Origin of the sequence: Pseudomonas sp. H3(2019), from assembly GCF_007713465.1 — a bacterium.
Taxonomy (GTDB): Bacteria; Pseudomonadota; Gammaproteobacteria; order Pseudomonadales; family Pseudomonadaceae; genus Aquipseudomonas.
The window spans coordinates 173015-288357 of sequence record NZ_VMSG01000002.1; the positions used below are offsets into that span (position 1 = coordinate 173015).

The window sequence follows — 115343 nt, forward strand, 5'->3', positions numbered from 1 at the left end:
AGGACACTACCGTTTAAACGCACGGTTTTGTCCGACACGAAGCCTCCGGCGGTTGACGGATTGTCATTGGGACTGCTGATGACTCGGATCGTTGTCCCCGGCTTGGCCTCCGTACCATCGTTGGCGAAATAGACGCGAGTCGTACCGACCACATCACCGCCTATGTCCAACCCACCAGACGTACCGGCGGAGGCAGCGACCTGCACGTCGAGAGTGCCGTTACCGCTGTAGTCTCCGCTGATCGCCAGACGGTGCGATCCGACATTAATCATGCCGTCGTTATGAACGCTTCCTCCAACGCTTGCACCGGAGCGGGCGAGCAGGCGTGAAGTGCTGTCGATGGTCAGTAGACCACCGTTCAGGTCGAGTGGACTGGCCAGCGCGAAAACGCTGCCGTCGAGTAATTCGACCCGCTCCCAATTGCTCAGCCCCGGAGCACCGGCACTGAGATCCAGACCGCTGAAACTGAGGTGGTCATCGCCATCCCCCCCACCCAAGCTGCGCAGACCGCTCAGATCGCCACCGATGAAGCTAACCGAGTCATTACCGGCACCGAAGTCCAGCATGCCGCGCACGGTGCCTCTCGAGGTGAAGCTGTCATCTCCGTCGGTACCCGTGTAACGGCCCTGCACGTCGAGCGTGGCACCGGCGGCGACCGTCGTGTTCTGCGCCATGACGCTGCCGTTGGCGCCCACGTTCAAGGTGCCGGCGAGCACATTGACCGTGGCGAATTCCGACCCCAACGGGCCGTTGATGTTGAGTACGCCGACATTGGTCTTGCTCAGGGTTTCGAAGCTCTGCACGGCGCCCAGATCGGCGCTCACCGCGATGTCGGCATTGAGGACGTCGTTGCCTCCTCCTGCAGCCACCGTGCCCAGGATTTTGGTGCCGTCGTGGATGGTCAGCGTGTCGTCGCCATCACCCAGTGCAAAGACCCCGCCCCCGGTGTCGAGTGTGCCGGCGACATCCAGCACGTCGTTGCCCGCGCCCAGGTCGCCACTCGCCAACAGCGTGCCTCCCGCACCGATCGACACCGTATTGGTGCCAGCGTTTCCGGTGATTATCGCGGCCGTGCCGCCGACCGCCTGCAACCTGCCGTCGACATTCAGCGTAGTGTTGTCACCCATCGCGACGGTCGGCGTATTCAACGTGCCGCCCACGTCCAAGGTGCCTGCATTAAGCGCGGTACCACCGGAGAAGGTACTGGTGCCGACCAGGGTCGCGACGCCGACGTTGTCCTTGGTGAGGAATTCGAAGTTGGTTGTGTTGACGCCGTCGAATGTCATCGAAGCTGCATTGTTCAACACCACCGTATCGCCGGTGTTGTGACCGCCGCCGTCGATCACGGCGGCCAGCACCGCACCGTCGTTTAGGGTCAACGTGTCGTCGCCGCCACACAGATCGATGGTGCCGCTACCACTGATGGTGCCCGACACGCTCATCGTGTCGTTACCGGCGCCGCAGCCGTAACTGCCTTTTACATTCAACGTCGCACCGCTGCCCACTACGGTGGCAAGCGTGCTGCCAGCGGTCGCCACCACACTGGCGTCGGGGCCGACATTCAAAGTACCACCCAGCACGCTGACTTCCTGGAGATCGGTCGCGCCCGGCCCGTTGATGTTGAGCACGCCAGCCCCGGTCTTGGTCACACCCTCGAAGTTCACCAATTCGCCCAGGTCGGCGGTCAGGTTGATGTCGTAGACGCGGGTATCCAGCCCGGCGCCGCCGTCGACCGTGCCCAGCACCACGGTGGCATCGTGCACCACGAAGCTGTCGTCGCCATCACCCAATGCAAAGATCCCGCCCCTGGTGTCGAGTGTGCCGGCGACATCCAGCACGTCGTTGCCCGCGCCCAGGTCGCCACTCGCCAACAGCGTGCCGCCCGCACCGATCGACACCGTATTGGTGCCGGTGCTACCGGTGAGCGTTGCCGCCGTACCACCGAGCGCCTGCAACCTGCCGTTGACATTCAGCGTAGTGTTGTCACCCAGCGCGACGGTCGGCGTATTCAACGTGCCAGCCACGTCCAGGGTGCCGGTATTGAGCGCGGTACCACCGGAGAAGGTACTGGTGCCGACCAGGGTCGCGACGCCGACGTTGTCCTTGGTGAGGAACTCGAAGTTGATCGTATTGCTGCTATCGAACGTCATCGAAGCTGCATTGTTCAACACCACCGTATCGCCGATGCTGTGACCGCCGCCGTCGATCACGGCGGCCAGCACCGCACCGTCGTTTAGGGTCAACGTGTCGTCGCCGCCACACAGATCGATGGTGCCGCTACCACTGATGGTGCCCGACACGCTCATCGTGTCGTTACCGGCGCCGCAGCCGTAGCTGCCGTCAACATTCAACGTCGCACCGCTGCCCACTACGGTGGCAAGCGTGTTGCCAGCGGTCGCCACCACACTGGCGTCGGGGCCGACATTCAAAGTACCACCCAGCACGCTGACTTCCTGGAGATCGGTCGCGCCCGGCCCGTTGATGTTGAGCACGCCAGCCCCGGTCTTGGTCACACCCTCGAAGTTCACCAATTCGCCCAGGTCGGCGGTCAGGTTGATGTCGTAGACGCGGGTATCCAGCCCGGCGCCGCCGTCGACCGTGCCCAGCACCACGGTGGCATCGTGCACCACGAAGCTGTCGTCGCCATCACCCAATGCAAAGATCCCGCCCCTGGTGTCGAGTGTGCCGGCGACATCCAGCACGTCGTTGCCCGCGCCCAGGTCGCCACTCGCCAACAGCGTGCCGCCCGCACCGATCGACACCGTATTGGTGCCGGCGCTACCAGTGAGCGTTGCCGCCGTACCACCGACCGCCTGCAACCTGCCGTTGACATTCAGCGTAGTGTTGTCACCCAGCGCGACGGTCGGCGTATTCAACGTGCCGTCCACGTCCAGGGTGCCGGTATTGAGCGCGGTACCACCGGAGAAGGTACTGGTGCCGACCAGGGTCGCGACGCCGACGTTGTCCTTGGTGAGGAACTCGAAGTTGATCGTATTGCTGCTATCGAACGTCATCGCCGCAGCATTGTTCAACACCACCGTATCGCCTGCGCCGTTCGCGCCACCGTCGATGACGTTGTTCAGCACCGCGCCATCGTTGAGGGTCAGCGTGTCATCGCCGGCGGCCAGGTCGATGGTGCCACTGCCGCTAACCGTGCCGGACACGTCGAAGCTGTCGTTGCCCGCGCTGCCAGTGTAGCCGCCGTCGACATTCAAGGTCGCGCCGCTCGCCACCGTCGTGCTAACCACGCCATTGATCGCACCGCCGGCACCGATGTCCAGCGTGCCCCCCCCCACATTGACGACAGTGAAGCTCGAGCTCGCCGGCCCATCGACGTGGAGCGTGCCTGTGTTGGTCTTGGTCAAGGTCTCGAAATTGATCGCGCCGCCCAGCGTGGCGATGCCTGCGATGTCCGCCAGGAAGGTATCGGTGCCCGCCCCTCCGTCCACGGCATTCGCCAAGCCCGACAGATCGGCGCCGTCCTGGACAATGAAGGTGTCGTCGCCGTCGAGCAGGTCCACGGTGCCCGTGCCGGTCACCGTACCGGCTACGGTCATAGTGTCGTTACCGCTCGTGCCGGTGAAGCTGCCGTCCACGTTCAACGTCGCGCCGTTGCCGACCGTGGTGTCCTGCACCGATACCGTGGCGCTTGGCCGGATGTTCAGCGTGCCGCCGAGCACATCGACTTGCTGCAGGTCGGTCGCGGCGGGGCCGTTGATGTTGAGGGTACCGACACCGGTCTTGGTCACGCCTTCGAAGTTGACCAATGCGCCCAGATCGGCGGTCAGGTTGATGTCGTAGACGCGGGTGTCCAGGCCGGCACCACCGTCGATGGTGCCGATGATATTGGTGCCGTCGTGCACGATGAAGGTATCGTTGCCATCTCCCAGCGCGAAGGTTCCGCCCTGCGTATCGAGCGTGCCGACCACGTCGAGCACATCGTTACCGGCGCCCAGATCGGCGCTGGCGAGCAAGGTCCCTCCCGCCCCCACAGTGACGGTGTTAATGCCCACACTGCCGGTGATCGTCGCGGCCGTACCGCCCGCGCCCTGCAGCGAACCATCGACATTGAGCGTCGTGTTGTCGGCCAGCGTCACGGTCGGCGTGCTCAGTGCACCGTCCACGTCCAGCGTGCCACCGTTGATCGTGGTGCCGCTGCTGAAGCTCTGTGTCCCGGTCAGCGTCGCCGTGCCAGTGTTGTCCTTCTGAAGGAATTCGAAGTTGATCGTGTTGCCGGCGTTGAAGCTCAGTGCGTTGGCGTTGTTCAGCACGACGGTGTCGCCTGCGCCATGCGCGCCGCCGTCGATGACGTTGCTCAGCACCGCGCCGTCATTGAGTGTCAGCGTGTCGTCGCCAGCAGCCAAGTCGATGGTGCCACTGCCGCTGACCGTGCCGGACACATCGAAGCTGTCGTTGCCCGCGCTGCCAGTGTAGCCGCCGTCGACATTCAAGGTCGCGCCGCTCGCCACCGTCGTGCTAACCACGCCGTTGATCGCGCCGGCGGCACCGATATCCAGCGTGCCACCGAGGACATTGACCGTGGTGAACGACGAAGATGCGGGGCCATCGACATTGAGCGTGCCGATGTTGGTCTTGGTCAGCGTCTCGAAGTTGACTACGCCCCCCAGGACCGCACTGCCGGCGATGTCGGCCAACACCGTATCCGTTCCGTCTCCGCCACTCAGCGCGTTGACCAGACCCGACAGATTCGCGCCGTCGTTTAAGATCAGCGTGTCGTCGCCGTCACACAGGTCGATGGTGCCGCTGCCCGTCACCGTGCCGCCCACGGTCATCGTGTCGTTGCCGGTGCCGCAGCCGTAGCTGCCGTCCACGTTGAGGGTGGCGCCACTCGCAACGAGCGTACTGAACGGACTACCGTCGGCGGGCCCTGCCACGATGCCATCCGGCCCGATGTTCAACGTGCCCTCCAGCACATTGACGTTCTGGATGGTGGACGGGAACAACACGCCGACGGTATCGCCGTTGATGTTGAGGGTGCCGACCCCGGTCTTGGTCAGGACTTCGAACTGAACCAGTGCGCCGAGATCGGCGGTCAGGTTGATATCGGCGATGGCGGTGTCGGTGCCATTGCCGCCGTAGACGACGCCATTCACCACCCCCCCGTCGTGCAGGGTGAACAGATCGTCGCCGTCGCCCAGCGAAAGCACGCCGCTGAAACTGTTGCCATTCGTGTTGAGTTCACCGAACACGTCCAGCACGTCGTTGCCGCCCGCCAAGTCGCCTGTCGCGAACAGCAAGCCGCCAGCCCCGATCGTTACCGTGTTGACGTCATCGTCACCGAGGATGACCGCTTCGGCGCCATTGAAGCCTTGTACCACGCCGTCAACGTTGAGCGTCGTGCCGCCAAGCAGAAGCATATTCGACGTCTCCAGCGTGCCGTCTACATCCAGCGTGCCCGCCGCCACATTGACGCTGTCGAAACCCTGGGTTCCGATCAAGGTCGCGATACCCGTATTTTCCTTCTGCAGGAGCTCGAAGTTGGTCGTGTTGCCAGCGTCGAACGTAAAGGCATTGGCGTTGTTCAGCACCACGGTATCGCCGTTGTTGGAGTCGCCGCCGCTGACGACGTTGCTCAGCACCGCGCCATCGTTGAGGGTCAGCGTGTCATCGCCGCCACACAGGTCGATGGTGCCGGTGCCCGATACCGTGCCGGCCACCGTCATCGTATCGTTGCCGTCGCCGCAACCATAGCTGCCGTCCACGTTTAAGGTGGCGCCGCTGCCAACCAAGGTGCTGAGCGTGCTGCCCGGGGTCGCCACCACGCTGCCGGTGGGTCCGATGTTCAACGTACCACCAAGCACGCTGACTTCTTGCAGATCAGTCGCGCCGGGGCCGTTGAGGTTGAGCGTGCCGGCACCGGTCTTGGTCACGCCTTCGAAGTTGACCAACTGGCCGAGGTCGGCGTTCAGATTGATGTCGTAGACGCGGGTATCCACGCCGGCGCCACCGTCAATGGTGCCGATGACATTGGTGCCGTCGTGCACGGTGAAGGTATCGTCGCCATCGCCCAGCGCGAAGGTTCCGCCCTGCGTGTCGAGCGTGCCAACCACGTCGAGCACATCGCCGCCGGCCCCGAGGTCGCCGGTCGCGACCAGCGTGCCATTGACCGTCACCGTATTGATGCCGGCGCTGCCAGTAATCGTCGCGGCCGTACCGCCCGCGCCCTGCAGCAAACCATCGACATTGAGCGTCGTGTTATCGGCAAACGTCACCGTCGGCGTAGTCAGTGCGCCTTCCACATCCAGCGTGCCGCCATTGATCGCGGTGCCGCCGCTGAAGCTCTGTGTCCCGGTCAGCGTCGCCGTGCCGGTGTTGTTCTTCTGAAAGAATTCGAAGTTGACGATGTTGCCGCCGTTGAGGGCAAGTGCGCCGGCGTTGTTCAACACGACCGTGTCGCCTGCGCCATGCGCGCCACCGTCGAGTGGATTGGCCAGCCCGCTCAGGTCAGCGCCGTCGTTCAAGGTCAGTATGTCGTCGCCGTCGAGCAGGTTGATCGTGCCGGTGCCATTGACCGTGCCCGACACGGTGAATGTGTCGTTGCCTGCGGTGCCTTGGTACGTCCCGTCCACGGTCATGGTCGCGCCCGAGGACACCACGGTGGTTTGCGGATCGACGATGGTGCCCGCGGCGACGTGCAGCGTCCCGCCCTGCACCAGCACCGTATCGAACTGCGAAGTCACCGGACCGTTGATGTTGAGCGTGCCGACATTGGATTTGATCAGGGTTTCGAAATTGACCGCGCCGCCCAGGGTCGCGGTGGTGGCGATGTCAGCCGTCAGCGTATCGATGCCGAGGCCACCGTTGATCGCGGTCGTCAGACCGCTTAGATCAGCGCCATCCTGTAGAGTTAACTGATCATCGCCATCGAGCATGTCGACGGTGCCTGTCCCCGCAACATTGCCTGCAACGGTGAGGCTGTCAGAACCTGTGGTAAAACCCAGGCTGCCATTGACGTTCAGCGCCGCGCCGCTGGCGACCGTCGCGTCGGATACCCCGGTAAAGCTGGCAGCGGCATTGATGTTCAACATGCCGTTCAGTACGTTGACGGTCGTGAAGTCAGAACCCGTCGGGCCATTGAAGTTGAGTGCGCCGACGCCGGTCTTGGTCAGGGTTTCAAACCCTTGCACTGCACCCACGTCTGCGCTGGTATTGATATCAGTGGCGAAAGTATCGGTGCCCGCGCCCGCCGTCACGGCGCCGATGATGTGGGTGCCGTCGTGGATGCTCAGGGTGTCATCACCGGCGCCGAGTGCGAAAGTACCGCCGCCGGTGTCGAGCGTGCCGGTCACGTCCAGGACATCGTCGCCGCCACCCAGATCGCCACTGGCGACCAGGTGGCCACCAGCACCCACCGTCAAGGTATTCGCGCCGGCACTGCCGGTGATCGTGGCTGCTGCTCCGCCAACACCCTGCAGTGAGCCATCGACATTGAGCGCCACATTGTCAGCCAGATTCACTGATGGCGTTTCCAACGCACCCACCACATTCAGCGCGCCGCCGTTGATTGTGGTGCCTACACTGAAGCTCTGACTGCCGGTCAGGGTGGTGACGCCGCTGTTCTGCTTGAGCAGGCTTTCGAAACCCGCGGTCGCGCCGCCGTTGAAGGTCAGCGCCAGGGCATTGTCGAGCACCAACTGGTCGTTGCCGGTTCCGGCATTGATACCCACTCCGCTGATCACGGCGCCGTCACGCAGGGTCAAGGTTTCGTCCCCCGCACCCAGGTCCAGGGCGGCGCCGCCCGTGTTAAGCGTACCTGCGAGGGTGACATTGTCGGTGCCGTTGCCAAGGCTGCCGCTTGCTTGCAGCGTCGCCCCGCTGTTGATGTTGAGGGTGTTGGCGCCGGCGCTGCCGGTGAAGATGGCAGTCGTTCCGCCCATGCCCTGCACCGTGCCAACCACGTTCAAGGTGGTGGCGTCCGCCATCGAGACGGTCGAGGTATCAAGCGTGCCGTTCACATTCAGCGTGCCGCCGTTGATCGCGGTACCGGCACTGTAATTCTGGTTGCCGGTCAAGGTCAGCGTGCCCGTGTTCTGCTTGGTCAGTTGCTCGAAGCCACTGAAACCACCGAAGGTCTTCGCCAGGGCGTTGTTGATCACCAGGCTGTCGGCGGTGCCGGCACCCGCGTCGACGCCGGCGCCGTTGATCACTCCGTCATTGATGGTCAGGGTGTCGTTGCCAGCGCCCAGGTTCAACACCGCGGCACCCGTATCCAGCGTGCCAGTCACGTTGAGGGCATCGCTGCCATCGCCCAAGTCGCCGTTGACGCGCAGGGTCGCACCGCTGTTGACGTTGATCGTGCTGGCGCCTGCGTCGCCGGTGATCGCGGCAGTCGTTCCGCCCGCCGCCTGCACGGTGCCGTCCACGTTGAGGGTGGAGGTGCCACTCATGGCGATGGAGCCGGTGTTCAGCACGCCATTCACGTCCAGCGTGCCCGCGCTCACCGTGGCACCGCCGATGCTGTTGCCTGCGGTCAGCGTGGTGGTGCCGGTGCCGACCTGCGCGAAGGTGCCCGGACCACTCATGGTGGCATTGAAGATGACCGTGTCACTGCGGTTCATCGACAACGTCGAGGTTGCCGAATCAACGATCACATTACCGGTGCCGAGATTGCCCGACGTGTTGCCGTCGCCGATCGTCAGGTTGCCGTCGTTGATGACGGTGTTGCCGGTGTACGTGTTGTTGCCGGTCAGGACCCAAGTGCCGCTGCCGTTCTTGGCCAGCGTGGTGATGCCGGTGCCGCTGTTGCCGATCACGCCGGCCAAGGTGTTGTTGCCAGTGTTGGTGCCGCCCAGGGCGACGGTGCGCGCCACGTTCGGATTCGATAGCCCGATCGTGCCGGAATTGGTGAAGTTGATCGCGCCTGTACCCGACGATTCGATGAACGAAACGCCGCCCGCCAGCGTGAACAGTCGATTGCTGCTGTCGCCCGCGCCGGTGTAGCGCAGGGTCGAGTCGTTGCCAATCACCAGGTTGGAGGCCGCACTGGAGGCTGCACCGATGCCGCTGGCCGTGCCGCCATTGCTGAGTTTGCTGACCCCGAGCACGCCGCCGTTGATAGTGGTGACACCGGTGTAGCTGCTGTTGTTGTCGGTCAGAATCCAGGTGCCGGCGCCGGTCTTGGTCAGCGAGCTGACGCCCGTACCGCTGTTGTCGAGCTGCGCCGACAGCGTGTTGTTGCCGGTGTTGGTACCGGTGAGCGTCAACGTGCGCGCGACGCCGGTACCGGTCAACGCAATGGCGCCGACGTTAGTCAGGTTCAATGCTCCTGTGCCCGAGGAATCCAGCGAGCCACCGCCCGCGCCGAGCGTGAACAGGCGATCGCTGCTTTGGCCCGCACCACCGTACGACAGGGTGGCGCCACCGTTGATGACCAGATTGCTTGCGGCCGCGCTGCTGGCGCCGGTGCCACTGTTGCTGCCGCCGTCGGCCAGACAGTCGACGGCCAGGGTCCCGCCGTTGATGGTGGTGGTGCCGGTGTAGCCGTTGTTGCATCCGGTCATTCGCTGGACCTGCACACCACTCTTGACCAGGTTGCCGGTGCCATTGATGTTGCCTGCATAGGCAACGCCAGCCGTATTGTTGCCGGTGCTGACCGTCAGCGTCTGCCCGCCTAGGTTGATGTTGCCGCCCGCGGTGCCGCCACCTTGCAACCAGGTGAACGACGGATTGAAACCGTTGGCATCCAGCGTGGCGCCGGCCACGTTGCCCATGTTCAGGTAGCCGTTGCCAAAGGCCGTGGCTGAGCCGGCGCGCAGGATGCCGGCCTGATCAACCACTGTGCCGCCGGTATACGTATTGTTGCCGGATAGCACCAGCGTGCCGGGCCCTCTCTTGTACAGGGTGCCGGCGCCGCCCACCGCCCCACTGATGCCCAGGGTGGTCGTCGCGTCGGTGACGTTAAGCACGCCATACCCGCCCTGCAACGTGAATCCGTGATCGGTGCTGACGCTGCCACCGGTGTAATTGAGATAACCGTTACTGAACAGAAGGTTGGAAGCAGCGCTAGACGATGCGCCGATACCGCTTGCCTGCCCGCCATTGGCCAGACAATCGACGGTAATCTGGCTGTTGTTGTTGATGGCGGTGGCGCCGGTGTAGGTATTGTTGCAACCGGACATAATCTGGGTGCCAGCCACCTGCGTGTAGCCGCCGCTACCGCTGATGACTCCGCCGTAGCTCCCGCCGGCGAGAGCCGTTAGCGTGGCGGAGCCCAGGGTCACGTTGCCGACGCCCTGGAGCGCCCCGATCGAGGTGTTGAAACCATTGAGATCCGCCGTGGCTCCGCTCGCCACGCTCAGGTTGTTACTTGTGCTGCCAAAAGCCTGGGTAGACCCTGCGCGCAGCGTGCCGGCAGTGACCGAGGTACCGCCCGAGTAGGTATTGGTGCCGGAGAGCACCAGCGTGCCCGCCCCGTCCTTGCGAAAACCATCATCACCCACTGCCGTACCGCTGACAGTCAAGGTGGTGGCCGCGTTGCTGACACCAATGGCACCAACGCTGCCGCCAGCACCGGGGGTGCCGACGGTGAAGCCACGATCGGTGCTGGACGTACCACCGAGGTAAGCGAGCGTGCCGCCATTGAGGACGAGATTGCCCGAGGCATTGCTGGACGCACCGATGCCGCTGACCAGGCCGCCATCGGCCAGGGTGTTGACCGCCAGCGTGCCTCCGGTGACGGAGGTGATGCCGGTGTAGTCGTTGCCCGCGTTGCCCAACGTCAGCGTGCCGGCGCCGGTCTTGGTGAAACTGGCGCCATCGGTGCTGGTGACCAGGCCGTTGAACGTCAGGTTGCTGACGGCACTGGTGACATCGACGGTACTGCCCAGGATCGCGCCGGATTTGGCGATGGTGAAACCGCGGTCGCTGGTCGTCGTGAGACCGGTGTAGCGCAGCGTGCTGCCTTCCAGGAGCAGGTTGGACGACGCCGCGGACGAGGCGCCGATGCCGCTGGCCGTGCCGCCGTTGGTGATATTGCCGACCGAGAGGATCCCCTGCGACACGATGGTGGCGCCGGTGTAGGTGTTGTTGGCGTTGGTCAGCGTGACCAGCCCGGTACCGGCCTTGGTGAAGCCGACTCCGCCGCCGTTGTCGACGATCTGGGACGCTATGGTGAAGTTGCCGGTGCCATTTTGCTGGACGCCTAGCACACCACCTCCGGAGGTACCGGTGAGCGAACCGCCCGTGATCGTCTGATTGTTGGCCCCGACCGACGGCGCAACGATGATGGTGCCATCCACACCGAGGGTATTACCGGCGCCCACGGTCACGGTGGAGTTGGCTGCCGCGGTGTACTGCAAGCCGCCGATCTGCTTGCTGCCGCTCACCGTGCCAAAAAAGGGCGAGTTCGCAGTGCCACCGGCATCGCTGAGGATCTCGTTGTTCAGCCAGGTGGAAGCATTGTCCTTGTTGACATAGTCCGCCGTGGTGAAGGCAAGGATGTTGCCACCGACCACCTTGGCGTAATTGGTGCCGTTGACCGTGGCCCAACCGCCCAGTGTGGTATTCGTGGTGGAGATGTTGCCGCTGCCCGGCAGGTTGAAGTTGACCAGGCCACCGGTGCGGTTGATCGCCCCCAGGTTGACTGCCATGCTGCCGCCGGTGCCGGATGTCGCGCCGATCGTGTTGTTACCTGCGGTGACGAGCAGACCGTTGAACGTCTGCGTGTTGGCCTCGCCAGCGGAACCGATCGCATTGAGCACCCCACCGCCCATGTTCAGGGTCGAGGCGCTGGAAATAATGTTGCTGGTGGGCGCGGTGGCTGCACCGAAGTCCAACCGCAGCGTACCGCCGTTGATAGTGGTCGCACCCGTGTAGGTGTTGGCCCCGGTGAGGGTCTGCGTGCTGGCTCCGGTCTTGACGAGGCCACCGCTGCCGGTGATGTTGCCGGCGTAGGCGGTACTGATACCCGCAGCATCGTTCAGGGTCAGCTTCCCCGATCCCAGGTCGACGGTGCCGCCCGTACCGGCCAACGAGCGCACCGTGATGTCCAGATCGTTGAGGTCCAGCGTACCACCGCTGTTCACGGCGACCCCACTGGTTGCTCCAAAGGCTGTGGTGCTGCCGGCGCGGAGCGTGCCGCCATTGACCGTGGTGCTGCCGGTGTAGGTATTGGCGCCACTGACCACCCAGGTGGAGGCGCCGCTCTTGGCCAGGCCGCCCGTACCAGAAATGACGCCCGAGAAGAGGTTGTCGGCACCCACGTAACTGCCGCCGAGCGTGCCGGTGTTGGTGAGTGCCAGGGTACCGCTGAGCGCAAGCGCGCCGGTGCCGTCGTTGTTGATCGCGCCGCCGTTTAGTCCCCATGTCCGATTGCTGCTGTCGCCAGCGCCGGTGTAGGTCACGGCGCCATTGGTGATGCCGATGCCATTCCCCACCGCGCCGGCGCCAAAGGAACTGGCGGTGCCGATGTCCTTGAACGAACCGGCCCGCACGGTTACGCCGTTGATGCCGGTCGCGGTCGTATACGTATTGACGTTGCCAAGCGTGATGGTTCTTCCGGCGCTACCGGTATAGGAGACCAACCCATTGCCTGAAATGATGCCCAGCAATGACATGTCGGCCGTATTGGCATTGAAGTTAGTTCCATAGGTGCTGCCACCGGACACGGCCATGTTGCCGGTCAGTGTCAACGTGCCTGTCCCTACGTTGCGGAAGGTAAGCGGCGCCACGGTGCCCGCGGCGTTGAGTTGCCAGTTGCGGTTGGAACTGCTGGCACTACCGGTATAACTCAGTGTTGAACCAACACCACCGCCGGACCCAAGCGTGATGGTGCCATTGGCCACCGTCGTTGGCGCACCCAGGGAACTGGCCACGCCCAGATCGGCGATGGAATTGAACGAGAAGCTGCCGCCACCCCCGTTGTTGAAAAAAGTCGCCCCGGTATAGGTGCTGGCAGTGTTGGTAAGATTCACACCACTATTCAGTCTGAGCCCGCCGGCGCCGGTGAAGCGGGCCGAGCCGACCCCTGCGCCGCTCAGCAAGACGGTCCCGCTGGTGAGGGTAATGTTCCGGCTCGTTGCGAGGGCACCTGTACTGCTCAAGCTTGTGCCGCCGGCGATGGTGACGCCGTTGCCCGCCGCACCCAGCGCGGAATCGCCGTTGAGGGCCAGGCCGCCGCTATTGACCACGACACCCCCGCTGAAGGTGTTGGCACCGTTGAGACTGAGGGTACCGGCCCCCGCCTTGGTCAGACCCGCGCTGCCAGCCAGGATCGAGTTGATGGTGGCTGCGCCAGTGACGGTGATGGTGGGCGTGATCCCCCCCAGAGTCAGGGTGCTGCCGTTGAGCGTGTAACCGGTGGTCAGGAAGGTGAGGTTATGTACGGTGAGCGGCGTGCCCAGGGTCACGGTGCCGGCGGTGCCACCGAAGAAGGCGTCGTCCAGGGCGGCGTTGTTCCAGGTGCTGTAAGGACCGCTGACGCCGTCGTTGTTGGGGCTCCAGAAAGCGCCGGAGAGATTCCAAGTGCCGGTACCACCCGAGCCCACTGCCGTGCCGTTGGTATCCCAATACCGATCGACTGCCTGCAGTATCGGGCTGAACGCCATGCCCGCCGACAGCAACAAGGCCAGCGTCCGGAGCCTGCGCCCCCGTCGCCCGCCGCTGCGACCTTTGCCATGGGATTTCGCATACTCGCTGACTGCTACGAAAGTACCTGCACGTCCACTCCAGACAAGGCGAAATACATGATTCATGGTCTTTCCCTTTTTTCTTATTGAGTTGTTCCCTACCGAGCTTCCCGCTCAACAGTTGCGCGCTGACAGCCACTCGCCATGCGCACGCCGACACGTCAAATCTATGCAGTATCCCTAAGAAAATTCTGAAAATGCGCAAGTAGCCCGTAGCGCCCACCCATTTGCCCAGCCCCTTGCGTCGCGCATTTCACATCACGATCACATCGACTCGGTGACGGTCCGGTAGAGCCGCTCAAAACTCGTCATAAATCTATGGGGGACTCACTTGCTCCGCTACCCCGAGCGGAAGGACGAGATCGATCCCACCTTCGATGTATTCCTCTAATGCATCTATATCCATGGGGCGACCAAAGAAATATCCTTGATAGTTACGGCAACCTAAAGCAGCCAACATGTCACGCTGCGCTTGCGTTTCAACGCCCTCAGCAATGACCGACAAGTTCATACTGTTTGCTAACGCGACCACCGTCTTGGCGATTGCCGCGTCGTTTGGGTCCACCAGGATATCGCGCACAAATCCCTGGTCGATCTTGAGTTGATCCAGCGGCAGGCGCTTGAGATATGACAGGGAGGAATAACCGGTGCCAAAGTCATCCAGCGAAAAGCCAACGCCGATGGATTTCAACGCATTCATCTTGGCAATCACATCCTCCACGTTGGAGACCAGCATACTTTCTGTAATTTCCAACTTGAGCCGACGAGGATTGGCACCGCTGCGCTTGAGCACAGACCGTATTTGTTCGACAAAGTCGTCCTGATTAAACTGCCGAGTACTGACATTGACGGCGATGTTCAGGTGCGAGAACCCGGATCTATCTGCCCATACCGCCAACTGCTGACAGGCCATTTCCAACACCTGCTCGCCTAGCGGAATGATCAAGCCACTCGCCTCTGCCAGTGGAATGAAATCTGCCGGAGAAATCATACCGCCGCGCGGGTCTTTCCAGCGCACTAACGCTTCCACGCCTGTAATGCGACCTTCGTCCGTGACCTGCGGCTGATAGTGCAGCAGGATTTGGTGTTGCTTGATAGTCTCGCGCAAGCCATCCTCAAGCGCGATTCGAGCGCTGAGGCTGGCCTGCATCTGCGGGTCGAAAAAGCGCAAGACGTTGCGTCCATAGGCTTTGGCCTGGTACATGGCTAACTCGGCGCGTTTCAAGGGCTCGCTTGCATCCTCATGCTGCTCACCGAACAGAGTAATACCGATACTGCAGGTTCGGTGCAGTGTGGATGTACACAGTTCAAAAGGCTGCTCGATCTCCCGCAGAGTTTTTTCGCCAATGTTTTCAGCATGGCTCGCCGCCTCCTGCGGATTGGTGCTCTGGCTCTCCAAAATAAGAGCGAATTTGTCGCCTCCAAGACGGGCGACGGTATCGCCCTCCCGAACACAACGCCTCAGTCGTTGGGCGATTTCACTTAGAAACAAGTCACCCTGACCATGCCCCAGCGTTTCGTTGATGGACTTGAAATCATCGAGATCGACAAACATCAATGCGCCCATCCATTGATGGCGAGCACTCGAAATCAATGCTTGTTCCAGCCGATCCATAAAGAGTCGTCGATTTGGCAACCCCGTGAGCTGGTCAGAGAACGATAGTCGCTGGATCTGCTGCTCGGCAGCCTTTCGGTCGCTGATGTCCCGGATGATCGCCTGAATGCACAGGGTGTCATCCAGGGTCATCACGTGCGCCGAAATCAGACCGGGCCACTTTCGGCCATCCTTACTGACAAATTCAGCTTCACGATCAATGAAATATCCGTTTTGCTGCAACAGACGAACCGACGAGTGACGCTCTTCCGGATAGCGCCAGATATCGATATCAAAAACCGTTTTGCCAATAGTATCTTCCCGTGACCAGCCAAATACGGGCGTAAATCCGTCATTGACCTCAAGAAGTCGCCCATCCTCAAGGCGGGTGATGACTTGACTATCCGGGCTGGTGCGAAATACGGTACGAAAGAGCTCCATTCTTTTCGCCTTACGTGATTCAGTTTCACGTCTATAGCTGGTACGCGTGTAAACAAGAATAGCCAGGGTGAAAATTGCCGCCAGTAAAAGAGTTTTGATAACTTCCTTTCGCCAGGGAGCCAGAAAGTCGTCGGTGCTCTTGGCGACGAAGATGTAGAGAGGGTAGTTCGCAATTTTTCGATAGCTATAGAGTCGCTCGATGCCGTCTACTGGAGCCACTGCTGTGTAGCTCCCGGCCTCCGGAGATGATCGAATCGCTGCTGTAGCCTTGGCTGAAACCAGCTTGGCGCCAACTTGCCCGCTTTCATTCGCTACTTTCGGATACCGGACGATGAGCGCCATCTCATCATCACGAATAGCGATGACCCCTTGTTTCCCAACATCAATAGTGGAAAACATGTCGGTGAAATACTCCATCATGCGCAACGAGCCCAGCGCCACACCTGCAAAGGAGCCATCAGCGTGGTTGATGCGTCTGGACAGGAGGACCGACCAGGCTTTTGTGGTGCGTCCTATCACGGGCTTGGATACGACCATTCCGAGATGCGAATTCTCACGCAGGCGTTGGAAATACTCTCGGTCGGTTATATTCGTTATCTTGCCGGCGGTCATTAATGTTCCCCAGGGGACATTACCTTTCTCATCCGCCACCCACAGCCCTTCGCAATCCCGAATCTGCGCCTGCTGCTGTTTTAAATACCCGTTGAGCAACGCACCATCAATGCCTCCGGTAGCCATTTGCCGCTCGATTTCGCTGGTGACAGCAAACAGGCCGACATCCACTTTATCAAGGATGCCGGAGACGTTGATGGCCAAGGACCGCGCCAGGTTCTCCGTTGTGATGACTGCATGAAGCTCATGCTGTTGTTTGCTCTGGTAGAGCGCCAGTCCCGCCAGCGCATAGACAAACAAAAGGATGGAAACAATAACTGCCGTAAGACGGACCGCTAAGGAATGTGATCGCAACTGCATAAGGAAGCCTCGACAAATCCAATTGGGGGCATAGCAGTTCAGTTCTTAGATTAGTCGGTCAAGTAATACTTGCCGTCGAAAACTGAAATACTCGATCAGATTTTGCGTAGCAACGCGCAAAATGGATCTTTTCCATGCTTCGCACCGGGTTGGGGAAGGTGACTTGATGGTGGTCGATGGAGTTAGTGAACTCAAAGGCCTTGCTTCGACCAAACCTTAGCAGAGGACATGACCTGCAGAAGCGATCCATAGCAGCCTTTGGTCAAGGGCAGAAACCGGCCGAAAGCCCTCATCCATAATGCACGCGGCTGACTGCGTCAGAGTGTTTGGATGCGCGATTGGGGCAAGCCATTGCTCACGTTGAAGTCAAACGTATTCCCTGGGAGCGGATACCCAGTGCTGCGACCGCTGTATGACGTTTTGTCAGTCAATCTGTATCTAACGTTCCCCCCGTTGACCGCCCTACTATCACAGCCTTGGTCTTGGCGGTTCCCTATGCATATGACGCGCTGCGACTCGGCGGCGCACGCTATCTGCTCTACCTTGCCTGGCAAGCGGTCAAGCCCAGCACGCCGACCACGGCAGCATGCTGGCGCAATCCATCGTGCTTGGCTTTACGCAGATCGTCATTACCCGATATCGCGGACGTTATATACGGCATGCATCGTTGTTCTCATGGGCACGGGGACGAGCTTCCAGACGGCTTTGAGCTTTGGCCAGATGCCTCTGGACCTGACAGACATACTCGATTCGGCATAGAGAGAGGTAAGGTCCAACTGTCTGACCGTGTGATTTTCGGACTACTCGGTGTAGCTGTTTTTTCAAAAGCCAATGTCAACCAAGCGGTACCAGATGGCTATTATTTAAGCTTCGCCGGTACGATCATGCCCATCAACGAGTGGTGGGGACGAGCCGACGACTTCCTTCCCTTGGCGGCAGCAGAAAACTTGCCCTCAGTGATTCTAGATTTTCAAAATCTGGCAATGATGTATCCCCAAGCTGTGATCCATCACCGTCTGACCCCCACCATGTCAAGGTGACCCCTAGGCTGACGCAAGCTATTGATACCATAGGAAAAACTACCATTTTTAAAGAGGTACAAATCAGCCACATCACCCTATAAGAATCAATAACTTAGCGTTGTATATTCCTACAGTAGTTCCCCTTCTCCGGCGTCCTGCCGACCGAACACAATCACATATCCCTGCACCACCACGACTGCGCATATAGGCAGCCGTCGACTTCCTCCAGTCCACTCATCGTGAACGCGTTTGTGGCCATCCCTGACATGAACGCATCGATCAACGCGGGCAACGGATCGGGGTCGAGCGGCATTACTCGCCTCACCCTGGCGATATCACTCGTCCGATTCATCAGGGCGCACATCTCGTTGCTCACATTGATGTCACCTCGCAACGGCACGCCGCAGCAGTTGGCCTCTAACTGCTTCTCGTATCCTAGCGGCTGCCGGAGCTCAGCCAGCAGCGACCTATTCCGTTTTTCCTACATGAATAGAGGTCATGCTAATTTTCTCGACCGCAAATGTAGGTGGGAACCGTCATTATTCTTAAAGCGGATTTTCAGATCTTTTTTATTCTTTTTGACGCGCCACAGCCCTGACGTACACCTCGCACGCCCGCAGCGCGATCAATACCTATTGCCACCATCTGCAGCTCGTAGCCGATCCGTTGCCGGCGCTCGGCCAGCATAGCGCGCACCTTCAGTTCCAGGGTGTCGGACTTTTTCAGCCCGTTCGCCGCCCGGGGGTGGCAGTTGATCCCCGATCCCGATGCATATCATATTGGTGATGGTTGCCGCCTCGCGCTACGGCAGATTGACACTCTGTATAGCTGGCGTTAACTAGGCATGCTCATGCCACTCAAGGACGCTCAATGCGGATAAAAATAAAGGATGAATTTTTATGAGAGTTTCAAAAGGTGTTCTACTTGCGTCGGTACTTTTCCCCTATGGTTCTTTATCGCTAGCTGATCCAATTGATGTTATTAAAGCATGTACTATACGGTCTGGATTTGAATCAGTAGCCACCGAGGCTCTAGCGGACTATAACATGGTAACTCTCCAGACTAGTTCTTCGAGTCCACATTTGAATGACATGAGGAGCTGTGTGGGCTCAATGATTGAATACGAGGAAAAAACGAAGGGATTTGCTGAGCTTGATGAGCGCGATAAGTCTGCTCTTTCTATTGTCGATGAAAAGCAAAAATTACTCGACACCTACAAAAAAATAAACGCAGGCGTAGAAACATTTTACCCTGATAAATACGCTGAAAAAACCAGAGAAATAGGGCCAACTGCTGAAGAAACAGCTAGTGCAAATGCAATAAATGCAAAAATCCGCGAGGCAGCAAAAGAGCGAGCTCGTACGCGACTGGCTGGATACGACTTCGATTATGCCGACAATTTAATTGTAGATAAAGAGAAAAGAACTCATTACAGACTGATTGGTACTGAGCCAAAGCCAATTACGCGAGAAATGATTTGTTCTGACCTAGAAAAAGGATCGAAAGATTACAAATGGTGCATGGGTGAAATCGTTGGTACGCCAGAAGCAGGCTGCCGTAACTCCTATGGCGATCCGTGCGGATCAAAATATGAAAAAAGCAGATATGGTTTCACTATAATTAAAGAATAGTTTATTTTTTACCCTCAAAGTCTAGTCTACGCATAGTCAGAACAAACGTAGGGCATTTGCCCTACGTTTAGACTGGTAAAGATCACTGGCCACTTCAGAACCTCCTAAGATAAAACTACGATGCAGTTTTAATCGGGTATTTGTGAGGGCTGGAGTGAGTAATTCCGGGGGCTAAAGACCACTCAAGCCCCCATCAAAACCCCTCATTGGCCCAAGAATTGGCCCAAGCTTCCGGCGTCCTGCCGACCGTACATCCCCCCAAATCCTACTGCTCGTCGCCCTACCCTCGCCCGACCTTCACGCCCCGATTACTGTATATCCAAACAGCACACAGTAAAGGCGCCTACCGTGGATCCCCTCGACATCGAAGACACCGGCGACTGCGTGAGCTTGTCCGCAGAGCTCAAAAAACCGTGCCCCGCATTCATACATGCTGGATATTGAGGTCGAAGAGCTGAATCAACAGTTACACACAGCATATTCAAACTGGTGGAGATGCACGCCAGCGCAATTGCGGAGCGTGACCGCCTCAAGGTAACTGAGTCGTACCTCAGCCACCCGAGTACTTTTTAGGAAGCTAAGAAAAAGGCCCCACACCGTGAGGCCTCATTTGTTACCCAACTGGCGAATTACAACGATTGCAAAGCAATGCTCGCGCTTTGAGAGTTCTGCTGGCTATCGGCATCCATCCACACATACTGCGTACCGTCACCTTGCATATTGTAAGAAATACTCTGGATCTGCGTAGCAGTGATGGTGACGGCACCTGGTTGCTGAGCAGCAGGCCCAATGTTAGTAACCTGACCTGCGAGCAAGCCGTTCGAGGTTTCATTGACGACGAACACGGTGGCCTTGGCCTCACGGAACTGGCACGAAATGAATTGGGTAGTTTTGCTGGCGATCGTCAGGTTCATCCATTTCGACGGTGGTACCGCGTAATAACGGGTGTACTTGTTGAACGGATACTGCTCACCGTTAGCCTGTAGCGGAGAGTTGGTCAGGCCACTGGTATTGGTCGGCATACTGGTACTACCCAACCAGATTTCGACCTGAGCGATGCCGCTGTTGCTAGGCAGTGAAACCGAGATGGTTTGGGTGTCTGTACCCGAGACAAAACCCAGCGAAGCCTGGCCCGCATTGGCCGTGGTACCAGGAACGGTGATCGAGGCAGGCGGCTGACTATTACTCCAAACCACACTGACTGCGGCGTTATTGTCATTTTGAGCAGAGTTGTAGATAAAGATCCCATAGAGTTGGCCCGGACGAAGAACGGTACAGGTCGCGGTGTCACCCGCCTTGAGGGTAATGCGTTGTCCACCGTTCCAATTTATCTGAGCAGCTGCTATAGCGAAGCTTTCCATGTTGAAACCCCTTTCCTTGGTTGATCAGCAATAGGTGTCACGCGCAACGACAGCTCCACTTCCGCTACACGTGGATAGGAGGCTAGCCGCCCTTTCTATTCCCGTTTGTTAATATCTAGATTCATTGGCGATAACCAGAAAGAGCATAAAAACGTTCCAAACAGGCCATTTGGAATCAGTCAAAAAAGAGAGTTTTTCAGGGGCAGGCCAAAGCCTTTCGCCAGAAAAATTGTCCGACATTCGCGACCGGTGGTGCTTACGCCAGAGCTGGCTCGGGAATGGTTGGACCTGACCACACCAAAGGCACACGCCGAACAGATGGTGCTGCTCCAGGGTGAACCGGCCGGAGCCTTCGAATGGTTCAAGGTCAGCCCCGGCGTGGGCAATGTGCGCAACCAGGGCCAGAGTGTTCAGCCCCCGGGTTGCCCAGAAACAGGCTGCCGACATTGCAGCGTGCTGCGGCAGCTCAAGGAGTTCCGGTTGCTTGATCAGATCAGGCCCTAGGGCCTTACCGCAGGCCGCGTAGTTGGCCCGGCCGGTGATCTGGATCAGTCCTCGGCCGCGGGACCTCGAGCCGTCGCCCTTGACGGTGTTGCCTAGGTCTTTCCGGCCTTTATATCCAGCCTGCGCCGGCGTGGCCCCCCCAAATTTCTCGCACGTAACGCAGCTGGCCGGATTCGTGGCCGATCTGTGCAATGAACGCCGCGACACGCTTCGCGCCGACAATCTGATAACGCTGCATCGCTGTATTCAGGACAGGAACAAAAACGCCGGCTTTGGCGCCGGCGTTCAGGAGGATCTGCAGCAACTGCCGCATAGTGATGGGCATGTTTTTCTCCAGGCAAAAAAAACCGGCTCAGGGCCGGGATCGATGTCGATTATTGAGATACAGCACAGAGCGTTATGGCCATCCTTGATCAAGCATCGGCTCGACAAACGAGCCGTCTGCGATCGCCGCCAGCAACTCGGCTTCGGCTGTGGATTCAACCGGTCGATGCAACAGATTGGCTAAATCGACTCCTCATGGCAGACAGCCCAGACACTAGTATCAAGTGTCAGATTGATGAGCCGCCCAGTGCTTCATCTCTTCTGCAATGAAGTGGTTCACTAGGTCGCTGTACATTTTCTCGATTGCATCCGGATTCAGGCCCTCGGCCTCTGCCCACTCGCGTCGAGTTACCAGCATGGCCTTGAAACGCTCCGGCGCACGCACTGAAGTCGCCGAGGTCTTGAACTTCGAGGCCGCGAGTACGTAGTGAAAGCGCTTGCCCAACAGCTTGATAATGGCCTGATCAAGGGTATCGATTTCGCGCCGGATGTCCTCCATGCCTGCACACGCTTCGGGCTGCAAATGATTGATGACTTCCATGTAGGAGACTCCGTTTGTTGAAAAAATCTTGGGACTTCACGGTCCGGTTCTGGCCGATTGCAGTCATCAAAGAGCGGTCGCCTTCGGCGCCTGGCGCTTTTTACGCCTCAAGAAAACCGATAGTTCAAAAAGCCTGCACGACAGCCGAGAGCCTCAACGCCAGATCGGAGATGACCGCAAAGATCGACAGCAAATAAAAACGCCAATACGCCATATCACCGAGCGCGTGGCCTTGGCAATGTTTTGCGTCCGATTATTGAGTTCAGCAACCGCTATAGTTACCGCTTCAGTACTGATGATACTGAACATGATGGTGATGAAGGCACCGACCAATACGGATACCTCAGTCGTAAACGGCTATTCGGTTTGCGTGACACAGGGAAGGAAACTGAGGATTTCCATGAGAAACTCAATAAATACATTAATCCGGCTGGAGCCACGGTGATTAGGCAAGTACAACGCGTTGATGCAAGTGCTGGCACTGCCGGGATTGACCTCGTAATGCTCGAGTAACCGGGTCAGCCGGCCGGCTGCCACGTCTTCGCGCACCAGCCAGTCGGCTAACAGCGTCACCCCCCCTCCGCCGATGGCTGCTTCGCGCAGGATATCGGCGTTGTTGCTTTGCAGGCGCCCGTGGACGTTGAGCTGAATGGGCGCTTCCTCATTCTGAAAGGTCCAGTGCTGGTGTGTGCCGCCGTAATCGAAACGCAGGCATTGATGCTCGAGCAAATCCCGTGGGTGACATAGCGCCGCGCTACGGGCCAGATAATCCGGACTAGCCACCACCCAGCGTTCGAAATGCCCTACGCGTTTGCTGACGATGTCTTCACTGACCACGGACGACCCCAGCCGGACCGAAACATCGATCTGTTCGCTGAGCAGGTCACCGACCTGATCGCTCAGAGACAGACTGATCTCAAGACCCGGATGCCGCTCGAGCAAACGGCTCAGGTGCGGCGCGATAAGGCGCCGCCCGAACTCCACCGGCACGCTGATGCGCAGTCGGCCCTGCGCTTCGCTGCCACGGTCAGCGACTACGGCATCTGCTTCGTCGATCGCGTCGAGAATCGCCACGGCTTTTTCGAAATAGGTCTGGCCGGCAACGGTCACGCTGGTGTTGCGCGTGGTGCGATTGAGCAGGCTCGCGCCCAGCTCGTGTTCCAGCCCCGCTACTTGCCGTGTCACTGACGACGTTGAGATCCCGAGTTTGCGCGCTGCTGAGGAATAGCCTCCACAGCGTACGGTTTCAACAAACATCTTGAGTGCCAGCAACTTGTCCATAAGCGGGGTCCGGTCGTAAGGGATCCCGGATGATTGTGCATCACTGTTCGCCCGTCGTCTTGTACCGTTGTGCTTGCACGCCCTCGCCCGGTGTTCAGACATCGGCCTTGCGGCTCAGGAACAACCCAAGCGCAAGCGCTGGCAGTAACGCCACCGCGACGGCGGACAGGTTCCAGCCGAAATGCTCGTACAGCGGGCTCGCGACCAGAGACCCCACCGCACCGCCGACGAAAATGCTGGTCATGTACACCGCGTTAAGGCGCGCGCGGCTGTGTGGATCAAGGGCGTACACCTCACGCTGGCCGAGCACCATGTTCAATTGCACGGCGAAATCCAGCAGCACCGCACATACCACCAGCCAGACATAGCCGCTGCCCGGTAGCGCGGCGATCAACAGCGACACCGGCGCCAGCAACAACGCGACCAGCGTGCCGCGACGTCCATGTCCGGCATCGGCCAGACGCCCGGCAATCGGTGCCGCAATGGCACCCGCCGCACCGACCAAAGCGAAGATCGCCACTTGCGCCTGAGTGAAGCCGTGGTGACGCATCAGTTCAATCGGTGCGAGGGTCCAGAACAGGCTGAAACTGGCAAACAGCAGCCCTTGATACAGAGAGCGCTGACGCAACACCGGATAACGCCGGGCCAAGGCAAACACCGAACCGATCAACGCAGCATACGTAGCTTTATGAGTCGGCAGCCGACGCGGCAATGCCACAGCGGTAATCAGAGCAATGACCGCCATCAGGGCCGCAGCGCTGTAAAACACCCCGCGCCAGCCGAACACTTCGACCAACAGGCTCGACAGTGGCCGCGACAACAGAATTCCCAGCAGCAGACCGCTCATGATATTGCCGACGACGCGGCCACGGCTGGCCTCGGGCGCCAAGTGCGCCGCCAGCGGCACAAGGATCTGCACGGCCACGGAGGTCAGGCCGATCAGCAAAGACAACACCAAGAACATCGACGGCGAATGGCTCAGCCCGGCGCACAACAGCGTGACACTCGCCGCGAGGGTGAAGCCGACCACCAGACGGCGGTTTTCCATCAGGTCGGCCAGCGGCACCAGCAGCAACAGGCCCAGCGCGTAGCCAAATTGCGTGAGCGAAACGATCAGGCTGGCATTGGCGCTGGACAGACCGATCTGCGGTGCAATCAGCTCAACGATCGGCTGAGCGTAATAAAGATTGGCCACGACCGCACCACAGCAGAACGCAAGGAACGCGACCATCAGGCCGGAAAGTGAAGTTGGCTGTTCGGCGCTGACCGCAACGGCCGGGTTGCCCGTGAGCATGATGACACCTCATTGAGTTCAGGAAAGTGGTGCCAAGGCTACAGCCGCGTGTCGATGCGCAGAATCCATGTGGCAGGCAACGCAGTGATGCGTCCCGCGCAACGTCGCAGGCGTTGCTTCTGGCGCAACGCGCTGTTGCGTGCGCCGGTGATTCTCCCGCGCTGGCGGATTCTCTACGCTTTGGCCCTTGGCGCAGTCGTCCACATCGGTGCCCTTCCCCGGCCGTCACAAGGAGCGTTGTCATGACCCGTATCCCATCCGTTCTGCCATTGTCTGCCGCGTTTTTCTCTGTCCCATGAGCAGCCACTTCCTGAAGTCCAGAAGGCTATGGATCAGCGTGGCAGTCGTTGCTGTGCTCGGCCTTATCGGCGCCGTTTTGCTGATGTGGCGCCCGGCAATTGCGCCCATCGAGCGTCCGACGGCATTCGATGTCGCGCAGTTGCAACGCGGGGCGCGGGTGGTCGAGGCCGGTGATTGCGCGGTCTGCCATACCCGCCCCGGCGGCGAATATCTGGCCGGTGGGCTGCCGTTGCTAACACCCTTCGGCACGCTGTTCAGCACCAACATCACCCCGGATGCACAGACCGGTATCGGCCAATGGTCACTGCCGGCATTCGAGCGGGCAATGCGCCAGGGTATTGCCCGCGATGGTCGCTTTCTCTATCCGGCATTTCCCTACGTGCACTACCGGCGCATGAGCCAAGCGGACATCGCCGACGCCTATGCCTACTTGATGAGCGGCCCTGCCATTCACGCGCCGGCCGAGCGGAACCGGATGAATTTCCCGATGAACATTCGCCCGCTGGTGTCGTTCTGGAACCTGCTGTTCCTGCACGGTGAACCGCTGACGCCATTGGCACAGCGCAGCGAGGCGTGGAATCGCGGGCGTTATCTGGTCGACGGCCCGGGCCATTGCGCCGGTTGCCATTCGCCGCTGAACCTGATCGGCGCGGAAAAAACCTCGGAATATTTGCAGGGCGGCAGCGTTGACGGCTGGCAAGCGCCAGCGTTGGTCGGTATGGGCCAGCGCGCCGCCCCGTGGAGTCGCGAGCAGCTGGTCGGCTATCTGCGCGCCGACGTGGTCGATGTCCACGGTACGCCCGCTGGCCCGATGCGTCCGGTCAGCTTGAGTCTGGCACGCTTGCCAACCCGTGAAGCCGAGGCGATTGCCGAATATCTCCTCAGTCTGGAGAGCCCGCACACAGTGACGCCGAAGACGTTCGCCAGTGAACCGGCAGATCAGGCGACCGGCGCCCTGCTCTTCAGTAGCGCCTGCGCCGGATGCCATGGCCCGGCGGCGCCGATGCGCGCAATCGATGGTCGCCCGGGGCTGCAAAGCACCTCGGCGCTGCAAGCGGCCAGTTCGCGCAACTTTCTCAAGACCGTGCTCGAAGGCTTGCCTGCCACGCCCGGATCGCCCGGCCCGGTGATGCCACCGTTCGCCGCCAGCCTCGACAATACGCAACTCGACGCACTCGCCGCGTATCTGCGCCAGCAAGCCAGACCCGATCAGCCTTGGGCCGACCTCTCTTCCACTATTGAAGCGTTACGTCAGGAGACGAAATGAGCCAGATCACTCTCAACGTCAACGGAGCCGCCCAACCGCTTGAGCTAGAGCCGGACATGCCGCTGCTGTATGCGCTGCGCAACCACTTGAACCTCAACGGCGCCAAGTACGGTTGCGGTCTCGGTCAATGCGGCGCCTGCACGGTGATCGTCGATGATCAACCGGTGTTCGCCTGCCTGACGCCCTGCGCCGGCCTCGAAGGCAAAAAAATCCGCACCGTGGAAAGCCTCGGCAGCGCCGAGAAACCTGGGCCTTTGCAAGCGGCGTTCATCGAGAAACAGGCCGCGCAATGCGGCTACTGCATTGCGGGCATGCTGATGCGCGCGCAAGCGTTGCTTGAACGCAATCCACAACCGGATGAGCCAACCATCCGCGAGCACATGGCCGGCAACCTGTGCCGCTGCGGAACGCACTTGCGGATCATCGAGGCAATCAAACAGGTGGCTGGGCAAAACGGGAGTCTGACATGAGCGAGTCGAATGGTTTGAACCCGAGTCGGCGCGCCTTCCTGCGCGGCGGTGCGTTGCTGATGGCGTTCACCCTGATGCCGGTGGCACGGCGTGCTTTGGCTGATACGGAAGTCGATACGCTCGGCACCGTGGTACTCGCGCCCGACCTCCCCGGAAGCCTGCGCACCAACCCCTGGCTCGACGCCTGGATCCGCATCGGCGCCGACGGCATTACCGTCTACACCGGTAAGGTCGAATTGGGCACCGGGGTAAAAACCGCATTGCTGCAAATTGCCGCCGAGCGTTTGCAGGTGCCGGCAACCTCTATCAACTTGCTCACCGCCGACACCGCGCTGACGCCCAACGAAGGCTACACCGCTGGCAGCCACAGCATTTTCGACAGCGGTACCGCGTTGTATAACGCTGCCGCGCAGGTGCGCGAAATGCTCGTCGATGCCGCCGCGCGCAGTTGGCATGTTAATGGGGCGCTGCTGAGCACCCGCAACGTTATGATCGAAGGCCCGGCCGGTCAGCGGATGAGTTACGCCGAGGCGGTCAAGCATGTCGATGTGCACCAATACGCCAAGGCTCAGTCACCGGCGATGGCCACCGCTGACTTCAAACTGATCGGGCATTCGTTGCCCCGCCTCGACATCCCGGCGAAAGTCAGCGGCGGCGCGGCATTCGTGCAGGACATGCGCCTGCCGGGCATGCTGCATGCGCGGGTGATCCGCCCACCCCGTCCGGGCTGCACGCTGCAAGCATTCGATGGGGCGTCCATTGAAGCCTTGTCTGGCGTGGTCAAAGTGATCCGCGACGGAAACTATCTGGCGGTAGTCGCCCGTGATGAGTGGCAAGCGATCAAAGCCATGCGCAGTGCCTACGAAGTTGCGCAATGGAGCGGCGGCGAGGCGATTCCCGAGGCGGCGCAGATACATGGTTTGCTGAAAAGCCTGCCCTCACGGCGCTATCCGATCAGCAACAACGGCACGCCGAGCGGCGCGGCCGACACGCGTTTTCAGGCGCGGGTAACCAAACAATATCTGATGCATGGCTCGATCGGCCCGTCCTGTGCGGTAGCCTGGTTCAAGGACGGCAATCTCACCGTCTGGACCCACACCCAAGGCGTTTACCCGCTGCGCGCCGGCATTGCCGAAATGCTGCGCCTGCCGCCTGAACGGGTGCGTTGTATTCACACCGAAGGCTCAGGGTGTTACGGGCACAACGGCGCCGACGATGCCGCCGCCGATGCGGCATTGATTGCCATGCGCGTGCCCGGTACGCCGGTGCGCGTGCAATGGATGCGCGAACAGGAAAATCTGTGGGAACCCTACAGTTCGGCGATGGTGGCCGAGGTCGACGCGGGGCTGGTGCAAAATCGACTGCAGGATTGGACTTACGATCTATGGACGACGCCGCACAACGAACGCATCGTCAACGCCGGGCGACTGCTGCCGGCACGCTTGCTGGCGCGGCCCTTCGCCTCGGCGCCATCAGTGCCAATCGCCCAACCCGAAGGGGATGGTGATCGCAACGCGGTGCCGCTGTACGACCTGAAGTCGACACGCATCAACATGAACTTCGTCACCGAAATGCCCTTTCGCACCTCGGCCATGCGTTCGCTGGGTGCGCACATCAATATCTTCGCCATCGAGGCGAGTATCGACGAGTTGGCGATCAAGGCCGGGATCGACCCGGTCGCGTTGCGTCTGACCCATCTGAGCGACCCACGTGCCCGTGCGGTCGTGGAGCGTGTACGTGATGCTATCGGCTGGCCGCAAAAAAGCAGCGAGCCCGGCGCCGGCATCGGTTTCGCCTTTGCCCGCTACAAAAACATCATGGGTTACTGCGCCATCGCGGTGAAGCTGCGGGTGCATCCGCAGACCGGCGAGATCCGCATCGATCATGTGGTGACGGCGGTGGACGTCGGCCAGATCGTCAGCCCCGATGGCCTGCGCAATCAGGTCGAGGGCGGCATCGTGCAGTCTGCCAGCTGGACCCTGTACGAAAAAGTCGCTTACGACGCGGGAGGCATTCGCAGCTACGACTGGAGCGGTTATCCGATTCTGCGTTTCACGCAACTGCCGAACAAAGTCGATGTGCATTTGCTTGACCAGCCGGGAGAACCCTTCCTCGGTGCCGCTGAAATTGTGCAGGGCCCGATGGCCGCCGCCCTTGGCAACGCCGTCGCCAACGCAACCGGCCGCCGCTGGCTGAACCTGCCGCTGACTCGCTCGACACAACCCGCCTGAGCCACGCCCGTGTTCATCGGTGATCAGCACGGGCGCCATTGCGTCATGCGCAAAACAGCGTGGCGCCGGTCACGGATTATCACCCCCGCTGCCCCCGGTTAATTTACCTGCACTGATTCGCAGCCCTGCTGCTGCGTTTGAATCCCACTTATTGAAATCTGGAGCTACCCATGACCCGTCGTTTGTTCCAACCCATCGCACTGGGTCCTTACACCCTCGCCCATCGCGTGGCGATGGCCCCGTTGACTCGCTCACGCGCCGGCCAACCGGGCGATGTGCCGACGGCCATGAACGCCGAGTACTACCGCCAACGGGCCAGCGCCGCGCTGATCATCACCGAGGCCACACAAATCTCCCGGCAGGCTCAGGGTTACGCATGGACGCCGGGCATCTACACCCCGGAACAGGTCCAGGCGTGGCGAGAAGTCAGCACGGCGGTGCATGAGGCCGGCGGGTTGATCTTCATGCAACTGTGGCACGTCGGTCGTGTTTCCCATCCCAGCTTTCAACCCGACGCCGGCCTGCCCGTGGCGCCTAGCGCTCTGCCGGTGCCCGGCAAGACTTTTATCGTCGATGAAAACGGCAACGGCGTCTGGGGTGATGTACCCGTGCCGCGCGCTCTGGAAACGGCGGAAATCGCAGACATTGTCGAGGACTACCGCCGGGCCGCGCGCAACGCGCTGAATGCGGGCATGGACGGCGTGGAAATTCATGCCGGCAATGGCTACCTGCTCGACCAGTTTCTTAACAGCAACAGCAACCAGCGTGACGATGCCTATGGCGGCAGCGTGGAAAATCGCGCGCGTTTTCTGCTGGAAGTGGTCGCGGCTGTTGCTGAAGAAGTCGGTGCCGAGCGCGTTGGCGTACGCCTGACGCCGATGGGGCGCTTTATGGGCATGGGCGATGACACCCCGGAGGCGACATTCGGCCACCTCGTCGAGGCCCTCAATCAATGGAATCTGGCGTACCTGCACCTGGTCGAGCCAGCGATGGTCGGCACAGTCAAGGACGAACATTTCGACCCGCGCTGGGACGCGATCATCGCCCAGCTGCGCCACCTCTGGAACGGTGTGTTGATACTTGCGGGCGGATATGACGCCGACTCCGCCGAACAAGCGCTGACCTCGGGCCGCGCTGACGTCATTGCATTCGGCAGACCATTCCTGGCAAACCCTGATCTGCCGCGTCGGCTTCATGATGGCCTGACGCTCAATACGGCGGACCCGAGCAGCTTTTTCGGGGGGGATCAGCATGGCTACATTGACTATCCATTCCATGCCTGAGAAGGACATGCCGGTCCGGGCTTCATAACTTTTAAGGTTTGCTTAAGGACTTTAAATGTCGGCAGCGGACAGACTTTCCCTAACGACCAGGAGAGCCGCCATGAGCCCGCAACCGCTGAAGTCAGACCATCCCTGCAATCTGGCGCGCCCGTTGGGCGCGCTTTCCGGCTGGCAGGAACGCCGTGCCAAGGCGTTCATGCTGCGCGATCTGACCCGCAGCCTTCGCGTCAGCGAGATAGCTGAACACTGCCATCTGTCGCGAAGCCACTTTTCCCGGGCATTCAAAATCGTCACGGGGTGCTCGCCGCAGGAATGGATGCTTAAGATGAAAATCGACAAAGCGAAATGCCTGTTGCTTACCGCGATGCCGATTACCGACATCGTGTATGAATGCGGCTTTTCCGATCACTCGCACTTCACTCGCACCTTTGGCCGCATGCTAGGCATTTCGCCCAGAGCCTGGCGTCAGGCTGTGTGCAGCACCCGTGCACCTGTCATTGAGCAGAACTCAGGCTACTGGAGCCCCAGCGATATTCCCTCCAACCCGAAAATACAGACACACCCACCAGAACTGCGTCCCTGAATCGATCCTTGAAGCCCCTGTCCACTCTTCCCTTTTGGCCGCTTTTGCGGCCTTTTTTTTATTGTGCTCTCTGCGGGACAAGTGGCAGTTTGAAACAGATCCGCGCACCCTCCTCGCAGGCCTCCACTTGCAGCGTGCCGCCATGGGTGCTGATCACCGTTCGGCAAATCGCCAGCCCCATCCCCATGCCGCTGCCCTTGGTGGTGTAGAAAGCATCGAAAATCTGTTCGAGCTGATGCTCGGCTATCCCGTGGCCGTTATCCTGGAACCAGACGCAGGCATGACCGTCGCATATCTTCGACTCGATGCTCAGACGTCCCTCCGCCGGTGCAGCGATGGTGATAGCCTCTAAAGCATTGATGATCAGGTTGTAGATCACCTGCTGAATCTGCACCCGGTCGATCAATACCGCATCGGGTGCGGCGAGGCTTGTTTGTAACGTAACGCTACGGTTGTGCAGATCAGTGGCGGTGAGGCGCACGACTTCGCCGATCAGCGCATCAATCGATATCGGCAGGCGCTGCAGTGGCGCCTGTTTAGCCAAGGCGCGCAATGCCCGGACGATCTCGGTGGCCCTTGCACTGTCGGAGCGAATGTCCTCCAGGCCCTGAATCGCTTCGGCCAGATCCGGCGTGTCGCGCTTGAGCCAGCGCAAACTCGCCGAGGCATTGGAGGAAATGCCCAACAATGGCTGACTGATTTCATGGGCAATCGAGGCCGATAGCTCCCCCATCATTTTCAGGTGAGAGTTGCGCGCCAGCTCCGCCCGTGAACTGCGCAAGTCGGCCTCCATTTGAGCGCGCAAGCGGTTGTCTTCAACCAATTGCGCGTAAAGCCGCGCGGTTTGCAGTGAGACTGCCGCCTGCGACGCGAGAATTTCCAGCATGGTCAAACGTTCGGCATTGAAAAGCTTCGGCACCAGACTGTTTTCCAGATAAACCAGGCCAATCAGCGTGCCTTGTTTAAGCAGTGGCAGGCACATCATTGAGCGTGTCTGACGCAGATGCAGATCGGTGCTGTAGGCCTCAGGACACTCGGTGCGGACATCATCGAGCACCAATGGCATGCGGGTGCGCATGGTGGAGTAGAGTACCGAAACCGGGGCGATCTGCTCGATTGGTCGATTATTGTCCTGGTTTACCTGCACATTGCCTGCCTCGACCCTGGCCGCAGCAGCCAGTTGCAACTCGCCATCGATCACTAACAGCAACGCGCCCCGATCGGCGCCGGCCTGGATCATCAGATGATTCACCAGCGTTTCGACCAGCCTATCAAGCAAAACCTCTTGCGAGACGGCCCGGGCCGCTTCGATCCCCGCTTCCAAATCGAGGCGTACCCGCGAGACCGGTGTCACCGCCTCCAGCGAATGCTCTCGGGCCAGAAACGGATGCGCGGCCTCAAGTTGCCGCGCCTTGGCCTCCGCGCCCCACAAGACATACGAGTCGCGGGCGACGCGCAGGTGGTGATGCGCCCCCGATACCAGGCCGTTGGACAGGCAGATCTCAGCCAGTTGTTCATGAGCCAGCGCCTGCTCATGGATGAATCCGGCAGCGGCAGCAGCGATCTGCGACTGATCGAAGCAACGTATGGCGACCAGCCCCTCACCGCGCACGCGGGCGATCGCCCCTTCGATGAGCAATAACTTGTTGCTGAAGGTCGATGGATTGAGCTCGACCCAAGGCAGGAATCGCTGGCGTTGCTGCTCCAGTTTTTGCAGCTTTTCGGCAACCTCGCCCGGGGCTTCGTCGCTGGCCAGCGTCAAACTGTAGAACAGGTAGTAATCGGCAAGGTTGATGTGCGCCGGCAGCGACCAGGTCAACGCGGCGGCCTCTTCAAAGCGTCGTAATGCATAGCGAATGTCGCCGAAATAGAATGCCGACATGCCTGAATACAGCCACCGCCAGAACAGCGTCGGTTGCGACACAACCGCGCGGTCGAGCGGACCAAAGAGGTCATTTTCGATGCCATCAAACTCAGCCATCGAGCGCGGTGCAGGACCATGGCGCAGGTCGCTGGCAAACCTCTGTTGCGCCAGCAAAATGCGTTCGATGTCGATGTAGTGAAACTGCCGCACCCAGGTGAGGCCATGCTCCAATTCAATCAGCACGCCTTGCAATGGCTCGCCCATGAACAATAGATCGGAACCAATATGGTTGCAGGCATAACACGACATGCCCAGGTCGCCGCCAGCCTGTCCGACCTCGAACGCGGCGAACGCCTTATGGCGGGCATAGGCCATAGGCCTCGTCCACGGGCTGACTTGATCAAGCGCCACAAGCGTTCCTGTGCGGCCGGCTTCATAGCCGTGCAGGTCGGTGAGTTCGAGCGCCAGTTCAGCGAAAGCCTGGCCATCGACGTATTCGCCGTAGCGGTCGGCAATCATCACCCCGTACCAGGCAAACCCGTAACCGCTGCTCGGCGTAGTACCGTGCAGCAGTGTGAGTTCCACCATCTTGGCCAAGTGCAAAAAGGCAATATCGTCCTGGACGAAGAACGACGCAGTCAACGTGCTCAGCAGTTCCATCGCGACCTCGATCCGCGGATCGTCAGCCTCCGGCAACACCGTCAGGTCAGCAATCCGCCGCTCGCCTATCAACGCCCGGACACGTTCGAAGGCCTGGGACAGTTGCATTCTGGATGGCCGACGCTGCAAAACAATATCCAGCAGCGTGAGTCCGCCCAGCGCTTCGCTGATCGCGCCGTCATAGTCCGAGTGCAACGTGCGCAAACTGGCGCGCAGCCGATAAGTTCTGGCTTGATCCAACGTTGTTGTGGCGTGGCTCAGGCAGTCATCCAGACGCTGTTGTGCCTCAGTCAGATTCGCCAACAGCATTGCGCATTCAGCCGCTAGCCAACGAGTGGCAAAGGCTAGCGGATAGAGTTGCGACCATCCCGTATCGCCCAGCAGTAACTCGGCCGTATGCAGATAACCCACGGCTTGCTCGAAGGCAGCGGTATCGCGAGCGCGCCTGGCAGCCTGGGTGAGCGTGGAGATAAAGTCGGCGCGTCGATGCGCGTCGAGCGCATATACGTCGATGCGCTGAATCTGGCTGGCGATGTCGAACACCCGCCCATGATTCAATTGGCCCCACTGATCCAGCATGGCGGCGGCAATGCGAGCATGTTCGGCGGCGCGTCCCGATGGCGCCGCCAGCGCAGCGGCTGCCTCCAGCACGCGGTCGTGGGGAAAGACCAGTTGGCCTGATTCGCGCAGCAAAAATCCGGCATCGACCAGATAGTCCGTATCGCGAACCAGCTGAGGTGGATTGTCAGGCAGCAAACGTCGCAACAGGGCTTCGTCGCAGCGGCCGCCAACGTAGCCGGCTGTTCGCATCACTTCGCGAGCGGTGGCTGGTAGGCGCTGCAAGCGCTGCACCATCAGATCGGCAACGTTGTCGGCATAGCGATATCCGTCCACCTCGCTCTGGTTCCAGCCCCAGCGCCGAGTCGCGGCATCGAAACGCAGCAGGCGCTCATCCACCAACGCCCGTGACACCTGACTGACAAACAAAGGATTACCCGCCGTCTTGAAATGCACGACGTGCGCCAGCGCTTCGAGGTTGTCGACTTCGGTATCGAGTTCGACGGCCATCAGTTGCGCGACTGCCTGCACCGACAAGGGCCCCAACGTCACGTGGGTAATCGGCAACGTAGCGGCGTCGCGCAGGTCATCAAGCAATCCACCCTCACCTTCCGGCAACTCACCCTCGCGATAGGCGAGGATCAGCACCAGATGCCGTGGCGGTCGAGCGATGAAGGCCTTGAGAAACGCAAGGGTCGAGTCGTCTGCCCACTGCACGTCATCGATAAATAGCACCAGCGGATGCCCCGGCTGGGCGAAAACTTCCAGCACATCGAGCAGAGCCCGATTGGCACGATCCAAGGCATGTCGAGCCGGCATATTCGGCAACTCGGCAGTGGCGCCGATAATCAGTTCGGCTTCCGGCGCCAAGTCCACCAGCAAGCGACCGCGGCCCTTGAGGGTTTCGCTCAGTTGCTCGCTGAGGGCCTGCAACTCCAGCGCGGGCTTGCCCAGTACTTGGGTCATCAGTGAGCGGAGGATTTGCGCCAGAGGGGCAAAAGGAATGTCGTTCTGCAGCAGATCGATCTTGCCGCTCGCCCAATAACCGGGCGCTTCTACACGAATACCTTTCTGGATCAGCGTTGACTTGCCCGCTCCGGGCGCGCCGGCAACGAGCAGCACGCGAGCGATGCCGTCGCTGCGCACGCGATGGATCTGTTCAAGCAGTTGCTTGCGTTCGTTATCCCGTCCAAAGAGCACTTCGAGGCGCGTGCTTTTCGCACGCGCCTCGAAGGCACCCAGCCGGAACGGCTCGATCACTCCCTTTTTGTGCCATTGGCGCAGGCACCAGGCCAGATCCGCAGCCATCGATTCGACACTCTGGTAACGTGCGTTCGGCTCCTTGGCCAGGCCCTTGAGCAATACGAGGCAAATGCCTTGGGGCAGATCGGGATTATATTCGGCTGGGGATAACGGCTCGACGGCAGCGTGCACGTGCAGCCATTGCGATGGATCACGAGCAGTCAGTGGCGGGCGCCCGGTCAGGGCCTCATACATAATTGCCGACAGCGCGTACACATCGCTACGGTCATCGAAACCGGTGACGTCGCGCTGCACCCGTTCGGGAGCCAGGTAAGGCCAGTGCTCGAGGCCCGGTAGTTCAGAAGCCGAGGCTTCTTGTATCACGGGGTGAAAGCCCATAAGCCTGATAGTGTCGTCCGGACCAACCATCAGATGCCACGGCAGCAGGTCTGGACGCCGCGTTTCGGACTTGCCGATATTGGCCAGCGCGTTGGCTGCCGCGAAAGCAAGGTCAAGTACCCGGCCGAGCGGCAGACCGTCAGCTCCAATCAGCTCAGCCAGCGGCACGCCCCACTGGGGATAGACCAGCACGGGGCCGTCAGCCGAACGAATGAGTGCTACCGGAGGGACCGTCCATTGCGCGGGCAGTTGAAGTTGAAAATCGCACTCCAGTTGCTTGCACAACACCGGACGCTGAATCGGCGCGCGGACTGCGAACCATGCGCTGCCGGAGCGATTATCTTCGAGGGTGAACCACGTCAGCTCATGATCACGACGCAGCAGCGTAAACCTGCATCCCTCCAGCCATGCGTCATCGAGCGACGCAGCGTCGGCAGCGCAGGAAACGGCAGATGTGGACGACTGGCCGGGCATACGAAATCACCGCTGGAAGTTGGGTTCAGGTTGATGCCGGAGTATATCCAACTATTTTTTGCGAAATGGCTATTCGCGCGCGGCTGTCCGTCTGCAGCCTCAAAATGGCCGCCCAGAGCCTTGCGCCGGCCCTGTAAGTGCCATGAATGTGCCCATCTTATCCTTCGGGATAATTGCTTTATGCCGGGCCGTCCCCTAGCGTACAGCCCTGATGAATCGGCGCCCCGCCCTACCTTCACTAATGCAACGCAGAGGCCTGCATGATCCGACTCGGCCAAGCCACTATTTCCCTGGAACGGCGCGAAGCTTTTCTTGACGGTCAGCCCTTGCGCGTCGGCGGACGGGCGTTTGAAATACTTTCTGTGCTGATGCTGGCCGATGGCCGAATCGTTAGTAAAGACGAGCTGATTAATCAGGTCTGGCCCGACATCGTCGTCGAGGAAAACAATCTGCAGGTGCAGATTTCCTCGTTACGCAAACTGCTAGGGAAAAAAGAAATCATCCAGACGATTCCCCGTCGAGGTTACCGACTATTGAAAGACAGTGAACCCAAACTGCCCGTATTCAATGCGCTGGTCTCGGCGCCCATCTTGGCGCAGCCGCCACCGGTCGAAGCGCAGCACGTGCCGGTGCTTATCGTGGACGATGAGGCCTGTGTGCGCACGGCCCTGAGCCGGTTGTTGCGGGCTGAAAACATTGAACACCGAATATTCCAGTCGGCCGAAGAACTGCTGGACGCAGAAATCGCAAACGGTCCTGCGTGCCTGCTGCTCGATGTCAGCCTGCCGGAGGCGACGGGGTTGCAGTTGCAAGCGGCGCTGACCGAACGTGGCCATCCGTGGCCGGTGATCTTCATGACCGGCCACGGCACCATTCCAATGTCGGTGCAAGCCATGAAGGCCGGTGCGGTGGAGTTTCTGACCAAGCCTTTCGATGACGATGAGCTGTTAAACATTCTGCGTACCACACGCCAGCGCGCCGCGATTGAGTTCGAGCAGTGGCAACGGGTTCAGCACGTTCGCCAACTGGCGGCCCTGCTGACCCCGCGTGAACGCGAAGTTTTGCCGCTGATCGTCGCCGGTCTGTCCAACAAACAGGTCGCTAATAGCCTAGGTACCAGTGAGGTGACGGCCAAGGTACACCGCAAGCACATCATGGCGAAGATGCAGGCTCGCTCGGTGGTCAATCTCGTTGAACGCTGTGGATTAATCAGCGCTACGCCTTCGCTTGGCTCATCGAGCCTACCGTGAAAGGCATGATGGAGCGCCCTACGGCTGCCGCTAATCAACACTCGACTATCGTCTGCATCGTCGATGACGATGCCTCCGTTCGCAAAAGCCTGTCCAATCTGCTGCGCTCAGCCGGCTACCATGCCCAGCTATTCGCCAGCGGAGACGCGTTCCTCGCCGATGATAACCTTGAGGACATCGCCTGCCTGCTCCTCGATCTACACATGCCCGGTCTATCTGGTATCGATGTCATGCGCGAACTGTCGCGCAGAGCTAGGCAGTTTCCCGTGATCTGCATGTCAGCGCACTGGGACGAGGCGACGTTAGCTCAATCCTTTCATTATCAGGCTGTCCATTGCTTGTACAAACCTTTCGATGAAGAGGCTTTGCTGAAGGCTATCGAATCTGTAATTCATTCCGAAAACTGAACATTATGATTCAGATGACATTTCTCCATCAGTTCAACGACCGACAAAGGAACGGTGCTCATTCAATGCGTTTCTCGCACAGTGCGCCCAAATGTAAGCGGTGCTTGCCAGCACAATTCGAAATGAGTCGCTGTTGAACCCATTGATTTGAATGCTGCCGTCAGATTTACCCGCCGAGAAACAGCTGATCGCTCCTGCCTGATCCCAGTACCTGACTGTAGGGACAGCTCGCTTCTCTACGGAAATCTTGGTTCTGCCCATCGCCCTGGTAGCAGAACCAGAACAGGAAAGCGTCATGCCGTTCGAGGCGTTCGGGCTGGCTGATCCGGAAATTACCCCGGGCCTTGCATCAAGCGGAAAGGACTTTTCGTAGTAGCGCTGGCAAAGAATCAGCTCCTCGCCGTAACTGCGATCTTCGTACCCGGTCGCAAAAGCTACGCTTGATCATTGGCCGATTATTGCCCAATGCTGTTATCTAGCTTCGGGGCGTACTGCAAGACGCGTAAATGGCAAGGGAATTGAGGAATCCATGACTGACCGCGAGCAACTCCATCGAGATGGCTATACGCTGCTCCGTCGAGCGATCCCGGCCGAGTGGCTGGATGACCTTCGTGCCGTGTTCGATGCGGGCGTGAAACCGGCGGACCAATGGCCAGTGCCGCGCGGCATGGATTGGCGCCATTCGCTGTTGGACTCTGATTCGAAGGTTCAGGCGGTGTGTCGTCTGCGGGAGGTGCTGGCGGTGGTGGGTGAGTTGATCGGAGAACGGTTCTTCCTCTCGCAGGTAGAAGGTCGCGAGCCTCTTGCAGGTGGCGGTCATCAGCAGCTGCACCGTGACTTGTCGGCCCAACGGCCAGGCGACATTGTGAACGCTCTGGCTTATTTCGACGATTATGGCCCTGAGAACGGCGCGACACGTATCGTCCCCGGCAGCCATCGCCCTGAGCTGGGAGAGCCGCCATTCGACTTCAATGACGAGTCCCGGTCTGTGCAGCTTTCAGGCTCCGCGGGTGACATCCTGGTGTTTGATGTCGATTTAGTGCATGCGGGCAGTCTGAACTCAATCGGCGCACGCCGTCGCTCCATCCTGATGAGTTATTTTTCGGAGCCCCTATACGCGTCGCACCTGGAAACAGTGAGCCTGCGAAGTATTCGGATGGACACGACCGATCGATTTGATCCCTCGGATTTTGCCTTCGGGGGCTATATAGCCTGACCAGGCTGAGTCGACTGTTAGATACCCGCTTACCCAAAGCGTCTCCATGGGAGCATTTTTCGAAGGAAGAGCAGCTGCAACACCGGTCAGCCCTATATTTCAATTGGGTAACATTTCTACTGCATAGCAATAAGCGGGACATATTCCAGCAAAGGACTCAGGGCACTCTATGCAGGCCGCCTCATAAGGAATCCAGTGTGCGGGTGTTAGCCCTATAGCCTGTCACTGCCGTCAACTCGATGCGGTATAGAACGTCTTAATCCATGGAGTAAACAGTATGAGTCTGTCCAGAAAATTGCTTGTCGGCGTTGCCTTGAGCGGCCTGCTGCTCAGCGGATGCACCTCAAGAGTCACGGAGAAGGAACAGTACTCAGGGTTTCTCCCCGACTACAACAACTTGCAGGAAGTCAGCACGCCCAGCGGTGAGAAGGCCATGCGTTGGGTGACCCCGTCCTGGAACCCGAACACTTATGACACAGTGGCCTTCAAGCGATTGGAACTGTACCCGACACCACAGCCCAATGAACGGGTCAACCGCCAGACGCTGGACCAACTGCAAACCTACATGACGAACAATGCCAAGAGCGCACTGGACCAGAAGTACCGTGTGGTACCCAATGTTCAGTCGGCCCCCGCCGGTTCGCGAGTCCTGGTCGTACGCGCTGCAATTACCGGGGTCAGCGCATCCAACGAAGGTATGAAATGGTATGAAGTGGTTCCGGTTGCGGCCGCGATAGGCGCGACTCAGGCAGCCACCGGCCACCGCGATCAAGAGACCGAGTTGTACATTGAGGCCGAGATAATCGACGCAAGCAATGGCCGGACCGTGGCCAAAGTAGTGCGCAAGGTCTTTGGTGAACAATTGAAAAATGCAAGCCAGCAGGTTACCGCCAACGATTTCAAAGCGGCGATCAAAAAACTGGACAGCGATATACAAGCATTCATCGAATAGCAATGAACTGTTAGCCAGCTTCCAGTTTCGTGATATCAGGCCAAAAGCGGCGTCGGAAATCATCGATGTCGGCGAGGCGAGCCTGCTGCCTATGCAAAAAGTGGTGGCGGCGGCAACAGTGCAAAGGGTCTGAGTAACGCTGCTACTTCGAGCACCAAACAAGATCAGTAGACCCGATCTTTACGTCTTCATGCTCCAATATGATGCAGAGAGCCCGCCGGTTGCAGGCTTTCTCATTAACCTCTCCCCTCTCTTGAACATCAGCTTCGGCTCATGAGTAGTTTCAAAGTTCTCCTGGTTCTCCGTCTTGAACCTGGAAAGCACGGGGCGATTCCATGCAGTCAATGAGCGTGCTTACCCTCTCGTTAACCAGCCTCTTGGCTCGCCTGCGTTTCACGACCTCTTTCAGCATTTTGAACCAACGCGTTCAAGAGCTCTTCGGTATGGTTTATCGATTCACGTATCTCGTCAAACGCCTCATCCAGAGTTTTTTCGATCTCGAGTGCAGGAGATCCACGTAATGTCTCCTGTATTTCCAGCTCATCTTGCTTGAATTGCGAAAGGTTGGCGCGCAAGCCCTCTAATCGAAGAGATATCTGTGAGATATGGTGTCGGCGGCGCTGAACCATGATGTTTCTCCTGTTGAGCTCCCATACCTGTTTAGAACGCTGTCTACAAAGAGATGTTCGCATTTCCCGACCAAAGGATTCGGCCTCGGTAAAAGTCCTTTAGAGAGAACTCTACGACACCATTCGTCGCCTATTAAAACGTGGTGCAGGATACGGCTCAAGGATTGCTAAGTACGCTCGTAGCGGCCCTAGGACGACATAATTCTGACGCGGCAGCAATCAACATTAACGCTTAAGGACTCCAGCGATACGCTTGGTCAGTCACCGGAGATGTAACGTGTCAACTCTCAATGAAATCGCAGCGAACCACGCGAGAATGGCTAAGGCAAACGAAGAAGAGTCGACCGGGCTGAGTGAGCGACACCTTCAAATAGTGGGCAGCTTTGAAATCCCCGCCATCGATGCACAACAGCACATTCCACTGCATCTGATCGCCGGGGTGCAGGACAATCAATTCGAACAGACAACTGGCTACTTGCTCTGACTGCGTTTGATTTCAATACCGGGTTGGTTCGTCATCGGCTTGTCGCAGGCCATGCAGAAAAATTGATATTTTTAACAGTGTGCGAGCAAAACGTGCGGTGAGCTGATCGGGATATCCGGGAGGGTGTCATGGCCGCTGTTATCGATACGCTGAAGCTGTTTCTTGCGGGCGACGTCATGACCGCCCGCGACATCGATTCGGTACTGCCGCATCCTGGTGATCCGCGGCTTTACGAAGCTTACGTCAAGCATGCCGGCGATTACGTCCGGCTGGCAGAAAGACTCAATGGATCGATTCCCCACCCGGTCGATTTCAGCTACGTCTGGGGCACTGCGCTGGATGAGTTCGAACTTCGCCAGCCACACGCACGCATCATCAATCTGGAAACTGCGGTGTCCCGCCGCGGACGACCGGAGCCAAAAGGCATCAATTACCGCATGAGTCCGGAGAACTTCCCGGTCATCAGCGCAGCCGGCATCGACTGCTGCATGCTGGCCAACAACCATGTGCTGGACTGGGGGGAAGCCGGTCTGACCGATACGCTAGACACCCTGTCGAGCAACGGTATGTGCAGCGCCGGCGCCGGGCGTAACCGGCAATCTGCCGAAGCACCCGCCGTACTGCCGCAGACTGGCGGGCGGCGCTTGCTGGTGTTTGGTCTCGGCGCTCCCGACAGCGGCATTCCACCGGACTGGGCCGCCACGGATAAGCGTGCGGGTGTTGCGCGGCTGGAGGATCTGTCGATGCAAAGCCTGGGCCTTGTGGCCAAACGGATTCTTGCGGGCAAAAAACCGGGAGACCGGGTGGTCGCCTCCATTCACTGGGGCGGTAACTGGGGCTTCGATATCCCGCGGGAGCAGGTCCGGTTCGCCCATGCGTTGATCGACGAGGCCGGAGTTGACGTGGTGCACGGGCATTCCTCGCACCACGTCAAGGGTATCGAGGTGTACTGCGAACGCCTGATTCTCTATGGCTGCGGTGATCTCCTGAACGATTACGAAGGTATCGAGAACCACGCAGACTTTCGTGGCAACCTGGGGCTTCTGTACTTTGCCGCCCTGGACCCCAGCGGGTGCCTGCAATCGCTGGACCTAATACCCATCCGCCTCCGTCGCTTTCGCATCTGTCGCGCCGAAGGGGATGACCGCCAATGGCTGCACGACACCCTTTCTCGCGAGTGCGCGCGCTTGGGCAGCAGCATCCAGCCGGGCGCGAAAAATGCCTTCACGTTGTGTTGGTAGGCATTGAGATTGGCGAGACTTTGTTAGCAACGCATTTCCCTGTACGAATCCCAGTAACGCCCAGCCTCACTCGAATGGTAGCCAGCCCGCTGGATTCAACTGAATAACCTATGGGATCTCAACCGTCAGGGCTCTGACGCCCAGATAACGTTCGAGCTATTGATAACCGGACACCGGTCAGGGTTGATCTCGCGTTCGCGATGAAGCCAGACCCTGGTTCGCTCGACATCGAATTTTCGCTCGTTCCGTTCCCTCATAACGATGCCGGATACGCCGAAATGCCCGCACTCAGGACAAATCAGTTCAATGCCATCCATTGCGGAGTCAATATGTCGCGCGTCTTCCGAGCAGATCAAACACCACATGAGCCACTCCCGAGCACCTGTCAGTTTCCACGACCAAGCAATCTAGCCGCCAACTCATGCCCCACCGCCGGGCATCATCGAACGTCTTCCAGGCGCTGACTTCTCGCCTACCCTCACGGTGCAGGTTGTCAATTAATAGACCATTTCCAACCGTCACGCTACCTCGACAAAAAATTCCTTTTACCCACAGAGAAACCGGCAGCCCTGAACTCGATCAGACGGTTTTGAATACCCTCGACGGGTATCGATCAAGTGACCGCCGGCCTCGCCTTTTGTCGCAAGTCGATTGACTGAGGGGAGCCTTTGGAGCCCAGTACTCAACGGGCCAGACCAGATCACACGAAGAAAAAATCATGTCGAAAATAACGGTGATATCCGGTGACTTTCTGGCAGGCGATGCCGAGTTTCAATCCGGATTTTTCACTCTGAAATCCGCATTGAAACCTTCTCTCGAATTAAAGATACCCCTGTCAAATCTGGAAACCCTGGAAACAGCAACCGAAGAAGTCGTCAACAAGAAAGGCAGCGTCATTCGATGGAGTCTGGCGGGAGCATTGCTTCTAGGGCCGATTGGGCTAGTGGCGGGTTGGTTACTATGTGATACCGAGAGTGAAATAACCTTCTACGCAAAATTCAAGGATGGCCGCTGCTTTCTGGCCACCACTGATATCGGTACTTACTCAAAGATCTCTGACTCTCCCCTCAAGTAACGCCACACCCCTCCCCTCAAAGTCAGCTGCTATAGCGCTAAGCGTTTGCCCTGACCAACAGCTGGCCAGTCAGCATGTTTCCTGAAGCATCTGCCGCCGGTTCCACAGACTTGAATCCCAAAACCAACAAAGCCCAGCACTGGGCTGGGCTGGGCTTTTTCATTCCATTGAACTTATCTTTTCGGAGGCTTTTTGAGGCTATCCAATCGACCGCTCTCCAGCAAATCCTTGTACTTCAACGCCTCAGCTTCACTGTGATAGACGCCGACCAGAACATCTCCTTGAAAGACATCCCACATCCTGATTCCCGCGCTACTTGATTCATGAGACATGTGATGCTCATCGCGCTCTTTGATGGTAATGACCATTTGCACATCCTCTGGATTGAGGCAGGTAAGGTATTTTTTACTCCAGTAATCTCCAAGATTCCATACCGACACGGGCTGCGCGTTGAGCCTCCCCTATCTGATCTGGGCCATGGCCGCTTTCTTGATGCTCGTGCCCCCCCCTGCGTGGGGCAGTGCCCATCGAGGGGCAGGCATGATTCATGGGTCAATAGCGCTGTCGTCATTTGACCATCTGCTCATTTGGCAATAAGCAAGATGCGTATATGGCGAAAACGAATACCCACGCTAAAAATACCTCAACGGCATAAAAAAAATAGAATACGCTCACTATTGATACCCACGTCGAATGGCAGGATTTCATGTTGACAAGGAAGGCTTCATTTTTCTCCGCTGGGTGGACCGATGCCAAACTCAAAGTCGGACACGTCATCCTCTTTGTTGCCATCGTATGCATCTCGCTGATAGCAATAAGCACATGGGGAATCTTCAACTCCCTGGAGTACCATTTGCACGACAAGGAAACCGAGATGTCAAATCTCTCGAAGACTTTATCGTCCAATATCGAGGCAACTCTTACGCAGGCTGACACAGTACTTATAGGGGTCAAGGAACGGCTGGAAACTGAAGGCCGCGACGCAGAAAACTTAAAAAATCTGGAAGAGTTACTTAAAACTCAACAAAAACGCCTGCCTCAAATACATGGCTTCTTCGTCTACGATGAACAGGGGCGCTGGCTGCTGAATTCAAACGGTATCATACCCGCTGGCGCCAACAACTCGGACCGTGACTATTTCATTTATCATCGCGACCATACGGACCCGGGACCTTATCTTGGCCCTTCCATACGCAGTCGTTCAACAAATGAATGGATCATGACGGTATCGCGCCGAGTCAACCATCCAGACGGGAGTTTTGCGGGAGTCACAATAGCGACTATTTATCTCAACTACTTTCTCAGTCTATACGATGGTGTCGACATGGGAACAAACGGCCTCATCAATCTGGCGACATCCAGCGGTACCATTGTAGTACGCAAGCCATTCCTCGACTCAGACGTCGGCAAGAACATATCAAAGGGAGAAGTGTTCGCCCTGCTAAAGCCCGACGTAAACTCAGGCACTGCGACCATAAAATCGTTTATAGACGGCGTAGAGCGGGTCATCGGCTTTCGACGCATTAATGGGTACCCTCTTATAGTCGTCGCCGCATTTGATAGAAATGAAGTACTGGCTGACTGGCGTAGCGAATCCCTGGCCAGCCTGATTATTTCCTCCATATTGTTAATAATCCTCGCTTTTATTGGCTATCGACTCATCAAGCTCATGAGCCAGCAAATTCAAGCGCAAAGAGAATTGCAAGCGTCCCATAAAGACTACATTGAAGCCAATAAGATTCTTGGTTTAATGGCCCTCGAAGATGGACTGACACGGCTGGCCAACCGACGCCATTTTGATTTCTTCATAGAAGCTGAAGTTGCCAGGAAAAAACGCAAGAAACTGGACGGCACTGCATTGATCATGATCGACGTTGACCTCTTCAAGAGCTACAACGACCTCTACGGCCATGTACAGGGTGATGAGTGCCTGAAGACTGTGGGCGCAATCATTAGAAAGCATGTAAACCGAACCGGTGATCTTGCCGCCCGGTACGGCGGGGAAGAATTTGCCGTTGTACTGTCAAACACCGATTATGTTGGGGCTTTCCTGCTGGCCGAAAAAATTCGACTCGATTTGGAGCACGCTGAAATACAACACAGCGACTCTCCGCTCGGGGTGGTCACTATCAGCATTGGCATTAGTTCACTTTCCGAACTCGAAGTCGATACGGTAGAGGGCTTGGTGGATATCGCCGACAAAGCGCTATACATCGCCAAGTCCAGCGGGAGAAACAGGACCGTCATTTCAAATTAGCAAGGACGGCAGACAGTAATAAAAAAGCAGCCAAGCGGTGATTGCCCGGTTTCGGCGTCGCATCGCCGCGGTGCAGCTGGCTGCTTCGCCACATCGAAGCAAGAACCTCCATCTAATCCGACGTTACCGATTCCCTGGAACGATTTGACCGGGTGGCCGCTTTCTCTTCGGCGTCGCGATGCAACAAGGAAACCTTGTAATCGTAGGTCGATATCAAGGGCACTGACTCATCATGCCGAGCCATCGCAAGCCATCGCCTTGTGCGTTCAAGGTCAAAGGATTCGTGCTTCAACATCATTTTCGCAACAAGATTGGCCGAGACCCTGAAGTGTCCACAACCGGCTGAGCATTTGACCTCTGACCAGTCTCCCAGCGCGTGAACAGTCTTGGCGGCAGCCTGACAAATTAAGCACTTCATATGGGATCTCCCTATCGATGACTCCTCAACTGTAGCCGATCCCCGGGCGAAAACGAGAAAAGCCCTGCAAGCGTAAACCTGCAGGGCTTCTCGGTCAGGCTGACCATATCATTAAGCCGGGCAACCAATGGTTTACCCGGCTTTTTGAAGGAGTCGCGCTTAACGGATCTTGTCAGTGGTCGAAGTCACTGCCTTACTCAAACCCTTAGCGTTGTGATCTCCAGGCGTTGTCGCCGAGATAGCAGTCGCTTTCGCCACTCCTCGCGTTGCTTTCGAGTGCGCAATACCCGAAGTCACCGCCCCATGACCACGATGGTCATCACGGTCACGTCCAACGTGATTATCGCGATCGCGTCCAATATGCTTACCGCTCAAGCCATGATCTCGAACAGCCCGGCCATCATGATCGGCTTCCTGACCTTCAGCGCGACCATCGCTCTTGGCACTCGCCGAGTGACCTTCACCCGCGTGAGCACCAGCGCCGCCGCTGCCGCCATTTCCGCTGCCACTGCCACCACCATTTCCGCCACCATTACCGCCGCCGTGACCACCACCTTCTTTAGCATAGGCCGTGCCCATGATCGACAACTCGGCAGGAAGTAGAGGCGCGGCAGCCAGCATCAATACGCATGACATAACTGCGGCTAGCTTCTTGTTTTTCAAAGGCATGATAGATTCCATAGTGGTTCGTTTCTTACGGATTGTCTGACAAAAGCAGTTGCCTGTAGTTCAGAACAAACGACGAACGGATCCATGCCCCTGCGCTGATGAAATCCAATAGCGACAAAAACTCGCGGATGGCCGTCGACCACCCGCGAGCCAGCACCATCAGGCCAGCAACTTACGTTCGTCTTTACCGTACTTGAGCGATTTTTCGTCCGGAATCATCAGGCCGGTGTGCTCGTCGCGCCCCTGCAGGATGAAACGGGCGTCCGGCTTACCCAACTGGGTGGCAGCCTGCTGGCTGTCGGCACCAATCTCGCCTTTCTTCATGCGGTTGACGATCACGCCCACCGCCGTGTCGTTGAAGTCGCGCAGCATCCATGCATCACCGTCGCTGTCACCGGCCACCAGCACCGGACCGTAGCCCTTCTGTTTCACCAGTACATTTTTGATGCCGACGGTCTTGCCCGGCCCGTAATTGAAGTGCCAGTCCGGTTGATAGCGACTGGTGTACTTGCCGTTTTCCATCGCCATGCGCAGGCCGATCACGTTCTCGGGCGGTACGCCGTAGCCGTAATTGGGGTGGCCGGCGAACACCCGCACCACGTCGTCGATCGAGGCAGTGCTGACATAGACGTCGATGCCGTTGGCGCGCAACGTGTGCATCAGGCCGCGGATTTCCTCATGGATGCGAATGCCATGGAAGTGCGTGTCCGCTACCACGCCTGCCTTGCCCGGCAACGTGCGTGAACTCTCGTACTTGACCTTGCGCAGCGCGTCGCCCATGGCGTAGTTGTTGGAGGCCTCGGCCATCGCCTGCAACTCGGCGGTGGTCATGTTCTTGTAGAAGTACAGAATCCACTTGTAGCCGATCTCCACCGGGTAGCTGTCGCAGATCGCGTCGTACATGAAGTAGAGCTTGGCGAGAAAATCCTTGTACTGCTCGCTGGCCTGGATCTCTTCCAGGCTTTTGTCGCCAGCAAGTCCCTTGTAGTTGGCGTGCAGCCAGCGGTAGTCAGCTTCCACGTCACTGGCGATGTCTTCCATGGTGACCGGCTTACCGTCCACCGTGGTGTAGTCCTTCATGAACGCGCCGTTTGGCACGTCCTGGCGCAGCACGGCGGCGAACTCATCGGGCGTCAGCTTGTACTGCAAATGATTGATCTGGTAGACCAACAACGCTTCTTCACAGTCATTCATGATGCAGGTGTTGTCCCAGTCGAACACCGCGTACGGGCGCTGATCAGGACGGTAAGACGCGCTTTTGACGCCGTGCTGATCAATCACCGCCTGCAGGCGCTGGGTGTTCAGTGGCGACCAGCGCGCCGGATCCAGCGCGCTCGGCGTGGCCGGGGGCGTGGCGGCTTGCGTTATACGGGAGGACAACAACAGCGGGGTTACGACGGAAACAGTAGCGAGGGTGTTCAGAAACTGGCGACGCTGCATGGTATAGCTCCTACTTCTAGACGATAGGTTACAACCGAGGCGATGGCGAAAGCGTGTTTCGAAAATAAGGACGAGGGGGAAAAACCGTCCCGCGACGAGGCTAACTTCAAATACACAAAAACACAATATTGCCACAATATTACATTTTGATGATTCGCAGGCCGCGCCTGCCCTATGCTGATGGAGGCCGGGACGAACTTGACAGTGACCGACGCCCCTCCACAATGCGTGCTCGGACAGCGACTCAAACAGCAGGGACACCCGGCATGTGGCAAGAAGAGCGTTACCAGCGAATCCGCGCACTGCTATCGACCTTGCAGCGCGTCACCACCGACCGCATCGTCACGGAGCTGAATGTTTCACGCGAGACCGTGCGGCGCGATCTGGTCGCCCTGGAAGACCTTGGGGAGTTGAAGCGGATACACGGCGGCGCCATTCGCGTCGAAGACGAAGCGCCCATCGCCGAGCGGGCGCACAGCAACGTCAAATTCAAGCGTGACCTCGCGCGTGCAGCGGTCGGCCTGCTGTCGCACGGACAGACCGTGTTTATCGACGCGGGCACCACCACTGTCATCCTTGCCGAAGAGCTGGCCAAGCTGGGCGGGCTGACCGTGATCACCAACTCGTTCAACGTGGCGCTGCAATTGCGTAATCCCGCCGCATCGGGCGGCCAGCACAACGAGGTGATCGTACTGGGTGGGTCGCTAGACGACCGTGCTCCCGCCACGGTTGGCGGCACCACGGTGGCGGAGATTGGCCGCTATCGGGCCGACCTCGCGCTGTTGTCGCCCGTCGGCATCGACGCCCAGCGCGGTGCCAGCAACTACGACCACCGTGAGGCCGAAGTGGCTCGTGCCATGGCCGAACATGCCGAGCGCGTGGTCATCCTCGCCGACTACAGCAAGATCGGCGTGGAGAGCCGCGTAGCCTTCTGTCCGCCAGAGCGCATCGACGTGCTCATCACCAACCACAAGGCCAGCACCGAAGCGGCGTTTGCCGCACTGAACGCCAAGCTGAAACACATCATCCTGGCGTAGCTCACATCAGTGAAGCTTCTCTACTGAAAGCGTGATGACGGACCTGATTCGGAGTGCCGCAAGCCGGCTGCAGAAAGCCGAGTAAGGCCTGCCGTGTGTCATGCCAGGCCGCCGGGTGTTCCATATCGAGGAAATGCCCGGCGTTCTTGATGGTATGGAACCGGGACTGACGGGCATGAGCGGCAAAAATCCGGGCGTCCTCCACCGAGGTGTATTCATCCCATTCGCCGTTGACGAACAACAACGGGACTTCGATCGCGTCGGCACAGACAGCGTAGCAGTGGATGTCCTGGGTCAGAATCTCGTTGACGTGGAAATGCATCTGCCGGTATTCGTGTTCGGCCAGGCTGCTGACATGCCGGTGATTAAAACGCTTGAACAACGATGGCAGGTGCTTACCGATGGTGCTGTTGATCAAGTGCCCGACATTGAGACGATCACAGTCCTGGAGAAAGTTCAGGCCGCTCTCCAGGTAATCGCGCATCGGCGTATTGATCCGCGCTGCAAATGAATTGATCACCGCCTTCTCGATTCGTCGCGGGCGCTGGGCCAGCGCCAGCAAGGTAGCCGCGCCCCCCCAGGAAAAGGACAGCACATGGTGCACGGAAAAGTGTTCGATCAATTCCAGCAGTATCTGCGCCTCGTCTTCCTTTCGGATCGGTTGACCATGGAGGTTGTGCTGTCTCGACTGACCGGCGTAAGGCTGATCGTACAGCACCACATTGAATCGCGGCTGCAGGTAACGCACCGTTTGAGCAAAGGATGCGGTAGTTGCCAGCGAGCCGTTGACCAGAATGATGGTTTTGTCAGCGGCGGCGTTGAGATAGTGCTCGGTATAAACCTTGTACTTCTTGCAAATCTCGACGATGGCAGTTTTCGGCATCATGTCATTTTCTTCCCTGAACAAATTGAACCAAGCGCACAGCGTGAGCGACTGCCCGGACGATCTTTGTGACTGACAAGTCACTGACTGACCGGAGGCTCAGAGTTAAGCAGGGATTTTCCCTTCTGCAAGGGCCCGAACGAGTTATTTCTTCGCCCCGTGACAAACGATGATCCGACTCGCAATCCCGGCCTCTCAAACCTGATGCAGAAGCCTCGCCGGGGTTCACTGGCATCGCATAACCCTTGCACCTATGGGAAGATGTTTGCCGCCTTGAGTCGGCGATGAGTTGAGTCGACCTTCTACTTCCAATGCCTGAACTATCAATCATGAACCGGACCACACGCGTGTCGAGCACCTGGACCAAGGCCCTTTGCAGGCTGTGTCTGTCGGTATCGCTGCTGATGACCTATAACGCGTGCGGTGCACCATTACCGATTGAACTGTTTATCCCCGATGCGCCCCCACTGACGTTTGTCGATGATCCCAAAGGTCACGGCATCGTCGGAGACGCTGTCCTGATGGCTATCGCCAACGCCGGCTATGTCGCTCATGTGCAGGCGCTGCCTTGGGCCAGAGCGCAAAAACACGTCAGTAAGAAGCAGGACATCCTGATAGCCCCGTTGTCACGTACGCCAGAACGTGAGGAGCACTTCAGCTGGATCGCTCCCATCATGTCCATGGAACGAGCCTTTTTCAGCCTTGACCGGCCGGTGAGCAGCTTCGCTGAAGCCAGGAAAACCTACCGCGTGATCGGTGTAGGTCTGGGCAGCGCACAAGAGGAAATCCTGCGTGCGCAAGGTTTCGACAACCAACAGATCTACCCGCTGACCATTGGCGACAACCCCGCGCAAATGCTCTTGAGAGGACGCATCGATGCCTGGTTCAACGGTGTCCCGGAGACTCGATACATTTGGCCGAAGGTGTCTCGACGCAAACTGCTGATGAGTCCTGTCATGAACAAAACGGATCTCTATCTGGCCTGCTCGAAACAATGTTCCCCTCAACAGGTACAAGACTTGCGCAAAGCGATTGAAACGCTTCGCAGCGACGGCACTCTGGCACGGATACAAAAGGGCTATTTGTCGCAATAAGCGCTTCTTGGAAAAACCCAAGGGACGCCGCTTTGACCGTATGTTGTCTGGCCCGCAAGCCGTGACCTCAGCAGAACAGTCAGCGTTGGTCAACGGCATGGCATTCAGCAAAGTGGTCCCTTGAAGATCAAGAGCGACCTACCGAACCCGAGACTGGCAGATTTCCCAGCACGTTGAGTCCTGTGATCTTCACAAAAGTCTCATAGTCCACAGGCTTCTCAATGCGGGTTTCCGCGTTAGGTAGCACATACGCCCAGGCACGTTTGGACGAAGCGTCGTACACCAGTTTGAACAGACGGTCTGGCACCCAGACCTTGTTGTCGCCAATGGTGGTATGACCTGCATCAAAGAGCGGGCCGGTGAAGACAAAGACATTGCCATCGGCCCGCTTCGCGAACTTTCTGACATCCGACTCGACCTTGCTCCAGACCTTCCGGTTATTGGTCGGGTTTTGCGGCACCATGTTCGACAGTGCAAAAGACTGGGCCATTGCATGTGGATTCGGTGCATCGGCGGCCGGGGACTGATGGCCACGATCCACTGCCGGATGTTGGCCACGGTAGTCGCTCAATTCTGCCCGCCCGTCCTTGGGAATGCGTGGGTCCGGATAGAACTGATTGGTTCGCTCCTCTCCTTTGGCATCCGCCAGCTGGGCCGAATTCAGACGCTCAACCACAACCAACGGCGTCTTGCTGGTTTGCGAATACAGCACCGCAAAGTTGTCGGAACACAGCGCCAAGGGCTTCATCGTTGCAGGCACGCTGGTCATGCTGATCGGCCTGGCTGCCGGGAACAGGTCTGCGCACCCATCAAACGATGCCTGTTGCTGCTTGCTTGAATACAGGTCGATCGCCGCGCTCTGGCTGATTGAGCCTGAACGGTGCCCTTGTTCCTCGTGCTGGCTGGGCGGCTTTAGGAAATCCAGCAGGTTGCGAGCTTCTGCCGCACCGGTCGAGAACAAAACAAGGGCCGACAGCCCCACTGCTATTTTGCGTAGGTTCATGCTTGGAATCTTTGAATTGGATTGAGGGAGGATACTGGCGGCAAAGCCCGGAAATCGTCGACACGAAAAAAGAGGCCAATGCCTCTTTTTTCAATGCGGACAACATAATAGCGAGACTCGCAGCATGCGTCTGACCTATTGAAATCAAAGGAGTTTCTTTTACTCCAAAAACAGGAGTAAGCATGATCCGCAAAGACGTGATCGACTATGAAATCTCCCTCGACGGTGTCCCCCCCTGGCTAAGTGCAATAACCATTCATAGCTGGATCAGCTTCGCGCTGATCCAGCACAAAATCCCCATAAGCGAGCATGGCGGTGTCCCAATTCACATCCATATGGGACGCCATCACCTGAATGTCGCGCCAGTGCCGTTGCACCGGACTCGCATCAAAAATCGCCGCAGTTCCCATTTGCCACACCAGCCGTTGAACAGCCTGCACGCACAACCGAATCAGATAGGCACGATCTCGCTTGAGGGTGACCAGCTCTTGCAGAGACAGTGACCTGCCTGCAACACCTGCGCTATGGAGTAAAAAGGTAATGGCTTGGTAAAGGTGCCTGGCGCAGCTCAATTGCGCAGCACTTTCCGCGAGTCGTTCCAGCAAGATTGGCCGAGCCTTTAATGCCCCGCCCTCCTTCGTGGATTCATGTTTGCGCAGTGCTGCAATGCAGTCGTCGTACGCACCCTCCGCGCAACCAAGCACAGGGCCGATGTGCAGACTGCCCAGATACGGAATGAACTCCACATCAAACATGTAGCCATCCGGATTGTGCCGGGCGCCTACCGGGGCGGGGCCGAAACACTCCGATTGCGAGACCACCCAATCGTCTGGCACAAATACATCGTCCAGTCGTAGATCCTTCGATCCGGTACCGCACATGCCAGCGACGTGCCAGGCATCTTCGATCTGAACCTGGTCAGCCCTGAGAGTGATTAACAGCGGATGGCCAGGCGATACATCTGCAGGATTATCCCGGCGCACGGATACGATAACCCAGCTGGCATGATCGATCCCCGAGCTGAAACGCCAGGTTCCGCTAACGCGAAAGCCACCGTCAACTTTCAGGATCGAGAGATCCTTGGACACAGAGGCAGTGGCAATGATTTGCCCCGGCCCATCGGCAAAGACCTTCTCCTGGCATGAGGAAGGAAGCCGCCCGACAATCGCCGCATGGCTGCCCACAAGGCCAATCATCCAACCGGTCGACGGACAAACCCGCGCGGCAATTCGAGAGGTTTCAACCAGGGTTGGCCAATCGCGTTGCAGTCCGCCATAACGTCTTGGCACGAACAACTGCATAAGCTCCCCGGCAAGCAAGTCGTCTACAGTCTGCTGCGAAATACAGCGGGCCCGCTCGGTTTCAGCGGCAAGAGTCCGCCATCGCCCGAGGAGTGCCCTGACTCGATCGCAGGTTTCATGATGTCCCAATGGCAACTCTGTCATCCAATCCATCAAAACCGCCTCCTAACGATCAGCCGCAGGCTGTGAGAGCTTCCTGACAACCGGATATTCGAAGCAGAAACCATCGGGGATAAAGGGCTGGCCAAGCAGTTCGATGAACCGGGTGATGCTTTTCTCGTCGTTGGAGGCAACAAACTCATAGAAGTTGGTGCCGTTCCAGATGAGATAGACATGAGCAAAATAGCGGGACGCCGCTTCGACGAAATCGGAAAAATGGATCTGGCCATTCTCCATCTGCGACAACATGGCATTCCTTTTCCAGGCTATCTCCTCCTCGGAAAAGTAATGAACCTTGTGCTGTTCGTCCTTTACCCGTTCCCGCCGGTAGTACTCGTCGACCTCGGGCTGATTGAATTTCTCCAGAAAGAATGCGAGGCCATCCTCGCGCAGGAAACTCGAAACGCCTTTTAGATGCTCGTCCCTGTTTCTGCCATAGAACTGGAAAGCCGCCATCTCATAGAGATAGTCAACCCCACGAAACGGCACCTGCGAATCCAACGCTTGCGCCACGATCTCGCGGTTCACCTGAAGAAACGACCCAGAGTGGAATGCGCAAAGCTCCTTGTCGGCATGAGCGTCGAAATGGATCTGGTTCGCCTTGTTCGGTGAGTTGGTCAGCGTCCGTATTGCGCCCTTGGCGTATTTTGCCAACGACCTGCCGCTACTCCCATCAAACGCATCAATCTCCCACAAAGTGAAAGCTCGATCATCCTGCTTGCGCCGCTCGAGGGTATAGCGGGCAAGCGTCACGCCGACATGGGAAAGCTCTTCCAGAATACCCGGCACGCTGGCCAGAAAATGCGAAAAAAGCGGACCGGTCTGCGCCACCAGCAGGTCATGGTAGGCCAGCACCTCCGGGTCCTGAATCTGCTCGCGTATTCTCGTTGTCACAGGCTGCCTGGGCACCTGGACCTTGCCTCTGGCCAAGTCGTCAAAATAGTCGGCCAGCTTGTTCATCGCAGAATCGACAAAGGCAGGATTCGAATCGGTGATCATTTCCGTAATTCCGTTTACGCATTGAATGTTTATTAAATGGCCACAGCGCCGGCTGCCAAGAGATGCGCCGTCGTTTTACCGTTGAGGTTGCGTGGCAACGCCTCATGAAAACTGACAACGCCGGGCACCATGTACCAATCCAACTGCGTGGCGCAGTACTGGACAAGCGCGTCACCCGACAACTCACAGCCTTTTTTCAGAACCACACAGGCCTTGGGGACATGCCCGGCAACTTCATCCGGCAGAGGGATCACGACGACCTCGCTGACGGCCTCGTGCGAGAGGATGACCTGCTCGATTTCCCTGGGGTTGACTTGAAACGTGCGCCGGGTGAAGACGTTGTCCTTGCGGCCGACGAAATACAGGTACTGCTCACTGTCCATCCTGAACAGGTCGCCGGTGAAATAGACCTGTGTCTCGCCGAACAGATCGTTTCTGAGCACACGCCGGTTCAGCTCCGGTTTGTTCCAGTAGCCGAGCATTACCAGATCGCCAGCGACGACCAGTTCGCCCACCCGATCTGGCTGGCTGATACGTTGCAGGTCTTCGTCAACGAGGAAAACCTTGACCCCGGGAATCGGCTTGCCAACTGACCCGGGACGTTGATCGAGCTGCTCCGGCGGCAGATACGCGACCCGCTTGCACTCGGTCAGGCCATACATGGAATAAACGGCAACACCTGGAAGGGACGCTCGTAATTGACGTATATGCTTGGGCGGCAGCGCTTGCCCGCTGCTGGCGATGTACTTCAGGGATTTGAATACTTCGACTTGAAACGCGTCCGGTTCGGCCTGCAACAGGAAGTGAACGGCGGGCGGCAGGATATGCATCGCGGTGATGCCATGTTGCCGAATCAGCTCAAGCATCTGCTCGGGCCGTTCAGGCAGCGCATTCTCGGTCACCGAGCGACCACCTCCGAGCAACGGCATCATGATGTTGTAGAAGCCATAATCGAAATGCAGGGGTGAGAAATTCAGTACGACCGCGTCCTCGAAGTTGCCCAGATAGCTGGACACTGCATCGTAGGCCGCCAGCATGTTGCGGTTGCTGACCGCGACACCCTTGGCGTCCTTCGTCGAGCCGCTCGTGTGGAAAATCACGCAAACCTCGGCACCGTTCAGCGCCCCGTCGCACACAGGAAACACCTCGTTCAAGCCATCGAATCCAGTGGTGCGCCACTGGCCCGGGCTGAATCGCTCACCCATGTGCAGGACGAACTGTAGATCGACCTTCCCGGTGAATTCGTCGAGGCTCGCACCAGCCGGTACGATCAGGGTCTTCGCCTTGATATCGTTGAGCTGATGAATGAGTTTTTCGGCGGCAATACCGTAATGCATCAGGACCAGCACGAACCCGGCCTTCATCACGCCGAGCGCGCAGGCAATCGTTTCGAGGGAAGTAGGCGCATGCAGGGCGACCCGGTCCCCCGCCGTCATCCCCGTTGCCAGCAACTGTTGAGCCACCGCGCCAGCCAGCTCATCCAGCTCAGCGTAAGTGAGCTGCTGCCCTGCGACGGCCAGTGCGATCTTCTCTGGCGTAAGCTCGGCGTGATCTTTCACATAGTGATGAAAAGGTCTCATTGGGCTACCTCGTTGCCATCCACCAGAGGCTCTTTGCCCGTGTTCGCGTTGGCAACTTCATTGTCCTTGGGAACGAGCAATACAATCGCACCGACGATGACTTCAAAAATCCCGCTACCGACGATGACCATGCCGGTTTCGAACCGCGCATAAAGTGCCGCACCGCAGGCCCCGGCAATGAGAATGGAGGCACCCAGCGCGGCAAAGCGCAACCTTGCCAGCCCGGCGATCTCGCTTTGCCTGAACGTGGTTTGAATCAGCAAAATGAATGAAATGTCGATCAGCGGCCCGCCGAGTGCGGCCAGGCCGGCGCCGAACATCATCCCGGGCAGGACGTACTCCGCCGGTAGACACATCACCGCTGCACCGATGGTCGCAATGCCCAGGCCGTTGACCACAGAGCCGAAGGTAAAGCCACCATACAGGCGGCGGATATGCAGGTTACCGACGACAAAAATAGAGATCAGGTTGCCGCAGCCATAGGCGCCCATGATCAGGCCGTAGGCGGCAAAACCCTGTACACCGAAACCCTGGATGTCGTACTTGACCACGGCCAGCGCCATGCCGATGGAAATGCCCAGACTCCAGGCGACGTTGCCCAACCCGGCACACACATACACCGCCTGCATCTGCCGGCGACCGACAAGGCTGCGCCAACCGGCAGTGAAGGCGGCACGCCGGCTCGTCACCTTGACCGGTTGACGAGGCAACGCCTTGCTCAGCTTCATCACCGCCCAGGCCGAGATCAGGAACGTCAGGCTATTGAGGGTAAACAGATGTTCAAGTGGAATCAGCAGCGTAATGGCCGCGGCCAGCATCGGCCCGATCACCCGAGCTACCCGGATGATCGCGTCGAACAGCGCGTTGACGGCCTGCAACTGGTCCGGCGCCGCGACAATGCGTGGCAAGCTGGCGCGCAAGGCCGGTTCGAACAAAGAGTTGACGATCATCATGAGCATGACTGGCACCGCCAGCATCCACAGGCTCATGATACCCAGCGCCCAAGCCAGCATCGGAATCAGGGCGAGCCCGGCCCGTGCGAGGTCGGCACCGATCATCGTGCGCCGATGGTCCCAGCGCTCGGCCCAGATCCCTCCCAGCAACGCACCCGCCAGCGCGGCGCCACCGCGCAACGCACTAAGCCAACTCGCATCGGTACCGGCGATCTGCACCGCCATCCAGGCGACGGCGATCGCGAACAATTCGTCGCCGATCGAAGATAGCGCCAGCCCTCCCCACAGCAATGCCACAGGCCGCTGACGCAACGGTCTAAACAACTTCATATCATCAATTCCGCACATGAAGACCTGCCACACAACGGACCTGTAAGCCCACCCTTATCGACGCGTAAAACGTTGAAGTCGGGTCTACCCCAGCGTTGATAACTTCGTCATTGATTCGAATAAACTTTACCTGCGCGCAACAACCAAAACGCGTCATCCGGGGAAGTACCAGGTGAGTTTTTTCAGCTGGCGAAGTACCGAACTGGAAGTTCGCTGCTCAATAAGAAGAGGCGCTCTGATTATTTATCGAGTGACGTTCGGTGCCCACAAGCGGAGGATTGAAAACACTGATCAGGATGAGGTCCGTGAACTTGCCACCCCGCAGATAGTGACGATCATGTTTGTCCAATACATACATATCTCCTGGGCGAATCGGATGAACCATGCCATCCATATCCTCAATCTCCCCTTCACCGGCAATGCAATAGCAGGCCTCAAGATGATTGCGATAATGAAGAAAGGACTCCGTGCCAGCTCGCACCACTGTATGGCAGATAGTAAAGCCGATGCCATCCATCTCCGTTAGCAAACGGTGGCTGGTGCCAGCTCCCCATTCGACAAAAAAATCGGTTTTTTCAACATCAGAGATACTACGGACAAACATATTCAGCTCCTTATGAATATATAGACGACTGCATCAAAGTTCCGAGGCGGCCTGATCGGCCATACCGGAAGCACCACGCCCATAACGTAAAGGCGAGCCCACACATGACAAGTGCCCTGCCGACCATTTGAAGTGTATTTGTATTTCTAGATAGCGCTGTCTCTCGCGAAACCGAATAAACCTAGTACCTGACTAAATATACAAAACAATCAAATAGCAAGATAAGCAGAATACCCCCTGCAAAAAAGGGTATATCGTCGCGAGACGCAGGACGTACACACTGCACGTGTGCCACTATGGCGAATTAGTCATTCCCTGACCCTATTGTTTCCCTGTAGTCAACGTTAACTACGCCCGAATAGTACGTGTGCAACTTTTAGGGTGTCAATGAGTTTTTCTTATTCCGCTCACACTAAGACGAGTGAAATATCCGAGCACCGCCTGTGACATTCCAGTTACAAAACTCCAAAAAAAGATATAACAGTTACTATGTTCTCTATCAAAAGGCGATAAAAAGCTGATATAGGCAGTCAGCTCTTTCTATTTCGGAAACTGCTTCAGACCGCCGGATTCCGAAACCTGCACAGATACCCGATACCTGACGACGGACCGCACGCAGCCTCGTTACTGTGCACCCTTATCGCATGAGCCATCTGCTCCATCGGAGAAACCTCGGGACGAGTGATCGACGACCCCGAAAGCCCTGGGAACCTTCCCCCGGGCTTTTTCGTTTCTGCGTCGCTTTTGCATTTCTGTGCGACAGATCTCACTTCAGGGACTCCCGTACCACTTCCTTATGGTGTTAGTTTGGAAATGTTTCTGTCTCATCGATCAGAAATTTCTCACAAACCACCTGCAAAGGAATGCCCCCAGCAATGGACTTCTCACTCAAGCACCTGGCCGCGACAACCTTGATGCTGGCCAGCCTTTCGGCGTTTACCACGTCAGCTCGCGCCAACATCACACCGCTCCAGAGCGCGACCATCCTCAAGACATTCAGTGATGCATCGGTTACGGATTTCAGGCAGTTCCTGGGCAGTCTGGCCAAGAGCGACCTCGCCAAAACCGCCGACTTCGGCCCGGCAATCAGTGCTTTCCAGGGCAACAAGCCCCTTTCTCCTGAACAGCAGAACGAGATCCATCGCCTGCTTGGCATCTATGCGCGGGTGAAGTACGGCAACGTTGCCACCGAAACCCTGCGCGAGCTGGTGGCAATCCCGACCTTCCGCGTGGATGGCGTTGCCCAGCACGAGAATCCCGAATTCATCAAGATCGCCGACAAGCTCAAGGGCCTTGCCCAGGCTTTCAACCTGAACTTTCGCAACATCGACAACCGCGTCTATGAAATCTCCCTCGAAGGTGCTGGCGATGAAGTCGTGGGCATTCACGCGCATGCCGATGTGGTGCCCGTGACGCCGGAGAACTGGGTCCTGAAAGACGGCACCCGACTCGATCCGTTCAAAGTCACCCTGGTCGGCGACCGCATGTATGGCCGGGGCACCGAGGATGACAAGAACGGCATCGTGGTGGCGCTCTACGCCATGAAGATCATCAAGGAAGAGAAGCTGCCGCTGGCGAGGAATTTCAAGCTGCTGGTAGACACCACCGAGGAAACCACCGGCGACGCCATCCCCTATTACTTCGAACACAACCCGACGCCCAATTACAACCTGGCGCTGGATGGTGGCTACCCGGTGGTGATTGCCGAGAAAGGCTACGGCACCGTCATGGCGACTTTTGCCCGGCGTGCCGCAGAGGGCAAAGGCGCGGAAATCACTTCAATGACCGGCGGCCTGGCCACCAACCAGATACCATCGACTTCGGTCGCCACCCTGGTGAGTGACAAGCCTGCCGAATTGGCCGTCAGCTTGCAGAAGGCCGGTACTGATTATGCCAAGCGCAATGGCGGCAACTTCGAGGTGACTGCCAAGGTCGTCGGCAAGGACGTCAAGCTGACGGTCACCGGCGTTTCCGCCCACTCCTCCGAGCCCGAGTCAGGCGTCAACCCGGTGGCAAGGATGCTGGGCTTGATCAACAGCCTCGACGCTAAGGTCGCGCTCAAGCACAACCACATTACCGACGCCGCCCGCTATGCTGCCGACAACTGGGGCCTGGACTACTTGGGTGGCAAATTGGGGGTCGGTTTTTCCGATGCTTTCATGGGACCGCTGACCACGTCCCTGACTTATGTCGGGATGGATGACAAAGCCTTCAAGCTCGCGGTCAACCTGCGCGTGCCGGTCGGTAAATCCCCGGAGACGCTCAAAACCGAAATCGCCGATAAGCTTGGCGCCTGGAGCAAGCAGACCCAGATTGCAGCGGCCTTCAACTACTCGGTCGCCGAGCCGATGCACCGCAACCCCGAGGGTGAATGGGTCAAGGCCCTACTGGCGGTGGCCAGTGAAAACCTTGGCATGGAGCACACGTTCGGCACCTCCGCCGGCGCCACCTCGGTCCATGAACTGCCCAATGGCGTGCAATTCGGCCTGGCCAGGCCCGAGGTCAAGTACACCGGCCACACCGACAACGAGTTCAAGACGGTCGAGCAGTTTCTGCTGGACCTGCAGATCGTGACCGAGATGATGGGGCGCGTCGGGCAGTTGCCGAAGCTCTGATCCACCGTTCGGACCCGCTCTTGTGGCGGGTCCAGCTTTTTGATGGTCGGGCGCTACCCAAGCAACTGACTCAACGCCGCTCGCAGCTTTCCGGGTTTGACCGGTTTGTTCAGCAGCGGCGCACCGAGTCGTTGCAAGGCGCGGCGACATTGGTCACTGCGGTCTGCAGTGATGATCACTGCAGGAATGGCGGCGGCGAAATGCTCGCGCAGGTGGCGAATCACGTCGCAGCCGATCGGCACCTGAATGCTGAACATTGAACCGCGTCCCGGCAACGAGTGAACCTCGACCTTGTGCTCGAGAGTTCTCGCGATACGCTCGACGATAGCCAGTCCCAACCCCACGCCCTTGCGGTCGGCGGCACGTCCGACGTCCAGCTGGTTGAACTCCAGGAAAATCGAGTCCAGGCGGTCGGCCGGAATACCGCGACCGGTGTCCCAGACTTCCAGGCGCAAGCTCTTGCCACGTCGCCGGGCTCCCAACAGGATGCTGCCCCGCTCGGTATAGCGACAGGCATTGCTGAGCAAGGAAAATTCCGTGGACTGCGTTTTCAAACAACCATTTGTAGCGGTTGCGTTCGGCTTCCAACTCGTCGAAAGCCCAAGTGCGGATGCAACAGCTGCCGCGCCAGTTCCTGGGCCACCAGCCGGGCATCGGTTGCCTGGGACATTCCACTGACGACACCCTCGTTCTGGGCCTGCTGCATCTTCGCCTCCTGCCGGTGCGCAACAATATGAGGCCTGAGTGTACGAAGCCTGGCGGGAGTCACGAATGCTACTTGGGTAGGGGTTAGCCGCTTCCATGGGATGAAAAGGCCGGGACGGTGGCCAAACCGTCCCAATGCCAAACAAGCAGTGCTTTTTTTCCTTGAATCACCTAACGAAGGATATTCAGACACACCACCTTGGGTTGCGTCATTTCCTCATAGGCGAAGCGCACCCCTTCCCGCCCCAGGCTGCCGTACTTGAAGCCACCAAATGGCATCGCATCGAAGCGATAGTCGGAGGAGTCGTTGATCATCACGCCCCCGGCTTCGATCCTGCGCGCAGCGCTCATGGCCGTTGCCAGATTGTTGGTGAAGATCCCCGCATGCAGGCTGTATTCCGGTTCGTTCGCCAGGGCGATAGCCTCATCGAAGGTCTCGAAGGGCTGCAACATCACCACCGGAGCAAACACTTCGTTGCGCCACAACCGGCTGGCGTGATCGACATTCTCCAGCACGGTCGCTGTGTAGCAAGCACCCTGACGCTGATTGCCGCACAGTAACCTGGCACCCTCCAGCAGGGCTTCGCTCACCATTTGCTCAGCTTGTTTCGCCGCCTGCGGGGTAATCATTGGGCCGATGTCGGTGCCCGCCAGCGCCGGGTCGCCAACCACCAGAGCCTGAGCCTGATTGACGAAGCGCTCGCGGAAAGCCTCATAGATCGAGGCCTGGACCAGCAGGCGCTGAGTGCCGATGCAGTTCTGACCCGCCGCCCAGAAGGCCCCGGACAGGCAACTTTCGACGGTCGCTTCAAGGTCGCAGTCGCCCATCACGATCACCGGCGCATTGCCGCCCAGGTCCATGGTCAATTTCTTCAGGCCGGCGATACGGGCAATCTGCTCACCCGTGGCGAATCCACCGGTAAAGGAAATCATCCGTACCTCCCGGGCGGCTACCAGGGCCCTGCCCAACTCTGCCCCGCCGGTGGCGACCGTGACCACAGACTCCGGCAACCCAGCCTCGACCAGATACCTCACCAGCCTGATGGCCGACAACGGCGCCAGCTCGGACGGTTTGAGAATCACCGCGTTACCGCCGGCAATCGCCGGGCCGAGCTTATGTGCCACCAGATTCAACGGATCGTTGTACGGGGTGATCGCCACAATCAAGCCCAGCGGTTCCCGGGAGAACCAGCCCTGCCGCGACTCGGAGCCTTCATAGGCGTCGAACGGCAACACTTCGCCAGCATTGCGCGTGGCCTCTTGTGCGGAAAGCTTGAGGGTGTTGATACACCGTTTGACTTCTTTCTCCGCCTGCTTGAGGGTCTTGCCGGCTTCGTCGACGATCAACCGGGCAAAAGCGCGGGCATCGCGTTCGATACTCAATGCCGCCTGTTCAAGGATCCGTGCCCGGAGATAACGCGGTAACCCGGCGCTGGCCTTAGCTCCCTTGCGGCCCTGCTCCAGCAACTGCGGAACCTGTGTCGTACAGACGTCCGCTACGGTCCCGACGACGCTGCCGTCGAAGGGGTTCAGCACATCAATTTGATTCTCCACAATGGCCAGGGCCGGACGCGATAGGTTCACAGGCCTTCTCCTAGTTGTGTGCAACGGACTGATGGATATTGATGATGTCCGAGAGCAACGCGAACGCAGTTTCCGTGCGCCCGGCCCCCGGCCCCGAGACCGTCACCGTGCCGAGCAAACCGGTAATAAATGACACCGCGTTAGTTGCACCGCGGATACCGGCCAGCGGGTGATCGTTGCTCAGCAACCGGGGTTCGACATGCGCACTGACCGAACCATCGGCATGCCGTGTGGCGGCGCCGATGAGCTTCCAGCGTGCACCGTCCTGCCGGGCTCTTTCGATATCACTGAGGTTGAGGGCACAAATACCCTTGCAACTGACATCGCTGACATTCAGTTTGGCGTCCAGCAGTTCATTGGCCAGGATCACTACTTTGAGGCGTACATCATGCCCCTCGACATCCGCAGTCGGGTCGGCCTCGGCGTAGCCCAGTTGCTGAGCCTTGCTGACCGCCTCGGCGAACCCCAGCCCGTCTTCCATGCTGCTCAGCACGAAGTTGGAGGTGCCGTTGAGAATCCCCTCGAAGCCGAGTATTGAGCTGCCCGCCAACGACTGCTTGGCCAGGCGGATCACCGGCGTGCCGCTCATCACCGAGCCTTCGTATTCAAAAGCGACGTTATTGCGTCGAGCGAGGTCCTTGAGCTCCGCAGCGTGCAAGGCAATCGGCCCCTTGTTGGTAGTGACCACATGCTTGCTGCCTTCCAGCGCCCAGCGACAGAACGAGGTGGCCGGCTCGCCGTCGACCGGATTGGTGAAAGTCGCCTCGACAACGATGTCCGCACCGGAGTGTTTGATCACAGCTTCATTGAAGGCTTCGGCATCCCCTCCCGGCAACTGCGCCAGAGCACCCTTGACCGCAGGCAAGTTAGCCAGTTGAGCGGCATCCAGTCCTTCGCGGCCAATCACGCTGCCGAGGAACAGGTCGGTGACACCAACAATTTTCAGGGTAAAACCCAGTTCGTTTTTCCAGCTTTCGTTACGCTCGGCAATCAGTTGAGCCAATGCCCGGTTGACACCACCGAAGCCGACCAGCGCCAGTTTGTATTCAGTCATTTTTTATCGCCCTTGATCCGAATGATGGGTTGCTGGGCACTAGATTAGGCGGGCGGCCAAGGCAGTGAAATATGGCTATTTGCTCTATTTTATGGGCGTTTTGACCAGTGACTGGGCAAAGCGTCAGGCATAAAAAAAGCCAACATGAGTTGGCTTTTTTACCAGAGCAAAACGGCTAGACAACAGACGACAGCACGAATGAAGTCACGGTGTTTTCCACCCCAGGCAACGCGGATATTTCATTCCAGACTTTATGCACTCGCTCCGGGCTCGCGGCACCGACTCGCAGCATCAGATCGAACTCGCCGCTCATGACATCGCACTGGATGACCTCCGGTATCTGCCGCAAGGCCTGCAGCACTTCCGCGCCACGCATACGATCGTAGCGGTAGACGAAAATCACTGCATTGATATTCGAAGAAGTCTGCCGCCCCTCCCCCGTACGCACCGTGTAGCCCTGTATCGCCCCGTCGCGCTCGAGTCGTTCGATGCGCTGGCGTACCGCATTGCGCGACAGGTTGACCTTGGCCGCCAACTCGGCATGGGCGACCCGGGCATTGAGCCGCAGTTCGGCGATGATGCGCTCATCGAGAGGATCCAGAATTCGCTTCACTTAGCCTCCTTTACAGCGTCTTCACAGAGCGCCGAGCAGTTGATGGATGATCTCGAGGTCATCGGGCTGAATCCGGTCAACCTGTGACGGCCCTTGCCCCGGCACCGGGCTGCGCCGAGCCGGCGCGGTGATCCCCAGTTCGCCGAGCAGCAGCGCGGACTTGGCCGGTGAGATCTCGCCCAGGGTGACCATCGGCGCCACAAGACTTCGGCGGTACAACCGGGCCGCGAGGACACCAGTGGCGGCATGCGGGTCGATGACATAACCGGTATCGCGATACAGCGAGGTGATTTCCTTCAGGGTCTGCTCATCACTGACCGAGTAGGAGTCGATGATCATCCGCGCCTGTAGCCAGAACTCGTTGGCGATGCTCATCTCGCCGCTGGATTCGAACTCGACCATCAATGCGCTCACCGCCTGATAGTCGTGTCCATAGAGTTCCCAGAGAAAGCGCTCAAGGTTGGAAAAAATCGACAAGTCCATGGCCGGTGACAAGGTCTTGTTGGCCCGTAACCTGGAGTAGTGATTTTTCAGGAACAACTGATGCAGCGCGTCGTTTTGATTGGTTGCAACGATCATCTGGGTGATAGGCAGGCCCATCTTTTGCGCAATATAGCCGGCGTAGACTTCAGCGAAACTCGCTGCCGGCACACTGAAGCCGATGGGACGCTGCCCACCCCCCAGTTGCAGCACGGCATGGAAATAAAACACTAGCTGCGCCAGCACGCCGACCCAGTTGTTCGAGTTGAAACTGACGGCCTCGTATTGCGCGCACGGCCATTGCCGGAACAACCGGGTGACGATGGTCTGACACTCGTCGAAGCTGCCATTTACCGCGAATCTGTGGACCCTGGGATGAGCCACCGCCTGCAGATCCTGTAACTGCTGCTCCGGCATGCCGGACTCCGGATAGATCACCACTACCATCGTATCGTCGCAGTGCTTGAACGCCTCGATGGCGGCCAGCCCGGTATCGCCGTTGGTGGCCCCCAGGACGATTCCGCGGCGCTGGCGTTTGCGCAGAAAGTACTGCACCAGTCGCGCCTGTAACTGGGCGGCAAAGTCCTTCGAGGAACAGGTCGGCCCATGGAACAGTTCCAGCACCCATTCATTGCGGTCAACCTGATGCAAGGGCGCAACAGAGCGATGGCTGAACGTACCGTAGGCCTCCTTCAGCAGGCACTTGAAGTCCACCTCCGGGATGGCATCGCCGACAAACGGGCTGATGACCCGATAAGCCAGTTCGTCATAGGGCAAGGTCGACCAATTGGCGATTTCCTGTGGCTCGAACAGCGGCAGACCAACGGGCACGAACAACCCACCGTCGTCGGCAATCCCGGATAACACGACCTTCTCGAAATCGGCCTGTACGGCCGAACTTCGTGTACTCACATAGCGCATGGTTGACTCCGGCCATTCATTTATAACGATGTGCCTGCTCGACCAGCCAGGTGGAAAACATCACCGCATCAGGGTGCTGATCGGCCTCGGCCCCCCGCACCAGGTAAAACGACTCGCTGGCCTCGATACGTTGCGCGAAGGGCTCGACCAGACGCCCGTCCTCAAGCATTTCGTCGACCATGGACGAGCGGGCCAGGGCAATGCCCTGTCCTAACTCGGCCATGCGCAACGTGGAAATCAGGGTATCGAACTGCATACCGGTGGACGAGTCGACGGCGTGCGCACCGACCATATTCAACCAGTACCCCCAACCTTCTTCGTAACCCAGGACATGCAGCAGTGGATGGTGCACCACATCCTCTGGCACCTTCAGCGGCGAGCGGGCCATCAGAGCCGGCGAGCAAACCGGGAACAAGGTGTCCCAGGTCAGGCGCTGAGACACCAGCCCTGGCCATTGGCCATGGCCCCAGCGAATCTCCATGTCATCCTCGCCATCGAGTTCCTTGACCCAGATGTTGCTGATATAGCGAATGTCGACATGCGGATGGGCCTGGCGAAAGTCCACCAGCTTGGGCGCCAGCCAGTGCACGAAAAACGACAGGCTGCCGCGTACCTTGATGGGCCGGCGATTGTGCTGACCAAAAATTTCATTGGTCCCCACCGCCAGCCGGGTAATCGCATCCTGTACCACCGGCAGATAGGCTTGGCCTTCCTCGGTCAAACCCAGACCACGAGGCAAGCGCTTGAACAGCGCCACCCCAAGGTGGCTTTCCAACTGGCGGATCTGTTGGCTGATTGCGCCCTGAGTCAAAAACAGCTCTTCGGCGGCGTGGGTGAAGTTCAGACAGCGAGCGGACACCTCAAATGCTCGCAACCAGTTCAATGGGGGTAACGTCTTTTGCTTCATGGCCTGGACCTCATTGACGCCCCCCGCACCGAGCACGTTTGCCCACCTCGTCGACAATGTCTAGAACGCATCGGACGGTTGTGCCAAGGGAGCAAGCGACAAGCGGCGCTCGCGGCTTTTGCGGGTAATGTAATACACGAAGTAGCACCAGGCGATGAACGGCACACCGAAGTACAGGGCCACCCGCTGCTCAGGGTCGAAGGCGATCCCGACACAGGCCAGGCTGCAGCAGGCCAGCGCTCCCAGTGGCACCCACGGATAGCCCCGCACGCGGAACTTCAGGTCGTGGATATCACCGCCATTGGCCACATAGTGTCGGCGGAAGGCGATCTGGCTCGCAGCGATGCTCATCCATACCACCACCACTGCCAACCCGGAAATCGACACCAACGCCAGGTAGATGGTGTCGGCGGCAAACACACTACTGAGCAACGACGCCGCACCACCGACCATGCTCAACACGATGGCATTCAACGGCGTGCCCATGCGGGTCAGGACCGAGAACTGCTTGGGCAGGTGACCCTGGTCGCTCAAGGTCCAGAGCATCCGCGAGGCGGCGTAAAGTCCGGAGTTGGCGGCGGACAGCAAGGCGCTGATGATCACGAAGTTCATGATGTCGGCGGAGTACGGGATACCGATGTAGGTGAACACCGTGACGAACGGACTCTCCACCAGCCCGGCCTGTTCCCGGGGGAGCAAGGTCGCCAGGACGAAGATGGTACCGACAAAGAAGATCGCCAGGCGCAGCACCGTGGTGCGAATGGCTCGCGGCACGTTGCGTTGCGGGTCCTTGGTTTCGCCGGCAGCGATACCGATCAGCTCGGTGCCAGAGAAGGCAAATGACACAGCGAGCAAGGTCATGGCAATCGACATGAACCCAGTGGGAAACAAGCCCTCACGGGTGAAGTTGCCCAGGCCAATACTGTGAGCCTGATCGATATGCAACAGGCCGAGAATCGCCCCGCCGCCGATCAGCAGGAACACTACCACCGTCACCACCTTGACCAGAGACAACCAAAACTCAGTCTCGGCGAACAAGCGCACCGAAATCACATTGGTCAGAAACACCACTCCAGCGAACAGCGCACTCCAGATCCATACCGGAGTCTGTGGGAACCAGCGCGCCATAAGAATACCGGCGGCGGTGAATTCCGAGCCAATAGCCACGGTCCAGGTCAACCAGTAAAGCCAGGCCACCGTGTAGCCGGTCCCCGGGCCGAGAAAGCGTGTGGCGTAGGTGCTGAACGAGCCGGTTTCCGGCATCTGCACCGCCAGCTCGCCCAGGCACATCATGACCATGTAGACCATGAGCGCGCCGATGATATAAGCGATAACCGCCCCCAAGGGGCCGGCCTGGTTGACGGTGTATCCGGACGTGAGGAACAGCCCGGTACCAATGACACCGCCCAATGCCAACATGACAATATGGCGGGTCTGCATTTCCTGTTTAAAACCAGCACGCGCGTTGAGTTGTTGTTCTTTTATGGACATGATTGCTCTCATGAAAGTTATTAGGGCACACATTAACTTCTGCGATGTATTACGGGGCAGAAAAAACAGGTTGCCACTAAGTTTTATTATTATTCCTCTTCATGAAGTCCTCATAGACTGCCTTGTCGTGAGGCATTAGCTTTGAAACTTTAGTTTGGTACCTCAGTGCAAGATTCATTGGTTGAGGGTTGTGTTTTTACCTGTGCCTGTTCATGCCGTGAACGCCTGACATAGGCGAATGCCTGCTTCAGATCGTCAAGCAAATCGTCGGTGTCTTCGATGCCGACCGAGACCCGCACCAGCCCTTCGGAAATACCCAAGGCCAAACGCTCCTCCAGTGTGTTCTCCACATGACTGGTGGTCCTGGCCGGGCCGTAGATGGTTTCCACCGCGCCCAGATTCCCCGCGCAATGGGCAAAGCGCAGGCGTGGTAACAGTACTTTGACCGTGTCCATGCCACCGACCAGGACAAAACTGACGATGGCGCCGAAACCCCGCATTTGCGCGCACGCCACAGCGTGGTTCGGATGACCGGGCAAGCCGGGATAGTTCACCGATTCCACAAGGGGCTCGTTGCTCAGGAACTCTGCCAGGGCACGGGCACTGTGTTGTTGCTGGCGCATCCGCAGTGCCAGGGTTTTCATGCCCCGGATGATCAAATAGGCCGAGAAGGGATCAAGCGCCGCACCGTTGATTTCCCGATAATGACGAACCTTGGCCATCAAGGATTCAACGCCGCACACCAGACCGCCAAGCACATCGCCATGGCCGCTGAGGAACTTGGTCGCACTGTGGATGACTACATCTACGCCCAATGCCAGCGGATTCTGATTCAACGGAGTAGCGAAGGTATTGTCCGCCACCACCACGGCGCCGACGCGCTTGGCCGCACTCACCAGACGTTGGATATCGAGTATTTTCAGGGTCGGGTTGGTCGGGGTTTCCAGGTAAAGCACCTGGCAGCCTTTGGCGACTTCACGCTCGATCTCCTCGTGATCGAAGGTTTCGCACAAGGTCACGTCCACCCCCATGCGCGGCAGGAACTCTTCGAAAATCTTGTTGGTGCCGCCGTAGCTGTCCTTGGTGGAAATTACCCGATTGCCGTGGGCAAGGAAGGTATAAAGCACACTGCTGATGGCCGCCATGCCGCTGCTGAAGGCCACCGCGGACTCGGCCTTTTCCAACTCGCGAATTTTCGCTTCGAGGGTCTCGACCGTCGGGTTGCTCATGCGGCTGTAGATAAATCCCGGAGCCTTGCCCAAAGCCACGTCGTACCAGACGTCAATGTCGTCGTAACCGTAGGCGGCACTGACCACGATAGGTGTTTGCGTGGCGTTATAGGGGTGCCTGACTTGCTCCCCGCCCCAGACCGCTCGGGTTCCCGTTCCGGCGTTATCAAGCCCTGCGCTGTCAGGTTTATTGTTCATTGAGACTACTCGCACTGAAGGGTGGCGACTGTTGAGTCATTCGCCGGGTCTGGTCGCCAATATAGTCAAAAGGATTGCACCCGAGAAACGATGTAATCCGTGCCAAAGGGCCGCTTTTATTAATGGCTGTTGATGTGCGAGGAAATCGAAATAGCGAGCGTTTGTACCGTACGCCTCTCATTTCCCAGAGACTTATCCAAACTTCCAATTCATATACCAGTTGAAGGCTACGTCCTGACGTTCAGTCGAAAGGAAACTATATTTTCTGGTTCTTCACGGAATACCAGGAAACACAGAAACCAGAACGCCGATTTGATTGATGATGTTTGTGCGAGCAAACACATCTAACAAACCGGCGTTCTGATACCCAATATTAATACTTTCCTCCCTACAGTTTGCTCAGGAGTGGCCAGCGATGCGACAGACTCCTGCCCACTGCCAGTCTTCCAGGCCCGCCGACGAGAATCGTCGAGAAGATGATCAGCAGCAGCCAGGCGAACTGGCCCTCGGCCAGGCTCCACTCGGGATGAACCCGGGCAACCGATACAACCAGCAAAAAGAGAACAGGCAGTGTCGCAAGGCGCATCAGCAGTCCCACTGCGATGAATATCGGACAAAACACTTCCGCGAAAATTGCCAGCGACAAGGTCAACCGAGCCCCCATGCCAAACGGGTCTTCGATCAACGCCAGTTCGTGCTCAAAATTGAAAAGCTTAGGCAATCCGTGCACCAGCAACAGCATCAGTACACCGGTGATGCGTAGCCAACACAGCGCCACATCCGCTGCAGTCGTCGTATTCATATCAGATGCGGACATGTTCCATTGCCTCCCAACGCTCACCTGAGTGCGCCTCTTCCCCCATTAAGGAAGAGGCGCAATACAGATCAGTGACCTTCCGATGCGTTAAACATGGTTTTGGCATAAATCAAACCAAGACCATAAGCGCCGCCGTGAGCGATAGAGGTTTTCACCGTCTCGTTATAGGTGTCACCGCGAGCCCAGTCACGCTGCAGTTCCAGGAGATATTGAAGCGAGGTCATCGGACGCGCACCGGCTTGAATCATGCGTTCGATAGCGCGCTCATGAGCCTCGTCTGAAACGTCACCGCACGCATCGCAAATGATGTAGACCTCAAAGCCTTGTTCAAGCGCCGAGATCGCCGGGCCGACAATGCAGACCGAAGTCCAGAGACCGGCAAGAACAATTCGGTCGCGACCAATCTTGTTCACGGCGACGGCTATGCGCTCGTCTTCCCAGGTATTCATGCTGGTCCGGTCAATCAGTTCCTGACCGGCAAAAACCGAGGTGATTTCTTCAAACATCGGGCCCGAAAAGCTTTTTTCGGCGACGGTGGTAAGAATGGAAGGAACGCCAAACTCCTTCGCTGCCTTGGAGATCAGTGCGGCGTTATTACGAAGTGTGACAGCGTCGATGGATTTGGTCGCAAATGACATCTGCGACTGAAAGTCGATCAGGATCAAAGCGTGGTTGCCTGGATCAATCAGACCTTTACCTGGTACTGCTTTTGCGGTTGCCATAACACTTCTCCGGATACGTTTGAGAGGCGCCATTTTCGGCTTCGTCACAGCAGAGCGATTGTATGGATGTGCGAATCTGGAAAAGTCTGTGCTGAGAAAATTCTTTCGCCAAGCATCTGGAGGCTGCGGTATTTAAAGCCCGCCCTCGGTCCGATCCAGCCGTTCACGCAAGAATTCGATCAGTGCCTGCACCGGTCGCGAGCCCTGACGATGCTGCGGATACACCGCCGATAACGTCAACGGCTCGGGGCGGTAGTTGTCCAGCACCGGCACCAGCCGCCCGTCCTTCAAGGCCGAGCCGACAATGAAGGTCGGCAAATAAGTAATGCCCATGCCGGCGATGGCCGCGTCCTTGAGCAATTCACCGTTGTTGACCCGCATCCTTCCGGTGACGTTCACGGTCAGCGGCTTGCCCTGCCCTTCGAACCGCCATTGCACCTGACGACCGTGGCCGTAAGGCAGGCAGTCATGGCTGTGCAACTCTTCGGGGTGAACCGGCGTACCGCGCTCGGCCAGGTAAGCCGGGCTGGCGCAGTACACCCGCTGGATGGAGGCGAGGCGTCGGGCGATCAGCGTCGAGTCTTCCAGCACGCCGATACGCAATGCCAGGTCGTAGCCTTCACTGAGCAAATCCACCGGACGATCACTCAAGTCCACCTCCACCGTGACGTCGCGATAACGCTGCAAAAACACCGGCAGCAGGCAGCCCAAGTGCGCCACCGCGAACGACAGCGGTGCGCTCAAGCGAATGGTGCCGCGAGGCTCGCTGGTCTGGCCGGCGATGCCCTGCTCCACCTGTTCGACTTCGCTGAGCAGGCGCAAGGCCGACTCGTAATAACTCTGCCCCAGGGGCGTGACGTCCAGCCGCCGGGTCGAACGATTGAGCAGTCGCACACCAAGGCGCTCTTCCAGTTGCATCAAGCGTCGGCTGACGAATTGCTTGGACAGCCCCAACTGATCGGCCGCCGCCGTGAAGCTGCCGGAGTCCATGACCTGGCAAAAAATACGCATGTCTTCGAACGGATTCATTGTCACTCCCTGGTTGACAGTTAAACGCTTTATAGCCGCTTTTTCACTTTCAGGCACCTCATTAATCTGTGCTCACGGTGTTGCTGAGACCTGAACCCCAGCGTCACAGCAGCCCGATCCCAAGGCATAAAAACTCAAACGATTGAAAAAGGAATTGACCATGAACATCAAGCAAACCCTTACCGCTTCCCTCCTCGCCCTGTCCATCGGCAACGCTTTCGCCGCCGGCAGCCCCGGTGTCGAACACAACACCCAGGCCTTCCTCGAAGCCCTCGCCGCCGGCGGTGGCAAACCGCTGGAACAACTGAGCCCGAAAGACGCCCGCGCGGTGCTGACCGGTGCCCAGGCCTCGGTGAAGGTCGATCTGTCCGGTGTCGAAGTCAGCGACAAGGCGATCAAGGTCGACGGTCAGACGATCAACCTGAAAGTGGTGCGCCCAGCCGGGGCCAAGGGTGAATTGCCGGTGTTCATGTTCTTCCACGGGGGCGGCTGGGTGCTGGGCGACTTTCCCACCCACCAACGCTTGATTCGTGATCTGGTGGTGGGCTCCGGGGCAGTTGCCGTGTACGTCGATTACACCCCGTCGCCGGAAGCCCACTACCCGACCGCGATCAACCAGGCCTACGCTGCCACGAAATGGGTGGCCGAGCACGGCAAGGACATCGGTGTCGACGGCAAGCGTCTGGCGGTGGCCGGCAACAGTGTCGGCGGCAACATGGCGGCGGTGGTGGCGTTGAAGGCCAAGGAACAGAACACCCCGGCCCTGCGCTTCCAGTTGCTGATGTGGCCGGTGACCAACGCCGGGTTCGATAACGGCTCGTACCAGCAGTTTGCCGAAGGCCACTTCCTGACCAAAGGCATGATGCAGTGGTTCTGGGACAACTACACCACCAGCCCGGTCGAACGCGCGCAGATCCATGCCTCGCCACTGAATGCCAGCGCCGAACAGCTCAAGGGCCTGCCTGCTGCGCTGGTGCAGACCGCCGAATTCGACGTGCTGCGTGACGAAGGCGAAGGCTACGCCCGCCACCTCGACGCGGCCGGCGTGCCGGTGACCGCGGTGCGCTACAACGGGATGATTCATGACTTCGGCCTGCTCAATCCGCTGAGTCAGATACCTGAAGTGAAGGCAGCAGTGCGACAAGCCGCGGCCGAGCTCAAGACGCATCTGAACTGAGTCCAACCTCTCGCCACACCCCAGGGTGTGGCGAGTTTTTTGTGTCCGCCGGAGTGCAATCCATGAGCCTTTTCTCTACCCACCTGCTGTCCTGGAGCGCCCTGCTTCTGGTGCTCGACGCTCTGCTCTGGCACCTTGCCCCATTCAAGCACCGAGCCCCGCGGGTCGGTGTGCGTCTGGTGTTGTTTCTGGCGTTCAGTGCGCTGGTCATCAACGCCGGCGTCAGCCCGTTGCAGGCGCCGTTGTTCGCCGATGACCGTGTTGCGCAACTGGGCGCCACGGCACTGGGGATTCTCTGGTGGTTGTACGCCGCGCGGGGGCTGACCGAAGTGATCGGTCTGGCCCTGATGCGCCGCATCGGTCACAGCGGTCGGTTGTTGCAGGACGTGATCGGTGCGCTGGTGTTCCTGGCCGCCATTGTCGCTGCCGCCGGGTATGTGCTGGAGCTGCCGGTCAAAGGCCTGCTCGCGACCTCCGGGGTGGTCGCCATCGTGGTCGGTCTGGCGTTGCAGAGTACGTTGAGCGACGTGTTCTCCGGCATCGTACTCAACACCACCAAGCCCTATCAGGTGGACGATTTGGTGATGATCGATGGCGTCGAAGGCAAGGTGCTCGATATCGACTGGCGCGCCACCCATCTGCTGACCAGCGCTGGCACCCTGGCCGTGGTGCCGAACTCGGTGGCGGCCAAGGCCAAGATCGTCAACCTCAGCCGCCCGACCAACCTGCACGGCGTGTCGATCAGCATCAAGGTGCCGAACCATGTCCGTCCGCGCCGGGTGCTCGATGCCCTCGAGCGGACTCTGCAAGGCAGCAGCAGTCTGTTGCTCGATCCGGCGCCGAAAGCGCTGCTCAAAGAGGCCGGTGAAGAAATGTCCGAATACGTGGCCAGCGGTTTCATCGCCGAACTGGGCAAGAAAGGCGACGTGCGCAATCAACTGTTCGACCTCGCTCATCGACACCTTGAAGCGGCGGGCATTTCACGGCATCCGGACGGTGTGATCGAACCCTCGACCCGCGCCCGCGCGCTGCTCGATGAAGTGAAGATTTTCCGCTCGCTTAGCCATGAAGAACGCGACCGCCTCGCCGAATCGATGGTGCCGCAGCAGTACACGGCCGGCCAGGTGGTGCTGGATCTGGACGAAGTGCCGGACAGCCTGTTTGTGATTGCCACCGGAGTCGTCAGCGCCAGCGTGTCCGACGGCAATGGCCTGGCCGAGGCAGGTCGCATGGGGCCGAACGAAGTCATGGGTGAACAGAGCATCCTTGCCGATACGCCGTCCCAGGCGACGTTCACCGCGTTGACATCCTCCATCATCTACCGTCTCGACAAGAGCCTGACCCGCCAATGCATGGAGCAGCGCAGCGAAGTGGGCCAGGCGTTGAACAAGCTGCAAGCGGTACGGCAACAGAACAGTCGGCTGGCATTGATGGCCAAGCCTGTGCCGGTCAGGAAAGGTGGATTTCTGGGGTGGTTGCAAAAACGTTGAGCAGAAAAATGCCCGCACATCGGCGGGCATTTTTTTCAGCGAATTACTTGGCCGTGAACTTGGTATAGCTATTAATCAAATTGCGATAGTTCGGCAGACGCTGCGACAGCAGATTCGCCAGACCTTCCATGTCATTGCGCCAGTCGACTTGCAGCTCGCAGGCCACCGCGAACCAGTTCATCAGATGCGCACCGGCGGCCGACATTCGCGCCCACGCCGCTTGTTGCACAGTGGTGTTGAAGGTGCCGGAAGCATCGGTGACCACGAACACTTCAAAACCTTCAGCAAGCGCCGACAGGGTCGGGAACGCCACGCACACGTCAGTCACTACACCGGCGATGATCAGTTGCTTGCGACCGGTGGCCTTGATGGCTTTGACGAAGTCTGCGTTGTCCCAGGCGTTGATCTGGCCAGGGCGGGCAATGAACGGCGCGTCCGGGAATTGCTCTTTGAGTTCCGGCACGATCGGGCCGTTCGGGCCGCTGTCGAAACTGGTAGTGAGGATGGTCGGCAGGTTGAAGAACTTGGCGATGTCGCCCAGCGCCAGGACGTTGTTCTTGAACTCGTTCGGGCTGAAATCCTGCACCAGCGAGATCAGGCCGGTCTGGTGGTCGACCAACAGCACAACGGCATCATCTTTGTTCAGACGCGAGTAAGGAACGTTGCTCATGTGAAACTCCTCGGTGGATGGTTGTTGCGCGGAGCACCGGTCACGAAGGCCGGCGCTTTGTATCGGAATCAGAAGGCGAAGCAGGAACAGCCGAACGCGCCCCAGAAACCGGCGAAATCGCTGACCGGCGCATTCGACAGGCGCGCTCGTTCATGGCTGTGGGAATGCACGCGGCACGGCCCGCTGCAATGGTGGACCTGAGCCTGCATCGGCGAAGTTGGACGCCAATGACCGGGCACCTTGACCACCGGTGACCAATCCGGCAGCACCGGCACGCTGGCCGGCCCGAGTTTTTCGAAATCGCCGGCGGCGTACACCACCTTGCCGCCGACCACGGTCAGCACCGACTCGATCCACTTGATGGCTTCTTCTTCGACACTGAAAAAGTCTGCGGTCAGGGCCACCACGTCAGCCAATTGTCCGACCTTGATCTGGCCTTTCTTGCCCTGTTCGGACGAGAACCATGCACTGCCGTGGGTGAACAGTTCCAGCGCGGTCTGCCGCGACAGCCCGTCGCTGTGCAGTTCCATGCCGCCAACGGTACGACCACTGACCATCCAGTACAGCGAGGTCCAAGGGTTGTAACTGGAAACCCGCGTGGCATCGGTGCCCGCGCCGACAGGGACGCCCTCGGCCAACATGCGCTTGATCGGTGGCGTGGCTTCGGCAGCCTTGGCGCCATAACGCTCGACGAAGTATTCACCCTGGAACGCCATACGGTCCTGAATCGCAATACCGCCGCCCAGCGCTCTCACCCGCTCGATATTCTGCGGGGTAATGGTTTCAGCGTGATCGAAGAACCATGGCAAGCCATTGAACGGAATGTCACGATTGACCTTCTCGAACACATCGAGCATACGGCTGATGGATTCGTTGTAGGTGGCGTGCAGACGGAACGGCCAGCGTTGCTCGACCAAATGGCGAACCACCGGTTCCAGTTCCTGTTCCATGGTCTGCGGCAGGTCCGGGCGCGGCTCGAGGAAGTCTTCGAAGTCGGCGGCCGAGAACACCAGCATTTCCCCCGCGCCGTTGTGCCGCAGGTAATCGTCGCCCTGGTGCAAGGTGACGCTGCTGGTCCAGTTCTTGAAGTCGGTCAGCTCTTCCTTGGGCTTCTGGGTGAACAGGTTATAAGCAATGCGAATCGTCAGTTGCTGGTCCTTGGCCAACTGCTCGATGACTTGGTAATCGTCCGGGTAATTCTGGAAACCGCCGCCGGCATCGATAACGCTGGTCAACCCGAGACGGTTGAGTTCACGCATGAACTGGCGGGTCGAGTTGACCTGATATTCCAGCGGCAACTTCGGCCCTTTGGCCAAGGTCGAGTAAAGAATCATCGCGTTGGGACGTGCCACCAGCATGCCGGTCGGATCGCCATTGGCGTCGCGCACAATCTCGCCACCCGGTGGGTTCGGCGTGTTGCGGGTGTAACCGGCGACCCGCAATGCGGCACGGTTGAGCAAGGCGCGGTCGTACAAGTGCAAAACGAACACCGGTGTATCCGGCGCAGCCTGGTTGAGTTCTTCCAGGGTCGGCATGCGCTTTTCGGCGAACTGGAATTCGTTCCAGCCACCGACCACTCGCACCCATTGCGGCGTCGGTGTGCGGTCGGCCTGGTCCTTGAGCATGCGCAAGGCATCGGCCAGGGATGGCACACCTTCCCAGCGCAGTTCGAGGTTGTAGTTCAAGCCACCACGAATCAGGTGCAAGTGCGAGTCGTTAAGTCCGGGGATGACGCAACGGCCCTTGAGGTCAATGACCTGGGTGCCCGAACCACGCAGGGCCATGGCCTCGGCATCGGTACCCACCGTGACGAAGCGGCCGTTGGTGATGGCCACCGCACTGGCGAGGGGGTTTTCACGGTCAACGGTATGAAATTGGCCATTGAACAGAATCAGATCGGCGTTCATCGCGTTTCCTCAGGCAGAATGGAATGGGACTGGTCGGCTGTCAGCCAGGGGGCGAACAGTCGGGTCGCCATGGGCATGAACAGGTACACCACCGAGAGCACGATAGTCAGGGTGATCAGGAAGGTGGCGATCACGTAATTGGAGAGCAAAGCGTTGAGTCGCAGCACTGGCCCCCAGATCAGCGGCACCAGCAGGGTGTGCGGAAAAATCACCATCAATGTCAGCACCGCCTGCTTCCAGCGCGGTGGTGGTGATGCGGCATTAGCCAGCGGTGAAAACCAGAATTCATTGATCGGGTGGACCTCGGTCTGGTCGCCGTCCGCCAGCATCGGTGCGGCTTCATTGACCAACTCCAGCCGTTGCGGCGAATCAAGCCAGCGCTGCATCGCCTCGGTGGAGCAGAAGCGCAGCACGCAGGTGAACATGTCGAGGCCGGCATGCTTGCCGCGAATCACGTCCACGCCCAAATGTCCCTCGCGCTGCCCGGCGATACCGACAATGCGCCGCAACCAGGCTTCATAGGGTGCTTCAAAACCGGCCTTGATCCGGTGTTTGACGATCAAGGTCACTATCTCATCGAAACCCGGCCGTGCGGTTGCAGTGTCGAGGCGATTGGAATCAGACATAACCGAAAGCTCCGGTGAAACGATCATTGAGCATCAGCCCAGTTGAAAAAACACCGACGTTGATGCGCCGATAACTGATTCGATAGTGCCAATGCCAGGGCACGAAAAATTGAATGCACGTGCTCTCTTTGCGACCCGGCCTTCAGCAGAGCCTAGGGGGTTGTGATGTTCAAGGGCTCAGACATGTACTGAGTGATCCGCGAACGTAACCAGCGCTCTGCCGGATCGTTGTCGTGAACGCCACTCCAGGCCATCGACAGTTGCGCCGCATCGATGGGAAACGGCGGGTCTTCGGCTCTCAAGGCGCACCCTTCAACCAACGCACACGCCGCGTAGTCGGGCACGGTGGCGATCATTTCCGTACCGGCGAGCATCGCCCGCAAACCACTGAATTGCGGAACCCCCAGCACCACTCGCCGGGTACGACCGACCTTGGCCAGATCGAGGTCGATGTTGCCGCTCAGGTCGCCAGAGAACGACACCATCGCGTGGGGTCGCTGGCAGTATTCATCGAGCGTCAGCTCACCGGGCCGGTTGTCACCGCGTAACACTTTGCAGGCAATATCACGCAGCCTCTTGCGCTTGGCGTTGGCCGGCAATTCGGTGGTGTAACTGACCCCCACGGAAATCTCCCCCGACGCCAGCAACGCCGGCATCAACAGATAATTGGCCCGACGCACTACCACTACAATTCCCGGCGCCTCCTGCTGCAGCTGACGCAACAACGGTGGGAACAAACCAAATTCGGCATCGTCCGAAAGGCCTATGCGAAACACCTCGCAGCTCGTTGCCGGATCAAACTCCTTGGCCCGGCTGACGGCACCCGAGATGGTGTCCATTGCCGGTTGCAGCTCTTTAAGAATCGCCAAGGCTCGCGCCGTTGGCTCCATCCCGCGACCGTTGCGCAACAGCAGCGGATCGTCGAACAAATCCCGTAAGCGGCCCAGCGCAGCGCTGACGGCTGGTTGTCCCACGAACAGTTTTTCAGCCACACGGGTCAGGTTCTTTTCGAACATCAACGCCTCGAAAATCACCAACAGATTCATGTCTACGCGGCGCAGATCGTTACGGTTCACAGGCACAGTCCCATTGTGTTTTCAGCCAGGCGCGAGTCAGTCGGACTTCACTCGATCATCGGCACTTTGGCCGCAGGCTTCTAAGGCCCGTACCTGAGTGGCCATCTGGGTCGGCGCCTGAGCCAGGACGCCAACCGACGTCAGCGCCAATGCCAGACCGAATCCGCTCAGCGTGCACTTCAGAGAATGCTTCATGCCTTCACCTTTGATCGAGTCAGAGAAAGCGGCCATCCACACGTCCGCCAGATGAGTTCGATCATGCACTCGTCCCACACCTGGAAAATTGCAGCCATGTGCTGAGTCAGTGCCGTTGTTCGCTGCCGCACGCGCACGGAATTAACAACGTTTAACTCGCAAGCCAGCGCCCCGCGACCAAGAATGAAACCCTCTGTGCAGACCTGTTTTCTATTAGCGGGAAGCGGCTGACCTACCGCGCAGTGCGCCAGCGCATCCCCACCGACACGGAATTTTGTCATGGCCCACATTGAGCGCAACGCCGTCAGGGCGTCGGTCACGCAAACGCGAAAAAACACTACCGGAGGCCTCTCTCCCTGGCGAGAAAGCCTGGTCAAAAAACTGATCCTCGACGGTCTGAGTGAAACACTGGAAGTCACCGAACTCGCTCGGGCCTGCGCCCTGTCCCGCAGTCATTTCTCCCGGGCCTTCAAATGCAGCACCGGCCTGTCGCCTCAGGACTGGATTCGTTGCCAGCGCATCGCCCGGGCCAAGCAACTGATCCAGAACACCGACCTGACCCTGACACAAATCAGTCTGGAGTGCGGGTTCTGCGATCAGGCGCACTTCTGCCACATGTTCACCCGCAGCGAAGGCATCAATCCGTTTGCCTGGCGTTGTCAGGCGGTGCGTGCCCTGCCCTCTCTCAACAGCAAAAGATCGCAGCCTGCGGCAGCTCCGGGTGTACACATATCCGTGTAGGAGCTGGTGCAGCCTGCGATCTTTTGATTTTGATCAGGCCTTGAGGAACGCCAGCAAGTCGGCGTTGAGTTGATCCTTGTGAGTGTCGGTCAGACCATGAGGCGCGCCTGGATAGACCAGCAGTTTCGAGCCCTTGACCAGTTTGGCCGAAGCGATGCCGGCGGCCTCGATCGGTACGATCTGGTCAGCGTCGCCATGCACCACCAGAGTCGGCACGTCGAACTTTTTCAGGTCTTCGGTGAAGTCGGTTTCGGAGAATGCCTTGATGCAGTCATAGGCATTCTTGTGGCCAGCCGTCATGCCCTGCATCCAGAACCAGTCAATCATCCCCTGAGAAGGCTTGGCACCTGGCTTGTTGAAGCCAAAGAACGGCCCGCTGGCGACGTCTTTGTACAACTGTGAACGGTCCGCCAGGGACGCCTGGCGCAAACCGTCGAACACTTCCATCGGCAGGCCGCCTGGATTGGCTTCGGTCTTGAGCATCTGTGGCGGCACCGCGGAAATCAGCCCGGCCTTGGCGACTCGCCCAGTGCCATGACGACCAATGTAACGCGCCACTTCGCCACCGCCGGTGGAGAAACCGAACAGCACCGCGTTTTGCAGATCCAACAGCTCGATCAACTGCGCGAGGTCGTCGGCATAGGTGTCCATCTCATTGCCGAACCAGGGCTGGCTGGAGCGGCCGTGACCACGGCGATCATGGGCGATGACCCGGTAGCCCTTGGACGCCAGGTAGATCATCTGCGATTCCCAACTGTCGGCATTCAACGGCCAGCCGTGGCTGAAGACGATGGGCTGACCGGTGCCCCAGTCCTTGTAGTAAATCTCGGTACCGTCGCGGGTGGTAAATGTACTCATGGCGATTGCTCCTAAATTACGGCGTCGGGTGTGTTGGTGTGAATCAATTCGATGGATGGCCCATTCGTTCGGCCAGACGCGCTACCCGCTCGCCCAGGTGCGCGGCGGTGCAGCGATCTTCGGGAGGTGGCGCATGGTCCGGGGACTGTTCGACATTCGACTGGGCCATGGCCCCCAGTGAACTGCCCAGGCGATTCAATTGCCCATCGAACTTGCCAGCGCTGGAGCGCGCCGGCAGCAGGTCGAGGCCGACCCAGATCATCGAGTGCTGGGCCGCGAACACGGCCATCTGCAGCAAGGTGTTGAGCTTGTCGCCGCACAGACAGCCGGAGTTGGTGAACCCGGCAGCCAATTTGTCGCGCCAGGGCTGCGCCAGGTAGAACGACGCGCTGGCCTCCATGAAGCCCTTGAAGGACGCCGATGCGCTGCCCATGTAAGTCGGGGCACCGAAGATGATCGCGTCGGCGCGGTGCAAGCAGTCCCACTGCCCGTCCACTTCCTCAACCGGAATCAGCTGGCAAGTACTGCCCAGGTGCCGCTCCACCCCCTGAGCCACAGCTTCGGCGATGACCCGCGTATGACCATAACCGCTGTGATAGACCACTACCACGTCGCTCATTCTGGCGTTCTCCTGAAATGTTCATCCCTTTTGCTGCACGAAGCACGAAGACCGGTGCCTTCGGTTGATGGACTGGAAGTAGTGTATTTTTGGGGGTAAACCGGGTGCAGGACGAGTTAAACGTTGTTAATTTTCAACGGTGCACCAAAAGCCCCGACTCAACCTTTTTCCACCGCCGAGCCCAGTAAATACGAGCTTGCGAACGGTGCCGGAAACGCTGCATACAATGCACACACAGGACAGTCGCTCGGTCACCGCGTTGCGTTGACTAACAGATTTGAGGAACATGCCCGGATACCGTGTGATAGACGGATGCAAGCAGGAGTGACCCGTTGACCCGTTCCCCCGAACAGGCCGTACATTTCGGCCCCTACCGGGTCTACCCCGGACAACGCCTGGTGCTGGAGGCCGACCAGCCCCTGCGCCTGGGTCGGCGCGCCATGGACATTCTGTTGATCCTGCTGGAACACGCCGGGAATGTAGTCAGCAAGCAGCAATTGATCGCGCAGGTCTGGCCCAAATGCGTAGTCGAAGACATCAATTTGCGAGTACACATGGCGGCGCTGCGCAAAGCCCTCGGCGACGGTCAAGCCGGCCAGCGCTACATCGTCACCGTGGCCCAGCGTGGTTACAGCTTTGTCGCGCCGTACTCCCTGGAACACGTCGAGCAACGTCCGCCGAGCAGCGGCCACGAGCAGAGCGGCCATAACCTGCCCATTCGTCGGACTCGCATGATTGGTCGCCAGGTCTTGGTCGACAGTCTTGTCACGCACTTGCCACGCCAACGCTTCATCACCCTCGTCGGCCCTGGCGGTATCGGCAAGACCACGGTGGCACTGCGCGTCGCCGAACAACTGATCGGTCGCTACCGGGACGGCATTCGACTGCTGGACCTGGCCCCGGTCAGCGACCCGTTGATGATCGCCACCCACCTGGCGACGCTGCTGGACCTGTCGTTGCACGACGCTGAACCGATGAACTGCCTCACGACCTTCCTGCGCGATCGGCAAATGCTGCTGGTGATCGACAACTGCGAGCATCTGATCGACGCCGTTGCGTTGCTCAGCGAAAGCATCCTGCGTGGCGCGCCCGATGTGCACATTCTGGCCACCAGTCGCGAGAGCCTGCGGGCCGAAGGCGAATTCGTTCAGCGCCTGGAGTCCCTGGACTGCCCACCACCCATCGCCGCGCTGGACAGCTCCCAGGCCTTGAGTTTTTCGGCTGTGCAATTGTTCGTCGAACGGGCAATGGCCAGCCATGACAGTTTCGAACTGAGCGATGCCGAACTGCCTCTGGCGATCGAGATTTGCCGCCGCCTGGACGGCATTCCTTTGGCGATTGAACTGGCCGCGGCGCAAGTGAACAGCCTTGGCCTGAGTGGATTGCTAACGCAACTGCAAGGCAGTTTTCGTCTGCTCACACAGGGCTGCCAGACGACGCTGGGTCGGCATCAGACCCTGCGCGCGACACTTGACTGGAGCTTTGAGCTGCTGAGTACCTGCGAACAAATCTGCCTGCGCCGACTGGGTGTGTTCAGGGGCGGTTTCACGCTGGAATCGGCGGCCGCGGTGATTGTCGGCGAACACATCGAACCCCGCGAGGTGTTTGGCGCGATTACGCAACTGGTGGCCAAGTCACTGCTGAACGTGGAGGTCGGCGACGAGCAGGTGTTCTACCGTCTGCTCGATACCACCCGCAGCTATGCCCTGGAAAAACTCGACCAGGCCAATGATTTGCCAGACACCCTGGAACGCCACGCCGAGCGCTGCCTGGCATTGATGCATCAGGCCCAGAACGACTGGGAGCACATCCAGACCGATATATGGATCGAACGTTACGCCCGCAGTCTGGAAGACATCCGCTCGGCCCTGGACTGGGGCTTGAACGCTCAAGGGCCGCAGGCTGTGGCGATCCGACTGGCATCGGTTTCGACGCCACTCTGGCAGGAACTGTCGCTGCTCAAGGAACACGGCGTGTACGTGTGCAAGGCCCTGGCAGGGCTCGAATTGACGCCCGAGCCCTGCCCTCGTCTGAAAATGGCCCTCAAGCTCGCCCTCGGCAGCTCCTGCTACCACACCCAAGGCGGCACCGCCGAAACCGTCGAAGCCTTTGTGAGCGCCAGAACCCTGGCCGAACGCTGCAACGACGTGGCCGGTCAGCTCAGGGCCGTGTCCGGGCACATGGCGGTCAACCTCAGTTGCGGCAACTACCAAACGGCCCTGGAACAGAGCCTGCAATTCGATCGTCTGGGTTTACAAGGCAACGCCGCTGTGTCCCTGAGTACACACCGTTTGCAAGTGCTGGCCCTGCACTTTGCCGGGGATCAGCAACGGGCACGGGAGGTTGCTGAACAAGTCATTGAGCGCATGGCCCAGAGCGGACACCTCAATCGCTTCACCCACGGCTTTGGTGTCCAGTACGACCAGAGCGTCGCCGCCCTGACCATTCTCGCGCGGATCCTCTGGCTGCAAGGCCATCCGGAAAAGGCCTGGAGCACCGCGCGTCAGGCGCTGGACATTGCGCTCCAGATCGACCACGGCACGTCCATCTGCTACACGCTGGCACTGTCCGGTTGCCTGATCGCCCACTACAACGGCGACACTCAAACTGCCTGCAACCTCTTGCGCCTGCTGCTCGAACAAGCACAAAAACATTCGGTGCTGCTGTTCTACAACTGGGCCCGGCACTACGCGCAGGTGATCGATGGCGATAACGCACATTCGCCCCCGCAACCCGGCGTCGGGCTGATCAAGGAAATCATGGTCACCCTGGATACCGGTTTCGTCGATGACACATTGCTGGCACGGGCCGAAAACGGCGCTGCGGGTTGGAGCACGGCGGAAATCCTTCGGGCCAGAGCGAATGCACTGCTTGCAGAAAACAGCCAGAGTGCAGCCGAGACCGTGCTGCTCAAAGCGCTGGCAGTGGCAAAAGCCCAGGGTGCTCTGGCGTGGGAGCTGCGCACGGCCACATCACTGGCCGAGCTTTGGCAGCGTCAAGGCCGCCACCAACAAGCCCATGACCTGCTGGCGCCGATCTACAACCGCTTCACCGAAGGCTTTGCCACACCAGACCTAAGCAAAGTCCGCCGTCTGCTTGACGAGCTGCAGCGACACCGGCCGGCCTGAAACCCAGCGTGCCCGGCTGAGATAGCGGGCATAACGCGTTTCAAACACTCGCCGCAGTCCGCTCAGTTCAAGCTTTTCCAGTACGTAAGTGCGGGTAGTGTTGAGAAACCGATAACGTGTCATGCCATTGCCCTGTTCAACCGACAACAGTGATTTCAGCGCCAGCCGTTCTATCACCTCTGCCAGACTGGTGGGCCGCAGCACCGCACAACTGATGACGCCGATGGCTGCGTCCAAAGTAAAGGCTATTTTGAACACCGCCAGCCCCTGCAGCACGGTCTGCTCCAGCGGGCTCAGGCGCTGATAGCTCCAGTCCAACGCAGCCTTGAGCGTCTGATGCCGTGGCACGGCGGTGCGCCGGCCTTGGGTCAGCAGTTGAAAACAATTGTCCAGTTGTGCTCGCAGCCCAACCAGTGCCAGCGCATCGATCTGCGCCGCTGCCAGTTCGATGGCCAAGGGCAGACCGTCGAGGCGCCGACAGATTTCCCGCACAGCCTTGAGGTCCTGTTCACGCAGAGCAAAGCCTTGTTGGCGGGCACGGGCACAGCTGACAAACAGCTGCACCGCCGAATAGCTCATCGCCTCGCTAACACTCTGCAGCGCCGACATCGGCGGCACCGCGAGGGCTGGCAAACGCTGAACCGTTTCCCTCGCCGCCCGCAGCGGTTCGCGGCTGGTGACCAGGATCGATAACCGTGGCGCCGAAACCAATAGGCCATCCACCAGCGAGCGGCAACGTTCGAGCACGTGCTCGCAATTGTCGAGCACCAGCAATGCATGCCGTGGCGCCAGTGCATCTACGCCAACGTCCAGTTCAAGGGCCTGGCTCAGATAATCGACGAGCTGCGCAGGGTCATCGATTGACGCCAGATCAACGATCCAGACGCCATCGCGATAGTGCTGCAACAGCTGTTCGGCCACGCGCAAGGCCACCGTGGTCTTGCCGATACCAGCGGGGCCGACCAATGTCATGAAACGGCGAACCGGCAACTGCCGGACCAGACTGCCAACGATCGAATCTCGGCCGGTCACTGGCGTGATCCGTGTCGGCAGGTTGTGCCGGGGCGGCTGAACGGTTTCGATCGAAACCTGCATCCCGTCCGACTCGCGCTGCACTGGGGCTATGAAGCTATAACCTCGCTGGGGAATATTAACGATGTAGCACCGCCCGTTCTGGCCGTCGCCCAGGGCCCGACGCAGGGCAGCGATGTGCACGCGCAGGTTGATCTCCTCGACCACCGAAGTCGGCCAGACATGGGCAATCAGTTCTTCCTTGCTGAGCACATTGCCCGCGCGCTCGACCAGTACCTGGAGGATATCCAGTGCCCGTCCGCCCATACGCAGCGACCGATCACCTTCCAGGATCAGCCGTTGACGAGTGTGAAACACGTACGGGCCAAACCGCAGCACCGCACTGCTATTTAAATCTCTGAGTCTGTTCATGCACGTTCACGTGCTGAAAACCTGGCCCGGCTCAAGGTACTGCATCATCCATTGCACGAGTTCGCCCAGGCTCCCGCACCTCCATTGCCAAGAGTCCACGAGTATCTTGGCAGGCATGGGTGACGGTACAACGGAGCTGGAGGGAGCGTCACGGCCATCGCGGTGCGCTGGACGGACAAGAACGCTCTAGCTGAACTGTTCGCGGTACTGGGCGGGAGTCAGACCGAGTTTTTCACTGAACAGAAAACGCATGTGCCGCACGCTGCCGAAGCCGCTTTTGTAGGCGACGGTCTTGAGCGGCAGGTCACTGGTTTCCAGCAGGCTCCTCGCACAGTCGATACGCGCGCTTTGCAGAAACTCCATGGGCGTAATGTTCACTTCCCGGGCAAACACCCGGGCGAAATGCCGCGCACTCATGTTCGCCAGGCTGGCCATGCGTTCGACGCTGAAGGCTTCATCAAGGTGTTCGAGCACATGGTTCTGCACTCGGGTCACCGGCGTTTCCTGGGGTGCCACTGCAGCCATCAATGGGCTGAACTGCGCCTGTCCGCCCTGGCGCTTCATCACCACTAGCAACACCTTGGCCACGTCCTGGGCGATTTTCTTGCCGTGATCCTGAGCGACCACCGCCAGTGCCAGGTCGATGCCGGCGGTGACCCCGCCAGAGCTGATCAGGTTGCGATCCTCGACGTAAATCTGATCGGTCTTCACCGTTGCCTCGGGGAAGGCTCGAATCAACCGCTCCGTGTAATGCCAGTGAGTCGTCACCCGATAACCGTCCAGCAAACCGGCATGCCCCAATATGAACGCCCCCGTGCAGATCGAGCCATAACCGGCCGACCGACTGACGGCGCCCCGCAACCAGTCGAGCAACGGTGGATGTTTTTCGTTATAGGCCCCCGGACCGCCCGGTACCAGCAACAGGTCATAGCCCTCGCACGCCTGATCGATATGCATATCCGCCTGAACGCTGACACCGTTGGAAGCTCGCAGCAAGCCATGCTCGGTGCCGATCATCGACAGCTGATAACGGTCGCCCGGCTCCAGATAACGGTTGGCGATGGAAAACACCTCCATGGGCCCGGCCATATCAAGCAGGAGAAAGTCTGGAAACAGCACCATTGCCACGGTTTTCATGGGTTGGAAATCACTGATATCAAAGAAATAGGAAACGCAGCGTCAGCGCTGAACATTATGGCCATTTGTAACAACAAGAATACATGAACCCGCTCACATAACTGTCAACCTGATCGAGACAGTATTTCAATTTCCATCTACTTATTGCACCCACTGATAAACATTAACCTTCTCCTCACTCGGACGAACTCTCGTCCCAAACAGGAGATTTCATCATGCTGACCCTTCGCAAAGCTTCTGATCGCGGCGCGGCCAATCACGGCTGGTTGAAGTCGCTCCATACCTTTTCCTTTGCCAACTACCGCAATCCGCGGGAGCAGGGTTTTTCCGACCTGCTGGTGATCAACGATGACCGCGTGGCAGCCGGTAAAGGCTTTGGCCAACACCCGCACCGGGACATGGAGATTTTCTCCTATGTGCTCGAGGGTGCCCTGGAACACAAGGACACTTTAGGCACAGGTTCGGTGATCCGCCCCGGCGACGTGCAATTGATGAGCGCCGGCAGCGGCGTGGCGCATAGCGAGTACAACCACTCGGCAACCCGGCCGGTGCACTTCCTGCAAATCTGGATCGTACCGGACGTCAGCGGCGCCAAACCGCGTTATCAGCAAGAGCACTTCAGCACGCAGAAGAAACGCGGTCGCCTGCAACTGATCATCTCCCCTGATGGGGCCAACGGTTCGCTATGGGTTCGCCAGGATGCCCGGGTCTATGCCGGCCTGATCGACGGCAAAGAAAGCGCCAGTCTCACGCTCGCCGCCAATCGCTACGCCTATGTGCATGTGGCCCGGGGCAAGGTCGAGCTAAACGGCGTGCAATTGCAGGAAGGCGATGGCGTGCGGGTTCGCGATGAACAGGCGTTGACCTTGAGCAACGGTGTGGATGCCGAAGTGCTGGTGTTCGATTTGCGTGCGCAAGAACTGCCGCAAATGCCATGACCGTAACTTGCCTGGGGGGGGCTGTGCCCCCGGGCTTCACTCATTGGAATGCGTAAACACTTCGACTATATCTACGATCGCCGCACGGTGAGAGCCATCCTACAGTCCACGTCTCATATGGATGGAGGAGATTTGTATGGTTTCCAATGAGGCAGGCACCACGAAAGCGGATCTACGGAGCAGCGGGAACTGTGCTCATCGGGGCGGGATTCGGGTGCTTTCCGGGAATATTGCGGGAACAGCCAAACAAAAACTTTTCTTTGGACCAAAAAAAATGGAGCTCTTTTCAGAGATCCATTTTTTAATGCCTGGAGCGGGAAACGAGACTCGCATCTGGCATCCTACCCATTGAAATCCAAGGGGTTTCTCCTCTCGTCGAAGCAGAAGAAGACTCAATTCTGAACTTGTTATTGGGACGTCTCAAGAGCAAAAAAGACCGAACTCCAAGGCATATTATTAGGTTCTGCACCTAGCCAGCTGAAAACTGTTATCAACCTGAAGGCATCAGTAGCGCAGGCCCAGCTCGAAAAGCGCCTGCTCCGTAGCCCCCTCCTCGTCACCTCGGAGTCCAGCACGGCCACGGCGTACCTACACGCACAAATCGAGTATCGCAAGCATTGAGCGCCAGTTCCTCGTAGTAGCAGGCACCAACAGTTTTTTCTCGAAAAAGCTATTGTTGAGCTTGGTCTTGTTATAACCATGCGGACAGTGGAGAAACGCCGTCTTGCCGATAAGGACCACACGCTCCTGCCCCTGTAGGGGCATCGCCAGCCGATCGAATGCTGCCTTGGAGACCGGTTCGAACAATAAAGTTGCATGAAACAGCTTGCCCTCCTCTCCGCCTCCCGGCGACAGAGGGTTAGCGGCGATAATCTCTCGAAGCGCCTCGACGCCAAGCACCAAGACCTCTACCTCATGACCAAAATCGGCCAGGATCATTGCCTTGATCTGGATTGCCAGTACGTCGGCACCGATCTCTTCGGCCTCGAACACAACGTTTCCACTTTGCAAGTAGGTACGGACCGCCTGAAAGCCCATGGCCTGAAGGCTGGTCCGCAAATCCGCCATATGAATGGTACGTTTTCCTGAAACATTGATTCCGCGCAACAACGCGACAAACTTACTCTTCACTCGAAAAGCCTCATTGATGCTGTCCATCTCGTCACGGCAGTGACAGGAGCAGTTGTCGCAACGCAAGCGCCAGTTCTTCCGGCAACGGCTGCAGATAGAAGTGGTTGCCACTGAAAACCCGACTCTTGAACGTGCCGCAGGTAGTATGACGCCATGCTGAAAGCTCGCTGTAATCGACTTCGGGATCATGGGCGCCGCAATAAGCCGTCAGTGCGGTTTTAAGTATGCCGCCAGGCAGCGGCAAATAGGTTTCGATCAATTCGAAATCAGCACGCAAGCTGGGCAGAAAAACCTCCAGCAAGCCCTCGTCGGCCATTACAGAGTCCGGCGTGCCGCTCAGCGACTGCAGCACGTTCAGAAACTGCTCCTTCGGCAGGTCATAAAAGGATCGTCTCCGCGCGGGAAGATGGGGGGCCCTGCGCCCCGAAACAACCACATGACGCAGATGGCTCAAACCATTTGCCTCGCATTTCCTGGCGATTTCATAAGCCACTGCGGCCCCCATACTGTGCCCGAACAAGGCGAATGGCTCGTCCATGAAAGGCTTCAGCGCCTCGAATAACGGATCGATCAGATCCGCCATCTTTGTGTAGGTTGGCTCCTGTCGTCTAGCTTCACGCCCGGGCAACGCCACTCGGCATATCTCGATGTCGTGGCCCAGCAGACTCCCCCAGCGACTGAAAAATGACGCCCCTCCCCCCGCATGGGCGAAACACAATAGCCTGATTCGATGCGCACCGCGCACGACAGGCATTCTCAGCCAGGGGGATTGCGGGCTTGCGCGCTCAGCGCCGACGCTATCCGATACCCGCTCCATCAACATGGTGCCCCCTCCCTCATACTTTTGGGACGGATGTCATGCCAGACCCTCTCGACATGAGCCAGGCATGCGTCCCTGGAGCCTTGAAACGTCGGGTTGCATTCAGTCCACCCCAGCGGCAATGATCGTGTCCGGGGCCAAACCGAGTACTGCTCTTCATCGTTTACCACAACGCAAAATTCGAGAGTGGGGGTTTGCAATTGCTTGTCCATCCGTTGTCCTTAGAATCCGTTCAAGAGCGCATGCTCAAATCCATCGATATTTACGGTGGTAGTTTTCAATACCGTCCAACGCGAGCATGCGCTGCCCACTCGGCCTACCGACATGAAATTTTTCTAGCCCGGCGGTATCGATCTTGCGATGTTCAACCGCCTGCAGACAACGCAGGTTCTCAGTCAAGATCTGCTGATATTCGGCGAAACTCAATAAGTAGCGCTGATCCAGCCGCCCCTTGATATCCATTTTTGCTAGCGCATCGTGTGAGGATTCGTCGATGGTGACGCTGAAAAATTCCGATGAGCAGCCTGACCCGTACGAAAACATGCCGACCCTGGCGCACCCTTGCACAGGGGCGTGGTCGATTGTGCTCGCCAAAGCCAGATAGACCGAAGCCGAGCAAAGGTTACCCACCCGGCTCGGGTACTTCAGGGACGGCGAGACGCGTCGCGAAAAGTCGTCCACGATCTGCTCTGGCCGCCAGCCCGAATGCTCACGCATCATTTTGCGGTGACCCGCCTTGACCAACCCGGAGAATGGTGTGTGCATCGCCAGGTAATTGAAGGTGTCGGTAAAGCTGACGCCATCGACCTTGGAGGTGTAGTCGGCATAGCTGTTGCTGAAACAATCCAGATAAGTAAACAGAGAGCCGTCTACATCGGCAATTTCGAAAGTGCTGGTCGGCCGCGCCGAATCCATGGTTTCGAAACTGTAATTGCCGAAGGCTCCCAGATCGAACCGAGCGATCTGCCCGTCCTCTGCCAGCAGGATCGCCGCCGCCCCGTGGCCTACTGTTGGCTCCATGTATTCCGCACGCTGGTCGACCAGCGCGACGTCGGTGCCGATGATCAGCACTTTGGCGCCGGGCGCCACTCCCGAAGCCAGATATCCGACGGCCATCTGCACGGCAGCGGTCGAAGCGAAACACGCCTGTTTGACCTCCATGATCCGGCAGTTCCGGCTGAGCCCCAAATGGGCATGGACATAGGATGAAATCGACTTGCTGTAATCAATTCCGGACTCGCTGCCGATGATCAGTACGGCAATCGCGTTCTTTTCCTCTTCCGACATCTGCTCGAGGATGGGAAGCGCCGCGTTGACGGCATTGGTGATCGGATCCTCGAACGGCAGCGCGACGGCGCGCTCCATCATCATCAGATTATCCAGCCGGGCGCTATCCAGTCCGCGCGCTTCAAACAACGTCGCCACCGGGATCTGGGCGATGCCGCAATACACATTCAACGCTTCAATGCCAACGTGCATAGTTCCCCCTTATCGCTCACAGGCTGCGCACAGATAATCAATCAAGGCATCAATATCCTTGAGCGCGCTGAAGTCGGCCAACGGCAACTTCAACTTCAACTTCTGCAGTAACGTCGCGATGATTTCGACCCGATCCACCGAGTCGGCACCCAGGTCCCTGATATGTCGATCGCCACGGATCTCGTCAGTACGCACACTGGGCAGAATTGAAACGATGACGTCTTTAACCGCGTTTGCTATGTCTGTTCTATTCATTATCTGGCACTTGCAATTAAAGTTGGACCGTAGCCACGGCCATCATGCGATCTGCGGATTTTTCGAAGATCACAACATTGAAAATTTTCTGAGCGTGAGGATTGCCTGGATCGACCCATAACTGGGCCTCCAGCATCAGTACCGCACTCATGTTGGCGTTCCCCATGAAACAGATCTGGTGATCGAGCACGGCCCGATCCATAAAGCTTTGGTCTTCCCAGGCCATCTTGCGCCACAGGCGGAGAATGGCCTGGTCGACAATGGTGAAATAGCTGGCGAAATACAGCAGTCCCACACCATTGAGATCGCGCGTGATATCGACCTGGTATTCGAACCGCTCCTGCGCCACGCACTGCAATTGGGCCTTTTGCTCCTCTGTCAGAAAGCTACCGTTGCGGCGGGCGTAATCGTAGACCAGGCGCGGTGAGTACCGGGCCGGCAGCTGGGGCAGATGCTCGCTGACGAAATCGACCGGACTCGACTTTTGCAGCTTCTCGTTGCTGCCGCCTTCCGTCCGGACCAGCCAGCGGTTGAAGTTCTGGATAAACATACAATTGTCAGGCGTGCGCTGATAGAACGTATCCAGATCCAGAGGCTCGGCGTACAGCGTCCCTTCGCTGGCCCGGCTGATCAGGTGCAGGGTCAGGACCGATTCGCTGCCGAAGCCAAATACATTGCTGTCGACCTGCAACATATCCCCAAACGTCAACGTCCCCGGATGGAAGTCCGGGCTAGCCTTGATGTGGTAGTAATAAAAACCAAGATACGTGGGACTGCCCTGCTCGTTTCTGGCGTTGTAAACATCCGTGCCGCAAAACTGGCTCACCGCATCCCAGGTCCAGTCTCCCACCTGGCCGACAAACAGCGAGTTGGGGCCGCACATGCCCGGCTTGATGCGGGCACGGCGAACGATCTGGTTCGGTTGGCGGGTGCAAACCGAGGGTTCGGAAACAACATCTTCACTCATGATCACTCTCTACTTTGCAAAGGCCATAGTGTTATCGAGTGTTTCGACATGGCTCTGCCGAATCACGATCTGGTGCTGCGCCAGGAAGTCCTCGATGAGGTCGTTGCACTCCTGCGCATTGGTCAAGGTCACGAAGTGCCCGCCAGTTTCGATCATCTCCAAAACCGCACCAGGAATGCTGTCGCGCAGCGTCAGGGTGGTTTGCGCAGAAATGACCGAGTCGTGACGGCCTTGCAGGATCAGGCTCGGGACAGCGATATCAGCCAGCATCGCGCGCAAATCCGGCAGATGGGTGAATTCATCCAGATACTTGAGCCCCATACGTGGGTCCATGCTCTCGCAACGCAGCAGCGTCTCCGATACGCGTTGTCGTTCTAGTGTCAGCCGCGGATCGTCGACATGGGAGGCAATGAGTGCCATATCCTCTGCGATCACCTCAACCAACGGACTGACCTTGCCATCGCGGTTGCCGACCTTGTAAGAGCTGCAGATCAGCGTCAACGTCGCGCTCAAGTGCGGATAGCGATGCACAAACGCCTGTGCCTGCAGGCCTCCGGCCGAGATCCCGGCGATATGCATCGGCCCGGTGACCCCCAGCGTTTCCAACACGTGCACAAACAGATCGGCCACGCCGTCGAGTGACAAAGGAACCTGTGCATTCGTGGCACCGACGCCGGGATGGTGAATCGTCACCACGCGGAATCGTTCCGACAGGGACTTGAACTGGTAGGCGAATAATCCGGCGCCTATGTTGAACGGATGCATCAGCAACAACACCGGCCCCTGCCCTGCCGACATCACTTCGACCTGCCCCCCCTTCACCTCGACCAATTGCCGTACGACTTCCGGGAAAATTTCCTGCACCACACGATAGTTTTCTTCGACAACCCGTGATGCAGCATTGGTCGCGCGCTCCAGCATCTTGCGGTCAGGCCGGACCTCGACGGGGGCGGTGCTCCCGGCGATATCAAGCAGGTGGAATCGCGCTTCGGAACGTGCCGCATTCGAGTCGTCGGCGGTCAACAGCAAGACGTGGGCATCGGATTGGAACAGGGCTACCAGCCGATCGGCCAATTCGCATACCACTGTGAAATTCAGTCCGACCGGAATTGCCAGGCGGATGCATTGATTCAGCGACTCGTCGCCCGGGCTGGCCAGATGACGCGCAGCCCGAATACCGGTTTCGCGGTAAATCCAGGCAAGGCAGGATTCCACCGGATACGCGGCACCGCGGTACCGAGGCATTGCGGACACATCGAGCAAGACGCAGTGCGTGCCCGGCATCGCGCCACGCACTGGCGCCCCGGCATCGCGCAGACGCTGCCACAGCTGCGCCACGCATTGCATGCGCTGAGTCACCAACTTACGGACCTTGGTTCGATCGCCCAGCACCCTGGCCAGCAGCGAGCGATTCTCCAGATTTAGCTCGTTGCCGCGCAACGCGGCGCGCTCATCGATATGAGTCGCGATGCTCGCATCAGACGTCGCGACCAGGCCGCCGTAACTGCAGCCGAAGTCTTTGCTCATACCCATGCTTACCGCATCCGCCTGTTGCAAAATCTGACCGGCGACATCCCACAGATCCTGTTCAGCAAACCCCTCTTCGTTCTGAATGATGCAAAGCGCGTTCTCCAGCAGACGGGTCGCGTCCATCACCAGTATCGTGTCATGGCGATGGGCGAGTTCCCGCGCCAGGCGCAGGTTGGCCAGCGAAACGGCACGACCACCACGCGCATTGTTACTCAACTCCACCGCGACAAATGCGCAGCCATTGGGGCAGGACAGCAGCTTTTCCTCAAGATCACTCAGATCGAAATTGCCGGAGAACGGTGCGCCCGAATCATCGCCAGATTCCGCCGCCACCACCACTTCGCTCAAATCATGATCCATCAGGTTGAAGGTCCAGCTCGGGAACAAGGCATTGCTCAATACCCGGCGACCGCGTTTAGGCAAGGCGCGGCACAGCATCGCCTCCGCCGTGCGGCCAGACCCTGCCGCCCGCACGAACTTGAACGGTAGTAACGTCTGTTGATCGAGTCGGTAATCAACGCTTCCTCCAAGTAACTTGGAGCGCATTTCGGCCATACGACCGGAAATGAATCCCGCCTCAAGCTCCGACCAGGAATCCGTCATCAAATCGTACGGCACCTCACCGGGCGCCAGGCGTACCGGGTTATAGCCGACGGCGCGTAATTGCCTTTCGCGCAGCCCCACTTGTGTGTCAGGAAGCGCTTGGGTTTCGACCTCCAGAGCCTCTTGCACTTCAGCAACGGCTACAGGGGTATCGCCCGCCTTGGGACTCGCGATCATAAGCAGAATGTCGGATACCGGGGTGCTGTCGGCCTCATCGGCGCGACACAGATAGACCGGCAGGTTGGTCGGTGCGAACTTGTTCTTGAACTGCACATTGCCGTCGTTGTTGACCAGGCCCAGTTCGCGCAGCTCTTGCAGAGTGCGCTCGGCCTGCACATCGGCATTGGCCGAATCGCAAACCTTGACGCCAAAAGTGCCGCCGAAGCTGAAGAAGGTATCGCCCTCGGCAATCCGCTGCTCAAAGATCTTGGCAATGGCGAATTCCAGGCCGCCCGCCGGCGCCTGCGCGCCATAGAACTCCAGGTCCAGCAGATAACCGTTCTCGGACGGGATATGCGTCACGATGATGGCGTTGGCCAGCGTGTCATCGACAAAGGTCAGGAACATGCGATGACGTTCGGCCAACACACCTGCTCCGATTTCGGCTCGCACCGTCGCCACATAAGGATTGACCATTTGCTTGGTGCTGGCCCACTGGTCGATCACCGCAACAATCTGCTGATCGATGGCCGGATCGCTGCCGACGCGGTATTCCTCGGTACGGCACTGGCCACTGGCTTCGAACTTGTTCACCAGATAACGCAACTTGCGCATTTTGCTGCCCGACAGTGTGAATTCGGCGAGGTTTTCCAGTCGCTGCACCACGCCGAACGGCGTGGCCGTAATGGCGATATCCCCAGCCCGTTCCAGACGCATCAGCGACAGGAAGTTGGCTTTCATCCCGTGTTCGCGACCAAACTCGATGTACTCCTGCGCCAACTCCGGCGCGTAGTCCTCGGTACCGACATAACTGAACGAAAACAGCACATCCCCTGCTTGGGAACAGTTGAAATAACCCAAGCGCCGTTTGCCAATGAAGACATAGGGCGCAATGTCCCGTCCGGGCAACCCGCCTTCCTTACCATGCAGCAGGTGCAATTGCCGCACGGTCTCGTCCAGCTCGGGCCATTTCGGCAGACTCTGCTTCTTGACGAACAGCGCCTGACGATCGTCGATCGGCGTCTCCGACAATGGGCTTGCGTCGTGCGCCACCTCATTACTCGATGCCACCACGCCGCTCACGTCGCTATCCCCCAAGAACGCCGCGAGGGCTGCAATGGTCGTCATATCGAACAACAAGCTCTTCTTCAACGGACCGAACTCGCCTTCCAGCGCGCTGATCACTCGCAACATGTCAAACGACGTCATCCATTGCGAAAACGCCTGCTCGGGGGCGGGCTCTCGCTCCAGGGTGCGCTCAATCAGTCCGAAGAGGCGCTGTTCCAGCGATTCGCCCGGCGCCGGAATAACCTCGGCCTCGACAGTTGTTTCCCTGTCTGCCACTGCCGGTGCGGCAGCAGGCTGTTCGGCGATGCCCGCAGTGGTACAGGCACGTTGCTCGCAGTAGTCCGTCAGTAGCTCGACCGTATTGTGTTCATACACCTGCGCAGCTTGCACATCCCAGCCAAAACGCTGGTTCAGACGGCGGATCAACTGGATGCCGAAGATTGAATCCAGCCCCAGGTCGACGAACGGAACGGTCTCGTCGATCTCTCCCACGGGGATATCCAGCAGCTCGGACAGTGCTTCGCGCAGAAAGCCCGCAATCTCGAGTGGGTCAATACTTACCGCCGTCGTCGAATCGGGTTCCGTTGAGCGTACTGGACTCATAGGCTGCGCACCGAAAGCCGCTTCGGTCGTCGCAACAGGAGCCACCGCGACGACGGGCCCCACCCCAGACAACTGGATCTTGCCTGACACGCGAGGCGTCGATATCTGGACGGGTGAGTCCACCAGCGGCAACGGCAAGGCCTGCGACACATTGTGCGTATGCACGGCCTCATGCACCGCTGGCAGCGCCGTTACGGCGCTGAACCAATGATGCTTGCGCGCAAAGGCGAAGCTCACCACGCCGCCCAAGCGCGGCAACCCCGCAGGCAACCATGCATGCCAGTCAACCTGCGCTCCAACGACCCAAGCCTGGGCCATCTGGCGCAAACCGGCACCATTCGCGGGCGCCGGGATCATCTGCTCCGCCAGTCCCGACAGTGCCGAGTCATGCATGCCCTGAGAGGCCATCGTCAACTCGGTGACAAGGCTTGCGGCATCCTGCGCCAGCACCACCAGACGATGCGGGAACGCCTCCCGACCATGGGCAAGAGTGGCGGCCAGCGCACGCAGATCAAGCGCGGTATTTTTTTCGATAAAGCGCGCCAGACTTGCCGCATAAGCCAGCAGGGCCTCCGCGCTCGGCGCGGACAGCAGGAAGGGCAGAACACCGGTCGACCCCGCATGGACGGCGCGCGCGGGATAAGACTCCACAATCACATGCGCATTGGTGCCACCGAACCCGAACGAGCTGATGCCGGCGCGCTGCACGGAACCCGAGGCGGTTTCAATATCGCGTGGCCATGGCGTCGTGTTGGCGACCACATAGAACGGCGTACTCTCCAGGCGCAGGAATGGATTGACCTGACGGAAATGCAGGTTGCCTGGCAGTTGCCCATGCTTCATCGCCAACACCACTTTGAGCAGGCCGGCAATGCCGGCCGCGGCCTCCAGATGGCCGATATGGGTCTTCACCGAGCCGATTCCGACCTTCGCAACAGCGCACGGCATGCGGCCGGGGTCTTGGGCCAGCTCGGCGAATGCCATTTTCAGGCCCTCCACCTCGATCGGATCGCCCAATCGGGTACCCGTGCCGTGCGCTTCGACATAACTCACGCTCGCCGGGTCGATATCGGCGTTGCGGTAAGCCTGAACGATAGCGCGGGCCTGAGCCTTCGAGCTCGGCGCTGTCAACGAGTTCGTGCGTCCGCCATGGCTTACAGCGCTGCCGCGGATGACTGCATAGATCGGCGCACCCTCGGCCAGCGCCGCGCTCAGCGGCGCCAGCAGCACGGCCCCCGCACCTTCACCACGTACATAGCCGTCGGCGTCGGCATCGAATGTCTTGCAGCGAGCATCCGCGCTGAGCATGCCCGACTGGGTAAAGGCTTCGAACAACCCGGGTGCCAGCGTCAGATTCACGCCACCTGCGAGCGCCTTATCACACTCGCCGTTGCGTATCGCGCTCACTGCCCGGTGAATCGCTACTAACGCGCTGGAACATGCTGTATCGACTGCCTCGCTCGGACCCTGTAGATCCAGCACATAGGACACTCGATTCGCCAGGATAGAGTGGGCGATACCCGTCGCAGTATGACCGTCCATGGCAAGGCCCTGGGCAGTCATCAGATCGTTGTAGTCGGTAGTCCCGACGCCGACGAATACGCCGGTGGTCGAGCCGGCCAGCGAAGACGGCGGATAGCCGGCATCTTCAATCGCCCGCCAGGCCACCTCCAGAAACACGCGCTGCTGCGGATCCATCGACGCGGCTTCGCTTGGCGCTATCTTGAAGAAGCGTGCATCGAAGGCGCCCACATTGTCGATAAAACCCGCGCGAATCCCGTGCATCGCGGGATCTGTATTGAGCTCCGTGCGCTCGGCCGGAACAGCCTGCACCAGATCATCGCCCGCCATCAAATGAGCCCAGAATGCATCGAGGTCTTCCGACTTTGGCATCCGGCCGGCAATGCCGATAATCGCAATCGGATCATCTGCCTGGTGCCGCTCCTGCTCCACCTTTGTCACTGCCGCCGGTACTTCAACGACCGAGACGGGGCCTGGCGTTTCGGTCCAAGTAACCGCAGCAACTGGAACCTGACCGCCCAGGTGGCTGGAATCGACGCAGGTCAGCAGATAATCGGAGAAGGCCTCCAGCGTTGGGCAATCGAACAGAACCTGCGGCAGCAGATCGAGTCCGAATGCCTGGTTCACCTCGACCAGCAGTTCGGTCAGCGACACCGAGTCGAAACCGCTGTCCAGGAAGTCGGCGGTCAGATCGACGTCACCAGGCTCAAGCATCAGGAAGCGCGCCGCCATGCGCTGCAGCTCGCGCCTGATCGCAACGGCACTGCCCTCGTGCACGGTCTGCGGCGATGCCAGAATGTCGGCCTTCGTAACGGCGACAGGGGATGGCGACGGGACTCTCGAGCCACCACTCGGCGGTTCAGGCATCGGCGGCAGAGCGGCCGCCACGTAGTGGGCGAATGCACTGAGCGTAGGGCAGTCGAATAACACTTGCGGCAATAGATCCAGACCAAAGTGCTGGTTTACCTCGGTCAGAAGCTCTGTCAAGGAGACCGAATCGAAACCACTGTCCAACAGTTCGGCCGACAAATCGACATCGGCCTCGTCAACCATCAGGAAGCCCGCAGCCATGTTTTGCAGAGCGGCCTCGACTTCTACGAGCGTCGATGCAGCGCTTGTGGACCGCTGCGCAGCGGGCGTCGGCACCTGCTCGGCGACAACGGCGGCGCGTGCGAACAGCATAGGCGCGATGCGCAAGCCCGAGATGTCGGCCAGCACCTGCCCATCGGGGTTAAGCAGACTTAGATCGAAACGACGCGCGCCCGGCGTCTCCTGGCCGACCTCACGGGCCCAGACCAGCACCTCTGCGGGCAACTCTGCATACAGCGAGAAATTGTCGAATCCTATCGGAACATAGCCCCTGGAATGCGGGTCGCGGTCCAGGGCGGCCAAGCTCTGCAAGGCACCATCAAGTATGGACGGATGCAATAGCAATTCGTGGCTGGCCTTCGCTACGCTCGCTGGCATGGCAAGCTCGGCCAACGCCTCGCGATCGCCCAATTGCAGGTGGCGAATGACCTTGAAGCCTGGACCGTGATCCAGCCCCGACGCCAGCAGCATCTCGTACAACACATCCCCAGCCAATGGCTGCGGGCAGTGCATGCCGAGCGCGGCCATATCAACAGCCTCAGGCTGCGTTGCGTAATCACTTCCCAGATGTCCATCGCAGTAAACTGTGCCGTTTTCGCCGCTAATCTGGAACGCGGTTTTGCTGCCCTCACCCTTCAGCCGCAGTTGCAGGCTGGGAACCCCTTTCTCCAGGTTGAGCGGCGACAGCCAGCGCACATCGCCGAAACGCAGCGGCGCACCGGAACGCCCCAGCGCTTGCCGTACCCATTCCAGGTAAAACATGCCGGGAAGCCAGCGCTGGCCACGAATCCTGTGTTCAAGGCAATAGAATGCGTTCGGATCAAGTGCCAGCGCAATCACACGCTCATCGGGCCTGGCCACGGGCAGCTCCAGGTCGATCCAATACCGCTTGTGTTCGAAGGGATAGCCGGGAAGCTCCACCCGCTTGGGCGCAATGCCGCGCCACAGCCCACGCCAGTCAATGCGTACACCCTGCACCCAGGCCTGCCCCAACTTGGCCAGATTACGCTTTTGCAGCAGCGACACGATGAAGGAGGCACCCTCCTCATCCGCCAGCATCTCTTTCACGCTCTGGTCCTTGCCATCGTCGTATATCACCGCCGCGTGTTCCTCCCCCCTGGCGAAGGTACGCAGGGCCTGGGCAAGCGTCGCGTGATCACGCGCTATAACGGTGACCCGCTCGCCCATTTCGCGCCGACCTGTCTGGCTGGTATACGCCAACTCATCCAGCGAGCAGGCCGCCCCTGGCGCGCTTTCGATGAAATCGGCGTTGTCGTCGGCCCATTGCGCCAACCTCTCGCGAGTTCTGGCCGACAACACGAACAGTACGGGCTGATCGGTGTCGCGTTCGACGTGCTGCGCGCGCCGGTCCTCATACTCTTCGAGGATCAGATGGGCATTGGCCCCGCCAGCGCCGAAGGAGCTGAGTCCGGCGCGGCGCGGGTATTCCCTCACGCCGTCGCCCAGGTCCAACAGAGGACGCTCCCAGGGCTGCAACTGACGTTGAGGATGAAACGGCGAATGCTCGAAGTCGATTTTCGGATTCAGGGTTTCAAGGTGGAGACACGGCACCAGCTGCTTGTGCTTGAACTGCAGCAATACCTTGGTCAAGCCGACGATTCCCGCCGCACCTTCCAGATGCCCGACGTTGGCCTTCACCGATCCGATTGCTGTCGATGCAACAGCGCCCCCGCTTGCCGCCGACTTAAACGCACGGGTCAGACTGCCGACCTCGATCGGATCACCCAGCGCCGTGCCGGTACCGTGCAACTCCACATAGGATACGGTTTGCGGCTCGACCCCGCTTTTCTTGAACACCCGCTCGATCAATTGTGCCTGGGCGTTTGGATTCGGCACGGTGTAGCCGCCAGTCTTGCCACCTGCATTCACAAGAGAGCCCTTGATCACCGCCAAGATCGTATCGCCGTCCGCCTCGGCCGCGGCCAGTGGCTTAAGCAACACCGCGCCTACCCCTTCTCCGGGTGCGAAGCCATCAGCCCGCGCGTCGAACACCATGCTGCGGCCGTGGCTCGACAACATGTTCAAGGCACCGAGCGAAGCAAAATGCGCGGGGTGCAAGATCACGTTCACCCCGCCAGCAATCGCCACGCGACACTCCTCGCGCAGCAGGCTTTCGCAGGCGAGGTGCACTGCAGTCAACGAGGATGAGCAGGCAGAATCGACCGCGAAGCTCGGCCCTTGCAGGTTGAAGCAGTACGATACCCGGTTAGCCAGCGACCAATGCGCAGAATGCCCCCCTGAAAGCTGGCCAGCATCCCAGCGCGTGGCTGCTAATTGGCCGTAGGCACCATACATGGAGCCTACGAAGACGCCCGTGTTCACCTCTTTGGTGTATTCGCCGAGATGGCCGGCCGACTCCAGCAGACTCCAGCAGGTCTCCAGGAACAGCCGTTCCTGCGGATCCATGTTCACAGCGTCCCGCGGCAGGATGCCGAACAAGCCGGGATCGAATTGATCGACCTGATCCAGGTACCCCGCAGGGCCTGCGTGCAGCCCTTGACGCAGGTAGGCCTGCCAATCTTCGCGACTGGAGGGGACCTCCCCGACGCAATCCGCGCCCAGCGCCAGGTTTTGCCAGAGCTGTTCCACCGTCGACGAGTTCGGGTAGCGGCCGCAAACGCCGATGACCGCGATATCGCCACCGTGCCGTGCCGTATCAACCGGCTCGTGTGCAGGCGCCGGGGACGCTGCTAGCGGCACTAGGGTGTCTATCTGCGCGGGCGCAGGCGTCGTCGCGGGGGCGCTTCCCAGTAAGCGGCCGAGCGCGGTCGCATGGGTGCCGACGAGGTGCTGGCCCAATTGTTCGATGGTTAACTGCTCGAACAGCAAGGTTGCAGGTAGGTCGCCAAGGTCCAGCTCCAACTGCGCGATGATCTTTTGGCTGTTGAGCGAATCAACGCCGAAACTTTCAAAGGTCGCCCATTCATCCAACTCGGCGGGCTCGAATTTCAAAATGTCGCCGAACACACGCTTGAGATATCCTCGCACACGCGGCAGGAGCGACGCGTCCTGTTCGTACCCTTCCTCCCGAGAAGGGATGTGTGCGGCTGAAAGGACGGACGAGGCCACTTGTGGCTCGCCGCCTATCAGACGTGCCTCGGACGCGTGCGCCTCGCACAGATAGCCCGCCAGCGTGAACAGGGTCATGTATTCGAACAGCAGGGTCGCGGGCAGATTGCCGAAATCATTTTCCAGGCGAGCAGTGATGTTCTGACCGATCAGGGAATCGACGCCGAAACTTTCAAAGGTCGCGTGCTCATCCAACGCCAGCGGATCGAACTTCAAGGTTTCAGCAAAAATCCGCTTCAGATAGCTCATTACACCGTTGGCCAACCCGCCCCCTTCTTGCCCAGCGGAGGCCTGCGGCACCGCCCGTGTCGGTGCGGACGGCATTGACCCGGTACGCTGAACACCCGCGTTGGCGGCAGGCTTGACACCCCGAACCGCTGCGACGATCAACGCCTGGTCCAGATCATCCTCAGCCAACCCTGGAAGTCCCTCGATGCGCACGGCACCGAACCCGGCCTGATCCAATACGGAACGCCACTGCTGTGTGGAAGACATCGGGGCATGCGGCAAGCGCAGCGCGTTGTCCTGGTACGCCCACCACCCCGACAGCAAGCCGAAGGTCAGCGTCAGGAAATCATGCACACGCGTCACTTCGTTGACGAATACCTCGCCGCCTGTGCCGAGCAGCCACGCAATGTTGCGCATCCCCTCTGCCAGATCCGGCACCACATGCAGCACCATGGTTGCCAGCACGATATCGTAGCTACCCTGAGCGAAGCCCTGTTGTTGCGGCGACTTGCCGATATCCAGCAGCTCGAATGTCAGGTACGGGTAATCCGGCGCGTAGTTCTGCTTGCCGTGGAGCAAGAAAGCGCTGGAGACATCGGTATAGCAATACTCAACCGGTAGCCCGGCCAACGCCGGCAATAAGCCGGAGGTCGTGCCGCCAGTGCCGGCGCCGATTTCCAGTATCCGCACCGGACGCCCGCTCGCTTCGATCACGCGTTTGGCCGCGGCTACCACTGCGCGAGCCAGCAATTCATTGTAAAAGTTGGCAATGACCTGGCCCTTGTAGATCTGCTGCACCAGGGCCATCGAGCCTTTGGGGAACAAGACCTCCATCGGATTGCGCCGGCCAGCGATGACCTCCATGAGATTGCCGACACAGGTTTCGAGCAGTGCGACATGCGGCCGCATATCCGGGTGCTGTTCCAGCAACCGTTGACGGATCGGCGCCACCGCCTGAACCGGCGCGGCGCCGACCATCGAGTGATCGTCAAGCCTCCAGCCGCCGCTACGGACAGCGGCGTCGAGCAGCGCGTCGAACAAGCGGGCAAATCCGGGCTGAACACCCGCACGTCGACCGAGTTCATCGCGTGTAACTTGCCCGCCCGGCTCCGGCATCCAGCCGCTGGCCTGCAGAGCCTCGGCCAGTAGCGCCCGGCTCAATGTCTCAAGTAGCTGGTAGCCCTTGCGCGACGACGAAAGCGCCTCGGGCATTTGCGTGTACTCCTGCCGCCCCTGCCCGATCCCGAACCAATCACTCAAGCAATGCGCCTGCGCCTTGATCACCAGCGTCTGCGGCAGACGTTGCACCAGGATGCGCTCAATGGCCTCTGCTGCCTCGGGAATTTCGATCGACCCCAGCCCTATCGCCGCCATGCGCTTGCGGTAACTCTCGCCAGACACGGCGCCGATGCTGCCCCAGTAGCCCCAGTTGATCACGCACACCGGATAGGTGCTGCGCGCACGCAGATTCAAGGCGAACGCGTCTTCGAAAGTGCTAGCGGCGGCATAGTTGGCCTGCCCGCCCGCCTCAACGAATGACGCCGCCGTGGAGAACAGCAGCAAGAAATCGATCGGATGTCCGTGCAGCACGCGTTCGAGTACCGCCATGCCGGTGACCTTGGGCGCCAGCACCGCATTGAAGGCAGCCTCGTCCATCGTCGCAAGGGACATGTCGCGAAAAACACCGCCGATGTGCAGCACCCCACGCAGCGTCCCTTGGCGGCTGCCAATCTGTTCGACAACGCGGCGCATGGCCGTTTCGTCACACAGGTCCGCCTGAAAGTACTCCGCCTGTCCGCCAAGACTGGCGACCTGACGAATCTTGTCCCGGATACTGTCATCTTCGGGCCGACGTCCTACCCAAGCCAGCCGGGCCTGGGCGCTTCGAGCGAGATAGCGGCTGACTTCAAAGCCCAGTCCGCCCGCGCCGCCTATGACCAGGTACGTGCCGCCCTTGACCAGGGCGCTGCTGCTGGCCGGACGAGAGAGCCTGACGGTCTCGAATATACGCTGCAAACGCTTCTGGCCGCGCAGCGCTGTCACCCCTCGTACGGCTCGCTCACGCGCGATTCTCGGGGCCAGCGCTTCCACAGAAGACGCATGGTAGGGCCCGGCATCAATGCAATCGACATTCCAGCGCGAATACTCCGACGCCACGGCACGTGCCATCCCCAGCAGTCCGGCACCATACGACTGGACCGTATCGCCTGCCTGCGCATCGACCACGCCATGCAGTACGAACTTCAGGCTCAGCGCCTGACGGCGGTGTGGACCATCGATCAGCTGTTTGATCAGGAGGAACGCCAAGCGCATCGTTGGATCGTGCTCCGGCGCCGTGACGCCGCCCGATGCTCCGGCAAGGAAATAGATTGCATCGTAGACGTGCTCTGAATCGGGCAGGTCGCTCAACGCGCCGAGCGTGACCTGACCGCCCGCGTGGTGGCGCTGCAACGCTCGCGCGAGCTCGGTGGCTTGCGGTGCATGCAAGATCAGCACGCGCTGCGGCGCGACGGCAGCCGTCTCCTGCACGGGGGCTTCGCGCCATACCGGTACATAGCTCATACCGTCCAGCACGTCACGGGTTGCGCGCAATGAAAAGCCTTGGCAGCGGATGCAAACCTGCCCTTCGGCATCCGTCACCAGCACACTGTACTGATGCTTGCCGGTACGTTTAACGTACGAATAGCTTCTGGTGGTGGTAATCGCCTGCACGAACTCCAAGGTATCGAGCGCAAAAGGCACCACAGGACCGCCGTCCCCCTGCCCCTGCAAAGCCGCGATCGCCTGGAACGCGCCATCCATCACACTTGGATGCATATGGTATTTGCCATAGGCCGGGTCCTTGCTCGGCTCGACCACGATGCGGCCCAGTGCCTCCTGATCGTTAAAGCTGACCGACTCCAGTACGCGAAAACGTTCGCCATAGTTAATGCCTGCATCGGCAAAGGCCTGGTAGATCTCCTGATTCGACACCGATCGGTTCGCCCGTTCGGCGATGCTCGCCAGGTCGATAATCTCGCGCACCAGTTCGCGCTGCGGCTCGACGATCAGACCGCTGACATAAGGCATGCTTGGGCCGTCGTCGGGAGACTCCAAGGTGAAGGTGGTCTGCTCGTTTCTCTGAATAACGCGCAGCACCAATTTGCTGTCACCGCCGGCTATGAAGGGACGTAACCAGCGAACTTTCGCCAGATGCACCGGGGCGTTCAGATTGCCGTTGAGCGCGACCGACACCGCCATTTCCAGGCTGGCAACGCCGGGCAGCACTGGCTGGCCGTTGACCACATGGTCGGCCACCAACCATGCGCTGGCAGCCAGAGTGCAGGTAAAAACTTGGCCGTCATCGTTGTTGTCGGCCATAGCGGACATTCCAAGCAGCATGTTCACATTCTCAGATTGATTAACGTGGAATTCACGGGGCACGCTTTGTGCGTGAATCCCTTGCGGATGGTCCAGCCAGTGGCGGTCGCGTGCGAACGGATAGGTTGGCAGGCTGATGCGGCGATACCGCTTGGCTTGCGGCCACTGTGACCAGTCGAATTCAGCGCCGGCGACATAGGCCTGCACCACGTCCTGCAACGCTTGGACGTGCGCGACGGCGTCGGGAGACTCGGCCCAGGTGTTCATCAACGCCGAGCATTCGCCGGGGGACAGCCGTTCGGCGGGAAGACGGGCAACAGGCTCGCTGCCACGGCTGGAAAGTGCGTCATCAAGGCATGCCCGCAAATCCGCCGGGTGGGTGACCACCCATGCCTGGCGGCAGGGAAAGTGACTGCGCCCGGCCGCCAGGGTGAATGCCAGGTCGGCCATCTCCGGCCCGTCGTCGCCCTCGCCCAGCCAGGCACGTAAATCGCGCATCCGCTGTAGCAGTGCGGCCGGAGTACGTCCGGACAGCATGACCGGATAGGCCGGTGCAGCGGGCAGGGCATGACGCGGCGCCGGCTCGATATCGCCGACCACCAGGTGGCAATTGGTACCGCTGAAACCGAAGCTGCTGACCCCCGCCAGCCGGCGCCCGTTCGGCCCTGGCTGCCAATCGCTCAGTTCGGCGCAGATGTACAGCGGACTATCGCTCAGATCAATCTTGGGATTCAGGCGGGAGAACTGCAGCGTCGGTGGCTGCTGACGGTGACGTAGCCCCAGAAGCAGCTTCATCAGGCTGGCTACCCCGGCCGCCATGGTGGTGTGGCCGATGTTTGATTTGACCGAACCCAGACCACAGGTTTTTCCCCTTTCGCCCATAGGGCCGAATACCCGCTTGAGGGCGTTGACCTCAATCGGGTCTCCCAACAGGGTGCCGGTACCATGTGTCTCGATATAGCCGATATCGGATGGTGAGAGTCCCGCCTTGCTCAGCACCTGGCGCACCAGCGCTTCTTGTGCATCGGCGCTCGGTGCAGTAATGCCGTTGCTCTTGCCATCGCTGTTGCTACCCGAGGCGTACACCACGCCCAGGATGTTGTCTGCGTCACGCAGCGCTTGCTCCAGATTCTTCAGGACCACTACGCCGGCGCCCTCGCCCAGCACGGTGCCGTTGGCATCGGCATCGAACGGTGCACAGCGACCACTTGGCGAAAGAATGCCCATCTTGCCCGACCGGACCTGCAATTGCGGCGTGAGCATCAGGGCCACGCCCCCTGCCAGCGCCATATCGCATTCGCCGCTGCGGATACTTTCGCAAGCCAGATGAATCGCGACCAGCGAAGACGAGCACGCGGTATCGACCGCCAGTGCGGGACCGCTCAAATTCAGCCGGTAGGAAATGCGTGCCGCCAGGATGGATGGCACAACCCCGAGAAAGGCTTCGCCGGTATTTTCTTGATTGGCCGCTTCAATCCATTCGATATAGTCGCCGACGGCGCAACCGACATAGACGCCACACGTCGATTTTTGCGCCGCGTCGCCGCCGTACCCCGCGTCCTCCAGCGCGGCCCAGGCCTCCTCCAGAAACAGGCGTTGCTGGGGATCCATCAGTTGCGCAGCCAGCGGTGAAATGTTGAACACCCCGGCATCGAAACGATCCACTTCGTCGAGCAAGGCAGCGGTCTTGGTATTTGTCTTGCCCGGCAGACGGCCGTCTTCATTGAAAAAGCTCGCATGGCCCCATCGCCGGGGATCGACTTCGCGGGCGCTGCAACGGCCACGTGCCAGGTTCTCCCAGAAATGCTCCAGGTCGGGCGCATCGGCGAAGCGCCCGGACATGCCGATGATCGCCACGCCGCCGGGCGCGTGCCCGCCAGTCATCCGCAGTACAGCAGGCTCGTCCCTGGCCGGCGCATCGTCCGGCTCCCTGTAGCCGTTGGCCTCCAGTTGCGCTTCGATAAAGCGCGTCAGGTCATCGATACTCGGGTGATCGAAGATCGCCACCACTTCCAACTCAAGTGCGAATGCCTGGTTGACCGTATTAATGACCTCCAGTGCGCCGGTCGACTCCAGCCCGGCGTCACTGAAACTCTGGGTCGGATCAAGCTCCCCCGGATTCAAATACAGTACTTTGCTCAGGCACTGATCAAGGAAACGCCTCACCTGCCCATGCAATCCGACGGGCTTGGTGTAAGGCATCGCAGGTGCGGTTGGCAACGCCGCCGAAGCGGTCTGCCCGTTCCATTGCAGAGACGACTCGCCGGCTTGTGCGGCCCTCCACCCACCGAGCCAAAGGTGTTCTTCGTCGAATGGGTAGACCGGTAATGAAACACGTGATGGATGCCCGCCCTTGGCATAACATGCCTTCCAGATCACCTCGGCCCCGGCCTGCCAGGCCCGTGCCAGCGGCACTAACTGCCCCGACTGGAACCAGGCGCGGGCAGTGTCGGCCTCAAGGTGAGCCGGCACCTCGAGAGACTCGCCCCAAAACGCACCGGGCGGTGGTGGGCCTCCATGGACGAAGCTCTCCAGCGCTTCAATCAACTGGCTCGCGCTCGACACGACAACGGCCAGCCGCTTCGCCATTGGGGAGCGGCCTGTCTGCAAGGTGTAACTCATGTCGCGCAGGTTCGGGAGCGCTTGCGTGACAGCGTCCGCGCCATCGAAACAATCGGCGATGCGGCTCTCCATGGTCAGCGCCTGCGCGCCCTGCCCATCGCGCGACAGGCTGTCGAGCCCGATCACATCCAGCCCCATGTCGCCGAAAGTAGCCTGATGGTCGACCTCACTCGCGTCGACACCCAGTAAGTAGGCCACCTTCGCGACCAGCTCAACGCGACCGTTGTGCTGTGCCATTGCGCCGGGCTCACGGCGACGGCGCAGCCACTGCACGAATTGCTGCACATAACGGCGCAGCACGTCCTCGCTGCGCGCCGACAGCGTGAATACGTTCGGTTCGCGCCAATCACCCACGGTCTGCGACGCCGGGTACTCCTCCAGCAACATGTGTACGTTGCTGCCGCCGGCACCGAATGCGCTGATCCCCGCAACCCGGCCACTGCCGTCGGCCGGGCGCGGCCAATCACCCAATTCGCGCTGAACACGCACCGGAGAATGAGCAAAATCGATATGTGGGTTCAAGGTTTCAGCGTGCAGAGAAGGCGCCAATTGCCCATGACGCATCTGCAGCAAGACTTTGCTTACCGCAGCAATACCCGCAGCACTTTCCAGATGGCCGATATTCGACTTCACCGAACCGATTGCGATCGATTGCGGTGCCAGATCCACGTCCTTGAACGCCTGGCGGATGCCTTCAACCTCGATCGGATCGCCGAGCGATGTGCCGGTACCATGCGCCTCTATATAGTCCAGCCGGCGCGGATCAATTCGGGCGCGCTGCATGGCCGCGTGCAGCAGCGAGGCCTGCGCCGCAGGGCTCGGCACCGTGTAGCCACTGGTCTTGCCGCTATGGTTTAGCGCCGAACCGCGAATCACCGCATAGACATGATCGCCGTCGGCCAAGGCACGCTTGAGTGACTTGAGCAGGACCACCCCAGCGCCCTCGCCCGGCACATAACCGGTGCCGCCTTCACCAAAGCTGCGGCATAAGCCGTCGTCCGAGAGGAAATGATGTTCGGCGAGCTGCAGATACTTATCCGGATGCAGTATCAGGTTGACCCCCCCGGCCAGTGCCAGGTCGCACTCACCGCTGCGCAGGCTTTCAGCGGCGAAATGCAAGGCCGTCAGCGAGGACGAGCACATGGTATCGACACTGACGCTCGGTCCACGCAAGTTCAGGCAATACGAAACCCGGTTGGCCACCGAGGCATGCAGCGCGGTCGGGATTGCCGGTTCGTGCGCCGCACGGACCGACTGATAATGATTCCACATCACCCCGGCAAACACGCCGACCCGATCCTCCTCCAGCGCCTGCGGCGTATATCCGGCGTCTTCCAGCGCCTGCCAACAGACGGTCAGGAACTGGCGCTCCTGCGGGTCCATCAGCTCCGCGTCACGGCGTGAAATACCGAAGAACGCCGCATCGAAATGTGCCGCCCTGTCGATAAAACCGCCCTTGTTCCCGTAGGTCCTGCCGGGCTGCCCGCGACGCGGATCGAAAAATGCTGCATGGTCCCAGCGCGCTACGGGCACTTCGCGCACACAATCCCTGCCATCGGCCAGGTTTTGCCAGAACTCATCCTGAGACTCAGATCCCGGATAGCGCCCAGCCAGGCCGATGATGGCGATTGCATCGGCCACTTCGGCCACCGCCTGCAATGAAGCCGGCGAGCCGGCGTCCGTGAGCGCCAGCGTGCGCTGGAACACCGGTGTATCGCCATAGGCCACCGTCACGCTGCCCTGTGCACACGCCAGCAAGGTTTGCAGGGCAGACAGGGCGGCTTCGGTCGACATCGGATGCAAGCCAGAGCGTTGCTTGCCCTGCTCAAGCACTTGCTCGGACACGGTCATGCCGCCTTCGCGCCAATACGGCCAGCCGATGGCAAGCGACAAGCCGGAGCAGTCCGGCTGGGTCGCGCGCCAGTCCGTATAGGCTTCCAGGTAGGCGTTAGCGTAGGCGTAGTCGCTCTGGCCAATATTGGCCACGCTGGCGGAGATCGACGAGAACGTCACAAAGAAGTCCAGAGCATCGCGACGAGTCGCCCGATCCAGGTTGCGCACGCCCGCTAATTTTGGCGCCAGTACGGCCTGGATATCGGTGCGCTGCTTGCGGAAAAATAGAGCATCGCGTACCTCTCCCGCACAATGCATCACGCCGTTCAGTTCGCCGAAAAGCTGACGCGTTTGCGCCAACGCCACGTCGAGCGCCTTGGCAGCGGTTAGATCGGCTTGCAGGTAATGAATGTCCAAGCCGTCGCGGCGCCATGTCGCAACGGCCGTTTCGTCGATACTGCGGCGTCCGAGCAGCATGATGCTGGCCCCGTAACTGCGCGCCAGAAACTCGGCCAATTGACGGCCGATACCGCCCGCCCCACCCGCGATCAGGTACTTACCCTGGCGTCGCAAGCGCTGCGTTTGATCGAGCTGTTCGGCAAAGCGCCGTTCGGCAAAGCGCAGTACATGGCGGCCACCGTCGGCCACCCAGACAGCAGGCTCAGGTGTGACTACGCCGAACTCTCGCAGCACGCCGCCGGCATCCGCCTGGTCCTGCGCCAGCATCCGGCACCAGATGCCAGGCATCTCATGCAAAACGGTACGGACAAACGCCGCGAGGGCCCGAAAACTCGGTGACTCATGCACCTGGTCACCCGTGACCAGCAGACACAGCCGAACCTGTACTTTTCTGTCGCACAGCATCTTGAGTAGCTGCCATGCGCTCAACAAGACCTGCTCGGCATCCATTGAACCGGACAATTGCAGCACAAGATGCTGTTCGCCATCCGTGATCAAGTCCTCTCCCAGGCGCGCCCTGCCCAGTCGATCGGGGGTCAGCCCATAGCAGCGTGCGAAGTCTTGCGCCAAGGCATCCTCGACATCCAGCAGCATCAAACGGGGCAAATGGGGCAAAGGCTCGAGCACCTCACTCGCTTGCCACACCGGCTGGTAGTAGCTGAACTCGGCCGTAGTCTGTGCAGCGCCCGGTACGGGTTGAGCGCTCGATACTGCCGCCAAGCCGGCCCCTGCCACCGGACCGTAGCGCTCATTCAGATGCTGGGTCAGGCTGTCGATATCGGGAAACTCGAACAGCAAGGTCGGGTACAGCGCCTGCCCGATAAACTCACCCAACTGCTCGCTGAGCTTGAGCATGTCCACCGACTCCAGCCCCAGCGAATAGAATCCTGTCTGGGTCGCCACCTGCTCGGTGTCAATGCCGAGCCGCTCGGCGATACGCTCGATCACAAAGCGACGCAGCGTTTCGTCCGAAGCCTGCGGCGACGGCGCTCCTGGTACATGATCCAGGCCGACATCGGCACCAAACGTCTGGCAAAGATGCTGGCTCAACAGCCTGATACTCCCGAACTCGAATAGCAACGTGGGGTACAACGCAGCCTTCACCACCGTTTGCAGGCGCTCGCTCAACGCGAGCATCTGCACCGACTCCAACCCAAGGTCATAAAACCCGGCGTCAGGGTCGATACCGGCCTGCGCGATGCCTAGCACCTGTGCTACCCATTGCGTCAGCAAGGTTGCGATCGGAGCACTGTCTGCGCCGGTTGCAGGTCTCTGCGCAACGGGTTCCACGACCACCGGCACACCGGCCGCCTCCTCGACCAAACGCCGGATCAGCCCAGAATTGCGGATGCATTTGCAGGTCAGCTTGCCGAAATGCGCGAGCACTTCGCCCTGTGCATTGAGAATGAAGTAACTGTTGCTGATGACATCCTTCGAGGGCGCCAACACTTCAGGCGAGGGCACATACACATAGCAGGGCCCCTGAGCGGACTGCGGTGCACGGAAGCTCTGGATATACACCGGAATGAACGGCTGACCGGGATCGAACTCGGTCATTGCAAAAGCGAGCAGCGTGGATGAGTCGAGCTTGGCCGGATGGATATAGAACTGCCCTTCGCTCTCGCGATTTGCCTCGTCGAGCTGCATCTCGGCCAATAGATAGCCATCGCCCTGATACATCTTGCCGAAGCACTTCATTGCCGCGCCATGAATGATCTGTTCGCTGCGGGCGATGCGGTAGACCTCCTCGGTGTCGCGCACACGACTCGCCAATGCGATCAGCGCCGCAACATCGATAACGGGATCGGCGTCCGCCACGGAGAACTGCAGCTGCGCGCGGAAGTTTTCCCGCCAGGGGCCGTCCTCGTGCTCATCCATAAACTGGCTTTGCCCGCGCACTTGCCACACATCGTCGGCGCCAGGCTCCAGCGTCACGCGAATACGGCGGTCCCGGCCCTCGGTGGTGGCGATAGCTTCAGGGAACAAGATGTCACGCAACTGCGCGCGCGATCGGTCCATCCCCTGAGCCTCAATGATGCGGAATACGATATCCAGGAAGGTAGCGCCCGGCATCAGGGAAACATCATGCACATGATGGTTCTGCATAATGAAATCCGAATGCATCAACACGACATTGCATTCGATCTTGGATGAATTCATAGCGAGTCTTCCGCAAAAGCATTAGATGAAGAATGGTTCGAGCGCGCCGAGGCCACGTCCCCCTGCCGGCCGAAATCCAGTCTCAACGGGGACAAGCCGGCGGGCGCCGTCTTGGAGTCGACCTCCAACCAGCAACGAACGCGTTGGAACGAGGGCCTTGGCAATGACGGGCGCACTGGCGCGGTCCGTGACTGGGCGGCATCAAGCGAGCTGACGATCAGGTGCACATTAGTGCCGCCCAGACCGAATGCGCTGATACCCGCCGCACGCATTCCGTTGATCGCCGGCCAATCGCGCAGCACGGTATTGGGATAGAACGGCGAGGTCTGGAAGTCGAAACGCGGATTGGGGGTGTCGCAGAACAGGGTCGGCGGCAATTGGCCGTGTTTAAGACACAGGACTGCTTTGAACAGCCCCGCGATGCCGGCCGCGCTCAACAGATGCCCGACGTTCGACTTCACGCTGCCTATAGCGCAGAAACCTTCCCGTCCGGTGTGCTCCCGGAAGACGTCCGTCAGAGCTTTGAGTTCGATCGGGTCACCGATCATGGTGCCGGTGCCATGTGCCTCCACCATGCCGATGTTTTCCGCCGTCAGGCCGCTGGCCGCTAAGGCTCGCCGAATCACCTGGCTTTGCGCCTTGGGATTTGGCGTGGTCAATCCCATAGTCCGCCCATCATTGTTGGCGGCGACACCACGAATGACCGCATGGATCGGGTCGCCGTCGCGCAGCGCCGCGTCCAGCCTCTTGAGCAACAGAACGCCACAACCCTCTCCCGGCACGAAGCCATCTGCGCCCTTGTCGAACGTGCGACACCGGCCGCTTGGCGACAAGGCGCGCGCTTCGGAAAACTCCAGGTACGGCTCTTCGTCCAGCAAAATGTCTACGCCACCCGCCAGCGCCAACGCCGACTCGCCCAGGGCCAGGCTCTGGCAGGCCAGTTGCAGCGCCGACAAGGCTGACGAGCACGCGCTGTCCACCACCATGCAGGGGCCGCAAAAATCGAAATGGTGCGCGACCCGCGCGGCAATGAAGTTCTGATCGCCCCCAAGGCCGGCCTGTCCTAACTGACCCGCCATGCGACGGCGGTAACCCGACATGCGCGCACCGATATAGATACCGACATCCTTGCCCGACAGCTCTTGCGGCGCGTAGCCCGCGTCGCTCAGGCAGTTGGCCGACTCTTCCAGCATCATGCGGATCGCCGGATCGCATTCACTGGCTTCCTGGCGCGACATGTTGAAATAGCCGGGATCGAAGTCTTCAATGCCGGAAATGAAGCCTCCCCACTTGCTGATGCTCTTCCCTGCCTGGTGAGCCGGTCGGTAGAAGCGCTCTATGTCCCATCGGCTGGACGGCACTTCATGCACGGCGCAATGGCCCTGCTTCAGGTTGTTCCAGAAGGTCTCAATATCCGGGGCATCGGGAAAACGTCCCGACATACCAACGATGGCAATATCGTGCCGGAGCGCCGGCACCATGGCCGACTCGGCCAAGGCTTGCGCATGTTCCGCTGGCGGCTGCGAGGGGGATTGCGCGGCGATCTCAAAGACCCCAAGGTATCGGCTCAACTCATTGAGGGTCGGATAATCGAGCAAAGCCGACGGTTCGAGCGGTCGACCGATTTCCCGCTCGATCGCATGAATCAGTTCAACCATCATCACCGATTCGACGCCCAGATCGCTGAAGTGGGCCTGAGGGTCGAGGTCCGAGAGCCGGATGCGCAACATGTCCGAAAAAATCTGCATGAGCCACGCAGCCACGCGTTTCTCGGCAATGACGCCTGGCGAAGCAGGAAGAGGAGCCGCAGAATGCGGCGACACAGCGTCGAAATGAGGCATCACGTCTGCAATCTCCCTGTTTGAAACCAATGGCAGCGGCACGATGTTGGCGTGCTCCTTGAGCGCCAGCACACGATCCAGCAAGCGCAACCCCTGCCGGTTACTGATCGCCTCCAAGCCCAGTCGGCTGCACGCTTCGCGGCTGGCATCGCTGCCGGAGCTTTGCGCCCAGAACGGCCAATTCACTGCGCGGTAGGCGTGCTGGCCCTTGGAGTGCATATGGGCAACGAAG

General features: G+C 59.2%; 68 protein-coding genes and 6 pseudogenes (2 of these 74 running past the window's edge). 25 read left to right on the top strand and 49 right to left on the bottom strand.

Annotated features, from left to right (window positions below; translation table 11 throughout):
- Positions 1 to 13712, bottom strand: partial view of an autotransporter-associated beta strand repeat-containing protein gene (locus FPT12_RS03185; RefSeq protein WP_145014608.1) — the 5' portion only. Its footprint begins 1081 nt before the window's first position; only the first 13712 of its 14793 coding nucleotides appear in the window; it begins with the start codon at positions 13710 to 13712; the stop codon falls past the left edge of the window.
- Between the two features lie 250 nt (positions 13713 to 13962).
- The gene (locus tag FPT12_RS03190; protein ID WP_145014609.1) at positions 13963 to 16653 is read right to left on the bottom strand and encodes an EAL domain-containing protein; all 2691 of its coding nucleotides are present in this window, start codon (positions 16651 to 16653) and stop codon (positions 13963 to 13965) included.
- Positions 16654 to 17120: 467 nt separating this feature from the next.
- Here FPT12_RS03190 and FPT12_RS27570 point away from each other — a divergent pair.
- Positions 17121 to 17219: pseudogene (locus FPT12_RS27570) on the top strand (LysE family translocator); the annotation flags it as partial.
- Between the two features lie 1014 nt (positions 17220 to 18233).
- On the opposite strand, the pseudogene FPT12_RS27860 reads toward FPT12_RS27570, so the two are convergent.
- Positions 18234 to 18413 (bottom strand): annotated as a pseudogene (locus FPT12_RS27860) (hypothetical protein); the annotation flags it as partial.
- Positions 18414 to 18778: 365 nt separating this feature from the next.
- Here FPT12_RS27860 and FPT12_RS03200 point away from each other — a divergent pair.
- The gene (locus FPT12_RS03200; protein WP_218570707.1) at positions 18779 to 19306 is read left to right on the top strand and encodes a hypothetical protein; all 528 of its coding nucleotides are present in this window, start codon (positions 18779 to 18781) and stop codon (positions 19304 to 19306) included.
- Positions 19307 to 19935: 629 nt separating this feature from the next.
- On the opposite strand, the gene FPT12_RS03205 is transcribed toward FPT12_RS03200, so the two are convergent.
- Entirely contained in the window at positions 19936 to 20667 is a 732-nt protein-coding gene (locus tag FPT12_RS03205) for a hypothetical protein (protein ID WP_145014611.1), read from the bottom strand.
- Positions 20668 to 20898: 231 nt separating this feature from the next.
- Here FPT12_RS03205 and FPT12_RS27865 point away from each other — a divergent pair.
- Positions 20899 to 21171, top strand: a pseudogene (locus FPT12_RS27865) (hypothetical protein); the annotation flags it as partial.
- On the opposite strand, the pseudogene FPT12_RS03215 reads toward FPT12_RS27865, so the two are convergent.
- From FPT12_RS03215 to FPT12_RS03235, 5 genes and pseudogenes are all read right to left on the bottom strand, one after another.
- Positions 21067 to 21496, bottom strand: a pseudogene (locus FPT12_RS03215) (glycoside hydrolase family 19 protein); the annotation flags it as partial. The pseudogenes FPT12_RS27865 and FPT12_RS03215 sit on opposite strands and share 105 nt — an antisense overlap.
- A gap of 219 nt (positions 21497 to 21715) precedes the next feature.
- On the bottom strand, positions 21716 to 22036 hold the full coding sequence (locus tag FPT12_RS03220; RefSeq protein WP_145014612.1) for an isochorismate lyase: 321 nt from the start codon (positions 22034 to 22036) through the stop codon (positions 21716 to 21718).
- Positions 22037 to 22202: 166 nt separating this feature from the next.
- Positions 22203 to 22378, bottom strand: a pseudogene (locus FPT12_RS03225) (GABA permease); the annotation flags it as partial.
- Between the two features lie 15 nt (positions 22379 to 22393).
- Entirely contained in the window at positions 22394 to 23317 is a 924-nt protein-coding gene (locus tag FPT12_RS03230; RefSeq protein WP_145014613.1) for a LysR family transcriptional regulator, read from the bottom strand.
- Between the two features lie 94 nt (positions 23318 to 23411).
- Entirely contained in the window at positions 23412 to 24611 is a 1200-nt protein-coding gene (locus FPT12_RS03235; protein WP_145014614.1) for an MFS transporter, read from the bottom strand.
- A 48-nt stretch (positions 24612 to 24659) separates the two neighbouring features.
- Here FPT12_RS03235 and FPT12_RS27575 point away from each other — a divergent pair, with 48 nt between their 5' ends.
- From FPT12_RS27575 to FPT12_RS03260, 6 genes are all read left to right on the top strand, one after another.
- Positions 24660 to 24857, top strand: a complete 198-nt coding sequence (locus tag FPT12_RS27575) for a hypothetical protein (RefSeq protein ID WP_178098588.1) — start codon at positions 24660 to 24662, stop codon at positions 24855 to 24857.
- Positions 24858 to 24948: 91 nt separating this feature from the next.
- Positions 24949 to 26178, top strand: a complete 1230-nt coding sequence (locus tag FPT12_RS03240) for a cytochrome c (RefSeq protein WP_371922475.1) — start codon at positions 24949 to 24951, stop codon at positions 26176 to 26178.
- Positions 26175 to 26648, top strand: a complete 474-nt coding sequence (locus FPT12_RS03245; protein WP_145014616.1) for a (2Fe-2S)-binding protein — start codon at positions 26175 to 26177, stop codon at positions 26646 to 26648. The genes FPT12_RS03240 and FPT12_RS03245 overlap by 4 nt, the downstream gene beginning before the upstream one ends.
- Positions 26645 to 28879 carry a molybdopterin cofactor-binding domain-containing protein gene (locus FPT12_RS03250; protein WP_145014617.1) on the top strand — a complete coding sequence of 745 codons (2235 nt, stop codon included), beginning with the start codon at positions 26645 to 26647 and terminating at the stop codon, positions 28877 to 28879. Before FPT12_RS03245 ends, FPT12_RS03250 begins: the two co-directional genes overlap by 4 nt.
- Positions 28880 to 29049: 170 nt before the next feature.
- Positions 29050 to 30162, top strand: a complete 1113-nt coding sequence (locus FPT12_RS03255; protein WP_145014618.1) for an alkene reductase — start codon at positions 29050 to 29052, stop codon at positions 30160 to 30162.
- A 100-nt stretch (positions 30163 to 30262) separates the two neighbouring features.
- Complete coding sequence (locus tag FPT12_RS03260; protein ID WP_145014619.1) at positions 30263 to 30745, top strand: helix-turn-helix domain-containing protein; 483 nt, start codon at positions 30263 to 30265, stop codon at positions 30743 to 30745.
- Between the two features lie 58 nt (positions 30746 to 30803).
- Here the strand turns inward: FPT12_RS03260 and FPT12_RS03265 are convergent, their stop codons facing one another.
- Positions 30804 to 35942 carry an AAA family ATPase gene (locus FPT12_RS03265; protein ID WP_256676584.1) on the bottom strand — a complete coding sequence of 1713 codons (5139 nt, stop codon included), beginning with the start codon at positions 35940 to 35942 and terminating at the stop codon, positions 30804 to 30806.
- Positions 35943 to 36202: 260 nt separating this feature from the next.
- Here FPT12_RS03265 and FPT12_RS03270 point away from each other — a divergent pair, with 260 nt between their 5' ends.
- The 4 genes from FPT12_RS03270 to FPT12_RS03285 all read left to right on the top strand — a co-directional run bounded on the left by FPT12_RS03270 (position 36203) and on the right by FPT12_RS03285 (position 39767).
- Positions 36203 to 37192 (top strand): response regulator, encoded by a 990-nt coding sequence (locus tag FPT12_RS03270; protein WP_145014620.1) that lies wholly within the window; start codon positions 36203 to 36205, stop codon positions 37190 to 37192.
- Between the two features lie 5 nt (positions 37193 to 37197).
- Positions 37198 to 37599, top strand: coding sequence for a response regulator transcription factor (locus FPT12_RS03275; RefSeq protein WP_256676593.1), 402 nt, complete (start codon positions 37198 to 37200; stop codon positions 37597 to 37599).
- Between the two features lie 529 nt (positions 37600 to 38128).
- Positions 38129 to 38815 (top strand): phytanoyl-CoA dioxygenase family protein, encoded by a 687-nt coding sequence (locus FPT12_RS03280; RefSeq protein WP_145014621.1) that lies wholly within the window; start codon positions 38129 to 38131, stop codon positions 38813 to 38815.
- 277 nt (positions 38816 to 39092) lie between these two features.
- Positions 39093 to 39767: a DUF3313 domain-containing protein gene (locus tag FPT12_RS03285; RefSeq protein ID WP_145014622.1), complete on the top strand. Its 675-nt coding sequence runs from the start codon at positions 39093 to 39095 to the stop codon at positions 39765 to 39767.
- Positions 39768 to 40132: 365 nt separating this feature from the next.
- Here the strand turns inward: FPT12_RS03285 and FPT12_RS03295 are convergent, their stop codons facing one another.
- Complete coding sequence (locus FPT12_RS03295; RefSeq protein ID WP_145014624.1) at positions 40133 to 40396, bottom strand: hypothetical protein; 264 nt, start codon at positions 40394 to 40396, stop codon at positions 40133 to 40135.
- A 277-nt stretch (positions 40397 to 40673) separates the two neighbouring features.
- On the opposite strand from FPT12_RS03295, the gene FPT12_RS03300 reads away from it, so the two are divergent.
- The 3 genes from FPT12_RS03300 (at position 40674) to FPT12_RS03315 (ending at position 43196) form a co-directional block, all read left to right on the top strand.
- Complete coding sequence (locus FPT12_RS03300; RefSeq protein ID WP_145014625.1) at positions 40674 to 40880, top strand: hypothetical protein; 207 nt, start codon at positions 40674 to 40676, stop codon at positions 40878 to 40880.
- A gap of 128 nt (positions 40881 to 41008) precedes the next feature.
- The gene (locus FPT12_RS03305; RefSeq protein WP_145014626.1) at positions 41009 to 42121 is read left to right on the top strand and encodes a CapA family protein; all 1113 of its coding nucleotides are present in this window, start codon (positions 41009 to 41011) and stop codon (positions 42119 to 42121) included.
- A gap of 718 nt (positions 42122 to 42839) precedes the next feature.
- Positions 42840 to 43196, top strand: a complete 357-nt coding sequence (locus tag FPT12_RS03315; RefSeq protein WP_145014627.1) for a hypothetical protein — start codon at positions 42840 to 42842, stop codon at positions 43194 to 43196.
- 173 nt (positions 43197 to 43369) lie between these two features.
- Here FPT12_RS03315 and FPT12_RS03320 read toward each other — a convergent pair whose 3' ends face one another.
- Positions 43370 to 43564 carry a hypothetical protein gene (locus FPT12_RS03320; RefSeq protein WP_145014628.1) on the bottom strand — a complete coding sequence of 65 codons (195 nt, stop codon included), beginning with the start codon at positions 43562 to 43564 and terminating at the stop codon, positions 43370 to 43372.
- A gap of 338 nt (positions 43565 to 43902) precedes the next feature.
- Between FPT12_RS03320 and FPT12_RS03325 the strand changes: the two genes are divergently transcribed.
- Positions 43903 to 45453, top strand: a complete 1551-nt coding sequence (locus tag FPT12_RS03325; RefSeq protein WP_145014629.1) for a sensor domain-containing diguanylate cyclase — start codon at positions 43903 to 43905, stop codon at positions 45451 to 45453.
- A gap of 577 nt (positions 45454 to 46030) precedes the next feature.
- Here FPT12_RS03325 and FPT12_RS27870 read toward each other — a convergent pair.
- The gene (locus FPT12_RS27870; protein WP_145014631.1) at positions 46031 to 46540 is read right to left on the bottom strand and encodes a hypothetical protein; all 510 of its coding nucleotides are present in this window, start codon (positions 46538 to 46540) and stop codon (positions 46031 to 46033) included.
- Positions 46541 to 46699: 159 nt separating this feature from the next.
- On the bottom strand, positions 46700 to 47980 hold the full coding sequence (locus FPT12_RS03340) for an HAD family hydrolase (protein WP_145014632.1): 1281 nt from the start codon (positions 47978 to 47980) through the stop codon (positions 46700 to 46702).
- A gap of 266 nt (positions 47981 to 48246) precedes the next feature.
- On the opposite strand from FPT12_RS03340, the gene FPT12_RS03345 reads away from it, so the two are divergent.
- Positions 48247 to 49017, top strand: coding sequence for a DeoR/GlpR family DNA-binding transcription regulator (locus tag FPT12_RS03345; protein WP_145014633.1), 771 nt, complete (start codon positions 48247 to 48249; stop codon positions 49015 to 49017).
- A gap of 1 nt (position 49018) precedes the next feature.
- Here FPT12_RS03345 and FPT12_RS03350 read toward each other — a convergent pair whose 3' ends face one another.
- The gene (locus FPT12_RS03350; protein ID WP_145014634.1) at positions 49019 to 49903 is read right to left on the bottom strand and encodes an alpha/beta fold hydrolase; all 885 of its coding nucleotides are present in this window, start codon (positions 49901 to 49903) and stop codon (positions 49019 to 49021) included.
- A gap of 326 nt (positions 49904 to 50229) precedes the next feature.
- On the opposite strand from FPT12_RS03350, the gene FPT12_RS03355 reads away from it, so the two are divergent.
- The gene (locus tag FPT12_RS03355) at positions 50230 to 50994 is read left to right on the top strand and encodes an ABC transporter substrate-binding protein (RefSeq protein ID WP_145014635.1); all 765 of its coding nucleotides are present in this window, start codon (positions 50230 to 50232) and stop codon (positions 50992 to 50994) included.
- 127 nt (positions 50995 to 51121) lie between these two features.
- On the opposite strand, the gene FPT12_RS03360 is transcribed toward FPT12_RS03355, so the two are convergent.
- The 6 genes from FPT12_RS03360 to FPT12_RS03380 all read right to left on the bottom strand — a co-directional run bounded on the left by FPT12_RS03360 (position 51122) and on the right by FPT12_RS03380 (position 57923).
- Positions 51122 to 51997 carry a DNA/RNA non-specific endonuclease gene (locus FPT12_RS03360; RefSeq protein WP_145014636.1) on the bottom strand — a complete coding sequence of 292 codons (876 nt, stop codon included), beginning with the start codon at positions 51995 to 51997 and terminating at the stop codon, positions 51122 to 51124.
- A 239-nt stretch (positions 51998 to 52236) separates the two neighbouring features.
- Entirely contained in the window at positions 52237 to 53451 is a 1215-nt protein-coding gene (locus FPT12_RS03365) for an acyl-CoA dehydrogenase family protein (protein WP_145014637.1), read from the bottom strand.
- Between the two features lie 12 nt (positions 53452 to 53463).
- Positions 53464 to 54456 (bottom strand): class I SAM-dependent methyltransferase, encoded by a 993-nt coding sequence (locus tag FPT12_RS27800; RefSeq protein ID WP_218570708.1) that lies wholly within the window; start codon positions 54454 to 54456, stop codon positions 53464 to 53466.
- A gap of 32 nt (positions 54457 to 54488) precedes the next feature.
- The gene (locus FPT12_RS27805) at positions 54489 to 56015 is read right to left on the bottom strand and encodes a class I adenylate-forming enzyme family protein (protein ID WP_218570709.1); all 1527 of its coding nucleotides are present in this window, start codon (positions 56013 to 56015) and stop codon (positions 54489 to 54491) included.
- Between the two features lie 17 nt (positions 56016 to 56032).
- Entirely contained in the window at positions 56033 to 57319 is a 1287-nt protein-coding gene (locus FPT12_RS03375) for an MFS transporter (protein WP_178098594.1), read from the bottom strand.
- Positions 57320 to 57536: 217 nt separating this feature from the next.
- Positions 57537 to 57923: an ectoine synthase gene (locus FPT12_RS03380; RefSeq protein ID WP_145014639.1), complete on the bottom strand. Its 387-nt coding sequence runs from the start codon at positions 57921 to 57923 to the stop codon at positions 57537 to 57539.
- Between the two features lie 875 nt (positions 57924 to 58798).
- On the opposite strand from FPT12_RS03380, the gene FPT12_RS03385 reads away from it, so the two are divergent.
- Positions 58799 to 60538, top strand: coding sequence for a dipeptidase (locus tag FPT12_RS03385; RefSeq protein ID WP_145014640.1), 1740 nt, complete (start codon positions 58799 to 58801; stop codon positions 60536 to 60538).
- A 53-nt stretch (positions 60539 to 60591) separates the two neighbouring features.
- On the opposite strand, the pseudogene FPT12_RS03390 reads toward FPT12_RS03385, so the two are convergent.
- The 11 genes and pseudogenes from FPT12_RS03390 to FPT12_RS03440 form a co-directional block, all read right to left on the bottom strand.
- A pseudogene (locus FPT12_RS03390) lies at positions 60592 to 61068 on the bottom strand (ATP-binding protein); the annotation flags it as partial.
- A 346-nt stretch (positions 61069 to 61414) separates the two neighbouring features.
- Positions 61415 to 62827, bottom strand: a complete 1413-nt coding sequence (locus FPT12_RS03395; protein ID WP_145014641.1) for an aldehyde dehydrogenase family protein — start codon at positions 62825 to 62827, stop codon at positions 61415 to 61417.
- A 10-nt stretch (positions 62828 to 62837) separates the two neighbouring features.
- The gene (locus FPT12_RS03400) at positions 62838 to 63881 is read right to left on the bottom strand and encodes a homoserine dehydrogenase (RefSeq protein ID WP_145014642.1); all 1044 of its coding nucleotides are present in this window, start codon (positions 63879 to 63881) and stop codon (positions 62838 to 62840) included.
- Between the two features lie 175 nt (positions 63882 to 64056).
- A complete protein-coding gene (locus tag FPT12_RS03405) occupies positions 64057 to 64494 on the bottom strand; it encodes an Lrp/AsnC family transcriptional regulator (RefSeq protein WP_145014643.1) in 438 nt (145 codons plus the stop codon).
- Positions 64495 to 64515: 21 nt separating this feature from the next.
- Positions 64516 to 65895: a threonine synthase gene (gene thrC, locus FPT12_RS03410; protein ID WP_145014644.1), complete on the bottom strand. Its 1380-nt coding sequence runs from the start codon at positions 65893 to 65895 to the stop codon at positions 64516 to 64518.
- A gap of 16 nt (positions 65896 to 65911) precedes the next feature.
- Positions 65912 to 66802 (bottom strand): LysR substrate-binding domain-containing protein, encoded by an 891-nt coding sequence (locus tag FPT12_RS03415; protein WP_145014645.1) that lies wholly within the window; start codon positions 66800 to 66802, stop codon positions 65912 to 65914.
- 60 nt (positions 66803 to 66862) lie between these two features.
- Positions 66863 to 68293, bottom strand: a complete 1431-nt coding sequence (locus tag FPT12_RS03420) for an amino acid permease (protein WP_145014646.1) — start codon at positions 68291 to 68293, stop codon at positions 66863 to 66865.
- 149 nt (positions 68294 to 68442) lie between these two features.
- On the bottom strand, positions 68443 to 69720 hold the full coding sequence (locus tag FPT12_RS03425; RefSeq protein WP_145014647.1) for a cystathionine gamma-synthase family protein: 1278 nt from the start codon (positions 69718 to 69720) through the stop codon (positions 68443 to 68445).
- Between the two features lie 388 nt (positions 69721 to 70108).
- A complete protein-coding gene (locus tag FPT12_RS03430; protein WP_178098596.1) occupies positions 70109 to 70537 on the bottom strand; it encodes a DoxX family protein in 429 nt (142 codons plus the stop codon).
- 68 nt (positions 70538 to 70605) lie between these two features.
- The gene (locus tag FPT12_RS03435; protein ID WP_145014648.1) at positions 70606 to 71259 is read right to left on the bottom strand and encodes a hydrolase; all 654 of its coding nucleotides are present in this window, start codon (positions 71257 to 71259) and stop codon (positions 70606 to 70608) included.
- Positions 71260 to 71391: 132 nt separating this feature from the next.
- Complete coding sequence (locus tag FPT12_RS03440; protein WP_145014649.1) at positions 71392 to 72288, bottom strand: LysR family transcriptional regulator; 897 nt, start codon at positions 72286 to 72288, stop codon at positions 71392 to 71394.
- 160 nt (positions 72289 to 72448) lie between these two features.
- Between FPT12_RS03440 and FPT12_RS03445 the strand changes: the two genes are divergently transcribed.
- Together FPT12_RS03445 and FPT12_RS03450 are read left to right on the top strand one after the other, a co-directional pair.
- Entirely contained in the window at positions 72449 to 73465 is a 1017-nt protein-coding gene (locus FPT12_RS03445) for an alpha/beta hydrolase (protein WP_145014650.1), read from the top strand.
- A 62-nt stretch (positions 73466 to 73527) separates the two neighbouring features.
- Positions 73528 to 74955 carry a mechanosensitive ion channel family protein gene (locus FPT12_RS03450; RefSeq protein WP_145014651.1) on the top strand — a complete coding sequence of 476 codons (1428 nt, stop codon included), beginning with the start codon at positions 73528 to 73530 and terminating at the stop codon, positions 74953 to 74955.
- A 43-nt stretch (positions 74956 to 74998) separates the two neighbouring features.
- Here FPT12_RS03450 and ycaC read toward each other — a convergent pair whose 3' ends face one another.
- The 5 genes from ycaC to FPT12_RS27875 form a co-directional block, all read right to left on the bottom strand.
- Positions 74999 to 75625, bottom strand: coding sequence for an isochorismate family cysteine hydrolase YcaC (gene ycaC / locus FPT12_RS03455; protein ID WP_019690857.1), 627 nt, complete (start codon positions 75623 to 75625; stop codon positions 74999 to 75001).
- 68 nt (positions 75626 to 75693) lie between these two features.
- Positions 75694 to 77532: an amidohydrolase gene (locus FPT12_RS03460; protein WP_145014652.1), complete on the bottom strand. Its 1839-nt coding sequence runs from the start codon at positions 77530 to 77532 to the stop codon at positions 75694 to 75696.
- On the bottom strand, positions 77529 to 78158 hold the full coding sequence (locus tag FPT12_RS03465) for an antibiotic biosynthesis monooxygenase (protein WP_145014653.1): 630 nt from the start codon (positions 78156 to 78158) through the stop codon (positions 77529 to 77531). Before FPT12_RS03465 ends, FPT12_RS03460 begins: the two co-directional genes overlap by 4 nt.
- A gap of 152 nt (positions 78159 to 78310) precedes the next feature.
- A complete protein-coding gene (locus FPT12_RS03470) occupies positions 78311 to 79234 on the bottom strand; it encodes a LysR family transcriptional regulator (RefSeq protein ID WP_145014654.1) in 924 nt (307 codons plus the stop codon).
- Between the two features lie 36 nt (positions 79235 to 79270).
- A complete protein-coding gene (locus tag FPT12_RS27875) occupies positions 79271 to 79498 on the bottom strand; it encodes a hypothetical protein (protein WP_256676585.1) in 228 nt (75 codons plus the stop codon).
- 210 nt (positions 79499 to 79708) lie between these two features.
- Here FPT12_RS27875 and FPT12_RS03480 point away from each other — a divergent pair, with 210 nt between their 5' ends.
- On the top strand, positions 79709 to 80170 hold the full coding sequence (locus FPT12_RS03480; protein ID WP_145014655.1) for an AraC family transcriptional regulator: 462 nt from the start codon (positions 79709 to 79711) through the stop codon (positions 80168 to 80170).
- A gap of 33 nt (positions 80171 to 80203) precedes the next feature.
- Here the strand turns inward: FPT12_RS03480 and FPT12_RS03485 are convergent, their stop codons facing one another.
- Together FPT12_RS03485 and FPT12_RS03490 are read right to left on the bottom strand one after the other, a co-directional pair.
- The gene (locus tag FPT12_RS03485) at positions 80204 to 81028 is read right to left on the bottom strand and encodes an alpha/beta fold hydrolase (protein ID WP_145014656.1); all 825 of its coding nucleotides are present in this window, start codon (positions 81026 to 81028) and stop codon (positions 80204 to 80206) included.
- 43 nt (positions 81029 to 81071) lie between these two features.
- Complete coding sequence (locus FPT12_RS03490; protein ID WP_145014657.1) at positions 81072 to 81647, bottom strand: flavodoxin family protein; 576 nt, start codon at positions 81645 to 81647, stop codon at positions 81072 to 81074.
- Positions 81648 to 81979: 332 nt separating this feature from the next.
- Between FPT12_RS03490 and FPT12_RS03495 the strand changes: the two genes are divergently transcribed.
- Positions 81980 to 84775, top strand: coding sequence for a winged helix-turn-helix domain-containing protein (locus FPT12_RS03495; protein WP_145014658.1), 2796 nt, complete (start codon positions 81980 to 81982; stop codon positions 84773 to 84775).
- On the opposite strand, the gene FPT12_RS03500 is transcribed toward FPT12_RS03495, so the two are convergent.
- Both FPT12_RS03500 and FPT12_RS03505 read right to left on the bottom strand, forming a co-directional pair.
- On the bottom strand, positions 84722 to 86218 hold the full coding sequence (locus FPT12_RS03500; RefSeq protein ID WP_145014659.1) for a winged helix-turn-helix domain-containing protein: 1497 nt from the start codon (positions 86216 to 86218) through the stop codon (positions 84722 to 84724). The two genes, FPT12_RS03495 and FPT12_RS03500, sit on opposite strands and share 54 nt — an antisense overlap.
- A 186-nt stretch (positions 86219 to 86404) precedes the next feature.
- On the bottom strand, positions 86405 to 87355 hold the full coding sequence (locus FPT12_RS03505) for a GlxA family transcriptional regulator (RefSeq protein WP_145014660.1): 951 nt from the start codon (positions 87353 to 87355) through the stop codon (positions 86405 to 86407).
- A gap of 215 nt (positions 87356 to 87570) precedes the next feature.
- Here FPT12_RS03505 and FPT12_RS03510 point away from each other — a divergent pair, with 215 nt between their 5' ends.
- On the top strand, positions 87571 to 88293 hold the full coding sequence (locus tag FPT12_RS03510; RefSeq protein ID WP_145014661.1) for a pirin family protein: 723 nt from the start codon (positions 87571 to 87573) through the stop codon (positions 88291 to 88293).
- Positions 88294 to 88881: 588 nt separating this feature from the next.
- Here FPT12_RS03510 and FPT12_RS03515 read toward each other — a convergent pair.
- The 8 genes in view from FPT12_RS03515 to FPT12_RS03550 are tightly spaced (at most 34 nt apart) and all read right to left on the bottom strand, a layout consistent with a single transcriptional unit that may run on beyond the window.
- Positions 88882 to 89451 (bottom strand): DUF1697 domain-containing protein, encoded by a 570-nt coding sequence (locus FPT12_RS03515; protein WP_145014662.1) that lies wholly within the window; start codon positions 89449 to 89451, stop codon positions 88882 to 88884.
- 4 nt (positions 89452 to 89455) lie between these two features.
- Positions 89456 to 90247 carry a thioesterase II family protein gene (locus tag FPT12_RS03520; RefSeq protein ID WP_218570710.1) on the bottom strand — a complete coding sequence of 264 codons (792 nt, stop codon included), beginning with the start codon at positions 90245 to 90247 and terminating at the stop codon, positions 89456 to 89458.
- Positions 90241 to 90456, bottom strand: coding sequence for an MbtH family NRPS accessory protein (locus FPT12_RS03525; RefSeq protein WP_145014663.1), 216 nt, complete (start codon positions 90454 to 90456; stop codon positions 90241 to 90243). Before FPT12_RS03525 ends, FPT12_RS03520 begins: the two co-directional genes overlap by 7 nt.
- Positions 90457 to 90490: 34 nt before the next feature.
- Entirely contained in the window at positions 90491 to 91723 is a 1233-nt protein-coding gene (locus tag FPT12_RS03530; protein WP_145014664.1) for a hydroxymethylglutaryl-CoA synthase family protein, read from the bottom strand.
- Between the two features lie 9 nt (positions 91724 to 91732).
- Positions 91733 to 91978 (bottom strand): phosphopantetheine-binding protein, encoded by a 246-nt coding sequence (locus tag FPT12_RS03535; protein WP_145014665.1) that lies wholly within the window; start codon positions 91976 to 91978, stop codon positions 91733 to 91735.
- A 16-nt stretch (positions 91979 to 91994) separates the two neighbouring features.
- Positions 91995 to 92945, bottom strand: coding sequence for an LnmK family bifunctional acyltransferase/decarboxylase (locus FPT12_RS03540; protein WP_145014666.1), 951 nt, complete (start codon positions 92943 to 92945; stop codon positions 91995 to 91997).
- A gap of 9 nt (positions 92946 to 92954) precedes the next feature.
- Positions 92955 to 113270, bottom strand: coding sequence for an SDR family NAD(P)-dependent oxidoreductase (locus FPT12_RS03545; protein ID WP_145014667.1), 20316 nt, complete (start codon positions 113268 to 113270; stop codon positions 92955 to 92957).
- Positions 113267 to 115343, bottom strand: the 3' end of a protein-coding gene (locus tag FPT12_RS03550; RefSeq protein ID WP_145014668.1) for a non-ribosomal peptide synthetase. It continues 10544 nt past the right edge of the window; the window shows 2077 of its 12621 coding nt (coding positions 10545-12621); its start codon lies beyond the right edge, outside the window — the gene reads right to left on this strand; it ends in the stop codon at positions 113267 to 113269. The genes FPT12_RS03545 and FPT12_RS03550 overlap by 4 nt, the downstream gene beginning before the upstream one ends.

What these genes read in the sequence shown, in the direction of transcription:
- FPT12_RS03190 (WP_145014609.1), bottom strand. Translation starts at nt 16,653, where the DNA reads ATGCAGTTGCGATCACATTCCTTAGCGGTCCGTCTTACGGCAGTTATT.
- FPT12_RS03205 (WP_145014611.1), bottom strand. Translation starts at nt 20,667, where the DNA reads ATGGAAAGCTTCGCTATAGCAGCTGCTCAGATAAATTGGAACGGTGGA.
- FPT12_RS03220 (WP_145014612.1), bottom strand. Translation starts at nt 22,036, where the DNA reads ATGGAAGTCATCAATCATTTGCAGCCCGAAGCGTGTGCAGGCATGGAG.
- FPT12_RS03230 (WP_145014613.1), bottom strand. Translation starts at nt 23,317, where the DNA reads ATGGACAAGTTGCTGGCACTCAAGATGTTTGTTGAAACCGTACGCTGT.
- FPT12_RS03235 (WP_145014614.1), bottom strand. Translation starts at nt 24,611, where the DNA reads ATGCTCACGGGCAACCCGGCCGTTGCGGTCAGCGCCGAACAGCCAACT.
- FPT12_RS03245 (WP_145014616.1), top strand. Translation starts at nt 26,175, where the DNA reads ATGAGCCAGATCACTCTCAACGTCAACGGAGCCGCCCAACCGCTTGAG.
- FPT12_RS03250 (WP_145014617.1), top strand. Translation starts at nt 26,645, where the DNA reads ATGAGCGAGTCGAATGGTTTGAACCCGAGTCGGCGCGCCTTCCTGCGC.
- FPT12_RS03255 (WP_145014618.1), top strand. Translation starts at nt 29,050, where the DNA reads ATGACCCGTCGTTTGTTCCAACCCATCGCACTGGGTCCTTACACCCTC.
- FPT12_RS03260 (WP_145014619.1), top strand. Translation starts at nt 30,263, where the DNA reads ATGAGCCCGCAACCGCTGAAGTCAGACCATCCCTGCAATCTGGCGCGC.
- FPT12_RS03265 (WP_256676584.1), bottom strand. Translation starts at nt 35,942, where the DNA reads ATGCCCGGCCAGTCGTCCACATCTGCCGTTTCCTGCGCTGCCGACGCT.
- FPT12_RS03270 (WP_145014620.1), top strand. Translation starts at nt 36,203, where the DNA reads ATGATCCGACTCGGCCAAGCCACTATTTCCCTGGAACGGCGCGAAGCT.
- FPT12_RS03275 (WP_256676593.1), top strand. Translation starts at nt 37,198, where the DNA reads ATGATGGAGCGCCCTACGGCTGCCGCTAATCAACACTCGACTATCGTC.
- FPT12_RS03280 (WP_145014621.1), top strand. Translation starts at nt 38,129, where the DNA reads ATGACTGACCGCGAGCAACTCCATCGAGATGGCTATACGCTGCTCCGT.
- FPT12_RS03285 (WP_145014622.1), top strand. Translation starts at nt 39,093, where the DNA reads ATGAGTCTGTCCAGAAAATTGCTTGTCGGCGTTGCCTTGAGCGGCCTG.
- FPT12_RS03295 (WP_145014624.1), bottom strand. Translation starts at nt 40,396, where the DNA reads ATGGTTCAGCGCCGCCGACACCATATCTCACAGATATCTCTTCGATTA.
- FPT12_RS03305 (WP_145014626.1), top strand. Translation starts at nt 41,009, where the DNA reads ATGGCCGCTGTTATCGATACGCTGAAGCTGTTTCTTGCGGGCGACGTC.
- FPT12_RS03315 (WP_145014627.1), top strand. Translation starts at nt 42,840, where the DNA reads ATGTCGAAAATAACGGTGATATCCGGTGACTTTCTGGCAGGCGATGCC.
- FPT12_RS03320 (WP_145014628.1), bottom strand. Translation starts at nt 43,564, where the DNA reads ATGGTCATTACCATCAAAGAGCGCGATGAGCATCACATGTCTCATGAA.
- FPT12_RS03325 (WP_145014629.1), top strand. Translation starts at nt 43,903, where the DNA reads ATGTTGACAAGGAAGGCTTCATTTTTCTCCGCTGGGTGGACCGATGCC.
- FPT12_RS27870 (WP_145014631.1), bottom strand. Translation starts at nt 46,540, where the DNA reads ATGCCTTTGAAAAACAAGAAGCTAGCCGCAGTTATGTCATGCGTATTG.
- FPT12_RS03340 (WP_145014632.1), bottom strand. Translation starts at nt 47,980, where the DNA reads ATGCAGCGTCGCCAGTTTCTGAACACCCTCGCTACTGTTTCCGTCGTA.
- FPT12_RS03345 (WP_145014633.1), top strand. Translation starts at nt 48,247, where the DNA reads ATGTGGCAAGAAGAGCGTTACCAGCGAATCCGCGCACTGCTATCGACC.
- FPT12_RS03350 (WP_145014634.1), bottom strand. Translation starts at nt 49,903, where the DNA reads ATGATGCCGAAAACTGCCATCGTCGAGATTTGCAAGAAGTACAAGGTT.
- FPT12_RS03355 (WP_145014635.1), top strand. Translation starts at nt 50,230, where the DNA reads ATGAACCGGACCACACGCGTGTCGAGCACCTGGACCAAGGCCCTTTGC.
- FPT12_RS03360 (WP_145014636.1), bottom strand. Translation starts at nt 51,997, where the DNA reads ATGAACCTACGCAAAATAGCAGTGGGGCTGTCGGCCCTTGTTTTGTTC.
- FPT12_RS03365 (WP_145014637.1), bottom strand. Translation starts at nt 53,451, where the DNA reads ATGGATTGGATGACAGAGTTGCCATTGGGACATCATGAAACCTGCGAT.
- FPT12_RS27800 (WP_218570708.1), bottom strand. Translation starts at nt 54,456, where the DNA reads ATGATCACCGATTCGAATCCTGCCTTTGTCGATTCTGCGATGAACAAG.
- FPT12_RS03375 (WP_178098594.1), bottom strand. Translation starts at nt 57,319, where the DNA reads ATGAAGTTGTTTAGACCGTTGCGTCAGCGGCCTGTGGCATTGCTGTGG.
- FPT12_RS03380 (WP_145014639.1), bottom strand. Translation starts at nt 57,923, where the DNA reads ATGTTTGTCCGTAGTATCTCTGATGTTGAAAAAACCGATTTTTTTGTC.
- FPT12_RS03385 (WP_145014640.1), top strand. Translation starts at nt 58,799, where the DNA reads ATGGACTTCTCACTCAAGCACCTGGCCGCGACAACCTTGATGCTGGCC.
- FPT12_RS03400 (WP_145014642.1), bottom strand. Translation starts at nt 63,881, where the DNA reads ATGACTGAATACAAACTGGCGCTGGTCGGCTTCGGTGGTGTCAACCGG.
- thrC (WP_145014644.1), bottom strand. Translation starts at nt 65,895, where the DNA reads ATGCGCTATGTGAGTACACGAAGTTCGGCCGTACAGGCCGATTTCGAG.
- FPT12_RS03415 (WP_145014645.1), bottom strand. Translation starts at nt 66,802, where the DNA reads ATGAAGCAAAAGACGTTACCCCCATTGAACTGGTTGCGAGCATTTGAG.
- FPT12_RS03420 (WP_145014646.1), bottom strand. Translation starts at nt 68,293, where the DNA reads ATGTCCATAAAAGAACAACAACTCAACGCGCGTGCTGGTTTTAAACAG.
- FPT12_RS03425 (WP_145014647.1), bottom strand. Translation starts at nt 69,720, where the DNA reads ATGAACAATAAACCTGACAGCGCAGGGCTTGATAACGCCGGAACGGGA.
- FPT12_RS03430 (WP_178098596.1), bottom strand. Translation starts at nt 70,537, where the DNA reads ATGTCCGCATCTGATATGAATACGACGACTGCAGCGGATGTGGCGCTG.
- FPT12_RS03435 (WP_145014648.1), bottom strand. Translation starts at nt 71,259, where the DNA reads ATGGCAACCGCAAAAGCAGTACCAGGTAAAGGTCTGATTGATCCAGGC.
- FPT12_RS03440 (WP_145014649.1), bottom strand. Translation starts at nt 72,288, where the DNA reads ATGAATCCGTTCGAAGACATGCGTATTTTTTGCCAGGTCATGGACTCC.
- FPT12_RS03445 (WP_145014650.1), top strand. Translation starts at nt 72,449, where the DNA reads ATGAACATCAAGCAAACCCTTACCGCTTCCCTCCTCGCCCTGTCCATC.
- FPT12_RS03450 (WP_145014651.1), top strand. Translation starts at nt 73,528, where the DNA reads ATGAGCCTTTTCTCTACCCACCTGCTGTCCTGGAGCGCCCTGCTTCTG.
- ycaC (WP_019690857.1), bottom strand. Translation starts at nt 75,625, where the DNA reads ATGAGCAACGTTCCTTACTCGCGTCTGAACAAAGATGATGCCGTTGTG.
- FPT12_RS03460 (WP_145014652.1), bottom strand. Translation starts at nt 77,532, where the DNA reads ATGAACGCCGATCTGATTCTGTTCAATGGCCAATTTCATACCGTTGAC.
- FPT12_RS03465 (WP_145014653.1), bottom strand. Translation starts at nt 78,158, where the DNA reads ATGTCTGATTCCAATCGCCTCGACACTGCAACCGCACGGCCGGGTTTC.
- FPT12_RS03480 (WP_145014655.1), top strand. Translation starts at nt 79,709, where the DNA reads ATGGCCCACATTGAGCGCAACGCCGTCAGGGCGTCGGTCACGCAAACG.
- FPT12_RS03485 (WP_145014656.1), bottom strand. Translation starts at nt 81,028, where the DNA reads ATGAGTACATTTACCACCCGCGACGGTACCGAGATTTACTACAAGGAC.
- FPT12_RS03490 (WP_145014657.1), bottom strand. Translation starts at nt 81,647, where the DNA reads ATGAGCGACGTGGTAGTGGTCTATCACAGCGGTTATGGTCATACGCGG.
- FPT12_RS03500 (WP_145014659.1), bottom strand. Translation starts at nt 86,218, where the DNA reads ATGAACAGACTCAGAGATTTAAATAGCAGTGCGGTGCTGCGGTTTGGC.
- FPT12_RS03505 (WP_145014660.1), bottom strand. Translation starts at nt 87,355, where the DNA reads ATGAAAACCGTGGCAATGGTGCTGTTTCCAGACTTTCTCCTGCTTGAT.
- FPT12_RS03510 (WP_145014661.1), top strand. Translation starts at nt 87,571, where the DNA reads ATGCTGACCCTTCGCAAAGCTTCTGATCGCGGCGCGGCCAATCACGGC.
- FPT12_RS03515 (WP_145014662.1), bottom strand. Translation starts at nt 89,451, where the DNA reads ATGGACAGCATCAATGAGGCTTTTCGAGTGAAGAGTAAGTTTGTCGCG.
- FPT12_RS03520 (WP_218570710.1), bottom strand. Translation starts at nt 90,247, where the DNA reads ATGTTGATGGAGCGGGTATCGGATAGCGTCGGCGCTGAGCGCGCAAGC.
- FPT12_RS03525 (WP_145014663.1), bottom strand. Translation starts at nt 90,456, where the DNA reads ATGGACAAGCAATTGCAAACCCCCACTCTCGAATTTTGCGTTGTGGTA.
- FPT12_RS03530 (WP_145014664.1), bottom strand. Translation starts at nt 91,723, where the DNA reads ATGCACGTTGGCATTGAAGCGTTGAATGTGTATTGCGGCATCGCCCAG.
- FPT12_RS03535 (WP_145014665.1), bottom strand. Translation starts at nt 91,978, where the DNA reads ATGAATAGAACAGACATAGCAAACGCGGTTAAAGACGTCATCGTTTCA.
- FPT12_RS03540 (WP_145014666.1), bottom strand. Translation starts at nt 92,945, where the DNA reads ATGAGTGAAGATGTTGTTTCCGAACCCTCGGTTTGCACCCGCCAACCG.
- FPT12_RS03545 (WP_145014667.1), bottom strand. Translation starts at nt 113,270, where the DNA reads ATGAATTCATCCAAGATCGAATGCAATGTCGTGTTGATGCATTCGGAT.